This window comes from Bacillus sp. 2D03, from assembly GCF_003946765.1.
GTDB lineage: Bacteria > Bacillota > Bacilli > Bacillales > Bacillaceae_G > Bacillus_A > Bacillus_A cereus.
Genome location: NZ_RPSJ01000012.1, coordinates 115,343 through 203,960, shown reverse-complemented (window position 1 = coordinate 203,960; position 88,618 = coordinate 115,343). Strand labels below are relative to the sequence as shown.

Here is an 88,618-nt window from a genome sequence, read left to right as displayed (position 1 = left end):
TTCGCTCGACTTGCATGTATTAGGCACGCCGCCAGCGTTCATCCTGAGCCAGGATCAAACTCTCCAATAAAGTTAGTTTGTCTAGCATCTAAAATAAAAATTGACGTTTCACGTTGTTTGTTTCGTTCAGTTTTCAAAGAACTTGTCCACCGCTTCAGAAGCGACTTCATCATATTAACATCTTCATTTTTCGATGTCAACCAAGTTTTAAAATTTCTTTTTTGTCGTTTTCTGCGTTTCCGCATCAGCGACGTTTATTAATATACCATCATGATTTTCAAATAACAAGTGTTTTTATAAAAAACATAAAAAAAATTATCTACCCTAATTTCTTCTATAGAAATAACTATTATCCTTACTACTGAAAATAGTTATTTTAATTGTATGCTAATACACTCCGTTCAACCAAATTGTATTTCACAATGCCTTCCCAAATTTTCATTCTCTTCTATATTAAAGTTTATAATAATTATCCTTCTATAAAATAACCATACAAATTAGCCGTAAGAAAAAATCCCATCTACATTAAACAACCACTCGCGCGCATTATCCCCTTCCTTCTCATTCAAAATTTATCTCCCTACAAATTAACAACATTCCAACCCTAATATAAACTTAAGGATATTGTTAGAATTTTTTTACATTTAATTGATGAAAAATATCCATTTTTTGTTATATAGTAAGAAAGGACGCACTCAACTATAAATAAACCAATGGAGGAATTATTTTATGGATAGGTTAACAAAGTTTTCATTAAAAAACCGAGCTGCCATTATCATCATGATTTTTCTCATTTCCATACTCGGTGTTTATTCCGGCTCTAAATTACCTATGGAATTTTTACCAAGTATCGACAATCCAGCAATTACCGTCACAACCTTATCTCAAGGACTCGACGCTGAAACGATGACAAAAGATGTAACTGATCCTCTCGAAAAACAATTTCGCAATTTAGAGCACGTCGACACCATTACTTCTTCTACATACGAGGGATTATCACGTATCGACATTGCGTATACATCAAAAGCAAACATGAAAGATGCAGCACGCGAAGTCGAAAAAGCCGTCAATACAATTAAATTACCTAAAGATGTAACCAAGCCCGTAGTTAGTCAATTAAACACTTCTATGATTCCACTCGCTCAAATTACTATCCAGAAACAAAACGGTTTTTCAAAAGCAGATGAAAAACAAATTGAAAAAGAAATCGTACCACAACTCGAAAACATTGATGGTGTTGCCAACGTTATGTTTTTCGGAAAATCCACCTCTGAATTATCTATCGTACTTGATCCAAACCAATTAAAAAACAAAAACGTAACATCACAGCAGATATTAACTGTTTTACAAGGAAAAGAAACTTCTACTCCAGCTGGGGCAATTACTGTTAATCAGGAAGAATACAACCTCCGCGTCATTGGGGACATAAAAAATGTAAATGACATTAAAAACATCACTGTGGCACCCCAAGTGAAATTGCAAGACATTGCTCAAATTGAAATTAAACAACACTACGATACAATCTCACATATAAACGGAGAAGAAGGCACAGGATTAATCATCATGAAAGAGCCAAGTAAAAATGCAGTTGCCATTGGAAAAGAGATTGATAAAAAAGTTAAAGAGATAGATAAGGAATATAAAAATCAATTTTCTATTAAACTTTTGGCTTCAACCCATGAACAAGTTGAAAATGCTGTTACTAGCATGGGAAAAGAAGTAATACTTGGAGCAATCGCTGCAACTCTAATTATCTTAATCTTTTTACGTAACTTCCGAACAACACTCATCGCTGTTGTCAGTATTCCATTATCTATTTTATTAACACTCTTTTTACTACATCAATCTAACATTACGCTTAACATTTTAACCCTCGGTGGTTTAGCTGTTGCGGTTGGACGTCTCGTCGATGATAGTATCGTTGTCATCGAGAATATTTTCCGCCGTTTACAAAAAGATTCTTTCTCTAAAGATATCATTCTCGATGCAACGAAAGAAGTCGCAGTCGCAATTACTTCTTCTACTTTAACAACGGTCGCTGTTTTTTTACCTATCGGCCTCGTATCAGGAGCAATCGGAAAATTAATGTTACCTATGGTATTAGCAGTTGTATATTCTATACTATCATCCTTAATCGTTGCACTAACAGTTGTTCCACTTATGGCTTTTTTACTACTCAAAAAAACAAAGCATCGAAAGCCAAGTTCTTCATCACGATATGTCGCTACATTAAAGTGGGCTCTTTCTCATAAATTCATTATTCTACTTACTTCATTTTTATTATTTGCAGGATCAATTGCGGCCTATATATTACTACCGAAAGCAAACATAAAATCTGAAGACGACACAATGTTATCTATTAACATGACATTTCCAGCCGATTATAATGCTGAATCTCAAAAACAAAAAGCATTTGATTTTGAAAAGAAATTACTTTCTAATTCAGATATAACAGACGTTATTTTACGAATGGGATCTAGCGCAGAAGATGCACAATGGGGGCAAACAACTAAAAATAACCTTGCTAGTATATTCGTAGTCTTTAAAAAAGGTTCTGATATTGATCAATATATTAAAGAGTTAAAAAAGGAAAATAAAACTTTTGAGCCTGCTGAACTTGATTATATAAAAACAAGTTATTCAAGTTCTGGCGGCGGCAATAACTTACAATTTAACGTAACAGCTACTAACGAAGCGGATTTAAAAGAGGCGGCTACTATCGTTGAAACAAAACTAAAAAGCATGGATGATCTTTCTAAAGTAAAAACAAATTTAGAAGACTCTAAGAAAGAATGGCAAATTCATATTGATCAAACAAAGGCTGAACAACTAGGTTTAACACCAGAAATAGCTGCGCAACAAGTAGCATTCCTTATGAAGAAATCACCTATTGGCGAAATTACAATTAATAATGAAAAAACTACTATTATGATAGAACACAAAAAAGAAAACATTAATAAACAAGAAGATATTTTAAATACAAACATACTATCACCTATTAATGGCCCAATACCTTTAAAAGACATCGCAACTATTTCAGAAAAACAAACGCAAACAGAAATTTTCCATAAAGACGGAAAAGAAACAATCCAAATTACAGCCGAAGCTTCAAATGAAGATTTGAGTAAAGTAAACACAGCAGTAAATAAAGCGATAACTGACTTAGATTTACCTAGTGGTGCAAAAGTCAATATCGCAGGAGCTACTGAATCTATGCAAGAGAATTTTACAGATTTATTCAAAATTATGGGGATTGCAATAGGGATTGTATATTTAATTATGGTTATCACCTTCGGGCAAGCACGTGCTCCTTTTGCAATCCTATTCTCCTTACCGTTAGCTGCTGTCGGTGGTATTTTAGGCTTAATCGTTTCACGAACACCTGTTGATGTAAATTCCTTAATCGGCGCATTAATGTTAATCGGGATTGTTGTTACAAACGCTATTGTATTAATAGAAAGAGTCCAACAAAATCGGGAACACGGAATGGAAACAAGAGAAGCCTTACTTGAAGCAGGTTCTACTAGACTACGCCCAATTATTATGACAGCTATTACAACAATCGTTGCTATGCTCCCACTTCTATTTGGCCAATCCCAAGCAGGGAGTATGGTATCAAAAAGTTTAGCCGTCGTTGTCATCGGTGGTTTGGCAGTCTCAACTCTTCTTACATTAGTAGTTGTTCCAGTTATGTATGAACTATTAGATAAAATCGGGAGAAAAAGACGCTCCCGTAGAAAAATAAGCACTTCTACAGAAACACCTGACATTTAAAAGAAAAGGGTTATCTTCACGAATGAAGATAACCCTTTTTCTCTACCTACTCATATAATCCATCATTTTTTCCGCATACCGTTCTAGAGATTCACTAGAATCCACAATCTAAATTACATCTGTTCGTCTATATAATTAATCACAAATTCAACAATCGTTACGCCCTTTCCTTCTATAATTAAAATACAAAAGAACCCCCTATTTATAAGTAGAGAGTTCTTCTTTATAATTTATGCCGCTTTTACCTTTTTCGTCGTTTTACTTTTTCTTTTCGTTCCTGTAAAGCGCTTGTGTAATATAGATGCTATCAAGCGTGAAATAACATTGAATAGTAATACCATAATAATTAATACAGCTGCAGATTTTGTCGCAATTAACTTCGCATCCGGGATAATTCCTTCAGAATTTAACTTCCAAATGTGAACCGCTAACGTTTCAGCTGGTCTAAATGGATTTAAAGGATGAGCAGGACTTGAGAAGTCCGCTGCTGAATTTAAAATCGGAGATGTTAAACCCGCTGTATAAATTAATGCCGCTGCTTCACCAAATATACGACCCGCAGCTAAAATAACACCTGTAATGATTTGTGGTAATGACGACGGAATAATAATACGAGTGATCGTTTGCCACTTCGTTGCACCTAGCCCAAGACTTGCCTCTTTCACATTAGAAGGAACTTCTGAAATCGCATTTTCACAAACACGCGTTAAGCCCGGTAAGTTTAAAATAGTTAAAGCAAGGGCACCACCCATTACTGTATATCCCCAACCAGTCATTGTAACGAACACTAACAAACCGAATAAACCAACAACAATAGAAGGTAAAGATGCCATTGTCTCGATACATAAACGAACAAAGTTTAAAAAACGTCCTTGCTTTGCATACTCTGCTAAATATATTCCAGCACCTAATCCAAGAGGAATAGATATAATAAGCGTTATAACAAGCATATAGAAGGAATTGAATAACTGCGGACCAATCCCACCACCAGCTCTTGTATTACTTGGTTCTTCAAACAAGAAATTAGGATCCCAAAAACCCCATCCCTTTTGTAAAATTTCAAACACTAAGAACACTAGCAAAGCTACAACTAAAGCTGCAATCGTATAAAAGATACCTGTCCAAACTTTATTTACCGTTCTTGCATTCATTATTATCGCTCACCTCTTTGCCCAATCGCTCGAATTACTAAAATAAACAGGAATGAAATAACAAGTAAAATCATTGCTAAAGTCCATAGCGCATTGTTCCAAGCAGTTCCGTTTAATGTATTTGTCATGTCCATTGTTAAAATACCAGTTAACGTCGCTGTTGGACTGTATATTCCTTCTGGTAATTTAATCGTATTCCCGATTACCATTTGAACCGCTAGCGCTTCACCAAAAGCACGCGCTAAACCTAAAACAACACCTGTTAAAATCCCTTTCTTCGCAGCAGGAACAATTACTCGGCTAATCGCTTGCCATTTCGTTGATCCTAGACCATAAGAAGCTTCTAAATAATCAAATGGAACAGAACGTATTGCATCAGAAGCGATACTAGCAATAGTTGGCAAAATCATAATACTTAATACAACAATACCCGCAATTAAACTAAAGCCTACTCCCCCAAACGAATCACGTAATAGTGGCACTAAAATCGTAACCCCTAATAATCCGTATACAACCGAAGGAATACCAACTAATAATTCTAAAACAGGCTTCAATACTTTATTTCCAAACTTTGGCGAAATTAAATTCATGAATATAGCAAGAGCTATAGCAATTGGTGCACTAATAATGACCGCACCTAACGAAACCACCGTTGAACCTACAATGAAAATTAAAGCCCCGAAGGATCCTTGATCAGCATTTGGATTCCATTTTGTCGATGTTAACATCTCAGTAAATGAGATACCACTTTGTGTAAAAGATTGAATACCTTTACCACAAATAAACGCAATAATAGCTAATGTAATTAAAACAATAAAAATACCACAAAACGTAACAAGTGATCTTCCTATATATTCACTTTTTACGTAATTAATTTGTTTTTTCCCCTTCATCACAGGACAGACCCCACTTCATAAATTGAAATGAACAGGACTGGCCTTGCAGCCAGCCCCATAAATTTTATTACTTATTTAATTTAGACATTGGAATATAACCCATATCTTCTACTTGCTTTTCAAAATCTTTACCTTTTACATAGTCAATGTAAGCTTTTGTTGCTTCTTTTGCCTCACCTTTCGTTACCATGTACTCGTAAGACCAAAATGGATATTTACCAGACGCAATGTTTTCAACTTTTGGTTCAGCACCATCAATTTTTACTGTTTGTAGCGCACCTTTTTTCTCGCCAACCATGTAAGACATCGCTAAATAACTTACTGAACCTGGAGTAGAGTTAATCGCTTGTTCTACTGCACCGTTAGAATCTTGTGTAGTACCAGTTCCATCATTGATTTTCGCGTCTTTCATAATTGTTTTTTCAAATGTAGCACGTGTACCAGAAGAAGCTGGACGATTAATCACGTTGATTTTTTCATCTTTCCCGCCTACTTCTTTCCAGTTTGTTACTTTTCCAGTGAAGATATCTTGTACTTGTTGTACTGTTAAGTTATCAACTTTTACATCTTTATTTACGACAAGTGCGAATGCAATACCCGCTACCTTGTTATCTACTAATTCTTTCGCCTTATTAGCATCTTTTATTTTATCTGCAGATGGAACATCTGAGTTACCAATTTGGACTGCACCAGAAGCTACTTGGTTAATTCCAGTTCCACTACCGCCACCTTGCACTTGAATAGAAACGTTTGAATTTTTCTCCATAAATTTCTTTCCAGCTTCCTCTGCAAGAGGTTGAAGTGCTGTAGAGCCTGCAGCTGCTATCGTACCTGACAATTCTTGTTTTGCATTATCGTTTCCTTTAGCATCTTTACCTGATGTCTCTTCTGCTTTTCCACATCCCACTAATGAACCCGCTACCACTAAAGCTGCTAAAGAAAATTTAATACCCTTTTTCATAACCATGTCTTGTACCCCCATTTGGATTATCACTTTTCACATTTGTCTACTTCTTTCGAACACAAATTCATTGTAGGACAATAATATTATGTAAGTGTTAAGCAATTTTTAATTTTAAGTAAATGACGATAATAATCCTTAAAAACTAGGAATCCCAACATTTATAGTTAAAGAACCCAACAAAATCCACACTATTTAAGCTGTAATGTAAATTTATTCTTAACAATGTAAATCCAATGTAAATGTTTTTCTCTCTTTTTCCCTTTTAATTAAAGTTATATTTACAATTCCGCTGTATTTTGTAACTTTTACACGCCTAATTTATGCACATAAAAAAGAATTTCAGTAATATTTTTTAGTACAACTAAATAAATTGGAACAATTCTAAAATTAAATGAATATTTTTAAAGTACCAATTGACAGTATCATCCAATGTAGTCTACTATATTACTAACAAAAAGTTTACCTAAGGAAACTTTTTAAACTCAAACTAAAAATATAGAGATGAGGTAACTTTTATGGTATCGGCTAATATAAAACCACTTTCCGAATTTAAAATAGGAGAGTTTGTACAAATTGAGAAGATACAATTAGAAGGAACTATGAAACGACGCTTATTAGATTTGGGATTTATCCCGGGGGCGACGATTAAAGTATTGCAACGCAGTCCACTTGGAGATCCGGTCGCTTATCAAGTGAGCAACACAACTATTGCACTGCGTAAAGAAGAAAGCTCCCTTATTTTCGGGGTATTAATAGGAGATGATTTCAGATGAGCAAACATCGTATCGCTTTAGCTGGTAACCCGAATACAGGGAAAAGTACATTATTTAATACTTTAACAGGCTTAAAACAACATACTGGAAACTGGACGGGAAAAACTGTTTTAAAAGCTGAAGGAGAATATGAACATAACGGAAGTAATTATACATTAATAGATTTACCTGGAACTTACTCACTATACTCAAATTCCGCAGACGAAGAAGTAGCAAGGGATTATATTATATTTGAAAAACCAGAAGTAACTGTAGTTGTTATAGACGCAACTGCTATGGAAAGAAATTTAAATTTAGCACTCCAGGTGATGGAGATGACAAATAATGTAGTCATTTGCATTAACTTAATTGATGAAGCCGAGAAAAAAGGGATTGTTATCGATGAAAAGAAATTAGCAAAATCACTTGGTGTGCCTGTCGTTAAAATTTCAGCACGTAACCGAGTAGGTATTGGTCATTTGCTAAATGTTATTGCAAAAGTAGCAAATAAAAAACTAATTCCAACACCAATTAAAATTACTTACAGCGAAAAAATCGAAAATATGATTCAGGAATTAGAGCCACAAATTTATAAAGTATTCGGTGATACGTATCCAGCACGTTGGATTACGTTACGTATATTAGATGGAGATAAAAATTTCTTAACTACACTTCAAAAACACCATAATGAACCACTTGTAAGGGAGGTCGTAATTAATGGAATCTCACTCAGCCAGTAAAGCTCTTCCATTAGACTATATTATTCAACATGCACAAACACTTTCAAAAGAAGATATACGAGATGATATAGTCGGAGATATTTACCGAACATCCGCAAGCATATGTAAAGAATCCATCCAATATACAAATACTGATAAATTATATCGTTCCGAAAAACTAGATAAAATTTTCACATCTCCAATCTGGGGATTCCCAATTATGCTCGGTATTTTATCTATTATTTTTTATCTTACAATTGCAGGCGCTAACGTACCATCTGATATGATTGCCGAATTCTTCGGATGGGCCGAAGGATATTTAACATCTTGGTTCCAAGCAGCGCATGCACCTGAATGGTTACATGGCATTTTAATACTTGGTTTGTTCCGTGGTATCGGTGCTGTTATTAGCGTTATGTTACCACCTATGGCAATCTTTTTCCCTATGTTCGCGCTATTAGAAAACTACGGATACTTACCACGTGTCGCGTTTAATATGGACCGCTTATTCAAACGATCCGGCGCACACGGGAAACAATCTTTAACAATGGCAATGGGATTTGGTTGTAATGCAGCAGCCATTATGTCAACACGTATCATTGAATCACCACGTGAACGTATGCTAGCAATTTTAACGAACAACTTCGTTCCTTGTAACGGTCGCTGGCCTATGTTAATTTTAATGGCTTCACTATTTATGGCTGCTGGTTATACAGGCAGTATGCAAACATTGGTTACTGCTGGTGTTGTAGTTGGAATGGTTGTAATTGGTGTTATTATGACATTAACTGTTTCTTGGGTACTATCAAAAACAGCCTTAAAAGGGGTTCCAACTCACTACACACTTGAGTTACCTCCGTACCGCAAGCCAAAAGTTTGGAATACAATTGTTCGCGCAACACTCGATAAATCAATCTATGTTTTAAAACGAGCTATAGTTGTTGCTGCCCCTGCGGCTGCATTAACTTGGTTACTTGCTAACATTTTTATCGGTGACACAAGCTTACTTATGTATTTTGTAAACTTCCTAGATCCATTTGCTAAAATGTTAGGACTTGACGGGTTTATTCTAGCTGCATTCATTCTTGGACTACCCGCTAATGAAATTGTAATCCCAATTTTATTAATGTCTTACTTATCAACTGGGGCTTTAACTGAAATAGATGATTTTAATCAAATTAAAAATCTATTCCTAGAAAATGGTTGGACTTGGTTAACAGCGTTAAACACAATGTTGTTCTCACTTCTTCATTTCCCGTGCGGAACAACACTTGTTAATATATACAAAGAAACAAAAAGTGCAAAATGGACATTCTTATCGTTTGCAATCCCTACCGTTATCGCCATTGTTGTTACATTCCTCTCTACACAATTGGTACATTGGTTAGGGCTTGTATAAAGCAAAGCATACATAGAAGGTATCCCCCTTCACATATGCTTTGCACGAAAGAAACCTGAAATTATTCAGGTTTCTTTTTTTGCACATCAGTATTCCACGGCTGTGCTCCATACGTTGTGAGTTTTTTATGAATAAAATATATAGTTCCTGGAAGAACTGCCATTAATATCGTGCAACTAATTCCTAATCCAGTAAACAACTTTCATCACCTTATTTCACTCTTTTCGGTAAAGCTGAACCTGAATGTTCAATTGTTGGATGAACATGAACAGTAATTTCAGCATTACTAAAGTAATTTTCGCCTTGATCCCAATTCTTACTTACCTTTTTCCACTCTTTATAATTATGTCGCTTATACACTTCCCCTAACTCTAGTACATCTACCTTATATTTTTTTTGAACAAGTTTAATTGATTTTTGAATACGCTTCTCCATTTCTTCCGATATATCCTTCTCTAAACGCTTTTCATTCAAAACCTTTTTATGATCACTAAAATGCAACTCAGCCAATGTGCCTTCCAGAGATAAATGAATATCAAACTTTGGTTTTGTAGCATTCGTTGTGGATACTTTAATTTTTCGACGTAACTTATGAATTTCATATGTAATAAGTTGATTCTTTTTACGGATGGTAAAAAAACCTCCAATTTTTTTACCTATTATATAATTCATCCCTACTGTTTCTTCCCCACTCAAATTGCCTACACACTTATTATCCTTTCCACGAAACAATGCTGCACCGTTCATTTGTACTCCTTGTTTTGTTAGTTCCAGAATAGGTAATACAAAACTTCGGTTAGAGATCATCTTTTCCTGCACCTCACCAATTCTTGCAGCCTCAATCATTTGGGCATTTTTCGGAGGGTGTTCAGCTAACATATCAATATACTGCGCCGGTAAATTTTCAGGCTTGGCACTTTGTTTTAAAATAGCTTCGGCATTTTTATTAGAAACGAACAAACGAATATTTCTTCTCATCTCATGATCGCGAATATATACATCTAACGTATTTTGTAAAATGTATGGATGTGAAAGTAATTCTTCAGAGAAAATAATCACCTGTATATGAGGGAAAAATAATGTACGACTAATTTTTTTTGCGATTATTCTTATTTGTTCAAATACACTATCTGCTTTTGCACTAACATTAATATAATTTTCGCTATCCCCACCCCCTTGTCCACCCTGTTGAGACAATTTACTGGGGAGTACCATCTGATAGGTCCCTTTCATAATTGGATTCGCTTTCTTCTCCTTCACAATATCGTAAGCCGCTCCTACTACAAATCCTCTTTCTTCTATCTCTTCTAACTCAGAACACCCACTCATAAATCCAGTTAAAGCCATAACCATTATAATTTTAAGAAGGTGTTTCATTTCCACCATTCCTTCTTTTTATTTTATATACAATTAAAACGAGCAAAGGTGCTAACACAACACACCCCATATCTATCCAAGCTAAATAAGTCCCATAACTTGATAAAGTATTTAAACTACTAGGTATCATATTCACCATAAAAATAATAGGGGCACTTATGAAAATAAAAATTTGTTTCTTCACTTTCGGAAACATAGCACAAAACAATAAAGATGCGACGTCATAATACATTGCTGTAGTGTTATAAATAGTAATAATCCAAGTCGTAAAAAAAATCGCATCAAACCTTTCTAAAAATCCTCCACCAATTTCAATTTCTTTCCCTAATTCAATTGTTGGATATGTCAATCCACGTGTTGTCATATAAGTAAAAACACTAATACAAGTTACATAAATTAAAATGTATGACAGCACGTTTACCATCACCGCTTTCGCGACTGCCATTGGCGCTTTTTTCGCTGTCTTATTATTCAGCAAAACTGCATAAAATAACGCTACTTCAAATCCAATAAACGTAAAAATAGAATTTTTAACTCCAACAGCATATTGACTTACTTTCGTTTGAAAAGCTGGTAGTAAATTATTTATTTCCATTAAATTTATATTCAATAAAGAAAGAAGTACTATCGCAATTAAAACAATAGGCAAGAATAAAACATTTAACCTTAATAAGGCTGCTCTTGATCCTGCTATTCCATAAATAACAACTAATAAGAAGAAAAAAGACAGTAGTTGTATTGGTGTATCACTAAATAAATACGTTTGAGAAATAACTGAAATCATTCGCGATTCATACGCTGTCAAAGCAGCAAAAGTTAATACTAAAATACTACTAATTGTGTATGCAACAGGCTTCGTCAAATGCGCACTCGTATATTGAACAAAATTTTGTTTTGGAAATAAGATAGCCACTCTCGTCACAAACCAGCCTAAAACTGCGCAAATCAGTCCACCCAAAAGCAAGATAATCCAACCGTCCGAAAATAAAGTTTGGTTAGCGATATCTCTTGGCATAGACAATGCCCCTATACCAATAATGGTCGATGATACCGCAAACCCAATTTCCCGAGATCCAATCTCTTCATCGCCATACTCAAATGGTTTCACTTATTTTCGCTCCTTTGGACGTATTGTAGAGTCTTTTGTTTGTAAGTACTCTGGTCTATCTTTCAACATCGATTTTGGCATGCGAATAAATTCTTCTTTCCAATCTTTATAAAATGCAGGAGCAATGGGAGTTGTATACGGTATACCAACACTTGTTAAATTTGTAATATGAATAGCAAGTGCGATCAGAGCTAGAATAATCCCATACAGTCCAAAAGCCGTTGCAGCTAATACAAAGACGAAAAGTAAAATTCGGAACGTAATCGTAATACTATATACAGGAAGCGAAAACGTAGCAATCGCAGTAACTGCAATAATAATAACTAAAAACGGATTTACAATCCCTGCATTTACCGCAGCTTCTCCAATTACAAGACCTCCTACAATCCCTATCGTTTGCCCCATCGGTTTCGGCAATCGGATTCCAGCTTCTCGTATTAATTCCATAGTCAAGGCCATCATTAATGTTTCAATATATGCAGGAAACGGAACACCTTCCCTCGCACCTGCAATTGAATAAGCCAATTTAGAAGGAATAAGTCCTTGATGATAAGATACAAGTGCTACATACATAGCTGGTAACAAAACCGCAATTATGCCTGAACCCATACGTAAAAACCTTAATAACGTTCCAATCACCCAGCGCTCATAATGATCTTCTACAGATTGAAAAATATCAACAAACACAAGTGGTGCAATAAGAGCAAACGGGGATCCGTCTACTAAAATGGCCGCCTTCCCTTTCGCTAATGAGGCTATAATATTATCAGGCCTCTCTGTATTCAAAAACTGTGGAAATGGGGATAAATTATTATCCTGAATTAATTGTTCAATCGTACCTGTTTCCAAAACGACATCTGTCACTATTGATTGAAGACGGCGATCTAACTCTTTTACAATGTGAGGATTAATAATATCTTCTATATATACTAGGGTTACTTCTTTCTGCGATCGCTTCCCCATAATATAAGATTGGAACCTCAACTTTGGATCGCGTAAGCTGCGTCGGATTAACATTTTATTCACATTAATGTCTTCATTTAATCCAACTCTCGGTCCGCGTATTAAATCTTCTGTCACTGGTGGTTCTAAACTTCGCTTCTCCCAAGCCCTACTATTAATAATGATAGCAGTTTGAATATTATCAATTAATATAACTGTATCTCCCGCTAAAATCGCATTTATAATATCCGGAAATGTTGTCTTCTTACCCACTTCCGCAATAGAAATAAAACGGTCCAATAACGTCTGAACGACAGCCGCTTCATTTTGCACTTCTTCATATTGAAGAGTACGAACTACATATTTATAAACATTATCCTTGTCTGTTAACCCACATAAAAACACAACCGCACAACGTGTAAAACTCCCAGCAAGAGCAACTTCTCTAATTGTTAAATCATTAGGTGAACCTAACTCATCCCTAATTTCTTTCATAACTTCAAATAAGTTACCTTCAAGCTCTAACAATTTCCCCACCTAACTTCCTTTTCAACAAGTTTTTAGTTAGATTCCGCTAATTGAAGAAAATATATACAAAAAAGAGCTATCTCTTTTCAAAGATAGCTCTAATAAAGTAAAACTTTAATCACCCCTCACCAATCGGGCTTTTACAGGCAGCAAGGCCCCCACCTAACTTCTTTGCTTCCGCTGAATTTTGAGGTGGGGGTCTTACTGCTTGTTAATGCGGGATAAACGAATTACTTTTCCACTATTATAGTGTTTTTCTTTATAAATACACCTTTTGTAAATCCACTGACTACAAACATCACAATTATATTAATTAACAATGCGACTATACCTACATTCAAATCTTTTATATACTGCGGGAAACTCGGAAACATCGTGGCTATAGTTGAACCAGATAAGGTAATATATGCGACCACTAATAGCCCAACTCCCATTCCTGCAATAGCTCCTTGCTTCGTAATAATTTGACGTGGAAACAAACTACATACAAGTGCAGGGAAAAGTTGTGTAACGATACTGTATCCCATTAATAGAAGCGCTCCTATCGTTTCTCCTCCTTTAAATGTAAATAAAACTGCCACGAGCGTTACTACAGGCACAAATAATTTTGCCATCTTAGCAACTTGTCTATCTGAAGCAGATGGAACTATCGTTCGATAAATATTTTTCGCTAACAGTGTAGAAGCCGCCATAACAAGCATCGAACCCGGAACCAATGCCGTTAATACTCCCGCACTACCAATAATTCCAATAAACCAAGGGTCAAACGTTTGAAGAGCAAGTCTGAACAATGAAAGGTCTACATCCGCTCCTTTTAATCCCGGAACCTGTAATATAGCAGCAAATCCTGCAAAAAATACGAAAAGTAAAACTAAAGAATACAATGGCATAATTGCTGCATTTTTACGAAATACTTTTTCATTTTTTGCAGAAAAAGCAGAAGCAAATGTATGAGGCCACATATAGAAACCGAGGGCCGTTAATATAATAGTAGAAACAAACCAAGAAATACTCATTCCTTCTTCAGGTAAAGATAAAAATCCCGGTTTCGCTGCCTCTACAGCCTCAAACATCGGCTGAAATCCTCCATAATAATGATACGGTAAATATATACCTAAAAACATAACGATAAACAGTATCATAATATCCTTCAAAGCGGCCGTCCAAGCCGAACCATGTATACCTGAAACCATTACATATATAGTTATAACAATAGCACCAATCCAAACCGCAACAACAGGTGACACCCTTCCGTAAGAAGCTTCTGAAACGATAATTCCCAGTCCTTTTAACTGTAAAACAAGATATGGGATGATGGAAACAACACCAACAATTGAAACAATAATCCCAAGCGCTTTACTTCTATATTTCTTCGCAAAAAAATCCGACTGTGAAACAAGGTTATGCTCTTTCGCATACTTCCAAATCGGTGGCAATAAAAAATACGATAAAAGATAAGCTAAAGCGCCATAGCCTAAAATATAAAAGGTAGGTGCTCCTTTACTATACGCCCAGCCACTTCCTCCCAAAAATGTAAACGTCGTATAAATTTCACCTGCCATAAGGAGAAAAACAAAAATAGTGCCAAACCCTCTTCCCCCAACTGACCATTGCTCTAAATTCATATCTTTTCCATGTTGTGCCCGAATCCCTAAAAATAGTGCGAGAAACAAAAATAAAATAATGATAAGTAATGCAGTCATTTTACATCCTCCTTATTAGCAGGATCCAACACGTACACAAGCCCCATACAAAAAGATGTAATAAACACTGATAATAATACCCAAAATAATAAAAATGGCATCCCTAATACGTAAGGAGTAACTGAATTCGCAAATATTGGCCCAACTACTAAACAAAGAACTGGGATAAGCGCTAGAATGTGTATTTTCTTCATCTCATTCTCCTTTACTTATAAAGTTCATAATGGCTGATACAAAGACTTCCACTCCAATCGGTAATGCATCTTCGTCAATCGTAAAACGAGGGTGATGGTGAGGATATATAATACCTTTCTCTTTATTTCCCGCTCCGATAAAAAAGAATGTCCCCGGTGCCTTTTGTAAAAACGCTGAAAAATCTTCTCCAGCCATCGTCGGCTGTAAACGAACAACTCTATCCCTTCCATAAAGTTGTAATGCCGTTTGTTCAATAAGCTCTGTAGCTTCATAGTCATTTACAACTGGTCGATACCCATATTCATATGAAAATGTATATTTCGCTCCGTAAGATTCCGTAATATGCTTCACAATCCGCTCAATCTTCTTCTCTGTTTCACCTCGTAATTCATGTCTTAAACTTCTCACTGTCCCTTCAATCTCGGCTTGCTCTGGTATTACATTATGAGTTGTCCCCGCATGAAATTGCGTAACAGATATTACGAGAGAATCTAATGGATTCGTGAGGCGAGATACAATTTGCTGAAGTTGCGAAACGACTTGTGTTCCAATTGCAATACTATCCACCGTTTCATGAGGGATTCCAGCATGTCCACCTTTTCCCTCTATCTTAATTTTAAAAACATCCGGTGCAGCCATTGCAGGACCATAAATAACACCTATTTTCCCAACCTCTAACGACGCCCAAAGGTGAGCACCAATAATATAATCCACACCTTCCATTACACCTGCAGCAACCATCTCCTCTGCACCACCAGGAAAATTCTCTTCAGCATGTTGGAATAGAAAACGAATCTCCCCTTTAATCTTCTCTCTTTCTTCTACTAACTTATATACAACCCCAAGTAATATCGCTATATGTCCATCATGACCACATGCATGCATTACACCTTTATATGTAGAAATAAAATCAAACTCATTTTCTTCATGAATAGGAAGAGCATCCATATCGGCGCGAATCGCAACTGTTTTGCCCGGATGTTTACCTACTAACTTTGCCATCACACTATATTTAGTCGGCCGTGACACTTCTAAACATGGAAATTTCCGAAGTATATCGAACACAAACTGCGATGTTTTTTCTTCTTGAAAAGATAACTCTGGATACTTATGAAAATGCCTTCTCCACTCAACTAACTGATTTTTTGACAAAACAAGTTCCTTTGCAACATCCATTTCTCTTCTCCCCTTCTTCACCAAGTTAAATGTTATTATAACGTGAATTGTTAACTTTTAAAAGAATCTTCTGAATTTTCAGTGATGATAAACTAAAAAGAAAAAGCCATCCAAAAGATGACTTTTTCATTATTATAAAATAGTAATTGCTTGTTTTCCCATTTGCTCCCAAGCTTTCTCAAATTCTGCTCGCGGAACAGCCAAACGTGGATTATTTTTAAGAGGATCATTTACATATACAAAGTTTTGATCATATCCAATTACTACTGCACTATGCTCATAATATGTAATTTTCACTTCGCCTGAACTCGTATTCCATGTTTCAAAACTACTTTCAGCTAGCGGCTTAAACGTCGTATTAATAATGACCCATACCGGAGAGCCTGAACTAATTACTTTATATATATCTTGCATGTCTCTACCTGTTAAATTAATTACTTTTTCAGGAACATATTTTTCTGCTAAATCAAAGATTGGTTTATTGTACACACCATATCCAGGCTCTGCCTTTGTATAAATATTTCCCACAAATCCCTCGTAAGGATTTCCACGCAAACCATTTTGTTCAAATGGAACACGATGAATTTCGCTAGCAAGTTGCATCTTATCTACTTGTACACCTTTATATTGCAGCAACATAGCTAAACTTGTCACTTCACATCCTCGAGGTAATTCTGGTAATTGTTTAATAAACGGAACATCTTCAATCATAGCTGCTTCTTTCATTTCAGATAGAAATTCTAGGCGTAGAACTTGCGCCTTTTGCATGATTTTATCTTTCCCTATAAAAAACGCAGCAGCAATTATAATCCCAAAAACAAAAAGATATTTTAACTTTTTCATTATAAACAAAACTCCATTAATTATTATTTTACAGATACAACTCTTATCATTGTACCCTTCTTCTTACTAGTTTGCTAGAAAGATCATGTGAATTATCGCTCATAGAATGAATTATAAAAATTCTAATTATTTTTAATAAAAAGAAAAATAAATATACATTTCCAGAATATTTTGCTAAAATCAAAATTGTTAACATAGTGAAGATATCACCATGTTAACAAACATTCTTAGAGTATTTAGTCATAGTTCGTTTTTTTACATACTCCATTCATTTCATAGCAAATAAACCGAGTGTGTGTTGCATCCCCCACTAATGATTAAAAACTCAGAATAAAACGAAGTTCACACATTCAAGAAAATACGGGGTGAGGGCATATGAATCAACAAATTGAACAAACAGATTTAAAACGAACAATGAAAAGTAGACACCTATTTATGATTGCACTCGGCGGTGTTATCGGAACCGGGCTATTTATGGGATCTGGTCAAATTGTCCATAATGCCGGACCTGGTGGTGCTATTCTTGCATTTTTAGTCGGTGGATTTGTTATGTATTTAACGATGTTATGTCTTGGTGAATTATCCGTTGCTATGCCAGAAGCAGGTTCATTCCAAAGTTATGCAAGCAAATTCATTTCACCTGGTTTTGGATTTGTTGTTGGTTGGATGTATTGGTTAAATTGGGCTGTTACAGTTGGCGTGGAGTTAACAACTGTAAGTATTTTAATGAAACGCTGGTTTCCAGACGTTTCTTCCTGGATTTGGTGCGTTACATTTGCAGCAGCACTCTTCCTTGTAAACGCTTTATCAGCAAAAGCATATGCAGAAGCAGAGTTTTGGTTCGCAAGTGTAAAAGTCGCGACAATTGTTATTTTCATCGTGCTTGGTGGTGCTGTTATGTTCGGTCTACTAGACTTCAATGGAAAGCCAGCTCCAATGCTTCATAATTTCACTGAAAATGGTGGGCTATTTCCAAACGGTGCATTAGCTGTTCTTCTTACGATGATTACAGTAAATTACTCCTTCCAAGGAACAGAATTAATTGGAATCGCTTCAGGAGAAAGTGAAAATCCTGAAAAAACAATTCCAAAAGCAATAAAAAATACAATTTGGCGAACTCTCTTCTTCTTCGTCTTAGCGATATCAGTTGTTGTAGGTTTACTCCCATGGCAAGAGGCTAATCTAGTCGAAAGTCCCTTTGTACTTGTATTTGATGTAGCCGGTGTCCCATATGCAGCAGACATTATGAACTTTGTTATTATTACAGCTGTATTATCCGTTGCTAACTCTGGTCTATACGCAAATTCTCGTATGCTGTGGGCGATGGCAAAACAAGGAATGGCAAGTCCAGCATTTACGAAATTAACTAAAAAAGGTGTACCGCTAAATGCATTAATTTTCAGCCTAATTTTCGCTAGCCTGTCCTTACTAACAAGTGTATTTGCGGCAGATACTGTCTTTCTAGTTTTAACATCTATTGCAGCAATGGCTGCCGTTGTAGTTTGGATGTCAATCGCCGCTTCACAGTTTTTCTTCCGTAGAAATTTCGTGAAAAATGGTGGCGACATAAATGATTTAAAATATCGTACACCGCTCTATCCACTCGTTCCAATCGTAGCGTTCTCGCTCAATTTCATTACATTTGTTAGTTTGGCTTTCATTCCAGATCAAAGAATTGCTCTTTATTGCGGCATTCCATTTATGATTATTTGTTACATTTTATACCAAGTTAAATATAAAAAAATTGTCACACTTGAACAGCCACGAACTGTCACACAAGAAATAAACTAAATATACAAAATATTTAGCTATCTTTCTTATCATAAGATAGCTTTTTTCTATTTCTTGGATATCCTGGTATAACTTTATTTATCTTAAAATTTTCACAATCACGTTTTTCTCTGGAAAATAGTTTACAATGTAATCAAGTTACAAATGATATTCACCTTAAAAAGTGTGCATTTGTGTCTATTTTTTAACAATATATCAAAAACTATTGCCTTCTATAAATTAATAGGTTTATATTGTTTTATTGGCATAGTTTCAATCCAAGGAGAAAGGAGATTTTCAATCGTGCAACTAAAGAAAGCGTTTTGGAAGTTGGCTTCACTTCTTCCGTTATCATTACTTCTGTTCCTCGGTGGCTGTGATAAAAAACTCGCAGTATTAAATCCGCAAGGACCTGTTGCAAAAGCACAGTATGATTTAATTGTTTGGTCATTCTTGCTTATGTCATTAATTATCGCAATTGTATTCATTCTGTTTACAGTCATCTTGATTCGTTATCGTGAAAAACCAGAGAATATGGACTATGAGCCACCTGAACAACACGGTAACACATTACTAGAAATTATTTGGACGCTTGTTCCTGTTATTATCGTTATCGCATTATCGATTCCAACAGTAAAAGCAACTTATGCTTCGGAAGAGGTTCCGAAAGAGTCCAAACATATTAAACCAGTTGAAATTTATGTTACATCTGCAAACTGGAAATGGTTATTCAGTTACCCAGAGGAAAAAATTGAAACCGTTAACTATTTAAACATCCCAGCTGGTGTACCAATTCAATTCAAACTGACTTCTGTCGGCCCAATGAATGCTTTCTGGGTACCAGAACTTGGTGGTATGAAGTACACAATGGATGGCATGATTATGGATCTTTATTTACAAGCTGATAAGCCAGGTTCTTACCTAGGCCGTAGTGCGAACTTCTCTGGTGAAGGATTCACACACATGGAGTTCGAAGTTGAAGCAAAAACTAAAGAGAAATATGACAAGTGGGTTAAAGAAGTACAAGAAACTGCTCCTAAACTAACAGAAGCTAAGTACAACGAAATTGTTAAACCTGGTGTAGTTGGTCGTATGACATTCTCTAGTCACCACTTAAGTTATGTAGATCCAAAATCACTTGAATATTGTGATTACAACTACTACAAAAACAAAAAATAATAGCTATTATTCCAACAGATTGGAGTGAACACAGTGAAGCTTGATGAATTCTTTGTCACAGGTGACCCGATTATTTACGGTGCAGACGCTTCTATCGTTCTTGTGACATTAGCAATCATTTTCGTACTAACAAAGTATAAAAAATGGAAATGGCTTTGGGACGAATGGTTAACAACTGTTGACCATAAAAAAATCGGAGCTATGTATATTATTTCTGCGGTTATCATGTTATTCCGTGGTGGTATGGATGGTTTAATGATCCGTGCACAATTAACATTCCCAGAAACAACTTATTTAAACGCTGAACACTATAACGGGATCTTTACAACACATGGTACAGTAATGATTCTTTTCATGGCAATGCCATTCGTTATGGGATTAATGAACCTTGTAGTACCATTACAAATTGGTGCTCGTGACGTTGCATATCCGTTCTTAAATGCTTTAAGTTTCTGGTTATTCTTTGTCGGAGCAATGTTATTCAACATCGCTTTCGTAATCGGTGGTTCTCCAGACGCTGGGTGGACTTCTTACTTCCCAATGGCAGGTACAGAGTTTACATCAGGCGTAGGAAATAACTACTACGCAATTGCATTACAGATTTCAGGTCTCGGTACGCTAATGACCGGTATTAACTTCCTTGTTACTATCTTAAAAATGCGTACACCTGGTATGACTTTAATGAGAATGCCAATGTTTACTTGGTCAATCTTAATTACAACAATTATCATTATTTTCGCTTTCCCAGTATTAACAGTTGCTCTTGCATTAATGACATTTGACCGTCTATTCGATGCTCACTTCTTTACGATGGCGAGCGGCGGTATGCCGATGTTATGGGCCAACCTGTTCTGGGTATGGGGTCACCCTGAAGTATATATCGTTATTTTACCGGCATTCGGTATTTTCTCTGAAATCATTAGTACATTCTCACGTAAGCGTCTATTCGGTTACAGTGCGATGGTATACTCAATGGTTGCAATTTCTTTACTAAGTTTCGTCGTATGGCTTCACCACTTCTTCACGATGGGTGCAGGTCCAGCGGTTAACTCATTCTTCTCGATTTCGACAATGGCGATTTCGATTCCAACCGGGGTTAAGATCTTTAACTGGTTGTTTACACTGTATAAAGGACGTATTCGTTTTACAGTTCCAATGCTTTGGTCATTGGCATTTATTCCAAACTTCGTAGTCGGTGGGGTTACAGGGGTTATGCTTGGAATGGCAGCAGCTGATTATCAATACCATAACAGCTACTTCCTAATCGCTCACTTCCACTACGTATTAATCGCAGGTACAGTATTCGCTATGCTTGCTGGATTCACATTCTGGTATCCAAAAATGACTGGTCATATGTTAAATGAACGCCTAGGTAAATGGACATTCTGGATCTTTATGAGCGGATTCAACATCTGTTTCTTCCCAATGTACTTCTTAGGTTTAGACGGTATGACTCGTCGTATGTACACTTACTCTGAAAGTCTTGGATGGGGATGGCTAAACCAAATCGCATCTGTTGGTGCGGTAATGATGGGTATCGGCTTCCTACTTCTTTGCTACAACGTAATTTGGAGTGCACGTCACGGTGAACGTGACACAACTGGAGATCCATGGGATGGTCGTACACTTGAATGGGCAACTCACTCTCCTGTACAACATTACAACTTCGCGAAGCTTCCTGAAATTAAAGAAGCTGATGCTTTCTGGTACATGAAAAAACGCGGAGAAACAGTTACACCAGCAGCAGAAGATATCAAACCAATTCACATGCCAAGTAACTCTGGTGTGCCTATTATTGCGTCTGGATTCTTCGGTCTTGCAGGTTTCGCATTAGTATTTAGCTGGTTCTGGCTTGCAGCAATCGGTGGAGTTGGTATTTTAGCTTGCTTAATCTATCGTTCATTCGATTATGATGAAGGTTACTATATCAGTGTTGATGAAATTAAAAAAACAGAACATATAGCATGAGAGGTGAAATGACATGGCGGCTTTAGATAAAAGCTTACCTTTGGAATATCAATCCGAACAAAGCAGATTGAATATCCTAGGATTCTGGATTTTTCTTGGGGCTGAAATTATGCTGTTCGCAACACTTTTCGCCTCTTATCTAGTCCTTGCTGGTCGTACGGCAGATGGCCCAACACCAGCGCAACTGTTTGAACTTAAAACGCTTTTAATTCAAACATTACTACTTTTAACAAGTAGTTTCACATGTGGTATCGTAATTCACGAAATGCGTAAGCACAACCAAAAAGCGATGCTTGGATGGTTCGTCCTTACATTACTTTTAGGTGCAGGTTTCCTATTCTTCGAGATTGAAGAATTCATTATGTATATTGGTGAAGGTGCAACAATTCAAACAAGTGCCTTTTTATCTGGATTCTTCGTTCTTCTTGGAACGCATGGAGCCCACGTAACAGGCGGTATCATTTGGGCAATTTGTGTTATTATCCAAATTTTAAAACGAGGTTTAACACCAGTTACAGCTCGTAAAGTATTCATTATCAGCTTATACTGGCATTTCCTCGATCTTGTTTGGGTCTTTATTTACACACTAGTTTACTTGAACGGGATGGTGGCGTAAATGGGTCAAAATAACAACCAAGCAAACGGACATGCGCATAGCGGATTCCCTTGGTCACACGTTTTCGGATTTATTTTATCGCTTGCATTAACGTTCCTAGCGTTATACGTGGCACTTTACACAACATTGCCACTTTCAACAGTCCTAACAACTATTATCATAATGGCTGTTGCGCAAGCGTTGTTACAATTAATTATGTTCATGCATTTAAAAGAAGGAGAAGGAAGAGTTCAAATTCTTACAATGATATACAGTTTCTTCGTTGCAACTGCAACAGTTGGTTTAACTGTATGGATCTTCTTCTCAATGTAATGTACATGAAAAAGACTGCTGAGATTCCTCAGCAGTCTTTTTTTATCCCCCCTATTACATCCACATTACGGAATTAACGGCATAATCATGAAAAATATACTTATTATGACAAATGTTAAGAAAAGTCTTTCTTTATGAAATCGAATCCATATGCGTTGCTTTTCTACCTATTATATGGCTAAATAGGTACTATATTTATTTGAAGGGAGAGAACGCAATGGAACATCATACTTCTGTTCTATCACTTATGGTTGTCGTTGCAATCGCGTTTTTCGTTCCCCTTTTGTTACAACGCTTTAAATTAAAAGCACTTCCTGTGGTCGTTGCAGAAATTATTGCAGGAATCTTTGTAGGTAAAAGTGGGTTTAATATTATTGAGCCAGATATATGGCTTCAAGTTTTATCAACATTAGGATTTATCTTCCTTATGTTCTTAAGCGGTTTAGAAATTGATTTTTCTATCTTTAAACAAAAAGGGAAAAAGAATACGACAAACGAGCCAAATACATTTCAAGCAGCAAGCATTATCTTCTTATTTATTTTCATCTTGTCTTATGCCCTATCATTACTATTCGTATGGCTAGGATTCGTAGATAATGCAATGTTCATGACTTTAATTATTTCAACTATTTCTTTAGGTGTTGTTGTACCAACATTAAAAGAGAACAACCTAGGAAAAACTGCAATCGGACAAATCATTTTATTAGTTGCTGTTATTGCAGACTTAGTTACAATGATTTTACTCGCTGTTTTTGTCGGATTAAATTCCGAAAGCGGTCAGAGTATGTGGCTCTTACTTATTCTATTCGGTGCCGGTATTGTCATTTACTTTATTGCAAAACGCTTTAAAAACATTCCATACTTAGATAGTTTAAAAGCTGGTAGTGTACAAATTGATACACGAGCTGTTTTTGCACTCATTTTAATCTTAGTTGGGTTATCGGAATCTGTTGGAGCAGAAAATATTTTAGGCGCCTTCTTAGCAGGTGTACTTGTATCGTTATTATCACCAAATGAAGATATGGTGGAAAAACTTGATTCTATCGGCTATGGTTTCTTCATCCCTATTTTCTTCGTAATGGTTGGTGTAAATCTAGAGGTGTGGTCTATTTTCAAAGAACCTTCTAGCATGCTAATGATTCCAATCTTAATTGTAGGACTCTTTATTTCGAAACTCTTACCATCACTCGTCTTAAGAAAATGGTATCCACGTAATATCGTACTTGGAAGTGCAATCTTATTAACATCGACACTTTCTCTAGTTATTGCGGCTGCACAAATTGGTGAAAAACTGGAGATCATCAGTCCAAGTTTATCTGCCTCTCTTATTTTAAGCGCAGTTATTACTTGTATTTTTGCACCTATATTGTTTAAAAAAATGTTCCCAAAAGTAGAAACACCAAAACCAAAAGTAGCTATTATTGGCGCGAGCAGAATTACCCTTCCGTTATCACTAGATTTAAAACGAGAAGATTATGACGTAACGCTATATATGATGCGTCAAAACAAAATAAATGATGAAGAAGCGAAATCACATGACTTCCCTATCGTGAAATTAGATGACATCACAATCGCATCATTAACTGAACAAACAGCATTTAATGCAGATCGCGTCGTTGTTGCAACAAGCGATGATGAACAAAACTTATTATTGGCAGAACATGCAAAAGAGCTAGGTGTTGAACATGTTATTGCAAGTGTAGAAGATCCACTTCTACAAGAAAAAGCAACGCAAGAACATATCGCTGTATTCTCAACAATTAACTCTACACGTATTTTATTACGTGCACTTATTGATAAACCTAGTCTCGTTCGCTTAATTACAACAGCAAACGAAACAGTACGTGAAGTTGAACTGCGCAGCAATAAATATAACGGCGTTGCGCTTCGCCGCCTCCCGTTTTTAGGTGATGTACTTGTCATTCAAATCTACCGCGGTAACAAAGCATTAATACCACATGGTGATACAAGACTACAACACGGTGACACATTACTTGTAACAGGTTCAAAAGAACATATCGATACACTAAAAAACATATTAGAGTAAAAAAATGCCCCTCACATAATTGAGGGGCATTTTTTTAACTTCATATGGTAAAATGTTACTATCACATATTATGAGGATGGATCACATTATGTCTATTGTAACTTTAGCTCTTTTATTATTAGCAGAAATACTCGTTGCCATTATTCTCATCGGTGTTAGTATTGAGATTTGTAGTTACGGATGGAAAAAATCGAATGGAATAAAATATTCTTGCCTCCTACTTTCACTCCTTCTCGGAACTGCTAGCATACTCGGACTTCTCGCCGCACCTGCTTATTTCTTTATACAATTAACAGAAAAAGCCTTATAAGAAAGGATGTTAATATGATTATCGTGAAAAATATTGAGGGATCCGAAACTTACGTATTACGTCAAAAAATTTTACGCCCCAATCAAACATTAGCAGATTGTAAATATCCTTCCGATTATGAAACAGACACCTTCCACTTAGGCGCATTTATAAACGATGAACTAATTAGTATCGCTTCCTTCTCAAAAGAAATATATCCTGACCTACCAGCCGGTATTCATTATCGTCTACGAGGAATGGCCACATTACCTGAGTTTCGAAACAACCACGCTGGAAGCTCCTTAATTCAGAATGCAAAACAAATCTTACAAGAGCGTCAAGCAAATATGTTATGGTGTAATGGCCGAATTACTGTAGCTGACTATTACAAGCGCTTAGGCTTTCAGGAACATGGTGAAATTTTTGAAATTGAACCAATTGGCCTTCATAAAGTTTTGTATAAAAAGATATAAGAAAAGCTTTCCTCAATACGGGAAAGCCTTTCTTATATTTCAATCTTCTCTTTTTATTTTTTTCATATATATGTATATAAACAAACTAGGAACTAAAAAACAAGCAAACATAATAAGTCCTGTCATACTAATTTCCTTTATCGAAATATCTGGTGTTACAACGATACAAATAGCTAAAATCCCAATAATAATACCCACCGGAATAAATAATAGCTTCATAAAATAACGACGCGACACTCCGCCCGTATGCTCATACACTTCCACTGAATTTTTCAGATTTAAAAAGTTAATAATTATTATCCCGCCCATAAATACCATTAATAAATCCGAAACACTTTCATATCCTGCCCCTTGCAAGACATAGCGGTAAAAGACGATAGCTAGTATGACGATATTTTGTAAGATGAAAGCTAATCTAATATGTTTTAACCCTTCAATCATTAAACGTTCATCTTTCACGATTTTCATCCTACCACTCCTTTTCCTCCCAAAACAAATCATTCAACGTTTTATCTACTGCATAACAAATTTTTAAACATAAATCTAAAGATGGATTGTATTTCCCCTTCTCAATTAAACTAATCGTTTGCCTTGTAACGCCTACTTTTTCTGCTAATTGTTGCTGTGTTAAATCTAACTGAACACGCGCGACTTTTATTTTACTTACAGCCATTCATGTTCCTCCTCCACCTATATTGTAACATATATATTCCATTAAGTAATTTATATTTTACGAAACCAATTAAGTTTTCATCTTATCCCGATTGGTGCGGGCTAATACACAGTGAGGATATCCCCTACTGCCCATAGTTTCACTTTATTATACACAAAAAGGGAGCCTCCCATAAGAAGGCCCTCTCCTATATTTATATTATAAGAATAAATGACATCCAAATAAGAATGCAAATAAGTATAGTAATGGATGTACTTCCATCCCTTTACCCTTCACAATTTTCAAGACTGGATATACTAAAAATCCAATTGCGATTCCATTTGCAATACTAGATGTTAACGGAATACCTATAAAAATTAAAAATGCTGGTAACGCATCTTCAAATTCATTCCAATTAATATCTCGAATGCTTTGTGCCATTAAACTACCTACTATAATTAATGAAGGAGCTGTAATAGCGGCTACACTTGATAAAGAACCAATAACAGGACTAAAAAATGCCGTTATAATTGTTAGACCAACAACTACAATCCCTGTTAATCCAGTTTTACCACCTGCAGCAATACCTGCTGACGATTCAATCGTCGCTGCTGTTGGGCTTGTTCCAAAGATAGAACCTGTAGTCCCGCCAATTGCATCCGCAATAAACGCTTTACCAAAACGCTTCTCTGTATTGTCTGTAATTAAGCCTGCTTGTTTAATTAAACCGAGTAATGCACCTGTTGTATCGAATAAAAGTACAAGTAAAAATGAAAATACAACGCCGTATAATCCGTATTCAATTACATCTGAAAAGGCATTGATTGGGTTTGAAACGATGATACCCTCTGGTAAATGAGGCATCGCCACAATTTTATCAGCAAACTTCAATTGCCCTGTAAAGAAGGCAATAATTCCTGTCACAATCATACTAATAAATAATGCACCGCTCACACGCAATGCCATTAATACCGCCGCTAATATTAAACCAATTAAAGTTAAAATAACAGCTGGAGAATGAAAATCACCAATCGTAACTAAATTAGACGGATGATCCACGATAATTCCAGAAAGGCGCAATCCAATAAAAGCAATAAATAGTCCAATTCCACCTGCAATTGCATGCTTTAAACTATCAGGAATTGCTAAAATTAACTTTTGCCTAAACGAAGTAAAAGATAATAAAAGAAAAATAATCCCCGTTACAAATACAGCTGAAAAGGCAGCTACATATGTAATCCCTTCTGCCTTCTGTACAACAGAATAAGCAAAATATGCATTCATTCCCATAGCTGGAGCAATAACAATCGGGTAATTCGCGAAAATCGCCATACCTACTGTTCCAACAACGGTTGCAATAATTGTTGCTGTAAACGCTTGGTCAAATGGTACACCTGCATCAGATAATATTTTTGGATTGATGACAAGAATATACGCAAATGTAAAAAAAGTTGTGATGCCAGCTAAAAACTCTTGCTTCACAGAAGTGTTATATTTTTGTAATTGAAACATGCTTATGTACCCTTCCTACACCTGAATTATTATCACACATTCTTTTTCTTACTAGTATGTGAGAAAATATAATACTTAATCTTAACAATCAATAAAAAGAAGAGTCAATATATTCCCTAATAGTTCGAATTTTAAGTTTAAGTCTGACAATTACAGATGTAGTACAGTTCATTATGATTATTTTTGTAGCATAACAGATAGAAATGTTTTATAATTTGAAATAGTTAAATATTTAGCAAACACATTCAAATATCGTTCACTCTACAAGGGGGATTCTTCTTATGCAGCACACAAACAAATCTGGAACTTTAAATCGTGGTTTAAAAGAACGACATATTACTTTAATGTCACTGGGCTCAGCTATTGGCGTTGGGCTATTTTTAGGATCCGCTTCCGCCATTAAACTAGCAGGTCCTTCTATTTTACTAGGCTATATGATTGCCGGTCTCGTTATTTTTTTCATTATGCGAGCGCTTGGGGAAATGGCAATTGAACAACCTGTTGCTGGTTCTTTTAGTAAATATGCATATGATTATATTGGACCACTCGCTGGTTATATTACTGGTTGGAATTACTGGTTCTTATGGGTTGTTACTTGCATGGCTGAAATTACAGCAGCTGGTATTTATATGCAGTACTGGTTCCCAGATATCCCGCGCTGGACTTGGGCGTTACTTGCTCTATTGTTAATGAGCGCTTTTAACTTCTTATCGGTAAAAGTATTTGGAGAACTTGAGTTTTGGTTTGCTCTCATTAAAATTGTCACAATTATCTGTATGATAGTAGTCGGAGCTGGTATTATTTTATTCGGATTTGGAAACGGTGGTATCGCTACTGGTATTTCAAACCTTTGGTCACATGGTGGCTGGTTCCCAAATGGATTTTCTGGGTTACTACTCTCCATGCAGATGGTACTATTCGCTTATTTAGGCGTTGAATTAATCGGTGTTACAGCTGGTGAGGCTCAAAATCCGAAGAAAACACTCGCAAAGGCAATTGATAACGTATTTTGGAGAATTCTACTCTTTTACGTTGGGGCATTATTCGTTATGATGGCAATTTATCCATGGAACGAACTTGGTGAGAAAGGCAGTCCATTCGTATTAACATTCCAGCAAATTGGTATCGCAAAAGCAGCAGGTATTATTAACTTTGTCGTATTAACAGCAGCTCTTTCTTCTTGTAACGGTGGTTTATTTAGTACAGGCCGTATGCTATATACATTAGCTCAGCAGAAAAAAGCTCCTGAAAGATTTGGTCGTTTAAATAAAAATGGTATTCCAAGCCAAGGAATTGTAGCAACTGCTATCGTTTTACTCATTGGTGTTATATTAAACTATCTCGTACCTGCAAAGGTATTTACATGGCTTACTAGCATTTCAACTTTCGGCGCAATTTGGACTTGGGGCATTATATTAGTTGCTCAAATTAAATTCCGTAAAAGCTTGCCTACTCAAAATAAACAAAGGTTATCGTATAAAATGCCTTTATACCCATTAAGCTCATATTTCTCACTCGTTTTCCTTGTATTAGTATTAGGTATAATGGCGTATTCAGAAGATACACGAATTGCATTGATTGTTGGCCCAATTTGGCTTATCGGCTTAGCAATCGTATATTACATGAAAGGGTTTCATAAGATTGATGAAACACCTAACTCAAAAATTAGTTAAGCAAAACATCCCTTCCTTATTACTTGGAAGGGATGTTTTTATATCTATATAAATATTTCTCAACAAAATTCACGGTATTTTTACAATCTTTTAATATTTTTTATGTTTTCCGTCTTTATTTTTACAGAAAAATAAATTACATTATTAAAGCACATATATTTATTATTAGGGGGATTCTTCTATGAAGAATAAAAAATGGATTACATTTTCTTTAGCAACAGCAATTACACTAAGTATAGGGACTTCGTTCATACCGTCTACTTATGCCGAAAGCTCTGTAGACCCAGCTCCTGAAATTGCTGCAAAAGTTGTAAATCAAAACAATGGGAAGAAAGTATTATTCGATAATACACACGGTCAAACTGCTGGGACAGCTGACTGGGTTATTGACGGCGGCTTTTCTGACTTCGGAAACGGCATTGCAAAAAACGGATATCACGTAAAGGAACTTCGTAAATCAACACCTCTTACGTACGAAGACTTAAAAGATTACAATGTATTTATCGTTCCAGAAGCTAATATTCCTTACAAAAAATCTGAGCAGGACGCTATGTTACAATATGTGAAAAATGGTGGTAGTATCTTCTTTATTGCTGATCATTACAATGCAGATCGTAATAAAAATCGCTGGGACTCTTCTGAAGTATTTAATGGATATAGACGCGGTGCTTGGGATAGTCCAGCAAAAGGAATGTCTAATGAAGAAGCAAATTCACAAGCTATGCAAGGAGTAGAAAGCTCTGATTGGCTCTCTGACAACTTCGGTATTCGCTTCCGCTACAATGCACTTGGTGATGTTTCAGCGAAAACAATTGTATCGCCTGAACAATCTTTCGGAATTACAAAAGGTGTTTCGTCTGTAGCAATGCATGCTGGTTCTACTCTGGCAATTACAAATCCAAAACTAGCAAAAGGACTTGTTTACCTTCCAGAAAATCCATCAAAATGGAATAACGCTGTTGATAGCGGCGTTTATAATGGCGGTGGTATTGCAGAAGGCCCATATGCTGCAATTGCAAAAGTAGGACTTGGAAAAGCTGCCTTTATTGGTGACTCTTCTCCTGTTGAAGATGCTACGCCAAAGTACGTTCGTGAAGATTCTGGCCAAACAAAGAAAACTTACGATGGTTATAAAGAAGAAAACGATGCTATCTTATTAGAAAACATCGTAAATTGGTTATCAAATAAAGAGACATTTACAAGTTTAGATCAAGTAAATGGTTTACAACTTGATTCACCTACAGCTCTACAAACATTTGAACAGCCAAGCTTATCAACAGAACCACAACCTGAACCTTGGAGTGCACCAAATGCAGGTTATCAATGGTTTAATACAAATACTTTTAAACCAGGTTCATACGGTTATAACGGTGCGGTAACAACAAGCGACTACGTCGTTACACACCCTAGCATTCTACCAAACAATGAAATTTTCCAAATGAAGATTCAAGTAAATAACTTACTACCTAATACAACGTATAACAACTATTCTTTAGGTATCTTCACTACTGGTGGAACACAAGTGGCTAAATTACAAAATGCAAACGGCACTTGGCCATCTACTTTCGGATATAGTAGTGCATTTTCTTTCACAACAAACAGCTTAGGCTCTGCTGAGAAAGTTGTAAATGTACAGATTGATTCAAATACAACTGGACAAGCAACGCTTCGTCTACGCCAAAATACAACAACGAAATATAATGAAACTGTAACGATTAATAAGAAATAATAAAAAAGGCAATCCATACATGGATTGCCTTCTTCTCACTTCTCTTCCTTCGAGAAAAACATTCTTGAAATAACGATACCTATACTACCGACGATTAGGAATAACACTGCCCTAATCATCATCGATACCTCTGGTAAGTCAAGTAAGAATAACTTCCCTACCGTTACGACTAAAACGACTAAACCAGCATATAATATTTCATTCATATTTCTATTTCTTCCAAACCAAACCGCAAATAATGCATATACCATCCATAATAACGATACTGATACACTAATTACGCTTCCATCTGTAGATAAAACTTCACCGATTCTCGTAATTGTAATAAATACAATTATCATAAACCAATAGAGCACTATAGAATACATATATTTGCCGAAGCTCGCTAATACTTCTTTCGCCTCTCTCATGCAATAATAGAACGTTCCTATTAAAATAAGATGAGCAACAAAGCCTGCCGAAATAAATTGATCAAACGGGCTAAAAATAGTCTGTATCATTCCAATTGCGTAAACCGTCGCACTAACATACAACTTTATCTGTTGTTTTACTTTAATAGAAGTGACCATGCCGAGGAAACCTTGTAACAATAGTACAATCGCTGCATTCACTAAACTATACTCATATAAAATTGCTAAACTAAATGCTCCCATTGCGAAACCAAATAAGAGATTTGTAAATGTAGAATGTCTATTTTTCCTATATTCAAATACGAACATAACGGCATGCACGAGTGCACTAATAATTAATCCCCATGTTGTAAAATCAGGTATTTTTGAAATAGCTAGTATAAAGAACACTGCATTCGCACTAAATATTGCCAAACGTGGTTCTAGTATAAAACTTCTCTCCGTAAACATATGCCAAAATAATAGTAAATGAATCAAACCATATACAATCGTTAACTGTATTTGCAAGTTCTCTACTAACATTGACATAACAGCAAAGAAAACGAAAAGGACAATGGCAGCAACAGCGTAAGAAATCATATATAAGTATTTATAACGATTTTTCAACGCATACCATAATAAACTAAGTGTTAATACTGTCTCATATCCAAAGAAAATATAAGGATTAGGAGTCGTACTATTTAACAAGAATGGTACGAAGAACGCTCCGACCGCTACGAAAATAGTGAGATATTCCGATTGATATCTTTTCGCTAAATAAATACCTAAAATAACCCATGCAATATTACAGAGAAACGCGACACTTGCCGGAATAAATCCATATAAATAATGTGCTGCAAACGTTGTTAGAACAATCCCGGTAATACTTCCTCCAGCTAATACTAACCCTAACGCCTGCCGCTCTCTTTTAATTTGAATATCTCCTATATAATACAATCCGATAGATAATACGATACCAAACACAATTCGTATCGCTGGTGTTAATAAGCCAGCATCTACCCCTGCTTTAAATAACCAGATCACTCCAAGCAACATAATACCGACAAATACACGCGGTAACCATGTTTGACAAAACTTAATAATATTAAATGGCTCTGGTTTAAAAGCAGATATATCTACTTGTTTTACCTCACGTTCTTGCAAAGGCTCTTTTATCTTAACTATTTCTTCTTTTGGCTTTTCCTCCATTACCGTTTCAATATATTCTTTCTTGTTCTTACTAACATGTTGCTGAGCGTTTTCTACTTCTATTTCCCTTTGCTTCACTTTTAATTCAGCAAGTGCTTCTTGAATTGTTTCAATTGCCGTTTCGAGTGCTTCTATTTTCTTATCCAAATCCTTCTTCATACGCTCCCCCCTCATTTGTAACTCTCATTAAACCTATATATTACCAATTATCTTTATCATACTCTTAGTCTATTCATTTTCAATAGTATTTTTTCCAAAAAAGAAAGGCGTCTTCCAAAATCGGAAAACACCTTTTTACTCAGTTATTCTTATTTAAAACAATGCTAACGATGAAACCAAGACACATGCCTACAATAGCTGGAACAATCCACCCAACACCTTCTGTATAAAACGGAATGTATTTTAATGCTGACGTCCACTGATTCATCATTACATTTTTATTTAAAATGTCAATTGCACTAAATATCGCTACAACCAAAACAGTTACTGCATATACGTATGCATACTTTTCAATATACTTATGGAATAACCCTAGAATAATAAGAGTTAATGCAATTGGATAAATAAATCCAAGAATTGGAACTGATACTTTTAAAATTTGCGTTAATCCTAAATTAGCTAAGATCATACTAACAACGCTTACTATAAATGCCCACACTTTATAAGATACTTTCGGAAATGCACTCGCAAAAAATTGACTACAAGACGTAACAAGTCCAATTGAAACACATAAACATGCGATAGTAAAAATAAGACCTAATAAAACGACTCCGCCCTCCCCAAATAATGTAGTCATAACTTGCGCTAACACTTTCGCACCGTTATCGAATGTTCCTAATGAGCCACTAATTGCCCCCACATATCCAAGGATGACATAAATAATCGATAATAATAATCCTGCCACAATGCCAGCAATACTCATATATTTCGCTAAACTTTTATCATCTTCAATACCTTTTGCACGTAATGCATTTGCAATAACAATTCCAAAGATTAAAGCAGCTAACGCATCCATTGTTAAATATCCATCTAAAAACCCTTGAAACATAGGAGCTTGTCCATAGTTCCCTATTGGTTCTTTCATATCTCCTACCGGTGTAAACATACTCTTTATAAAAATAAGTGCAATCATACATAATAATAACGGCGTCAATACTTTTCCAAACAACCCCATTAATTTAGATGGAGATAAACTTAACCAGTAAACAATACTAAAGAAAATAACTGTGTAAAACAACAATAGTCCGCTTCCTGCTTCAGGGAATAACTGACCTGGCCCCATTTCAAAAGCTAAACTTCCCGCACGTGGTATACCAAGCCCAGGTCCAATAAATACATACACGATACATGGAAAAATAATTGCAAATGAAGAATGAACCCTACCCGCTAACGTTTGAAAACTTCCTGCTTTTGCAATAGAGATAACACCTAATATAGGAAGACCTGTTGCTGATATAATAAACCCTACTAATGAAATCCAAACATGTTCTCCTGCTTCATACCCAAGGAAAGGTGGAAATATAAGATTCCCTGCTCCAAAGAACATAGAGAATAACATAAGGCTAATAAGTAAAATTTCTTTTTTCTGTAACAATTTCATTTCTTTCTCCTTCTTTAATTTCATCTTTTATGAAATCAATTTCACATATAAAAAAGTACAATAACCCGCTTCCTTACAAAGAAAACATAGTCCATAGTCTATCACAAAAGAAACACCCATTCTATAGCTATTCCTCTTTTCCAATTTCTTCTGAAAAATCAACCTTTATTGACTTATAATAGTTAATAAGGTAAAATATTAAATGTACAAAATTATTAACTTTGTTTTTGTTTGTGTCAGGAGGAAAATAACATGGAATCAGCGATACAACTAGAAAGAGAACAACAAAGAAAAAAGAAACATCCTCCAGGTTTATACTTACTCTTCTTTACAGAAATGTGGGAAAGATTTAGTTACTATGGATTACGAGGATTATTAACATTATATTTAACGACAGCTTTAGTAAGCGGTGGTCTTGGGTTTAGTCCCGCATGGGCACTCTCTATTTACGGATTTTATACTGGAGCCTGTTATTTCACACCAATGATTGGTGGATACTTAACAGACCGTTTTCTAGGTAGACGAAAAGCAATCACAATTGGTGGTATAACAATGGCAATCGGTAACCTTACACTATTTGCCTTGCAAAACCAATTAGGTCTATACCTCGGATTAGCGCTTATTATTATAGGTAACGGATTCTTCAAACCGAACATCTCTACACTGGTTGGAGAATTATACGAAGAGAACGATCCAAAACGTGATAGTGCATTTACCATTTTCTATATGGGTATTAACGTCGGGTCATTTTTAGCTCCACTCGTTTGCGGATTTTTATCAGAAAATTTATTCAAAACAACAGTTGATGGCGTTGTACATTACGGATTCCGTTACGGTTTCTTAGCCGCTTCAATCGGAATGATCATTGGACAAATTTTATTTACAACACTATCAAATCGCTTCCTTGGTAATATCGGTAAGAAACCAACTCGCGATTTACAAACAGCTACTGGACAACCATCAGTAGGAGATACACCGTTAACAAAAAAAGAAAAACAACGTACCGCAGTTATTGTCATTTTAACATGCTTCGTTGTCTTCTTCTGGGCTGGCTTTGAACAAGCTGGTAGCTCATTAACATTATATACAAACAAATTTGTAGACCGCTCTGTGTTCGGATGGGAAGTTCCAACATCTTGGTTCCAATCGGTCAATCCATTATTTATTATTTTACTTGCTCCAGTCATTTCTGCATTATGGGCAAAACTTGCAACTCGCAAGCAGGGTGATTTAAAAATCCCAACTAAAATGGGACTTGGTATGATCTTACTCGGTATCGGTTATATCATTCTCGTTATCGCTACATTAAAAACAGGTAGTGATGAACATAACATTACAGAAAAAGCAAACTTACTGTTTATCGTCTTTACGTATCTTTTCCATACGTTAGGTGAGCTATTCTTATCACCTGTCGGACTATCAATGGTTAGTTCGCTTGCTCCGGTAAAATTAGCATCTTTATTAATGGGTGTATGGCTAGCAAGTTCAGGTATCGCCAACATTTTAGGCGGACAACTTGCAAGCTTCACAACTTCACTTGGATACGCTGAAGTATTCACAGTTATTGGCGCTGTGGCAATTGTATTAGGCTGTGTTTTATTATTAATTTCTAAGAAATTAGTGAAATGGATGGATTAAAAAAGATGAGGAATTTCTCCTCATCTTTTTTATGCTGTTTTACCTTTTTCTATTGCTTGTTCGTACAGCTCTTTATGTTCTTTATATTCACTTGGTACGAAACTCTTATAGAAGAATGAGAACCAGCTGTCTCCTTTTTTATACCCTTCTTCTCGAATTTCCGCTGCTTTTTTATTCGATTTAAATCCTTCAGTAAACCACTTCTTTAACAATTCATTTCGTTCATACTTAGCAGGAACTTTTAAATCATAGTTTTCAAATGCATACTTATAGCCAGCCTTTTCTACTACCTTTTTTGTAGACTTATAGCCTTTTTCATACGCTGTTTCATATGCCTTCACGTATACTTCTTTCTCTCTATTTTCAGGATTCTTTTCAGCTAGTTCTTTCCCTGTCTTTTCCCCTAATTCAGCTTGCTCCTTTTCAATTTTTTCTGTTCTTTCTTTATTCCCTACTTTGAACCCGTCTGCAAAGTTTACCTTAAACTCTGGAGCAACTTGACTATCGTCCATCGTCTCTTGTGCTAAACCTTGTTCTTTTCCTTTTTCAAAATGCGTTTTCTTCTGCTCTTCTAAAGACCATGCGGCTGCATAAGTCGCTTTAAACGCTTGTTTATATGCATCAGATTTTCCAGCTACATGCACTTCTGCATCATTTTTTCCTGCTTTAAAATCAGTTTCTCCATTCTTTTGACCTTCAAGTTGACCTTTTTCCATATCAGCTTGGCGCTGCGCTTCCTCTTGCTTACGTGCCTCTTCAGCTTTTCTTTGTTCCTCGGCTACACGTTGTCTCTCTTCTTCAGCTTTACGCTGTGCTTCTGCAGCACGTTGTTTTTCAGCCTCAGTATTGCGCTGTGCTTCTGCTTGTCTCTCAGCTTCTACAGCACTATTATTATTCTGACTAGGAGCTGGGCTCGTTGCGCCACTACTAGAAGCTGGTTTATTGTGATAATGATATTCCCCGTACTGTAATCCCCACTTCTCACAATTTGTACGACACGTATGTCCGCCATTAGCATCTGTACGCCCTGGATGCGCATAAGCTGAAATTGGAGCTACCAATAACGCTATACTCGTTGTTAAAAGAAGTTTCTTCACCTGTTGTCTCACTCTTGTTCCTCCCAAAATATAGAATTCTAACTTTATTATACATAAATAGAAGAATACTTAAATACGAACCGAAATATTCTATTATTTCTCAACATTAGTAAAAAAGAAGGTGAACTCTTTAAAGAGTTCACCTTCTTTTTTACTTCTTCGCCTTCGTTCCTACTAAATCACCAGCAACAACATAACGCTTAGAATTATCCTTTACAGATACACATGTAATAAGCGTTATCTCATCTTTCCCATGATCCTCTACAACTTCCCACTTATCAGGAGTCACTTCAGATACACCAGTAACCGCATACTCATATTCATTTTCATTGTCATACAAATAAATTTTATCGCCTTTTTTCAAAGAAGCTATATCACTAAATAAAACACCTTTTTTAGACATATTATGTCCTGCTAATGCGTAATTTCCTTTTCCCATAACTTGATTCTCTTTTACTGTCGCTGCACCTGATAATAAGTTTTTTTCAGTAGAAGCTTTTAAAACAGGCAGTTCTACTGAAACACTTGGAATCGAAATACGACCAATTACTTGTTTCTTATCTAATGATGCATTCGCTACTTCCGCCAAGTCTGGTTGATTAATTTTGGAAGCATCTACAAATTCCGTCTCATGCTTTTCATAATCCATCTTTTGAACAGCCTGCACATTTTCAGTCTGTTTCTTTTCAGCCTGATATCCATCATAAAATGGCTTTCCAATTAACACGCCACCTACAACAAATAGCAGAATTGCTACTATACTATAAATTCTTTGCTTATTCATACACAGTTCCTTTCCCTTACAAAATCTTACTCTATATAAAATGATAAAATAATATCGTCATATGTACAAGTATTAGCTGAAAAGAAACCTTCTTGCCGGTGCAAGAAGGTTTCTTTTTAAGCTAATTTATTTCTGTATAGTGATACGTGAAATACTGTCATTTGAATAAAGAAAATAGAAAATAGAATATATAATGGGTATCCAGGAAGATATTCATTAATAATAGGCGAAAAAGTTAAAAATCCAACTGCACAAGGTAACACAAACCATAACGATACAAATGTTGTTCTACAAGCTTTATCCGTAATCGCTTTTTCACGTTCATCTTCTAGTGGAAATAATAATGGATACATCCAAAAAGATAAATTCTTATATTTTTTCTTTTGAATTCGATAAAAAATTGTAACTATAATTGCTCCAATAAATAATAAAATGAATGGTACTCCATTAAACCATACTTCAAACGGGAATTTCTCGTTTTTAATTATATCTGCTAACTCTGTAATAACACTATAAAATTCAACAAATGTCCAACATGCTAGTGCAGTATAGAGTACATTTATAATATAAGAAAAAACAATTCTATTCATCCTTTTCCCCCTCCTTATTTAAAACAAACACATCTTCCATCTTTAACTGAAACACATCACAAATCGTAAGTGCCAATAACAACGAAGGAACGTAATCCCCTTTTTCAATTGCTGCAATTGTTTGTCTCGTTACTCCAACCTTTTCTGCTAATACGCTTTGCGTAAAGTTAAAACGAGCTCTTAATTCTTTTACTCTGTTTAAAATGGTCAAATTTACCACCTCTCACCATTATTGTATGCTATCCTTAACAAAATGTAAACTCAACTTAACATTATTATTATAAAAAAATCCAACTCTACGTATTGTAAAGTTGGATTACATATTAATTTAAAATTTTAACTTTAACTGTTCTTCTACCCCAGTCATTAGCTTGAGCTGAATTTGGCATTAATAAATCAATGATATGCCCTTTTATTGCACTACCAGTATCTCCAGCAATTGCTGTTCCATATCCTTCTACATATACAGTAGAACCTAATGGGATAACAGATGGATCTACAGCAATTAATTTCATGTTTGGATTTGCAGTTAAATTATGTCCTAACTTAGATTTTACAGTTTCACCCGGTTTATAGCCATTTTCAGATGGGTCAGCTGTATAAGCGGTTGCTGTTACGTAAAATTCTTTTCCACCTTGAGTTGGTTTCGTATCAGGCTTAGGCTGTGTTTCTGTATTTTTTGCTACAGGTTCAGCTGGTTTACTAGCTTTTTCCTGCTTTTGCTTTTCAGCAATTTCTGCTTGTGCTTTCGCTAAAGCTTCTTGCTCTGCTTTTGCAGCCGCTTCTGCTTTTGCACGCTCTTCCGCTGCGATTCTTGCTGCTTCTTGCTCACGAGCAATTGTTTCTTGTACTGTCTTCATATTTGATTCAATTTTAGCTTTTTCTTCCGCTGCTAAATTAAGTTGACTTGCAACTTCATTATATTTAGCTTGAACTGTTTGTAAGTTATCTTGACGCTTCTTCAAGTTATCTTGCAGTTCAGCTTGCGCTTTTGCTAATTTTTGTTTGTCTACTACTAAAGATGCTTCTTTTTCGTCAATTGTTTTCTTATCTTCTTCAATTTGACGAAGATCTTGTTCTTGTAGACGTAAAATTTCTTTATCTGCTTCTAGAATAGTAGAAACTGCGTTCATACGTTGTAAGAAGTCTGCAAAGTTTTTTGACTCTACTACAACTTCTACTACTAAACTTGTATTTGAACTGTTTTGAACAGAAACCATACGTTTTCTCATAATATCTTTACGAGCAAGGACTTTATCCTCCAAAACGACAATTTCTTGCTTTTTTTGCTCAATCTGCTTATGTGTTTCATCGATTTTACGTTGAATAGCAGCTTGATCCTCTTTATTTTTTGCAATTGTATTATTTAAATTATGTAGTTCGTTTTCGATACCTTTAATTTCTTTACTAACAGCTTGCTTCTCTTGCTCTTTCTTTTGCATTTCTGCATCGTTTTGTTGCAATTGCTGTTGCATGTTGTTAAGTTTCTCGTCGTTTGACTCTGCTTTAACAGCGACTGTACTAGAAAGACCGATAATTCCTGCTAATACTAGACAGCTGATTCGCTTAAAATAGTTCATAATCCGACTCCCTTCTTATACAGTTATACATGATTTATTTTACAGTTTGTTTACAAAACGATTAAATACAGTTTATTTTTCGTGACGAAAAAAAGAGAATTATGAATAAAATGTAATAGATTCTTAAATATTTAACAATTCCTATATTTAAAAAATACAAAAGATGCTAAAATCCAAATATAGAGAAAATATAACTTTCGAAGGCGGTTGAAATAAATACATGTTTACTCAAAAAAAATCACTCCAACATACAATTGCTCAATTAGAAGAGCGTATACAAGAATTAGAAGCAGAATTAAAACAAAAAGATATCGAAAAGCAAGAGACTATTTCTACTATCCACGATCGTGTACAAAGCGTTATCCAAGAGCATCAACTTGTAAATAACCAACATAATACACTTCAAAATTTAGTTCAACAATTAAGTTCATGTTTCGAAAATGTTTCAACACGTACGACACATTCCAATGAGTTAAATAATGAAATGTTACAAAAGGAACAAAGCTTAATTCAGTCTATTGCAGAAATTATTGACTGCTCTAATGAAGGAAAAGAATCCGTTCACCGCTTACTTATTGTAATTAATAAATTAGGTGAACAATCTCAACGCACGTCTAATAGTATGAATCATCTAAGCGAACGCTCAAAGGAAATCGAGCAAATTGTAGAAGTCATTCAAAACATTGCAGCACAAACAAATTTACTTGCTTTAAATGCGAGTATTGAAGCCGCGCGTGCTGGAGAGCATGGTAAGGGATTCGCCGTCGTTGCCAATGAAGTAAGAAAACTAGCGGAAAGTACAGCAGAAAGTACAAAAAACATCGGCAACTTAACGAAAAAAATACAAGAAGAAATTGAAAAAGCATATGATAACACAAAAGATAATTTACATTTAGTCGATGAAGGTGTAGAAATGAGCGCCGATACAAATGCTAGAATTGAAAATATTTTAGTTATGATTCAAACGTTACAAAATGGTGCTACAAATGTTATTAAGGCTATCGAAAACCAAAAGTCTTGTAATAATGACATATTACGAGAATTCGCTAACACACAACAAATGTTCCAAAAATTAAATACTACTATTATGAATCATATTCATGATGCTGAAAAAATCGATGTTCAATTGTCTAAAAGTCTTCAAGGAACAGTAACTTCTTAATTAAAAATAAGAATCCCTTATACTGCTATAAGGGATTTTTATTTTATTTAGAATATTTATTTCTTTTCAATATTCATCCATATCTTTGTTATAATGGAAAAGTTGTTTCTTTCAACTAATAAACAAGGAGGTTATTATGGAACAATTTTACTACGTTTTAAAATATTTAATTCTCGGTCTGTTCCAAGGATTAACAGAACCAATTCCGATTTCTTCAAGTGGTCATCTCGTTTTAGCACAACATTTGCTAGGACTAAAAATAGAAGGGTTTAGCTTCGAACTACTTGTTAATTCAGCTTCATTATTAGCTGTATTACTTATTTATAGAAATGATTTAATTCGTCTAACGAAGAATGGTCTCTCTTATATATTTACAAGAGCAGAAGACGCAAAATCAGATTTCTTCTTTATTATTTATCTTGTTATTGCAACCATTCCAGCAGGTGTTATTGGTGTTTTATTTAAAGATTACATCGATCAGTACTTAAAAGGTGTGAAGATGGTTGGGATTTCCCTTCTTATTACTGCTGTCGGCCTTTGGATTATTAGAAATTTACGCGGTCGTAAAAATGATGGCGACCTTTCTATGAAAGATGCAATCATCGTCGGATTAGCACAAGCTTGTGCACTGATTCCCGGAATAAGCCGATCTGGTGCCACAATCGTAGCAGCAATGTTACTTGGTATGAAGCAAGAAACAGCTCTTCGCTTCTCATTCTTACTATACATTCCTGTTAGCTTAGGTGGCTTATTGTTAAGCATTACAGACATTGCAAATGACCCAAATCTAGACACATTATTCGTACCATATGTCGTTGCATTCATCGCAACATTTATCATGACGTATATTTCACTAAAATGGTTTATGAACATTATGGCAAAAGGAAATTTAAAATATTTCTCTTTCTATTGTATTATCGTAGGTGTACTTACTCTTATTTTCTTATAAAGTAAAACTTACAAATTAAAAGCGAGTCATCTAGTGTAATAGAATGACTCGCTTTTTTATACCTTTATTAAGTTAAAACCTATTATCCACTTATAATTTTCAGAATGTTATAATATTTATCGAGTTCACTATTACAGTAATTCTATCTTTCCTACTATTATCGTAAAAGAGGTGTTTATATGTTTATAGTTACTAAACTCATTCACATTAAGTACGAATATGAAAATGAGCTACTTTATGGGCTTAAACAAAATTATCCTTCCCCCGGAACGAACGGTTGTATTAACATAGAGTTTTCACCTGTTCATCGTACAAATGATAAGGTAGAGTATATGATTCGTATGTTATGGAAAACACAACAAGATTACCATACATGGCTTTCTCAAAAAGAAGGCAATGAAACTTTGAAGCACAAAATACAAGGCTATATCCTTTCTTCCAAATCAAATGCTACCTATGTGCATTAATCCTTCTCTTTTTATTCCTTACGAGGGGCAAAATGATAAAGTGAAACTTTAATCACCCTCATCAATTGGGCTGTTCACAAATAACGAGATAAGGACCCTCTTACTTTTCATACTGTAAGAGGGCTTCTCTTATGCATACACTTTCTTCTCTTGACAATACAAACGAATAACATGTTTATTTTGTTGAAATACATCATGCGTCAGCCGAATAATAATAAAGTTTCGTTTTGTTTGATCATCATGAACAAAAATCTGTTCTCCCTCCTGAAAACGCCATGCACTTTCAAAAGTCGTAATATGATCCCCACTTACAGAAAAAAGTTCATATCGCATCTCTTGTACCCTCTCTCAACTTATGAAATCACAATATCCTTATATTAATTTATTATAACTTAATTCCTATCAAATTAGTAATTTTTTCTATTTCGAAAGGTTTTAACTTTGTATTTAAATATTTTTAGCGCTATAATGATAAACGAATTTTTATTGAAAGGAGTTTTACTTTGACTGCATATTTATTTCCAGTGAAAACAGCCTTTATTTTATTTCCTTTTTTAGCAATGTTTCTTTTAATCCCTTTTTTAATATTTAATTATCGAAAATACGGTTATTTAAATAAATGGCGCTCATTTATTTTATACTCATTATTACTTTACTTATTAAATGCCTATTTTCTTGTTATTTTGCCGTTGCCACAAACGTTTGATACTTGTAGCCTACAACCGGCTAATACACAACACATGCAACTCGCACCATTTTATTTCATACAAGAGATTAGTAGTCATACATCGGCAGTTTTAACGAAACCAGCTACTTATTTCTACTTATTAAAAGAGTCTGCGTTTTTACAAGTTGCCTTTAACGTTCTATTAACTGTTCCATTCGGTATTTACTTACGTTATTATTTCCGACGTAGTTTCTTACAAACAATTTGCATTTCCTTTTTCCTTTCACTATTTTTCGAGCTAACACAAGTGACTGGATTATACAGTATATACAATTGTGCATACCGATTATTTGATATCGATGATTTGTTTTTAAATACATTAGGTGGCGTAATTGGTTTTATCATTGCACCAATATTTACGTACTTCCTTCCGAAGACAAACGAGTTAGATAGTCATATTGATTTGGAAACGAAACCAGTCGGATTCATTCGTCGCCTTATCGCGATGCAAATTGATTGGATTTTCTTATCTATCGTCGTACCTGTCGTTAAAAACAAAGGAAATTCTTTCTTCGTTTCTAATATGCAATCTTACACCAATATGTATGAACTCATTTTCATTACGTGTTCAATCCTTATTTACTTTATTATTATTCCATACTTTACTAACGGAAAAACAATTGGGAAAGCATTGCTTCGCATTCACGTGAAAGGAAAATCAAATCGTATTACATTAAAAGAACTATTTATTCGCTACGGTATATTTTATTTTGCGTTAGGTGGAATCAATTATATTCTTTCTAGTAGCTCTATTTTAAATCACACAGAGCCTTTAGTATTACTCGTTACATTATTATTCCTATTCATCATTAACGGCCTATTTATTATTCATGTTTTACTACATGTATTTAGCCGTGATAAACTACTATTTTATGAACATATTAGTCATACAAGAAATGCAATTACACTAAAAAAAGCTGACAAATAATTATTTGTCAGCTTTTTCATATACATAATGTGAAACTTTAATTAGCCCTCACCTAACTTCTTTGCTTCCACTGAATTTTGACGTAGGGGTCTTACTGCCTGACAAATAGCGGGATAAATAACTTCTCCGCATAAGGATTAAAAAACATTCCAAGTTCATCTAGAGATTTCCTCACCTGTAAAAACGAATGAAACTCTGGATATATATATTGTAATTGCTCATACGATAATGTATGCATTTTCCCCCAATGTGGACGCCCTTCATACTTCAGAAAAATCTTTTCCACTTCGCCAAAGTAAGCAGCATATTTCATACCTTTATACATATGAACAGCGATATATGCTGAATCTCTTCCATAGGCCGGACTAAGCCATATATCATCCCCTTTCACATAGCGGCATTCGATTGGGAAGTGCACCTTATACTTTTTCTTTTCAATAAGATTTGAGATTTCTTCTACAACCGTCCTCATATACTTTGAAGGAATGCTATACTCCATTTCATAAAATGGCACCGTACGTGATGTAGCAAATACTTCATAGCTCGGGCCAATTATTTTTGTGTTTGGTACAGCTTTAGCTGATAATCGACTCACTCCTTTACTTATAGAAGGAAACCATTTACATCCTTTAGATAGTAAAGAGAACATCCTATTTTCAAGTAACTCTACCTTTAGTTTATGCCATTTCAAATCACTGCCTTTATTCGTTGTTTCGTTCGTAAGTTTCACTTGTACTTCATCAGAATAAGGAAAAACGAAAAATTCAAAATGACGATGCTTCTTATATTCTTCTAGTTTGTTCATTACAGTGGATAATGACTGTTTTTCACTTTCATAAACGAGTGAATACGCTGGAATAACCTTCAATTTTACCTTTACAATGATACCTAACATTCCAAGTGACAACTGAAACGCTCTCCAATATTCTACGTTCTCAGCTTCCGAACAAACTATACTCTCACCATTAGATAGAACTGCCGTAATCTCTATAACTTGTGTTGATAAACTCCCAAAGGTAATACCCGTTCCATGAGTCCCCGTACTAATCGCTCCTGCAATAGATTGCGAATCAATATCCCCTAAATTTTCTTGCGCATAACCTTTTTCCTCAAGTAACTTCCCTAAATCATATAACTTTGTTCCTGCCCATACTTCAGCAACCATCTTCTCTGCATCAATATTCACAATACCCTTCAATTCATCTAAAGAAACTAAAACTTCTTCCGTTTGCACAAGGGGGGTAAACGAGTGTCCTGAACCGACAACACGAATTTTCTTTCCCTTTTTTCGCGCAAGCCCCACAACTTCTACTACATCTTGTATACTTTCTGGATACATCGTATAATGCGGCGTTCCTTCTACATTCCCTGTCCAATTTCTCCACTTTTGTCCCTTTATAGAAAGCATTGGCCATCCCCCCGATATGTTGAATACTCCCCGACAATCTCTCCTTTTTTAACACGATACAAAAAAGGAAAGCGTTCACATAATTCACCAGCCTTACTATGACGAAACAAAATGGTCTCTCCTATATCCACTCGTTCCTCGCCGTTATAAAAAATTGGCGTTTGTACCTCGCCAGCACCTTCTAAAGCTAATAATTTTGCACCCTTCGGTCTCCAAACTTCAGGCTCTTTATCTTTTCCAACTGCTCCTGAAGCAATATATCCACCACCTAGGCAAGTGTAAATAAACGGGACTGGTTTACGCACAACTGGTAAGGCAAATCCGACCGCTGGATGAAATTTCACCTCTTTATAATAATCAAACAGCTTCGGAGAATAAAAAGCAGAACCTATTGTAATCTCTGAAACTGAATTATCTTTCTCGGTTGTTTTTATGCTTCCTGTTCCGCCTCCATTTACAAACCTTAGCTCAATACCAATGTTTTGTATTGCTTTTACAATATGTTCTCTTCTTTCTTTAACTTCTAGCACTGATTTCTGCTTTAAATACGAAATCACTTTACTTTTCAACCATTGATTCGGTATATAATCGCCCACCCCGGCAATTTGAGCTTCATATCCCATTACACCATCTAACATTAAATATGATGACCTTCTCACCTTTTCTACTACTTTCAACGCATCCTGCACATTTTTTACTGGGGACCTTTGTACACCAAAATGAAATTGAAAGAAGCGACTACTCATATCAATATCCAAACAAACACGAAAACATCCTTTAGATTGCTCAGCAATGTTTTCTAAATACACAATATGCTCTTCACAATCCACCATACAAGTTATAATGAAACCTTTCTTTGTTAACAAACTAATTTCATACAGAGCTCTTTCATCGTAAGCAGGATATCCAAGCAATAAATCATTAAATCCTTGTTCTATTAAAAATAAAATCTCTCTAGGTGAAAAGCACATAATACCTTGAAATCGATTATTTGTAGCTAGTATCTTTTGCATAATCGGAACAGAGCGTAACGATTTACTCGCTATACGAATCTTTTTATTTCCACTTAACTCTATAATCGATTGAATATTTCTATCTAAAGCCACTTCATCCAAAAATGCACACGGTAATGGAACTTCTTTAAAAATTCCTCGATCCACATTTTTCTCTCCTCTTCTCAATATGTCTTATACATATTGGAAAGAAAGTGTGATTTTCCTGTTTGCAAATAAAAAAAGTTTCTTCTTTACGAAGAAACTTTTTGAAACTACTTCATAGAAATAGTCGCCTCTACTGGATAATGATCAGAGTAATCATTATACATATATTTTTGGAACCATGATGTAACAGTCCATTGTGGAGATTGCGGCTGTAACACCTTATTCTCTATATACGATGGGTTCGCATGGTCTTTACTTGCAATAATATAATCTAAATACTCAGCAGGACTATCAGGGAAATTATATTTTGCAATACTGTTTGTCGTTGCGTCCCAAGTCGCTGTATGTCCAGTATAAGATGGTACAGAAGCGTTCAATGTTTTAAACATAGATGCATACTCTGAGTCATTCTTGTTCTCTGCATTTATTTTATTTACGTTCATATCACCACCAATTAACACATACTCATTATTTGGTATATTTTTATTTTTAATAAAGTCTTGAATTTCTTTTAATTGGTCTGTACGTACAGATGCAGGTGAAGTTTTTCCGCACATACTATCTTCCGCTTGCAAATGCGTACCAATTACATGAACAAAGTGATCATTTTTCTTAATTTTCGTGTATACAAATCCTTTATTCGATAAATTATCTGGCCCGCATCCTTTTGCAAATACATATTGAATCTTTTCAGCGATTGGCCATTTGCTCACAATCGCAACGCCACCATCTTCAGGAGTTGAAGATGAATAGTTTCCTAACGTTTTATCCCATTCACTTCCACTACTACGACCTAATACTGCTGTTTGATTTGGATATTCTTTCTTCAAATTCCCTAATAAACGATCTGATGCGCTATTATCAAACACTTCATTTAATATAACTACGTCTTGATTCTTTATATAATCTGCCGCCCCGATTAAATCAGCACGCTCAGTTTGTCCCCAGTTCGGATATAAGTTTGTTGATAGCATATATACATTATGCGTCATCACTTTTAATGTATCGTTTTGATTTGTAGACGCTTCTGCTTGAGCTGACGTTCCGCTATATAAAGCTCCTAGACCAACACCTAAGCTAAGTACACCTTTTAGCAATTTACCTTTCACGTTTCATACCTCCATGTATTGTATAGTGATAAAAAGGCCAAATACTCTATTCTGAGATTTGACCTTTTTTAAATACTTAACGATTTCCGTACGTATCAAACCAAAGCTGAATATATCCAGCAGTAACACGTTGTGCATCCATTAAACGCTTACCTGTCATTGGTGTAACTTCAGCGCGCCATTTATCTGCATATTCTTGTGATACAGCAGCTCTCACGAACCAATCTTTCGTATTATCATTTACAATGCCAGCGTAATCTTGTTTCGCAACTACTGCCGCTCCATGAATCCAATCTTCTGGATTCGTACCTTTCCAGTTCCAATATCCATTTCCATCCGTTACTTTATAGTTATCTTTTATCGTATCTACAAAGTTTTCATATTTAGAATGGAACCCTTGTGGATACGAAAGGTTCGTAAAGTTTGCTGCATGCATCGGTTGGTTTACATCCCCTAGATAATGAAGAGATAATCCTAAATAGAAGAATGCTTGTTTCATATCTTTATTTTTGTAAGACTCACCAGCTAATTTAAAATACTTAGCTCCAGTTTCCTTTGCCTGCTTTGCATACGGAATATAAGTTTTCCCATTGTCAGGGTCATAGAAATGTGAAGCAAATGTGCTATTATCATAATAAGGATTTTCATAGTCAGCAGCATAAATACCATTCTCTAACTCCGTACGCCATTCATTTAATAGTGCAACTCGATCTTGTTTTACAAGTGTTTTATTACGAGACATAATATCAATTGCACGGTTTACAATCCATAAATGAGAATTCACGCCTTCTTTATGTTTATCTTCAGCAGACCAGCGCGGAATAACTCCAAATCTCTGTCCCCCATCATTTTCATGAGCAAATGCAACACTTTGTAATGGAGCAACTAATGTAATAGCTGCCGCTAAAGCAAGTACTTTCTTTTTCATATAAAATCCTCCATTTTATAATTGAATTATTGTAAACATTTTGTTAGGATCCTATGATGTCGTCCGGTTAACCTATGACTAGAATATCCCACCTTTCACGAAATTTCTATCAATAAATTAAAATATGCAAATGTTCATATCATTATAACTTTATACACAGTGAATATAATGAATGAATACACTTTCATTTTAATAAACTATTATTAAGGCTTGTCTAAACTAATGTAAAAAAAGAGTAAAGCATCTGAATGCTTTACTCTTTTTTTCTATTCGATAATATACTTGGCAATTGTACATTAACTGCTAACTTATGAATAAATCCAAACACTAATCCAATCCCAATAAATATGTATAAGATTGTAAATATCTTTCCGAAATCAGTTTGCGGACTAAAATTCCCATCACCGACAGTCGTCAACGTGACCACACTAAAATATAAAGCGTCAATAGGACGTAATTCTTCAACTGTACTATAAAAAATCGTACCCGATATTAAAGTCAAAATTGTTAATACGAATAATACTTGAAATTCTTTATCTTTCCACGCTCGTAAACAGGCTCTTAACATTCGCTTTAAAGTTAACAAAAATGAAAGCATTAGATTCTCCCTTCCAAACAAAAATACATTTAGTCAAAGGAAAGTCTATCACCTTTCAGTATAGAAAAAAAGTAGCCCTCTTCTATTTCTAGAAAAGGGCTACTCTATTCGATTCTATCTTATTTAGGTGAAACAAGAATTTTCACTTGTGTTTTATCTTTTACAAGTGCTTCAAATCCTTCTTCAACAACTTGATCGACTGTAATTTTTTTCGTAATTAATTTCTCTGCTTGAATTTGACCAGAGCTAATTAATTTAATAACAGCTGGGAAGATGTGACGGTATCCTAAAATACCAATAACTTCTTTTTCTTTTAATACTAAGTTATTTGGAGTAATTGTTGCGTCTTTTTCCCATACACTAACAATTACAGTTTGTCCTTCGAAGCTTGTACTTTCAATCGCTTGACGTAGTACAACTTCAACACCTGTTACTTCAAAGCTAACATTTACACCTAAACCATTTGTTAAGTTACGAATTTCAGCTAACACATCTTGAGTTGCTGGATTTAATACATAATCCGCACCTGCTAATTTCGCTAACTCTTGACGTTCTTTAGAAAGTTCAACTGCAATAACAGGAGTTGCTCCTGCTGCTTTAGCTGCTTGGATAACAAGAAGTCCAATTGGACCGCAACCAAATACTGCTACAGCTTCCCCTTCTTTTAATTTACTTTGACGTACTGCATGAACTGCTACTGCTGCTGGTTCTACAAGCGCACCTTGTTCATACGTCATTTCATCTGGAATGTGATGAACCATATCTTCTGGTACTACTGTATATTCAGAGAAACCGCCGCCTTCTCCGCCAAGACCGTGGAAAACAAGTTGTTCACAAACATTGTAATGTCCATGTTTACAAGCTTCACATTTACCACAAGAATAAATTGGTTCTACAACAACGCGGTCTCCCACTTTATGAGATGTAACTCCTTCACCAATCTCTATTACCTCACCACTAAACTCATGACCTAAAATAACAGGTGCTTTCACATGTGTTAATGGATGTTCTTCTGTTGGAATAAAAATAGGCCCTGCTAAATATTCATGCAAGTCTGTCCCACAAATGCCACACCATTTAACTTTGATTTTCACTGTTCCTGGTTTTACTGTTGGTTCTGGTACTTCTTCTACTCGTACATCACGTTGATTATGCCAAAGTAGTGCTTTCATTTTATACATCCCTCTCTATGTATATACTTAACCTGGTGAAGTTTACAATTCTATTATAATACTTCTATCCATATATTTCAAAAAAACAATCGCATCTCTACTAATTTTTTACAAATAACGTTCAATATTTTGTCACTTTGTACTTTTTTCCACATCTGTTAATTCAATTTCATTGCAGGTGAAATTAGCATTGTGCCATAATAGCATAGGAGAGGTGAATATCGCTTGAAACATTTTATTTACTTTATCGTTATCGTGGCTTTTTTAGATACATTTTCACAATTACCTATTATGAGTACTTTCGCTCAAAGCCTTGGAGGAACCCCTCTTATTATCGGGCTAGTTGTCGGTATGTACTCATTCGCTAATATGATCGGTAATATTATTGCTGGAGCAGCTGTCGATAAATTTGGTGCAAAAAAAATCCTTTATATAAGCATGGGAATTACGAGTTTCATAGTCTTGTTATACACCGTTGTTCAAAGTGGTGAACAACTATTAGTTGTTCGCTTTATGCATGGATTTAGTGATGGCTTTTTAATTCCTGCTGCCTTTACATTCTTATCAAAACAAACAAATGCAAAAAGACAAGGAAAAGCAATGGCTCTATCTGGTGCTGCTGTTGGAACAGCCGCAATCGTAGGACCGGCTTTCAGCGGTATTATGAAAGCAACAGCTGGCGTAGAATGGGTCTTCATTACTATTTCTATTTTAATGGCTCTTGGTACGATCGTATCTCTATTCTTCTTACCAAATAACGTATCAAGAAAAGATACATCAAGAACGCAAATGATGAACAAAGAAGATATGGTTGAACTTTTAAAATCAGAACCGTTATTACAAGCATATATTGGTGCTTTCACATTAATGTTTTCACAAGGAATTGTCACTTATATGTTACCAGTAAAAGTTGAGGCATTAGCGCTTAAAGCATCCACAACAGGCATGATGTTAAGTGTATTTGGTATAACTGCTATCCTCTTCTTCTTGCTTCCAACAAATCGTATTTACGATCGATTTAATCGTTCGAAACTAATGCTAATCGGAATTGCAGTTATGGCATTCGCATTATCTTTACTCGGATTATTTGCTACAAAAGGTATGCTCTTTATCGTAATGATGATTTATGGAATTGGATTCGCAGTCCTCTTCCCGTCTATTAACGCTTTACTCGTTGAAAATACTACAGACGATAATCGCGGAAAGGCATTCGGATTATTTTATGCCTTCTTCTCATTAGGAGTTGTTGCTGGCTCCTTTACAGTCGGCGCAATCGGAGCATCACCTAGCATCAGCTTCATTATCGGGACAGCATTTTTATTAACATTTGCTGGGATGATTTATGTAAGAAGCAAAGTAAAAAAGACAATGATGGGATAATCCATCATTGTCTTTTTTAAAATGCATATTGATATAATCCGTAATATAATGGAAGCGTTGGAATAATGCCAATTAATTTAAATATAAAAGGTAACGGCTCATCTCGCTCTTCATATAAACGAAAAACAAAAACTGCAGTTAAAGTCCAAATGACGCTAAACAAGAAGATACATTTCCAAACAATTGAGGTTAATATTTGTATATCAAATACAAAACCAAAGAGCCCTATCCACGTAATAATAGAAACTACAAAGTCAAACTTTTGAATTGGTGTTTGAAACATGCCCCTTACTAACGAAATAATAGCTAACATTGCTACAATAACTAAATATATTTTCCAAAGCATTATGATAATCTCCTATTCAATTCAACTTTTAACTTTCAATAAGCCGTATTTAATAAACAATATAGCATTATATTTTTCATAGAAATAATACAATGGATAACAAAATAAGAAGAAAATAAGTACAGTTGGTACATCATCTATAATAGAAAAATATTTTACTAGTAATTCCTTAATACTCTCTCCAATTATAATAAACAGTGGAATGATACAAATTGCTGCTAATATTAAGCACGGTGTGATTCTCATTTCTTTTAACTTCACCTTGCAGTGTGGACATCTGAATGAAAAAGGATGCGGGAGATCAATAATATGTTGCGCAGTAATCTCTCCTTCACACTGTGGACATTCAATTATTTCTTTCATTTAACTCAACTCCTTTCTATCTACAAAAAGAGCACTATCCAATAGCGCTCTTTTACTGCCGAATATATTACTTTTGTGTGTAACCAAGTAACAATGTAAATAAATTAAACTGTAAAGGCAATACTACATTTCTTCTTTTACAAAAAAGGTGTATAAATACCGACGATACTTCGACAATTTCCTCGGAAATATTTCCTTTCCCCACATAATTTGATACACTACATATGAACAGAGACTTGTATTACATAAGCTAAAATAATAACTTACTGTACAAATTAAAAAGCACACTCTTCATATGAAGAATGTGCTTTTATGTTATTAGCGTTTAATCCAAACAGCGCCTGCCGATTTATCTTCTGCCTGTCCAACAACTTGGAATTTAAGTCCAAGGTTTGGAACTTTTCTTCCTGCGTCTGCAATTTGCTTGTTACTATATACTTTTGAATCATCAAAAGTTGTAACACCTTGTAATCCAGAATAGTTAAACTGACCACGTGTTAATGAATTTACACTCCATGCTGGTGTTTTATCAAATGAAAATGCAGCATCTGCAATTTGCATGCCCGTATTACCGTATGCTGGTTTCCCGTTTAAATTACCAACTAGCGCTTCTGGATGAGAGTCAACAACACCAAGGAATCCTTCACCTGGATGCATCCCAACCCAGTTATCTTTAAAGCTATCATCTGCATACCAAACGACAAGACCTGTATTGTACACTGGACCTTTTCCTGCTTTTAATCCATTATCTGATCCCGCATAGTTTCTCCATTCTAAGTAGTAATAATGAGCTTTCTTCTCTGTCCCATCAGAAACAACAAAACCATTTAAATTCATTTTAGACTGTCCTTCTGCATCATCAGAAAATACAACTTGTCCATCAACAGTTACATTTACATTATCCATCGCAAAACCTTTATATGTTACAGCCGGATCTGTAATATAGTCGAATTGTAGTTTCACTTTTTTGCCTTTAAATTGACTTAAATCATATGATTTATCAATCCATTTCCCATCTGTTGTATCTTTATCTCCTTGGACTACTTTTTCTCCAAGTCTATCAATTAACGTCTTCATTCCATCTTCTGTTACTGCATGTACTTCGACGAAATCGCACTCTGCTTCTAACTCATAATTTGCTTTATAATCGAATTCTGCATTTGTTCCCTTTGTTAAATTAAAGAATGGTGTCTCTAACGTTGTATGCATATCATCGCCTCTTGTACTATAATATGCATGCTTTCCAAACTCCGGTTTAATCGTTTCAACACTTTTACCTGGCAAGTTAACACGTACAACGCCTGGACGATTTGATTTCGTAACACTTTGATCAATATAGGTAGGAACTCCCACACCACTCTTAATTTTATCGTAATCTACTTCTAATATTTTTGCCCAGTTGCCACCCATATTCTTTTGTAAAAAGTCTTTATTTTGTGGTGAAAAACTAGTCGGCTCTGTTCCTGCGATTTTCCCTGTCCAACTACCTCCACTCATTAATGACCAAGCTTCGACTGGTGAACCATTTCCAGTATATTTCGTGTCATATTCATCTGGTAATCCAAGATCATGTCCAAATTCATGTGCAAACACACCTACAGCTCCATCTTCCGGTTCAATTGTGTAATCATGTGCTGCGACTTTACCACCAAAGTAATCTACCTTTGATTTCGTACCTTCAATCGCTACTGGATCTACTGCTAATTTTGAACGATGTGACCAGATCGCATCATCACCTAATTTACCACCACCAGCTTCTTGACCAACACCAGCATGGATTACCATTAAATGATCAATTACACCGTCAGGTTCATTTTGATTCCCGTCCCCGTTTGTATCATATCTATCAAATTGATCAAACTGGGATAAATCTAGTCCTTTCTCAGCAGCTGCATGCAAAGCTTCTTTCACTAAATCACGTGCACCTTTTGGACCTTTGTTATCGTGACCACTGCTACCATCAGCTCCATAATCAGATGCTTTTCCTGGAACAGTTAGCCACTCCGTTACATATCCATCTGTCGTATAACTACCACCAGACTGCTCTTCATAGTATTGTTTAAACGTTTTTACTTTTGAACCATCAAATAAAGTATACGGCTCATTACCGAACAACATCTTTTGATAATGTTCTCTACTAAAGTCTTTCGAATACATATAACCTGGTGTTTGATCAATATTATTATGTTTATAATCACTAAATTCAACGAGTAGCACTAATACTTTATCCGATCGAACAGATCCCTTATATGGAGCTTGCTTTGCTTTTGAAGTTGGAACTTGCCCATTCAATTGCTGTTTATTTGGTTCTGGCTTTTGCTCAAGGCTAACATTTTTTTCAGCCTTTTTTACATTTTCCTTTTCTTCCATCTTTTTCTCTTTTACTTTTTTTGTGAAATCAGACGTTTCTTGTGAGTGAGCATCTGGAAGAATTTCTTTATTCGCCTGATCTCCTTGTTTCTTTTCAATATATTGCTCAACAGCTTTTTTCGTCTCTTCTTTAGAAGAGGCTGGATTAATTGTTCCTCTTTCTTTCAGTGCTTCCGCTAAACGATCTTCTTGAATTAAATTGTAATCAATTGGTGTTGTAGATACATTATCTTTCTCTTTTGCTGCCGTTTCTGCATATGCTAACGGAGCACTCATTACAGATGTACATCCGATAATTGCCGCAATTGCTAATGATGACAACACTTTAAATGGTGCTTTTCTTCTCATTCCATTTCTCCCCTTTTATAAAACTTAAAATTCAGATAAATTGGTGCATTTTTGTCGAAATCTCTGTTTACTACCCTCCCTATATAAAAAGACATAATTCTATAAACATTAAGCTTTTTGTTATAGAATCATGCCCTCCAGTTTTCTGGTCAGACCCTCTATCTTTTTATCCCTTGGTTCAATTAATAATCAGTGTGGGGATGAACAAATCCCCCACTGATTAAAGTTTCACTTTATGTCGAAATATGAAAAATAAAGAGTTATGTGATATATATTAAATATCTTATATAACAAATTTAAAAGACAATATGCAAAATTGCATGAAAATTCTTTTAAATAAAAAAAAGAATCCTAGTCAATTAAACTAGGATTCTTGCTTTTCTATTATTTCTCTTGTGTTTTTTCCCAATCAGCTAAGAATTTCTCAATTCCTTGATCTGTTAATGGGTGCTTCACTAATGAAGCAATTACGTTTGCTGGGATTGTTGCAATATGTGCACCGTTTAATGCTGCGTCAGTTACGTGAACACTGTGACGTACAGATGCTGCAATGATTTCTGTTTCGATGCCATGAATTGCAAAGATTTCTGCGATTTGACGAATTAAATCCATACCGTTATGACCGATATCGTCTAAGCGACCTAAGAATGGTGAAACGTATGTTGCACCAGCACGAGCTGCAAGTAATGCTTGAACTGCTGAGAACACTAATGTAACGTTTGTACGAATTCCTAAATCAGAGAACGCTTTTACTGCTTTTAAACCTTCTGTTGTCATTGGAACTTTTACTACAACGTTTGGAGCAATCTTCGCTAGTTCTTTTCCTTCTTCAATCATCTTATCAGCTTCTAAGCTAATTACTTCTGCACTTACAGGTCCTTCTACAACGTTGCAAATTTCACGAATGCGTTCGTGGAAATCTACGCCTTCTTTTGCTACAAGTGATGGATTTGTCGTTACTCCAGCTAATACACCTAATGCATTTGCCTCTTTAATTTCGTTAACGTTTGCTGTATCAATAAAGAATTTCATTTGTTGTTCTTCCTTCCTAATTTTCATTTTATATTTATTTATTTTTCTTAATAAGCTCTAATTCAATCGGAATAGATTTGTCCACTTTTTTACCTTGTGTTATCTCTTTTGCTGTTTGCATCGCCTTCTCTCCGATTAATTCTGGTTTTTGAGCGACTGTTGCAGCCATACGCCCATCGTTAACCGCTTTCACAGCATCTTCTGTTGCATCAAATCCAACAACTACTACATCTGTTTTTCCAGCAGACTTCAATGCTTCAAGTGCACCTAATGCCATCTCATCGTTATGAGCAAACACGGCTTTAATATCGCTATTTGCTTGCAAAATGTTTTCCATAACAGATAATCCTTTCGCTCTATCAAAATCAGCCGCTTGTTTTGCAACTACTTTTAAAGACTTATCGGCTACGTTATGGAATCCTTTCCCACGTTCACGAGCAGCGGAAGATCCAGGGATTCCTTCTAACTCAGCAACGTTTGCTCCTTCGCCAACTAATTCCCGAATGTAATCACTAGCCATTTGACCACCTTCGATATTGTTAGAAGCAATGTGAGAAACAACCTTACCTGAATTCGCAACGCGGTCTACTGTAATAACAGGAACATTTGCTGCATTTGCCGCACTTACTGCTGAAGCAACAGCATCTGAATCGGTCGGATTAATAACAACTACATCGACACCCTTTTGAATTAAATCTTCAACATCGTTCGTTTGCTTTGCTGCATCATTTTGTGCATCAACAGCAATTAATTCGATGCCACTATCTTTCGCTTTCTTTTCTGCACCCTTTTTCAAAGTTACAAAAAAGGGATTATTTAAAGTTGAAACAGAGAATCCAACTTTAATAGTTTTATTTCGACCTTTATCGCTAGAATCCTTTGCCCATTCTGGCGGTTCCATTGAACAACCAGCAGTAATGACCATAATACATGCAACGAGTATAAGTAACCATTTCTTCATGAACTGTCCCTCCATTACGCTTCTTTTCTGCGATCAATTAATACAGCTAGTAAGATTACAAGTCCTTTTACAACTTGTTGGAAGAAAGAAGATACACCCAATAAATTTAAACCGTTATTTAGTACACCGATAATAAGTACACCGATGAATGTACCAACAATCCATCCTCTTCCCCCAGAAAGACTTGTTCCACCTAATACAACTGCTGCAATTGCATCTAATTCATAAGAAGTACCTGCAGTCGGCTGTGCAGAATCTAATCGTGATGTTAAGACAATACCTGCAAGCGCTGCCAAAATTCCGGAAAGACCGTAAATCATTACTTTAATTCTCGTAACATTAATACCTGATAGTGCTGCTGCTTCTTCATTTCCACCAATTGCAAATGTACGGCGACCAAATGTCGTTTTCTTCAAAATGAAGTACAGTACTGCGAAAGCGATCATCATTGTAACAGCTGGTACCGGAATACCAAGAAAATAACCGCGGCCAAACATTTGGAACATTAAATGATCACCAAGACCAGTGATCGGACGTCCGTCCATATAAACAAGCGTCAACCCACGAAAAATAGTCATTGTTGCCAAAGTTGCAATAAATGGAGCTACTTTTCCTTTCGCAATGATGATACCGTTTACAATGCCCATTACAAGACCTGCTAATAATCCAACTGCCATTGCAAGGAACGGATCCATGCCACTTGCCATCATTCCAGCAACAAGTGCACTTGATAATGCTAAAATAGAACCTACCGATAAGTCAATACCCCCTGTTAAAATTACGAAGGTCATTCCGAATGCAATAAGCGCATTAATCGATACTTGACGCAGTATATTAAATAAATTTGGAATTTCAATGAACGCTGGATTTAAAGCTGTAATTACGACGATAATTAATACTAAACCGATTAAAGAACCGAGTTGTTGTAATACATTCCCCTTCTTAGCCATCCTTACTCTCCCCCTGTAGCTAGTGCCATAATAGACTCTTGTGATGCCTCATCTTTCTCTAAAATTCCGCCGACTTTTCCTTCATGAATAACAAGAACTCGATCACTCATCCCTAAAACTTCCGGAAGCTCAGATGATACCATAATAACGGCATCGCCTTGCTCTGTAAGCTTATTCATAATAGAGTAAATTTCTTTTTTCGCTCCAACATCAACACCTCTTGTTGGCTCATCTAAAATGAGTAATTGCGGATGAATGCCTAGCCATTTTGCGATTACAATCTTTTGCTGATTTCCACCAGAAAGAGATTTCACTGCCTGCTCTCCGCTAGATGCTTTCACATTAAGAAGCTTCATCATATCCTCTGTAAACTGTTGTTCTAGCTCATTGCTTAGAACACTTCCCTTTGAAAGACTTTCTAAATTCGGTAAAGCTAAATTTTCTCGAATTGAAAAATCTAACACTAATCCTTCAGACTTTCTATCTTCTGTAATAAAAGCAATTCTTTGTCTAATTGCATCTATTGGACTATCAATCTTTACCTCTTGTCCATTTATAAAAATTTGTCCAGAGTCTAAAGGTTCGTATCCAAATATCGCTTTCATAATATCTGTACGGCCAGCTCCCATCAAACCAGCTACACCAAGGATTTCACCTTTCCTCACTTGAAAAGAAACATTTTCAAATTTCCCTTTCTTCGTTCCGTTACGCATTTCAAAAATGACATCACCAATTTGACTATTTCGCTCTGGATAACGTTCACCAATGCTGCGCCCCACCATCATACTCACTACTTCATCAAATGATGTTTCTGGAATTAATCTCTTTCCGACGTATTCTCCATCACGCAAAATCGTAATAGCATCACATATTGAGAAAATCTCTTCCATACGATGCGAAATGTACACGAATGAAACACCTTCTTTACGTAACTTATTGATTACTGTAAAGAGCGTTTCGATTTCACGATCCGTCAGTGCCGCAGTAGGTTCATCCATAATAATAACGCTCGCGTTGGTCATTAATGCTTTCGCAATTTCGATAATTTGCTGTTGTCCAACCGATAATTCCTCTGCTAACATAGCGCCTCTTACATGCAACCCTAACTCCGCTAGTTGCTGCTGCGCAATGGCGTTCATTTGTCGAGTGCGTAAAATACCTGTTTTCCCATACATTAACTCTTTACCGAGAAACATATTTTCAGCTACTGTTAAATTCGGCAATATGTTTAGTTCTTGATGTATAAATGCGATGCCGTACTCTTCAGCTTCTTTCGCATTTTTAAAGGTGCGCTCTTGCCCATCAATCGTGATTGTCCCACCATCTTTTTTGTATACACCTGTTAAAATCTTCATGAGCGTTGATTTACCCGCTCCATTTTCCCCCATCAATGCATGGACTTCTCCTGTTTCAATCATAAACTGTGCATTCTTCAAAACAGGATTTCCATTGAACGCCTTTGAAATGTTTTTCATTTCAATATGCATTCCCATCACTTCCCTTTATTAAAAAATCACGCCTGCATGTAAAATTACATTTGCATAAGGCGTAGCCTCGCCTGTACGAATAATCGCCTTCGCTTTCTTTGTATGCTCTTTAAATTGCTCATGAGATACATACTCAAATGCTGGCTCTATTAATTTCTGCTCTATTTCTTTATTTACTTCCGCATTATTTATAATGACTTCTTCTGCTAACGTCACTTTTTCGATTGCCATATCATCAGCTACAACTTGTAACACCTCTAAAAAACTCGGTTTTCCAATCTCAACAGCTAAATCAATTCGTTTTACTCCATCCGGAATCGGTAACCCGCAATCAGCAATTACAACCGTATCTGTATGCCCAAGTGAAGCAAGGACTGCCGCGATTTCACTATTTAATACACCATGCTTTTTCACCCAACAATCACCTGCACTTCACGTACTCGATCTCTCGTTGGCATACCGCCCTGTGCTCCAAGTTTCGTTACAGAAAGACCACCGGCAATATTCGCGAAACGAATTGCTTTTTGAAGTGTCTCTCCTTCAGAAAGTGCAACTGCTAACGCACCATTAAATGTATCACCAGCTCCAGTTGTATCCACTACATCAACAGCAATGCTAGGAACATGTACAATCTCCGTCCCATTATGGAAACGAACACCGTTAGAACCTTCTGTCATCAATAGTTTATTTGGATATTTAGCCAGTAAATCTTCAATTGGTGAGATGAAATCATCTAATACGATGCGGCACTCATGTTCATTTGGCGTAATATAAGTTGCCTTTTCTAAAATTTCTTCTGATAAAACTTGTGCTGGCGCTGGATTTAACATAACAGGAATATTATGTTTCTCACAAATAGCCAATACATATTTTACTGTTTCAAGTGGAATTTCTAGTTGAAGAACAACCATATCCGCTTTTACAAGAAGGTCTTTGGAGCGATCTACAACTGACTTATTTACAAGAGCATTTGCCCCTTGTACGACAACAATACTGTTATCTTCTTCTGCTAAAACGATATGAGCAATTCCTGTCGTTCTATCTGTAACCGGTACCACATAATCGATAAAAATGCGTTCGTTCTCTAAATTTTTTCTAACTACTGTTCCATAATCATCATTTCCTACCGCTCCAACCATTGCTACATTTGCTCCTAATCTAGCTGCAGCAACTGCTTGGTTTGCCCCTTTCCCTCCTGGGATTGTATGAAACGCTTCACCAATTACTGTTTCTCCTGCTTTCGGCCGTTTTTTTGAAACAGCCACTAAGTCCATTGAAATGCTCCCTACTACTGCAATATTTGGCATCTGTTTCATCTCCTTACTTCGTTGTATTTCGTTCTATAATTTCAATCGGCAAACGATAATGTTTCTCTTCTAATGTATTTCCTTCCATTTGCTCTAACAACAACTCTGTTGCAATTTTCCCCATTTCATATATTGGTTGTGCAACTGTCGTAATAGATGGATACATCATTTCCGTTAAAGAAATGCCATCAAATCCGATAATTTGTAAATCATCTGGAATGGCAATCCCCTTTTGAAGTGCAGCCTTTACAATACCGATCGCAATTAAATCATTCCCAGCAACAATACCATCAATATGCGGGTATTCTTCTAATAATTCCATCGCTACACGCTCACTATTTGCTGGATCAAACGTACTCTCTGCAATCATATACGAAAGATTATTTTGCGTAATAACGTCTACAAAACCCTCAAAGCGTTCATTTGCAGTACTCACATCACGTGGACCGCGAATATGTGCAATATATTTACATCCTTTATCTAGTAACAACTTTGTCGCAGCCTGACTTCCTGCATAGTTATCTGCATATACAGTAGGAATACGCTCATTAAACATACGGTCAATCGCAACAACCGGAACAGATACATTCATGTAATTAACACTATTTTGTGGATTCGTTGCTACAATAAATCCATCTACATTATTTTGTCTAAGCACATCAATATATTGTTTCTCTTTTTCTAAACTTTCATCAGAGTTACAAAGGACAACTGTGTAACCTTGTTTATGTGCTACATCTTCTACGGCACGTGCAACTTCCGGAAAGAATGGATTCACGATATTTGGAACAACTAAGCCAATTAAACGAGACTTTTTATTATACAGTGAACGCGCTACTGTACTAGGCTTATAATCTAACATCTCAATTGCACGTTCTACCTTTTTTAATGTATCTTCGTGAACATATCCATTTTTATTTAGAACTCTGGAAACGGTCGCAACAGATACTCCCGCTAATTTCGCAACGTCTTTGATCGTACTCATTCTCTTTTCTCCTCATTTCATGTAACCGTTTACAGAAAATAATATAACGTATTTCTAAAAATACGTCAATCATTTCTCACTAAAAAGCTTTTGAGGTTATACTCAAAAAAGCACCGCCATAAGGCGATGCTTCTTCATTACGAGTATGATACAGTTTTTTCTTTTTCTTCTACAACAGGCTCTTTAGCATCTTTTTTACGATCTGATAATTTAATTTTTTGTAAGAAAATCGTAAAGATAGCACCTACTACGATAAATACTAATCCTGTTAAGAATACAGTATGAAGCGAGTCTACTAAAGAGTTTTTCAAAATAGGTACAATACTGTTAGCGAACGCTTCTGGCATTTGTTTTAATGCCTCTGGGCTAAATAGCATCGAATATAAACCTTGTGGATCTGTGTGAATCATATCTTTAAATTTCGTTACCATTTGTCCCGCTTCTTTCGGGAATGTATCTAATACAGGTACTAAATTCTTTGTTAATGTCGTACCTGAAGTGTTATTCATAATTGATCCTAAAATTGTAATACCAAATGTACCACCGATTTGTCGGAAGAACTGACTTGATGATGTTACAACACCAAGGTCTTTTTTCGGGAAGCTTTCTTGTAACGCTAATGTTAATGTCGGCATTACAAGACCCATTCCTAAACCGATAACCATCATATAAGAAGTAGCTGTAAGCTTCGTTGTGTGCATATCCATCGTTGTTAATAACCAGAAACCACCGGCCATAATAAGCATACCTGCGATAATTTGTGGTTTTACACCAACTTTTAATACAAGTTGCCCACCGATAATACTCATCACAATCATTGTAATCATCATTGGAGTCATAATTGTTCCTGATTCAGCAGCACTTACTCCTACAATACCTTGCATGAAGAATGGTACGAACATAATCGCGCCGAACATTCCAATACTCATAAAGAATCCAATCGCATTCAGTATTGTAAATGTGCGATTTTTAAAGAAATGCATTGGTAAAATTGGCTCTTCAGCTTTCGTTTCAACGATAACAAAGCTAACGATACCAATTACAGCTAGTGCAAATAAACCGATAATTTGCCAAGAATCCCATGCATAATCTTTTCCGCCAAACGTTAGCGCAAGTAATAAACTTACAACACCGAGAATCATCGTAAAGATTCCAGCGATATCAATTTTAATTGGTCCTGTTTGTTTATGCGATTTTAATCCCATTGCAATAAAGATTGTTGCTAAAATACCAACCGGTAAGTTAATGTAGAATACCCATCTCCAGTTCACTGCATCTACAATCCAACCACCAACTTGTGGTCCAATTACAGAAGCAAGGCCGTATAACGCACCAAAAATACCTTGCCATTTTGCACGTTCTTTCCCCGTGAACATATCTCCAATAATAATCATAGCCATTGGCATCATAATACCGCCACCAAGACCTTGAATACCACGGAAAATAATTAATTCTGTCATACCATTTGCCATACCACATAACGCCGAACCAATCATGAAAATAACTAGCCCTGTTATATATACGTTACGACGACCAAGTAAATCCGCTAATTTACCTGCAATTGGTACAACTGTCGTTGATGTTAACATATAAGCTGTTGTTAACCATGTCATTAAACTTAATCCACCTAGGTCACCGACGATACGTGGCATTGCTGTACCAACAATTGTTCCATCTAATGCAGCAAATAGCATCGCGATAATTAAACCGATTAACAACAACTTTCTATTTTGATTTTCTTGTTGCTCCATGTAATCTCCTCAATTCCTCTTAGTTATTCTCTTTTTTCTCTTGTGTCCCACAAATAATGGTTTCTAACTTCTCAAAGAGACGTAATAAATCTTCTCTTTCTTGCAACTCTAAATGTGAAAAGTATTTTGCAATATGCTCGTTACGAGCTGTCATTGCCTCTTCTACTCTAGCTTTCCCCTTTTTCGTTAACTCGATGATGACAACGCGACGGTCATCTTTGTCGTGATAGCGTTCTACAAGTTCTTGATCGATTAGACGATCAATCATCACTGTAATCGCGCTAGGCTTCACATACATCTTTTTCGCTAATGTTGTCGCTCTTGAAGCCCCATAATGATCTAAAATCTTTAAAATATAAAACTGCGGTGGTGTAAGTCCTGTCGCTTGCATTTGTTCTAATAACTCCGTCTGCATTTTCTTTCCAATCGAAAAGGCAAGAGCTTGAATTTTATCGATATGCGTCATATCATTTGGCATGTTATCCACCTCTTATTTAAACAATAAAATATTTAATGTATTTAAATATTAATCCCACGAACAAAATCCGTCAATACTTTTATTCATAAAAACGTTTACATTTTTGTCACAAAGTTGTATAATTTTCGACGAAGTTAATATTGACAGTCACGGAGAAACGGAGTACACGGCTATGAATCATAAAAAAGGAAACTTTTTTATATTTCATGGCCTTTTTATGTTCTCTGTCTTAAAACGCTTCGAATTAATTAGGGGAGGATTTTCATTTTATGTTTTTCACACAATTATTTAAACCTGCGCCCCACGCGGAACGCTTACCAGCTGATCGCGTTGATAGCGAATACCGTAAATTACGTTTACAAGTATTCTTAGGTATCTTCATCGGTTATGCAGGTTACTACTTTGTTCGAAAAAACTTTTCACTAGCAATGCCATACTTAATCGAGCAAGGCTTTAGTAAAGGGGAACTTGGGGTTATCCTTTCAGCAGTTTCTATCGCTTACGGATTAAGTAAATTTCTTATGGGTATCGTATCCGATCGTTGTAATCCTCGCTACTTTTTAGCAGCTGGGCTATTTTTATCAGGTATCATTAATATTATTTTCGGCTCATTTTCTTTCATTACAACGAGCATTATACTTATGTTTGTACTTCAGTTTTTAAATGGATGGGTACAAGGTATGGGATGGCCTCCTTGTGGTCGTACGATGGTTCACTGGTTCTCTATTAGCGAACGTGGTACAAAAATGTCTATTTGGAACGTCGCTCATAATGTTGGCGGAGCGCTTATGCCTTCACTTGTAACATTAGGCTTATACTTCTTCGCAGATGACTGGAAAAGTATTTTTTACTTCCCAGGTATTCTTTCAATTTTAGTTGGTATTTATGTATTAATTACGATGAAAGATACACCTCAATCTTGTGGACTACCTTCTATTGAAGAACATACTGGAGAATATCCACCAGATGAAAAAGTAAAAGATCGCGAACGCGAGCTTTCAGTAAAGGAAATTTTATTTAAATACGTATTAAACAATAAGTTTTTATGGTACATCGCTATTGCGAACGTTTTCGTATATTTCGTACGTTACGGCGTTGTAGACTGGGCTCCTACTTATTTAGTAGAAGAAAAAAGCTTTACTCATAGTAGCTCACGTACTGCTTACGCTCTATATGAATGGGCTGGTATTCCAGGTACACTTCTTTGCGGATGGATGAGTGATAAACTCTTTAAAGGACGTCGTGCACCTGCTGGTATTCTATTTATGGTTGGTGTATTTATCGCAGTTCTTGTTTACTGGTTAAACCCTCCTGGTAATCCAATGGTTGATAGTATCGCACTTGTCGCAATTGGATTTTTAATTTACGGACCGGTTATGTTAATTGGTCTACACGCTCTAGACTTAGCACCAAAGAAAGCTGCTGGAACTGCAGCAGGCTTAACTGGATTCTTCGGTTACTTAGGCGGAGCTGCTTTTGCTAGTGCAGCTATGGGCTTTATCGTAGATGCATTCGGATGGGATGGCGGATTCATCTTATTACTTGCATCTTGCGTACTTGCAATGTTCTTCCTTGCTCTTACTTTAAATACAGGGTCAGTAAAACAAAAGCAAGCTTAAATAATATATAACAAGCATAAAAATAGCTCTTAGCATTTACATACATGCTAAGAGCTATTTTTTATTTTCATTGCTGTTCCTACTAATGATAACAACCAATTCCTTCCCTACTATAAGATTAAAAGATTTGATGAAACACCTTTATTAAAACAGCTAACGTAACAGATGCAGCAAATCCCCCTAAACAAATAAGACTGACACCTTGGCTATATGACAAATTTTGAAATGATTTCATTGCTTCCATCCTCCCTATCTCCCCTTTGATACTTTTATTTTACCAATGGGAAAAATTTCATAACATCGATTTCTCTAACAACTAACTTACAAATTTGTAAGTTAACATCTTTTCAACTTATATATCTAGTATTTCCACAAATAAGAGTCATTTATACATAAAAAAAGACCTCAGTTATACTAAGGTCTTCGTTACGTTCTATTTCATTTTATAATCATCACTGGACATTTCACACGCTTTGCTATTTTATGACTTACACTTCCCAGCACCATTTCTTGCAGTGTATTGAGCCCTCTACTTCCAGCAATGACAAGATCTATATCTCCTGTATTTACATATTGAACAATTGTATCTCCAGGATCACCATGTAATATCGTAATTGTATAAGAAATGTTCTCTTTCTTTAATAAACCTTCAATCTCTTTTAATTTATCTTTTCGACTAGCCGATATTGTTTCTAAATCTGTTTGACCTTGTATAATATCTGATTTTGCCGTTCTATTATCTACTACGTACACAACTTCAACATTTGTTTCTTCGCTACATTTCGCAATATATGTTGCATGCTCCGCTGCTCGAAGTGCATGTTCAGAACCGTCACATGCTAATATAATTTGTTTGTACATATGCTGAATCCCCTTTTCGTTATCCTATTCGTATTATATAATAAAGCCCCCTAAAAAGGAGGCTTTTAACTAGCAATTCTTTTATTATAAGTAGCTAAATTTGCAACAAGTTTTGAACTACGTTCATTTAATCCTGTTATACTTACTTTCACACCACTTTGTTCATACTTCATGATAACTTTATCAATTGATGCCACTGCCGAATCATCCCATACGTGCGCATGAGTAAAGTTCATTTCGATTTCTTTTACATCTTCATTAAATGAAAAATTATTTATAAAGTCGGCTGTAGATGCAAAAAAAAGTTGACCGTGAATTTCGTATATTTTCTTATTTTCAATATATAAATGTTTCACGTGAATCTTTGCCATATTGAATGCAAATAAAACCGCACTAATTACTGTTCCGATAATTACACCTAATGCTAAATTATGTGTAATTAAGACAATCACAACTGTTACAATCATAACAAATGCGTTTCCTTTTGGTACTTTATGAATTGTTGTTACAGAGTTCCAATCAAACGTTCCGATTGAAACCATAATCATAACTGCAACTAAAGCTGCCATCGGAATATGAACGACATAATCTCCTAAAACAAATAGTAATACGATTAAAAATCCGCCCGCTACAAATGTTGATAGGCGACCTCGTCCACCTGATTTAATATTAATAACAGATTGACCGATCATTGCACAACCTGCCATTCCTCCGAAGAAACCAGCAACAATGTTTGCGATCCCTTGACCGCGTGCCTCTTTATGCTTATTACTTTCCGTATGCGTCATATCATCTAAAACTGAAGCTGTTAATAATGATTCTAGTAAACCGATAATTGCAAGCATAACTGCATACGGTAAAATAATCCCTAATGTCTCAACTGTAAAAGGCACGTCAGGAATGCTAAAGAATGGTAATTCTTTAGGCAAGCTTCCCATATCTCCTACTGTTTTCAACTGTAGTCCGCTCATAAGTGCAATACTCGTCACAATAATAATTGAAATAAGCGTAGAAGGTACAGCCGTTGTAATACGTGGAAATAAATATATAATTGCAAGTCCTAATACAACGAGTGCATACATTTGCCAAGTTGCATTTTTAAAATGTGGCAATTGCGCTGTAAAAACTAAAATTCCAAGTGAATTTAAAAAACCACTCATAACAGATTTCGGAACAAACTTCATAAATGAGCTCAGTTTGAACACGCCAAAAATAATTTGGACAATACCTGTTAATATTGTTGTAGCAAATAAATATTGCAAACCATGATCTTTAACGAGCGTCACCATTAATAATGCCATTGCACCTGTTGCAGCTGAAATCATCCCAGTTCTTCCGCCAACAAATGAAATGGTAACTGCAATACAAAAGGCTGCGTATAACCCAACGGTCGGATCCACACCAGCGATAACAGAGAAGGCTATCGCTTCAGGAATTAATGCTAAAGCAACGACAATTCCTGATAACACGTCCCCTCTCACATTAGAAAACCAATCATTTTTTATCGTTTGAAACAAAATACCACTCCTCTACTCCTTTATCATTTGATTTTCTCCATAAGAAAATCAGCCGACTGCACGAAAGCTATTATATAACGAGTAGAAGATTTTTTACTATGTAAAAGTTTCCTAAAAAGATGTTACCTTCGTAGCTTCTTTTTTAGGAAACTTTAAATATACTATCACCTATTGTTGATTTAACGTACAATGATTTAGGATTCTACAGTATGTCAAATGAAGAGAACTTTGTTTGGATGGATGGATGGATGAAAAATGCACATGTAATTTAGTTCATTTAATTGAATAATCCAAGGATCAAGATATTAGCTACCAAGGGAATTCATTTAAAGTTCTATAGATATTTCCACTTCATATATGAGGTTTAGTTTGGATAGTTTTGGATTAGAGGAGTTTATGCTAATTTAATGAAAATAGTAAGAGCACTCTTTCGAGTGCTCATTTTATGCAGATACAGTTGCTTTATCCTTCCGGAATATACCCATTAACCCACCGATTAATAATAATACGCCTGGTAATAAGTAAATTATAGAAATACAAATAAATCCACCGATAGCAGCCACAGTCATCATAATACCGCCAACCTTCGCTTTACTTCTTACCATAACAGATCCAACAATCCCTAAGATTGATAGAGCCACAGCTCCCCAACCTAAACCAATAACAGTATTTGCTCCATCAGCTTCAAAAGCAGCTCCCATACCGCCGATCAACAAAGCAATAAATGCACAAATAATACCAAAAATACCTCCAATAAGACCTAATACAAATTCAGCTGTTCTTTTCATTTCAATCTCTCCTTATTTAGCAACTTCAAATTCAAATTTCACTGATTTCTCGTCAAATGTAAATGTAGGTTTAAATGTACCAACAAACTTATCGCCTTCTGGTACATCAAATAACATTTTGTTTGTAATTTGGTTACCTGGCGCAATATTTTCGTTTATAAACGTATTTTCCCCACCAAAGTACTCTTTGAATTGGTTGCCGTTAGTATCAGCAATTTTCAACTCAGAAGTTCCAAAATATATATCTTTTTTGCCATTATTTTTAGCGTTAAAAGCGATTTCTAGTACTTTCCCTTTTTCAGCTTTTATGTATTCGTTAGGCTCAACGAATTTAGCTGAACTGAAAGTAAGCTGTAGACCATTAACTTCTACCGTATCTCCAATTTTATAAATCTTGCTTTCAGCTTTTTCCTTTTTATCTTTCTTTTCAGCCTGTTTAGGAGCATCGTTTTTACTCACTTCTTTAACTTCAGTTTCACCACAAGCAGCTAAACTAAAAGCAAGTGCACCTGTTAAAGCAATAGTACCCAATTTTTTATACATTCTTTTTCCTCCGATTATGTAAAATGTAAGATTTCCGAAACTATCATAACAGAAACAGTTACAACTTTTTTGTCATATTTTGTCGAGAAAAATAAAAAAAGACGCTATATCAGTAGCGTCTTTTCTCATTTCATTAATGTCCACCGTGTCCTTGACCACTTTCCTGAACAATTTCTAACCTCTCATCTAGTATTCCTTGTGTTTCAAATGAAATATCACTCGTACTTCCTAATAAGAAGCCATGATTATATGGTCCAAGTGTTGGATCATCTTTAAACTTCGGCTGAATGCTTGCAAGGAAGTCATACACTGGTTGTGAAGCTTTACCTTCTTCTAATAATACAACAGGTGCGTGTTTACCCATATGTGAAAAAGGTGCCCCAGCAACTGCTAAATCTGGTGTTTTACTTGAAACAAATGATAAACCGTGACCAGGTTTTGTGAATCCCCAGCCAAATTTTGTTTTTTCATCTTTAAATTTAGCGAACGCAATCGAGTTTTCTGTAGGGGTCTCTCCACTAATACGCGTTACTTTCCCGTATTTGCTCAGCTCTTTTTCCACTTCTTTTGAAACAATTTTTTCTGGCCCTAATACATATATATTTGCTTTATCTTTTCTCATTTTTAATGCCTCTATTGTCGCTTCTGGCACTTTATTCTTTTCTGTATAGAGTAGTGGTTCCGGCATATGAGAAATCCAATTTACAGCGGGTGTTGTATATAAACGTCCTTCTTCTGCAGACGAACCAATAATAACACTACTTGGGTAGCTTCCTGTTATGTCGGCATACTCCTTATCAACATCCTTCGCAAATATAGCTGGGTCCATTTCTTTTATTTGTTTTACTTTATAACCTTTTAATTGTTCAAGCGCGCTAGTACCTACATCCCCCATCACCATAATTTGTGTCCCATCTTTCGTTCCGATTGGATTTAATCGTTTTATTTCTTTTAACGTCATTTCCGGTATCTTTTCTTTTTCTATAAATAAAATCGGCCCGTTATTCGGATGATGAATAAGGTCTGCACTCGCAATACCTAATTGCCACTCGCTTGCTGGTACTAAAATAACAGCACCTGGCTGGTTCTCCTTATGAGTTGCTGGCCATATCGTTTGCGAAGTTAATACTGCCATTTTTAGGGGGTCATTTGTATTTAACCTCGTCACATTTTTTAGACTTGTCGTTAATAAATCATTCAATGCACCTTCGTTCATTTCTTTTGGCGCCGTTACCTCCTGATTCATTTTCATTTCCTTTTGCTCTGTTTTCTTCTCTTTTGTAGATTCATGGTTTTTATGGTCTGTATTCGTTTGTCCGCATGCAGCAAGACCAACTGCTGTAATTATTGTTATCCCAAAAATTCGGGTCATTTTTTTCACTATACCGCCTCCGTATTAATCATTTTTGAGCCAATATGATTACCTAAAATGTAATTTCAACTCCACAATAACAAGCAATTCTGAAGAAATTATGCAGACGCATCATAATCTGCACCATTTCTTCATGATTTTGCATTACACTTTAAGTAACGATTATAAATATGGAGGGCTCTCTATGATTGATATACTGCTCGTAGACGATGAACCGAGAATGCTTGAATTATTAACGCTTTATCTTACCCCAATTGGATATAACTGCGTATGTGCGACTTCAGGAGAAGAAGCTATTTTACATATAGAAAATCGAAACTTTAAATTTGTTTTACTCGATATTATGATGCCAAAGATGGACGGATGGGAAACGTGCAAAAAAATCCGATCTTTTAGTAACATTCCTATTATTATGGTTACAGCTCGTGATCAAACAGTAGATGTCGTTCAAGGATTAAAACTTGGAGCCGATGATTACGTAATGAAACCTTTCCATGAAGAAGAACTTTTCGCAAGAATTGAAGCCGTTTTAAGACGTACAAATGAACATAAACAAATCCAATATCACGGTATTGTATGGGATGAAACAAAACACTTCGTTTCTGTCCATAGTGAAGAACTCCTTCTCACACCAATTGAATTTTCTTTACTCGGATTATTTTTACGCCATGTGAACTACGTATTAAACCGTGATCAGCTCATCGAACGAATTTGGGGATTAAACACAAATACAGAAGATCGCACAGTCGATTCGCATATTCGTAATTTACGTGATAAATTGCGAAAAGCAAATTTCCCTATTGATCATCATTTAAAAACCGTGTATGGAGTAGGTTATCGATGGGTTGATACTGAACAGTAAGGGGCAAAACGATGAAACGAATTTCAATTCAATTCGGGTTTTATTTTTTAATTGTTACACTTTTAATTGAAAGTGTTCTCTTTATTTTGCTCTATTATAGTCTCGTAAACACTAGAGTAAATGAAGAAATGACAGCTTTATTAAAGCGAGGAAATAGTCATCGAGATGTACTTGAAAAATATTACGATGAGCAAACCATCTCTCACGTAGCATTAATGGAATCTGAAGCTGAAACAACTGTCGTTATTACAAATACAAATAAAGAAGTGCTAGCTAAATCTAACGAAATAAACACGACTATAAAAAATCACATTAGTAGCATGCAGACTCGAACAGACCATAACGGAGCGATTATAGAAAATCATTGGAAAACATCTAATTATATATGTACAGTTAGTCCTATCATAGTAGCTGGAAAACATGAAGGGTATGTGTATATGTTTCTTGGAACAGAATCCATTGAAAAGTTGGTAAATGGATTAACGAAACAATTCATTATTGCTGGCGCCATCACGTTTCTACTCACAGTCATCACAATTTTCCTATTATCACGTTTATTAACAAAACCATTGTTACACATGAAACATGCAACTGAAAAAATGAGTAAAGGCGATTTGTCCGTTTCATTAACGACTACTCGAAATGATGAAATTGGTGAACTAGCATCATCTATTCAAACGCTCGCAAATGATTTACATTATATGAAAACAGAGCGAAGTGAATTTCTAGCAAGTGTTGCTCACGAATTACGAACACCGTTAACATACGTAAGAGGTTATGCTGACATTGCTTCAAAAGAAAGCACCCCTTCTGAACAACGTTTGCGATATTTATCAATTATAAAAGATGAGTCTGATTACATTACAAACTTAGTTCAAGATTTATTTTCACTTGCACAAATGGAACAACATAACTTTTCTATTCAAGTAAAGGAAGTACATTTACACACCTTCCTAACTCGCATAGCCGAAAAAGTAAATGCCATATATAAAGAAAGATACATTAAAGTTTCTTTCTCTTGTCCTCCTACACTGCTAGTAAACTTAGATGAACAACGATTTGAACAAGTTGTGGTGAACATTTTAAATAACGCTTATAGACATTCAAAAGAACATTCTCATATAAACATTTCTGTTACAGAAGAACATAAAAGTATTTCCATTACAATTGAAGATGAAGGCGAAGGTATTCCTCCTGAAGATCTCCCTCACATTTTCGACCGCTTTTACCGTGTCGATAAAGCGAGATCACGATCTACAGGCGGAACTGGTTTAGGACTATCTATCGTAAAAGAAATTGTAGAACTACACGGCGGAAATATTACTGTAACGAGCGAAGTCGATTACGGGTCTTGCTTTATAGTTTCATTACCATCCATAAAGAAACACGACTATCATCAATAGTCGTGTTTTTTTATCACTTTACTTTATAATATAAATTTACAAATTGCCCAAAACGTTTCGTATCCGTTAAAGTTAAATTAATTTCCGGGTTCTTGTCTTGAAATAACGGAACTCCAGAACCTAATATGTGAGGTGTAATCGTAACAACATATTCATCAATTAGATTATTCTTAAAGAACTCTCTTAAGAGACTCCCTCCACCGACCATCCATATTTTAGATCCTTCTTGCTCTTTCAACCTTTTTGTAAACTCCACTACATCTTCATTTACAAACTCCACGTGTTCGTTTGAACCTTTTTCTGAGTTAGAAAAAACATAACATTTTTTATCTAAATACGGGAATGGTTCTATATGCTCTACTACATAATCATACGTTCTTTTTCCCATAATTATTGTATCAATCGTTTCGTACATTTCTGTATAACCGTTATCTCCCTCTCCTTCGGTTTCCATTAACCACTGTAAATCATCATCTTCTTTCGCAATATATCCATCTAAGCTCGCCGCAATAAATAAAACTATTTCACGTGACATATTTTTTCCTCCTTATACCTCATCTTGATAACATTATGATGTAAACAATATACTAACAATAAAACACGACAATTTATGTCATGTTAAAAAGAAAAAGGTGATACATTTGTCAAAAGCTAAACGCTTATTAGATATTCTTATATTTGCTTCTGCGAAAAAAGCATTTACAGCTCAAGAAATAGCCGATGAATTTAATATTTCTGTTCGTACTGTCCATAGATACATTTTAGATTTAAGTGATATGGGATTACCCATTTACGCTGAACAAGGTCGCAACGGAGGATATAAAGTATTAACGAATAGAGTAATTCCACCTATTTTATTTACCGAAGAAGAAGCAGTCTCCATCTTTTTTGCCTTTCAATCTTTAAGCTACTACAGAGACTTGCCTTTTAACACAGAAATAAATTCCGTTACACATAAACTATATAGCTCCCTACAACATGATGCGAAAGCTAAAGTTGACAAAATACGTTCTTATATCGCCTTTTGGAATCCGAAAAGAACAATTGAGACACCACTTTTAAACGAAGTGTTAACAGCGGCTATTGAAAATAAAAATTTACACTTTCAATACGAATCTAAATCAAGGATCAAAACAAAACACGTTCATCCTATCGGTGTATATGCGCATGATGGTTTATGGTATTTACCTGCTTATGATTTTAATGTAGAAAAAACATTACTGTATCGCGTCGATCGTATTCTTTCTATATTATCAACGGAAGAAAATGAAGATACATTCATGAATTTAGAAGAGTGGTTTGCCTCTAACTCTCACGTAGTACATAATCCTACTCAGTTACATGTTTTACTGTCAACAGAAGGCGTACGCCAATGTAAAAGCGTGCCTTACCTTGAAGAATTCGTTGTAACAAACGAAAACGGGACAGGATATATACATTCAACAATTGATAAAGGAGAAATCAATTTTATTACCCCTTTATTTTATAGACTCGGAAAAGATGCAAAAGTTTTAGAACCGATAGAATTGATAGATGGTTTACGTATGCGTGCAAAAGAAGTTTTACATATGTATGAAGACGAAAAAAGCTGCTAAATATAAGCAGCTTTTTAGTCTCTTTGTTACTATTGACGAATATCAATCCACCAACGATATTCCGCATTCATATTTTCAGTGCCACCATTCCCTCTGTAATGGAAAGCATCAAGGAAGATTGAATCTAGTTTATCCTCATCTACAAAATAACCTAAGTTAACTTTCATCGTTTGTCCTGGTGTGATACTGCCAATATTGTAAAAACTTTTTCCATCTCCGTGAGGTTCTAAATAATCAACTTCACCTGTCATAATACGCGTTGCGTCCATTCCCTCTTCTTTAGCGTATTTCCATGCATTCCCTTCAAATTTAAGCTGTTTTATGGATGGATGCATATAGATTTCTTCTGTCGACTTTTTGCCAATATTTTTCACTTTTGTTGTTAAGTAGACAAATTTAACATTAACTAATTTCGAATCTACTAATGTATCAATTGAATCTTTACCATTCCCTAATTTATATTCATCTCGTCTGTATGATAGTAATTTTCCCGTCTGATCTAAAGCCTTATTCTTGCTTAATATCTCTAGGCCAAGTTCATTAAAGTTCTCTTGTTTAAAATCTTTGATTGAATCAAAAACTTCAACTTTTTCTATCACATATTCAATTTGGCTGTTATCCATAGATATCGTTACTGGAACCTTTTGTCCTATATGAAATAGTCGTTTACTATCTTTTTTCAAAGGAATAACCTTAGTTTCTTTAGGTTCATCTGCTTTGCTAAAACGATTTTCATCATAATCTACTATATATGATGCCTTTTCTTTTGACGTAGGCTCAAGTGAAATACTCCCTAACACATCCATCATTTGTTCTTCGTTTACATCGGTTCCAATATAACTTTCTAACATAATCCCTTCTTTCTCAAAAAAGAGAAAGACCTTTCTGTCAAACATTACATTGTTGTTTCCTGTTTCTTTATGGACAATTACTGCTTTCCTACCGTTTATTTCTTTTTCTTCATAACTTTTAGAGTACAGCGTTTGAAAATCTGTATTCTCCCCTACTCTCCGAAGAGCGAATGAAAATCCCCCCTTTGCGTCATTATCTTTAAAGGAATATTTCATAGCAGAGTCATCAATTGCTTCCATATTTTCTGGTAATTTATCGATTTTCAGCTTATACCACTTATCAGCCTTTTTCGAGTCCTTATTTGTTACTGAAACATTTACTTCATAATTTTGTTTTTGAACGATCATATTATAGACCTTTACTGCTCCAAAAACGGTTGTCGGCATGCCGATCAATAAGCAAGCAGCAGCGATTAACATACGATGTCTTTTACGCTTTTTCAGCGGTTGTCCATCTTGCGGCTTCATTTCCTCCATAAACAATTTCTTTTTGCGCGTATATGTATGTGAAAATTCATGTTGTTCTTCAAGTTTATCAAAATCATCTAAAGCAATTTTTTCAGCAAGTTCATATATTTCTTTGGAGTTCTTTGAATTCGTCATGTTGTATACCTCCTATCATATTTTGGACTCGTTTTCGAGCGCGTTCAAACTGCTTGCGGACATTTGCCTCGGTTATCCCCATGATACTTGAAATTTCTTGATACGTTAAGTTATAGAAGACTTTGTACTTAAACACCTGTCTATTAGATTCGTTTAACTCTTTTAGCAATGCATCAATTTGAACCTCAGACATTTTACGTTTTTCCCACTCTTCAATATTTTCATCTACTGCTTCTACAGATTCTCTTTCATATTCTTCTAAAAATGTTTCATGTCGTTTGTTTTTCCGGTAACTATCAATCGCCTTGTTTTTCGCAATCCTCAAAATGTAACGTTTAAGCTCTTGAGTAGCCAAGTTATGGAGCTTTTCCAAATTCTTATAAAGAGTAATAAACGTCTCTTGAACTGCATCTTCTGCCTGCTGAATATTATTTAAAATAGAATAAGCTACGTAATAAATTTTTTGCTCGTACAATTCGTATAGCTCTTCCATCTTTTCATAATCGTTGTTTGTAACTTTCATATAATTCCTCCTCTCACTCTATATAACGAATGAGCGATATACTTTGTGACACCACAAAATCTGTTTATAAATAAAATTTAATAACAAAATAAACAAAAGCCCAATTTCTCTATTTTAACTGAGAAACTGGGCTTTTTAATATTAGAATTTTCCTGACCGCTACGCCTTTTCAGTAAGCAGCATATGCTCTATCGCTTCTTTTAACAAATTCTGTGTCTCTTCCAAGTTATGATTCTGCTTTTCTCCTGGTTGTACCATATAAAACTCAGCAAACGAACGCTCTTTATATCTTGGTACGACATGCATATGATAATGTGTTAACTCGTTAAATACTCCACCATTTTGACAAACTGTAACTCCGTCAGGCTTATATACTATCTTAATCGCTTTTGCAATAAGCTTAGAAGCATCCATAACGGATTTTGCTACAACATCATTTAATTCATCTACTTCTACAACATGCTGCTTTGGCACAATTAAAGTATGACCTGGGTAGAAAGGCGCTGATCTAAAAAGCAAGTTACATAATCATCTTCATATATTTTATATATAATTTCCTCTCCGCCTGCTAATTTACACCCTAAACATTCCATCATATTTCCCCCTTTATTAAAAACATAAAAACGTGAGAGCCGTATTCTCACGTTTTTATGTTTCATTTTATTAGTTCAATTGTTTCCGTAACCTTTATACTATCTTTTACAGATTGAACAATCGTACAATTTTTCACTGCAAGTTGCAGCGCCTTGTCCAGCTGCTCTTCTGTAATGTTTTCCGCTTTAATTTTATAGTGCAAATGAACACTTTCAACTGGCTTCGATAACGCTTCACTTCTACCAATTTCAGTTTCGATTGTAAACGTATCGTATGGAATACGTTTCTTTTCTAAAATCGTTCGAAAAACAATTGCACTACACCCTGCGATAGAAGAAACGAGTAATTGTAACGGTGAATAACCGTTTTCTTTTCCAATCGCTAATTGACCATACAATAAATCTGCTTCTATATCATCGTGTTTGATTGTTAGTTTCATTTGTTTTTTCCATCTCCACTTTCATCGGTTTCTGCCGTTTCTTACTAATATAATAATATATATAGCAGAAAATGATAAATGGAATACCACAGTATAACGCCATTCTTTGTTCAGGAATAAACGCTAAACTAATAACAACAATGCTATTTGTAATTAAAGCTAAAATTGGAACAATCGGGTATAGTGGTGTTCTATACTTTAAGTCCTCTAACTTTCCTCCACCTTTTATATACTGACTTCTAAAGCGAAGTTGCGATAGAGCAATAATGATCCAACTTGAAACAGCCGATAAACCAGCTATCGATAATAAATACATGTATACTGTATCTTCTGCAAGGAAACTTGTGAATAGAGATAATCCAGCTACCGCAATCGTTACGACTAGCGCTGTAATTGGAATACCACGCTTATTTACTTTCTGGAAGGAAGTTGGTGCCATTCCCTCATTTGCAAGTGACCATAGTATACGCGTCGCTGCATATAATCCAGAGTTCGCTACAGATAGTAACGCAGTAATAATAACGAAGTTCATAATATCAGCTGCGTATGGAATACCAATTTTATCAAATACGACTACGAATGGACTTTCAATTACGCCTGCTTCTTTCCAAGAAATTAATCCTACTAAAATTGTCATTGTTAAAATGAAGAATAACATAATGCGCCATACTGTATTACGGATCGCACGTGGAATTGTTTTTTCTGGATTTTCACTTTCTCCCGCTGCAATTCCGATTAACTCTGTTCCTTGGAATGAGAAGTTAACTGTAATCATTGTAAGTAGTACGGCAGCTAGTCCATTCGGGAAAAGTCCACCATCGCTTACAAAGTTAGAGAAAAGAGGTGCTGCTTCTTTTCCGTCATATGATATAAATCCTAATAATGCACTACCACCAAGAACGACAAATGCAAGGATTGTAATTACTTTAATACTAGAAAACCAAAATTCTAATTCAGCATAACTTTTTGCTGAAATTGCGTTTGAAGCATATAAAATAACACCGAATACAAGGCACCATACCCAAACATCAACATTTGGAAACCATCTTTTCATCATTAAACCTATTGACGTTAATTCTAGACCCACTGTTACTGCCCAGCCAAGCCAGTATAACCAGCCAATCATAAAGCCCGTTCCTGGTCCAATAAACTTCGTTGCATACTTTTGGAAAGATCCTGAAACCGGCATCGCTACCGTTAACTCTCCAAGACAAAGCATTGTTAAATACATAATAAATCCGCCTACTAAATATGAAAGGATGGCTCCCCCTGGTCCAGCCTGATTAATAGTGTAACCTGAACCTAAGAAAAAACCAGTTCCGATTACACCACCAAGTGCGATCATAAATAAATGTCTACTCTTCATCGTGCGATGTAATTTCTCATTCGTTGGTTGCTGCATCTAAATCCTCCCCCTACCAATACCCCTATATCTTGTTAAAATTTTCTGATAATAAAAATATACACGAAAGCGATTACATTTTCTATATAAAATTAAAACTTTTCTGATAAAATAATATAAAAATCGAATTATTGCAAGATTTAGATTCTATTTAGAGGAAAATAAGGAGAAACAAGGAAAAAACCCTTACATATATTGTAAGAGTCAACGAAGTTCTAATCTTCTCGATAAAATTGATAAACTATAATTTACGATAAAGTACATACAAGCTACTAATATAAATGTTGGAATCATGTAATTCACATTTTGCCCGCTAATAATTTGAGCATTATGCATAAGCTCAGGGAGTGATATAACAACCGCTAGCGACGTATCCTTCAGCAATGAAATAAATTGACTGACAAGCGGTGGAACCATTCTCCTTAATGCTTGTGGCAAAATAATATGCCAAAGCGCTTGCACATAAGTTAATCCCGAAGATCTTGCGGCTTCAACCTGCCCTTTTTCAATAGACAATAAACCACTTCTAACAATTTCAGATATCATTGCTGCCTCAAATATTGTTAAAGCAACAATTGCAGCTGTTATAATTTCTAATTTCAAGCCTGCTTCTGGAAGTGCAAAATACGTGAAAAATATAATTAACAGTAGTGGTAAGTTTCGAATCACTTCAACTATAACTCCTAATACTTGTGAGACGACAGGTATTTTCGTGTAGCGCAATATACCGATTACACTTCCAATAATAAAACTAAGTACAATTGCTATGAGCGCTACCTCTAATGTTATCAGTAATCCTTTTAATAAAAATAGAATATGATCCCCTGTAATTGCTCCCTTGAAATCCATTTACACCGCCTCCTTTGCCAAGCGTTTTTCTAAATAACGCACTAGCATACTGAGCGGAATTGTTAATATTAAATAAAACATCCCGACAAATATATAAACATCAAACGTAACAAACGTCTTCGTTGAAATTAAATCTCCTTGATACATTAAATCAGAACCAGCAATGATTCCAAGTATTGAAGAGTTTTTAACTAAATTGAGAAACTGGTTTCCTAAAGGGGGAATTACAATTTTCACAGCTTGTGGTAAGACAACATAATACATCGCCTGCACATACGTTAGCCCTGAAGAGCGGGCAGCTTCCATTTGCCCTTTCGCAACTGATAAAATACCAGCGCGAATTACTTCTGCAATAAAAGCTGCCGTATATACCGTAAGCGTAACTGTTCCTGCTACAAAACCATTTAAAGTAATTCCTATTACAGGTAAAGCAAAATAGAATATAAATGCAATTAATACGAGTGGAATATTTCTTACAAACTCCACAAAAGCTGATCCTATCCAATTTAAAATACGAATAGGTGCAATACGCATTACTGCCAAAATTACTCCTAAAATAAAACTGCCTATCAATGCAATTACACTAGACATAACTGTATATTTAAATCCTTCTAAATACATATCAATGTTATTCGTTAATATAGAAAAATCAGGCACATATTCTCCCCTCTTTCTTTACAAGAAGAGGATGAGCACTCTCATCCTCTCACTTTTACTATCTACTTTTCTGGTTTTTGTCCAATCCACTTCTCATATAATTTGTCATACTCCCCGCTTGCTTTCATGTCTTTAATTAAAGTATTAATCTCTTTCGTTAAATCATCTGCCCCTTTTTGCACTGCAATTCCATACGGTTCATCTGTGAAAATTTTTCCTACTACTTCATAATTAGAATCTTGTTTTGCCATTCCGTAAAGGATCGCATTATCTGTCGTTAACACATCACCTTTACCTGCCTTTAACGCTGTAAATGCCTCACTATAATTTTCAAACTCTAATACAGTCGCTTCTGGTGACTTTTGACGAATGTTATTTGTAGATGTTGACCCTTTTACAGCTAATACTTTAACGCCTTGTTTTATATCATCGACACTCTTAATATTGCTTCCTTTTTTCACAAGTAACGATTGTCCTGCTTTAAAATATACATCTGAAAAATCCACTTCTTTTTTGCGTTCTTCCGTAATTGTCATTGTTGCAATAATTGCATCAATATCACCATTTTTCAGCATTGGAATACGTGTTTTAGACGTTACTTCTTTCAGTTCTAGCTTCTTTTCATCTCCAAGAATCTTTTTCGCAAGTGCCTTCGCGACATCAACATCGAATCCTTCTACCTGCCCTGTTGAAGGATTTTTTAATCCAAATAAATTCGTATCATTCTTCACCCCAACTACTAATTTCCCTCGTTTCTTAATTTTCTCAACAGCCCCGCCTTGCTTCGTATTTGTTTCCTTTGCCTCATCTTTCTTACTTCCGCATCCAGCAACAACAAGCACGAATAAACATGAAAATACGATTAAAGTAAATAATTTTTTCATTTTAAGCATAAAATTCCTCCTCTAATGATTTAGCACCCGACTTAAAAATAAACGAGCTCTTTCTTGTTCAGGGTTTGCAAAAAATTGCGCCGGTGTTGTATCTTCAATAATTTGACCATCATCCATAAATAAAATCCGATCTGCTACTTCTCGCGCAAATCCCATTTCATGCGTGACAACGACCATCGTCATCCCTTCTTTAGCCAGCGCCTTCATAACATCAAGTACCTCTCCAATCATCTCTGGATCAAGAGCAGACGTAGGCTCATCGAATAGCATAATTTCCGGCTGCATCGCAAGTCCTCTAGCAATTGCTACCCTTTGTTGTTGTCCTCCGGATAATTGATGTGGATATACGTTAGCCTTCTCTGGGATTCCTACTTTCTCTAAATAAAGCATTGCTGTTTTCTCTGCTTCTTCTTTGGAAACTTTATTTACTTTAATTGGTGCTAATGTAATATTTTGCAGAACTGTTTTATGTGGGTATAAATAAAAATGTTGAAAGACCATCCCAATATTTCGCCGCAATTCATTCATGTCCGTTTTTTTATTGTGTACCTCTGTATTTTGTACAATTAATTCTCCATCTGTAATTGCCTCTAATTGATTTATACATCGAAGCAATGTACTTTTTCCTGATCCTGAAGGCCCGACAACTACCACCACTTCACCTTTTTTCACTTGCACATTAATATTTTTCAAAACTTGAAAGTTACCATAATATTTATTTACATTACGAAATTCTATCAACATACTCCCCCTTCCCCTAACAATGCATGTACATTCTTTTTATATTCAAAAATAGTCCCAAAAATAACTTCTAGCTTCAATTTGTCCATAAAAAAAAGCAAAGAGTTTCCCCTTTGCTTCTTCATTTCTATTCTGTTAAGATACTTCTTCTTTCTTATCTTTCCCGTATTCATGCTCCCAAAAATCAGCATTTTTAATTCCTAATGGCCCTGGATCGAATACTGGATCTTTTCCTTCTTTTTTCTGTTTTTCATAATCCTTTAATGCGACTAATGCAGGTTTTTGTAATAGTAAAATCGCAATAATATTTACCCATGCCATAATTCCTACCCCAATGTCGCCTAAAGCCCAAGCCGTTGCTGCTGTTTTTATACATCCATAGAATACAGCTCCTAAAAATACAAACTTTAGTAGCATAGACATCCAAGGACGGTCTTTATCACGATTTAAGTACGCAATATTCGTTTCTGCAATGTAGTAATACGCCATAATTGTTGTAAACGCGAAGAATAATAACGAGATTGCAACGAAACCGTTTCCAAATCCAGGGAAAACAGATTCTACTGCCGCCTGTGTATACCCCGGTCCTGGCTGAGCACCGTTTAATTTATTTACGATAAAGTTTTTTCCGCTCGCATCAAATACGTTATACATGCCTGTAATAATCATCATAAATGCTGTTGCTGAACAAACAAATAATGTATCAATGTAAACGGAAAATGCTTGCACTAAGCCTTGCTTAGCTGGATGTGATACTTCAGCAGCTGCTGCTGCATGTGGCCCAGTTCCTTGCCCTGCTTCATTGGAATAAATACCACGTTTTACTCCCCAAGAAATTGCTAAACCGATAATACCACCGAAAGCCGCCTCTAATGCAAAAGCACTTCTTATAATTAACATAAATGCTTCTGGCAATTTTTCAATATTCATAGCAACAATAACGCAAGCTACTAAAATATAACCAACTGCCATAAACGGTACGACAACTTGTGCAACGTTAACGATTCGCTTTACTCCACCGAAGATGATAATAGCTAATACAACAACTAATAAAGCCCCTGATAATGTAGTGTTAATTCCAAAAGCTGTCTCTAAACTTACAGCAATACTATTTGCTTGCACACCTGGCAATAAAAGCCCCGTTGCAATAATTGTCGCTGCAACGAATACTAATGCATACCATTTTACACCTAAACCTTTTTCGATGTAATAAGCAGGTCCACCACGAAACTGCCCTTGATGTTTCGTCTTATATATTTGCGCGAGTGTTGATTCTACATAAGCTGATCCTGCCCCTAAAAAGGCTACTGCCCACATCCAAAATACAGCTCCTGGTCCACCAAATGCAACCGCTGTTGCTACCCCAGCGATATTCCCTGTCCCAACGCGTCCTGATAATGAAAGTGCTAACGCTTGAAATGAAGAAACACCAGCCTCTGATTTTTCTCCTTTAAATGTCAGCTTCACCATTTCTCCTACGTGCCTTACTTGTAAAAACCTCGTTCGAATGGAAAAATATAAACCTACTCCTAAACATAAATAAACAAGTGCTGGACTCCAAACAATATTATTTATCCAATTTACGAAAGTTTCCAACATTCCCCCTCCTTCTTTATAAAGAATTTTCAGAATATATATAAAATTATAAGTGTATACTGAATCTAGGACAATATTATTTTAATAAAATAAACATATTTTTGTATAAAAAAACAAAGTATATATTTGTTTTATATACTTTGTTTTGAACTAAATGTATTATATATTCACAATTGCTTCTCTTTTAATAATTCTTTCGTATAGCTCTTCTGATAATTTCAAGAAGTTATCAGGCATATCTTTCCCTTTAAACTTCTTTTGAAGCGTTCCATATAAACCTATATCACGTAAACGTAAAAATAGTGGTAACGATTCATACCAACTATCCGCCAGCCTGTGCTCATACTCATATCCTTTTCGTAACACTTGTAACTGTTTACGAGCAAAATCTGTCTTCTCTTCTGCTGTCCACGTTGTAAATAGAACAGAGTAGTATAGAACCATTGCTAAATCATGTATAAAGTAATTATAAGCTGCATCATCAAAATCAAAGATTGTTAGCTCTTTACCATCATAATGAAAATTACCTTGATGGATATCACCGTGCATAAGACCGAACGTTTCTCTTTCAACTGGAAGGGCCTTAATTTCATCCATTAGTACCGCTGCAATCTTTTTCACTTGACCATCTTCTAATTCATTAACAATTCCACTTTCGTCTTCTTCCCACGTATCACGGTAGTCTGTTTTAGGATAATCCATTTTAAGGCGATGCAGTTGCCCAATCGCTTTTCCCCATGCTTCAAAATAAGCATCTCCCCAATAAGGCGATTCCTCTCCTTTTACTTGCTCACCTTTTGCATATGTAAATAAAGAAGCGAAAAAGAACGTTCCATCCTCTGCTACGATTTCTTCTACGAGATTTCGAGACGTTGAATAAAGAGGTCCTGCTACCTTTGCCCCATTCTCCGCAACATATCGTAAAAAATCTAGTTCAGCCTCTACCTCTTGTTTAGAACGATGAGAAGAATGTGTTAAACGTAATACGTAATCTTCATCATTATCACCCTTCGCCTTAAAAATATAATTCTCAAAATCTCCAAGTGGCTTTTCTTCCACTGTTACATGAAACAAATTCGCTGCTCTTTTTAAAATCTCTTTCGTAAAAACACGTTCTACAGCTATTTCCATATATATCCCTCCTATATATCTTCTTAATTCGACACAAATGTTAGAAGTACTGCTATGAAATTGAATAATGCGCAAAAGACAATGTAACGTAACTTTGAATTCTCTTTTAAAAAAAATAATTCAAGCATAAATTTCTCACAAACGACAAAAATTAACAGAAACAATCGTACTTTAAAAGAGGTGGAAATTATGACAGACAAAAAAGAACAACAAGAGAGTAAAAAACAAATGCATATGTTTCCATCACTTCTGGAGAACATTAATTACATTGAAAATAAACTTTCTCATTCTGATGATATAAAAAAATTAGATCTCCCTTTTCAAAACGGAAAAGGAACAATCATATATATTGAATCTTTAGCAGATCCAAATTTAATTCATCAATTAGCTCTTGAACCATTATTAACGAGGTCGGATTTATCTTTAGATAAAGCTTTTTCTACGTTAAATATGAAAAAAGAAACGAATTTAAATTATGGAGTACAGGTTTTATTACAAGGTAAATCCTTATATTTTCATGAACACGTCGATAGTTTTTGTATTTTCGAAACAGCTTTATCTTTAAAGAGAGATATAGCGGAGCCTGATAATGAAGGGATTGTGCGTGGTCCACATACTGGTTTTGTAGAGGATCTAGCAACTAATTTAAGCTCTATTCGTAAACTCATTAAGAGTCCAAATTTAGTTGTTAAGTATTTTACAATCGGTGAAGAAATGCACACGAAAGTAGCAATTGCTTATATGCAAAATATAGCGAATGACGATTTAGTTACAGAAGTGAAAAGAAGATTAGAAACGATTAAAACGGATGCACTTATGTCACCAGGATACATACAAGAATTTATAGAGGATACGTCTTTCTCCCCATTTCCGCAGCAATTAAATACAGAGCGTCCAGATAGAACTGTTGCTAATTTAATGGAAGGACGTGTTGCCATTTTATCTGACGGAGATCCAACAACGCTCATCGTACCTGTTACGTTATTCGCTTTTTATCAATCACCAGATGATTATAATAACCGTTGGATTGTCGGTTCTTTCGTCCGAATGATTCGCTTAGTAAGTTTTTTAATTGCCTTTCTCTTGCCAGCTTTATATATTGCAACTGTCGCATTTCATCCCGATGTGTTGCCGCTCGAACTTGTGTATACGATTAAAGCTTCGTTAGAGAAAGTACCGCTTCCTCCTATTTTTGAAGCTCTCTTAATGGAGTTAATTTTCGAGTTATTACGAGAAGCTGGTATTCGCTTGCCGAGCCGTGTTGGACAAACAATCGGTATTGTAGGTGGTTTAGTAATTGGTGATGCGATTGTAAAAGCTGGGCTCGTTTCTTATACGATGATCATCGTAGTAGCTTTAACTGCAATCTCATCTTTTCTCGTTCCATCAAACGATATGAGTTCAGCAGTTCGAATTCTTCGTTTTCCATTAATGCTCCTTGCTGCCATATTTGGATATGTAGGCATATCATTCGGTCTCATTATAACTTTCGTTCACTTATGTCAGCTTCATTCATTTCATACACCATATCTTTCTCCTGTTGCCCCGATGCGGATTAAAGATATGAAAGATTCTTTCGTAAGACTACCAATTTGGTCATTTTGGGAACGACCACATGATCCAAAACCAAAAAAAATGCAACGCCAACATGTAACGAGAGAGGATGAGGACGGTGACAAACACGCAAAGTAAAATCTCGCTAGTTCAATTTACCTTTTTCGTTATTCAATGCCAAATTGGGGTCGGTATACTATCTCTACCTGACCGGCTTCATCCGATAGCAAAAGGTGGTGGTTGGATTTCTGCGCTCATCGCGGGGCTTGCCATTCAACTTATTATTTTACTTATGTGGCTTTTCTTAAAACGATTTCCTGATGCAGATATGTATAAAAGTGTTTGTATGCTATTTGGTAATAAGTTAGGAAAACTATTGGGCTTTTCTTATATTTTTTATTTTACCCTTATCGGTATGACGGTTATGTTGAATGCTTGTAACGTCATTAAAGTTTGGATATTACAAGCAACTCCGTGGTATGCCATTCTCATGCTATTTACAATAGCTTGTTGTTATGTAGCTTATAATACGTTTAAAGTCATCGTACGATTTTATGTCATGACCTCTATTCTCATTTTACCTATGGCGCTTTTAATCGCCCTAGGGCTTTCCCGAGCTGACTTTTCTTATATTTTTCCCATTACAGAGGCTGGATGGTGGAATATTATTCAAGCATCGAAAGAAACAATTACAGCTATGTATGGTTTTGAAATCTTTCTCATCGCATTTCCTAAAGTAAATGGGAGTTCTGTGGAAAAACTGAAGGCAATTTCTATCGCTAATGGATTTGTGACTCTCTTTTATGCTTTCACTGTTTGGATTTGCTTTATCGTATTTAGTCCAAAACAAATTGAACTTATCCCAGAACCAGTTGCTTACTTATTACGCTCCTTACATATCGGGATTATAGACCGGACTGATTTACTATTCATTCCAATATGGATGATAACAGTTGTCGCTTCTATTGCGAGTTATTACTGTGCCGCTTCTATAGGAATTGGACATATATTCAACCTCGCTAATCATAAAAAGGCTGTTCCAATCGTTGGTATTATTGCTTTTAGTGTAGCCTTATTTATAGATACACCTGAAGAATTAAAAGTCATTGCAACTTTCACAGATAAGTTCACCTATATTTTCATCGTTGTTCTCCCTCTTTTATTTCTACTCTATTCAGTAATAAGAAAGAAGAAAGGAGAACAGTATGTTTCCAAAAAGATTTAA

Annotated in this window: 83 protein-coding genes, 1 rRNA gene and 2 pseudogenes (1 of these 86 only partly in view); 27 read left to right on the top strand and 59 right to left on the bottom strand. The window is 35.5% G+C overall.

Annotated elements, in window-relative coordinates:
• Positions 1 to 70 (bottom strand): 16S ribosomal RNA (locus tag EBQ15_RS24190); the annotation flags it as partial.
• A 659-nt stretch (positions 71 to 729) separates the two neighbouring features.
• Here EBQ15_RS24190 and EBQ15_RS24185 point away from each other — a divergent pair.
• The gene (locus EBQ15_RS24185) at positions 730 to 3,774 is read left to right on the top strand and encodes an efflux RND transporter permease subunit (RefSeq protein WP_000375531.1); all 3,045 of its coding nucleotides are present in this window, start codon (positions 730 to 732) and stop codon (positions 3,772 to 3,774) included.
• A gap of 230 nt (positions 3,775 to 4,004) precedes the next feature.
• On the opposite strand, the gene pstA is transcribed toward EBQ15_RS24185, so the two are convergent.
• The 3 genes from pstA to EBQ15_RS24170 form a co-directional block, all read right to left on the bottom strand.
• On the bottom strand, positions 4,005 to 4,925 hold the full coding sequence (gene pstA / locus EBQ15_RS24180) for a phosphate ABC transporter permease PstA (RefSeq protein ID WP_000994154.1): 921 nt from the start codon (positions 4,923 to 4,925) through the stop codon (positions 4,005 to 4,007).
• Between the two features lie 2 nt (positions 4,926 to 4,927).
• Positions 4,928 to 5,818: a phosphate ABC transporter permease subunit PstC gene (pstC, locus tag EBQ15_RS24175; RefSeq protein ID WP_000676676.1), complete on the bottom strand. Its 891-nt coding sequence runs from the start codon at positions 5,816 to 5,818 to the stop codon at positions 4,928 to 4,930.
• A 70-nt stretch (positions 5,819 to 5,888) separates the two neighbouring features.
• Entirely contained in the window at positions 5,889 to 6,788 is a 900-nt protein-coding gene (locus EBQ15_RS24170) for a phosphate ABC transporter substrate-binding protein PstS (RefSeq protein WP_000245116.1), read from the bottom strand.
• A 512-nt stretch (positions 6,789 to 7,300) separates the two neighbouring features.
• On the opposite strand from EBQ15_RS24170, the gene EBQ15_RS24165 reads away from it, so the two are divergent.
• The 3 genes from EBQ15_RS24165 to EBQ15_RS24155 are packed head-to-tail and all read left to right on the top strand — an operon-like array spanning position 7,301 to position 9,655.
• Positions 7,301 to 7,558, top strand: coding sequence for a FeoA family protein (locus EBQ15_RS24165; RefSeq protein ID WP_000252982.1), 258 nt, complete (start codon positions 7,301 to 7,303; stop codon positions 7,556 to 7,558).
• Positions 7,555 to 8,277, top strand: coding sequence for a FeoB small GTPase domain-containing protein (locus EBQ15_RS24160; RefSeq protein WP_000033866.1), 723 nt, complete (start codon positions 7,555 to 7,557; stop codon positions 8,275 to 8,277). Before EBQ15_RS24165 ends, EBQ15_RS24160 begins: the two co-directional genes overlap by 4 nt.
• Positions 8,255 to 9,655: a nucleoside recognition domain-containing protein gene (locus EBQ15_RS24155; RefSeq protein WP_000443591.1), complete on the top strand. Its 1,401-nt coding sequence runs from the start codon at positions 8,255 to 8,257 to the stop codon at positions 9,653 to 9,655. The genes EBQ15_RS24160 and EBQ15_RS24155 overlap by 23 nt, the downstream gene beginning before the upstream one ends.
• Positions 9,656 to 9,716: 61 nt before the next feature.
• Here the strand turns inward: EBQ15_RS24155 and EBQ15_RS31295 are convergent, their stop codons facing one another.
• The 8 genes from EBQ15_RS31295 to EBQ15_RS24120 all read right to left on the bottom strand — a co-directional run bounded on the left by EBQ15_RS31295 (position 9,717) and on the right by EBQ15_RS24120 (position 17,527).
• Positions 9,717 to 9,854, bottom strand: a complete 138-nt coding sequence (locus EBQ15_RS31295) for a hypothetical protein (RefSeq protein ID WP_000493997.1) — start codon at positions 9,852 to 9,854, stop codon at positions 9,717 to 9,719.
• An 11-nt stretch (positions 9,855 to 9,865) separates the two neighbouring features.
• Complete coding sequence (gene gerLC / locus EBQ15_RS24150; protein ID WP_000681631.1) at positions 9,866 to 11,032, bottom strand: spore germination protein GerLC; 1,167 nt, start codon at positions 11,030 to 11,032, stop codon at positions 9,866 to 9,868.
• The gene (gene gerLB / locus EBQ15_RS24145; protein WP_000802011.1) at positions 11,016 to 12,140 is read right to left on the bottom strand and encodes a spore germination protein GerLB; all 1,125 of its coding nucleotides are present in this window, start codon (positions 12,138 to 12,140) and stop codon (positions 11,016 to 11,018) included. Before gerLB ends, gerLC begins: the two co-directional genes overlap by 17 nt.
• Complete coding sequence (gene gerLA / locus EBQ15_RS24140; RefSeq protein WP_001999095.1) at positions 12,141 to 13,619, bottom strand: spore germination protein GerLA; 1,479 nt, start codon at positions 13,617 to 13,619, stop codon at positions 12,141 to 12,143.
• A gap of 221 nt (positions 13,620 to 13,840) precedes the next feature.
• Positions 13,841 to 15,313, bottom strand: coding sequence for a sodium:solute symporter family protein (locus EBQ15_RS24135; RefSeq protein ID WP_000125930.1), 1,473 nt, complete (start codon positions 15,311 to 15,313; stop codon positions 13,841 to 13,843).
• Entirely contained in the window at positions 15,310 to 15,507 is a 198-nt protein-coding gene (locus EBQ15_RS24130; RefSeq protein ID WP_000719834.1) for a DUF3311 domain-containing protein, read from the bottom strand. The genes EBQ15_RS24135 and EBQ15_RS24130 overlap by 4 nt, the downstream gene beginning before the upstream one ends.
• A gap of 1 nt (position 15,508) precedes the next feature.
• Entirely contained in the window at positions 15,509 to 16,684 is a 1,176-nt protein-coding gene (locus EBQ15_RS24125; RefSeq protein WP_000382124.1) for an amidohydrolase, read from the bottom strand.
• 132 nt (positions 16,685 to 16,816) lie between these two features.
• Positions 16,817 to 17,527: a C39 family peptidase gene (locus EBQ15_RS24120; protein WP_000734482.1), complete on the bottom strand. Its 711-nt coding sequence runs from the start codon at positions 17,525 to 17,527 to the stop codon at positions 16,817 to 16,819.
• A 375-nt stretch (positions 17,528 to 17,902) separates the two neighbouring features.
• On the opposite strand from EBQ15_RS24120, the gene EBQ15_RS24115 reads away from it, so the two are divergent.
• The 8 genes from EBQ15_RS24115 (at position 17,903) to EBQ15_RS24080 (ending at position 26,181) form a co-directional block, all read left to right on the top strand.
• Positions 17,903 to 19,318 carry an amino acid permease gene (locus tag EBQ15_RS24115; protein ID WP_001075749.1) on the top strand — a complete coding sequence of 472 codons (1,416 nt, stop codon included), beginning with the start codon at positions 17,903 to 17,905 and terminating at the stop codon, positions 19,316 to 19,318.
• Between the two features lie 282 nt (positions 19,319 to 19,600).
• Complete coding sequence (locus EBQ15_RS24110) at positions 19,601 to 20,476, top strand: cytochrome aa3 quinol oxidase subunit II (RefSeq protein WP_001176165.1); 876 nt, start codon at positions 19,601 to 19,603, stop codon at positions 20,474 to 20,476.
• A 33-nt stretch (positions 20,477 to 20,509) separates the two neighbouring features.
• Positions 20,510 to 22,444: a cytochrome aa3 quinol oxidase subunit I gene (qoxB, locus tag EBQ15_RS24105; protein ID WP_000762367.1), complete on the top strand. Its 1,935-nt coding sequence runs from the start codon at positions 20,510 to 20,512 to the stop codon at positions 22,442 to 22,444.
• A gap of 13 nt (positions 22,445 to 22,457) precedes the next feature.
• Positions 22,458 to 23,060, top strand: coding sequence for a cytochrome aa3 quinol oxidase subunit III (gene qoxC, locus EBQ15_RS24100; protein WP_000729317.1), 603 nt, complete (start codon positions 22,458 to 22,460; stop codon positions 23,058 to 23,060).
• Complete coding sequence (qoxD, locus tag EBQ15_RS24095; protein WP_000531386.1) at positions 23,061 to 23,372, top strand: cytochrome aa3 quinol oxidase subunit IV; 312 nt, start codon at positions 23,061 to 23,063, stop codon at positions 23,370 to 23,372.
• Positions 23,373 to 23,589: 217 nt separating this feature from the next.
• Positions 23,590 to 25,419: a monovalent cation:proton antiporter family protein gene (locus EBQ15_RS24090; RefSeq protein WP_000399961.1), complete on the top strand. Its 1,830-nt coding sequence runs from the start codon at positions 23,590 to 23,592 to the stop codon at positions 25,417 to 25,419.
• A 52-nt stretch (positions 25,420 to 25,471) separates the two neighbouring features.
• A complete protein-coding gene (locus EBQ15_RS24085) occupies positions 25,472 to 25,729 on the top strand; it encodes a DUF4022 family protein (protein WP_044129536.1) in 258 nt (85 codons plus the stop codon).
• Positions 25,730 to 25,743: 14 nt separating this feature from the next.
• Complete coding sequence (locus EBQ15_RS24080) at positions 25,744 to 26,181, top strand: GNAT family N-acetyltransferase (RefSeq protein ID WP_000587683.1); 438 nt, start codon at positions 25,744 to 25,746, stop codon at positions 26,179 to 26,181.
• Between the two features lie 39 nt (positions 26,182 to 26,220).
• On the opposite strand, the gene EBQ15_RS24075 is transcribed toward EBQ15_RS24080, so the two are convergent.
• The 3 genes from EBQ15_RS24075 to EBQ15_RS24065 all read right to left on the bottom strand — a co-directional run bounded on the left by EBQ15_RS24075 (position 26,221) and on the right by EBQ15_RS24065 (position 28,345).
• Complete coding sequence (locus EBQ15_RS24075) at positions 26,221 to 26,649, bottom strand: hypothetical protein (RefSeq protein WP_000706629.1); 429 nt, start codon at positions 26,647 to 26,649, stop codon at positions 26,221 to 26,223.
• Position 26,650: 1 nt separating this feature from the next.
• Positions 26,651 to 26,854: a helix-turn-helix transcriptional regulator gene (locus EBQ15_RS24070; protein WP_000301183.1), complete on the bottom strand. Its 204-nt coding sequence runs from the start codon at positions 26,852 to 26,854 to the stop codon at positions 26,651 to 26,653.
• 198 nt (positions 26,855 to 27,052) lie between these two features.
• Positions 27,053 to 28,345 (bottom strand): NCS2 family permease, encoded by a 1,293-nt coding sequence (locus EBQ15_RS24065; protein ID WP_000487181.1) that lies wholly within the window; start codon positions 28,343 to 28,345, stop codon positions 27,053 to 27,055.
• Positions 28,346 to 28,626: 281 nt separating this feature from the next.
• On the opposite strand from EBQ15_RS24065, the gene EBQ15_RS24060 reads away from it, so the two are divergent.
• Together EBQ15_RS24060 and EBQ15_RS24055 are read left to right on the top strand one after the other, a co-directional pair.
• Positions 28,627 to 30,018: an amino acid permease gene (locus EBQ15_RS24060; protein ID WP_001164899.1), complete on the top strand. Its 1,392-nt coding sequence runs from the start codon at positions 28,627 to 28,629 to the stop codon at positions 30,016 to 30,018.
• Between the two features lie 181 nt (positions 30,019 to 30,199).
• Positions 30,200 to 31,747, top strand: coding sequence for a DNA-binding protein (locus tag EBQ15_RS24055; RefSeq protein ID WP_000791518.1), 1,548 nt, complete (start codon positions 30,200 to 30,202; stop codon positions 31,745 to 31,747).
• 35 nt (positions 31,748 to 31,782) lie between these two features.
• Here the strand turns inward: EBQ15_RS24055 and EBQ15_RS24050 are convergent, their stop codons facing one another.
• On the bottom strand, positions 31,783 to 33,504 hold the full coding sequence (locus EBQ15_RS24050; protein ID WP_000710925.1) for a DUF2339 domain-containing protein: 1,722 nt from the start codon (positions 33,502 to 33,504) through the stop codon (positions 31,783 to 31,785).
• 139 nt (positions 33,505 to 33,643) lie between these two features.
• Complete coding sequence (brnQ1, locus tag EBQ15_RS24045; RefSeq protein ID WP_000771699.1) at positions 33,644 to 34,945, bottom strand: branched-chain amino acid transport system II carrier protein BrnQ1; 1,302 nt, start codon at positions 34,943 to 34,945, stop codon at positions 33,644 to 33,646.
• 252 nt (positions 34,946 to 35,197) lie between these two features.
• Here brnQ1 and EBQ15_RS24040 point away from each other — a divergent pair, with 252 nt between their 5' ends.
• A complete protein-coding gene (locus EBQ15_RS24040; protein WP_000443146.1) occupies positions 35,198 to 36,583 on the top strand; it encodes a peptide MFS transporter in 1,386 nt (461 codons plus the stop codon).
• 29 nt (positions 36,584 to 36,612) lie between these two features.
• Here the strand turns inward: EBQ15_RS24040 and EBQ15_RS24035 are convergent, their stop codons facing one another.
• The 5 genes from EBQ15_RS24035 to EBQ15_RS24015 form a co-directional block, all read right to left on the bottom strand.
• Complete coding sequence (locus EBQ15_RS24035) at positions 36,613 to 37,692, bottom strand: YHYH domain-containing protein (RefSeq protein WP_001249812.1); 1,080 nt, start codon at positions 37,690 to 37,692, stop codon at positions 36,613 to 36,615.
• A 139-nt stretch (positions 37,693 to 37,831) separates the two neighbouring features.
• Complete coding sequence (locus EBQ15_RS24030) at positions 37,832 to 38,464, bottom strand: class A sortase (RefSeq protein WP_001041724.1); 633 nt, start codon at positions 38,462 to 38,464, stop codon at positions 37,832 to 37,834.
• Between the two features lie 116 nt (positions 38,465 to 38,580).
• The gene (locus EBQ15_RS24025; RefSeq protein ID WP_001080043.1) at positions 38,581 to 39,054 is read right to left on the bottom strand and encodes a DUF2178 domain-containing protein; all 474 of its coding nucleotides are present in this window, start codon (positions 39,052 to 39,054) and stop codon (positions 38,581 to 38,583) included.
• Positions 39,047 to 39,265 carry a helix-turn-helix transcriptional regulator gene (locus tag EBQ15_RS24020; protein WP_000154020.1) on the bottom strand — a complete coding sequence of 73 codons (219 nt, stop codon included), beginning with the start codon at positions 39,263 to 39,265 and terminating at the stop codon, positions 39,047 to 39,049. Before EBQ15_RS24020 ends, EBQ15_RS24025 begins: the two co-directional genes overlap by 8 nt.
• 112 nt (positions 39,266 to 39,377) lie before the next feature.
• Positions 39,378 to 40,634 (bottom strand): 3D domain-containing protein, encoded by a 1,257-nt coding sequence (locus EBQ15_RS24015; protein ID WP_001105784.1) that lies wholly within the window; start codon positions 40,632 to 40,634, stop codon positions 39,378 to 39,380.
• A 631-nt stretch (positions 40,635 to 41,265) separates the two neighbouring features.
• Between EBQ15_RS24015 and EBQ15_RS32125 the strand changes: the two are divergent.
• The 3 genes and pseudogenes from EBQ15_RS32125 to EBQ15_RS24000 all read left to right on the top strand — a co-directional run.
• Positions 41,266 to 41,796, top strand: a pseudogene (locus EBQ15_RS32125) (methyl-accepting chemotaxis protein); the annotation flags it as partial.
• A gap of 136 nt (positions 41,797 to 41,932) precedes the next feature.
• Positions 41,933 to 42,745 (top strand): undecaprenyl-diphosphate phosphatase, encoded by an 813-nt coding sequence (locus EBQ15_RS24005; protein WP_000434794.1) that lies wholly within the window; start codon positions 41,933 to 41,935, stop codon positions 42,743 to 42,745.
• 179 nt (positions 42,746 to 42,924) lie between these two features.
• Positions 42,925 to 43,212 (top strand): hypothetical protein, encoded by a 288-nt coding sequence (locus EBQ15_RS24000; RefSeq protein WP_000471236.1) that lies wholly within the window; start codon positions 42,925 to 42,927, stop codon positions 43,210 to 43,212.
• Positions 43,213 to 43,341: 129 nt separating this feature from the next.
• Here the strand turns inward: EBQ15_RS24000 and EBQ15_RS23995 are convergent, their stop codons facing one another.
• Positions 43,342 to 43,545 (bottom strand): hypothetical protein, encoded by a 204-nt coding sequence (locus EBQ15_RS23995; RefSeq protein WP_001268332.1) that lies wholly within the window; start codon positions 43,543 to 43,545, stop codon positions 43,342 to 43,344.
• Positions 43,546 to 43,715: 170 nt separating this feature from the next.
• Between EBQ15_RS23995 and EBQ15_RS23990 the strand changes: the two genes are divergently transcribed.
• On the top strand, positions 43,716 to 44,867 hold the full coding sequence (locus EBQ15_RS23990) for a VanZ family protein (protein ID WP_000128015.1): 1,152 nt from the start codon (positions 43,716 to 43,718) through the stop codon (positions 44,865 to 44,867).
• Between the two features lie 91 nt (positions 44,868 to 44,958).
• Here EBQ15_RS23990 and EBQ15_RS23985 read toward each other — a convergent pair whose 3' ends face one another.
• The 6 genes from EBQ15_RS23985 to bdhA form a co-directional block, all read right to left on the bottom strand.
• Positions 44,959 to 46,275 carry a D-arabinono-1,4-lactone oxidase gene (locus EBQ15_RS23985; RefSeq protein WP_000948953.1) on the bottom strand — a complete coding sequence of 439 codons (1,317 nt, stop codon included), beginning with the start codon at positions 46,273 to 46,275 and terminating at the stop codon, positions 44,959 to 44,961.
• Positions 46,263 to 47,435 (bottom strand): amino acid deaminase/aldolase, encoded by a 1,173-nt coding sequence (locus EBQ15_RS23980; protein WP_000373762.1) that lies wholly within the window; start codon positions 47,433 to 47,435, stop codon positions 46,263 to 46,265. The genes EBQ15_RS23985 and EBQ15_RS23980 overlap by 13 nt, the downstream gene beginning before the upstream one ends.
• A gap of 107 nt (positions 47,436 to 47,542) precedes the next feature.
• Complete coding sequence (gene sph / locus EBQ15_RS23975; RefSeq protein ID WP_000676788.1) at positions 47,543 to 48,544, bottom strand: sphingomyelinase C; 1,002 nt, start codon at positions 48,542 to 48,544, stop codon at positions 47,543 to 47,545.
• Between the two features lie 76 nt (positions 48,545 to 48,620).
• Entirely contained in the window at positions 48,621 to 49,472 is an 852-nt protein-coding gene (gene cerA / locus EBQ15_RS23970; RefSeq protein WP_000730996.1) for a phospholipase CerA, read from the bottom strand.
• A gap of 253 nt (positions 49,473 to 49,725) precedes the next feature.
• Positions 49,726 to 50,070: a potassium channel family protein gene (locus EBQ15_RS23965; RefSeq protein WP_000948209.1), complete on the bottom strand. Its 345-nt coding sequence runs from the start codon at positions 50,068 to 50,070 to the stop codon at positions 49,726 to 49,728.
• A 119-nt stretch (positions 50,071 to 50,189) separates the two neighbouring features.
• On the bottom strand, positions 50,190 to 51,242 hold the full coding sequence (gene bdhA / locus EBQ15_RS23960) for a (R,R)-butanediol dehydrogenase (RefSeq protein WP_000645827.1): 1,053 nt from the start codon (positions 51,240 to 51,242) through the stop codon (positions 50,190 to 50,192).
• Between the two features lie 225 nt (positions 51,243 to 51,467).
• Between bdhA and EBQ15_RS23955 the strand changes: the two genes are divergently transcribed.
• Positions 51,468 to 52,622, top strand: coding sequence for an MFS transporter (locus EBQ15_RS23955; protein ID WP_000680155.1), 1,155 nt, complete (start codon positions 51,468 to 51,470; stop codon positions 52,620 to 52,622).
• A gap of 16 nt (positions 52,623 to 52,638) precedes the next feature.
• Here the strand turns inward: EBQ15_RS23955 and EBQ15_RS23950 are convergent, their stop codons facing one another.
• The 12 genes from EBQ15_RS23950 to EBQ15_RS23895 all read right to left on the bottom strand — a co-directional run bounded on the left by EBQ15_RS23950 (position 52,639) and on the right by EBQ15_RS23895 (position 65,000).
• Entirely contained in the window at positions 52,639 to 52,968 is a 330-nt protein-coding gene (locus EBQ15_RS23950; protein ID WP_000964465.1) for a hypothetical protein, read from the bottom strand.
• A 21-nt stretch (positions 52,969 to 52,989) separates the two neighbouring features.
• A complete protein-coding gene (locus EBQ15_RS23945; RefSeq protein ID WP_000658666.1) occupies positions 52,990 to 53,331 on the bottom strand; it encodes a hypothetical protein in 342 nt (113 codons plus the stop codon).
• Positions 53,332 to 53,649: 318 nt separating this feature from the next.
• Positions 53,650 to 56,049 carry a M6 family metalloprotease immune inhibitor InhA2 gene (inhA2, locus tag EBQ15_RS23940; protein ID WP_001252960.1) on the bottom strand — a complete coding sequence of 800 codons (2,400 nt, stop codon included), beginning with the start codon at positions 56,047 to 56,049 and terminating at the stop codon, positions 53,650 to 53,652.
• A 384-nt stretch (positions 56,050 to 56,433) separates the two neighbouring features.
• Positions 56,434 to 57,081, bottom strand: coding sequence for a fructose-6-phosphate aldolase (gene fsa / locus EBQ15_RS23935; RefSeq protein ID WP_000667697.1), 648 nt, complete (start codon positions 57,079 to 57,081; stop codon positions 56,434 to 56,436).
• 34 nt (positions 57,082 to 57,115) lie between these two features.
• Positions 57,116 to 58,042 (bottom strand): ribose ABC transporter substrate-binding protein RbsB, encoded by a 927-nt coding sequence (rbsB, locus tag EBQ15_RS23930; RefSeq protein WP_000758976.1) that lies wholly within the window; start codon positions 58,040 to 58,042, stop codon positions 57,116 to 57,118.
• A gap of 14 nt (positions 58,043 to 58,056) precedes the next feature.
• Positions 58,057 to 58,992: an ABC transporter permease subunit gene (locus EBQ15_RS23925; protein ID WP_001074641.1), complete on the bottom strand. Its 936-nt coding sequence runs from the start codon at positions 58,990 to 58,992 to the stop codon at positions 58,057 to 58,059.
• A gap of 2 nt (positions 58,993 to 58,994) precedes the next feature.
• Positions 58,995 to 60,479, bottom strand: coding sequence for a ribose ABC transporter ATP-binding protein RbsA (gene rbsA, locus EBQ15_RS23920; protein ID WP_016117168.1), 1,485 nt, complete (start codon positions 60,477 to 60,479; stop codon positions 58,995 to 58,997).
• A gap of 18 nt (positions 60,480 to 60,497) precedes the next feature.
• Positions 60,498 to 60,893 (bottom strand): D-ribose pyranase, encoded by a 396-nt coding sequence (rbsD, locus tag EBQ15_RS23915; RefSeq protein WP_000716151.1) that lies wholly within the window; start codon positions 60,891 to 60,893, stop codon positions 60,498 to 60,500.
• Entirely contained in the window at positions 60,890 to 61,786 is an 897-nt protein-coding gene (gene rbsK, locus EBQ15_RS23910) for a ribokinase (protein ID WP_001132869.1), read from the bottom strand. Before rbsK ends, rbsD begins: the two co-directional genes overlap by 4 nt.
• Before the next feature lie 13 nt (positions 61,787 to 61,799).
• Positions 61,800 to 62,771: a ribose operon transcriptional repressor RbsR gene (gene rbsR, locus EBQ15_RS23905; RefSeq protein ID WP_000104060.1), complete on the bottom strand. Its 972-nt coding sequence runs from the start codon at positions 62,769 to 62,771 to the stop codon at positions 61,800 to 61,802.
• Positions 62,772 to 62,908: 137 nt separating this feature from the next.
• Complete coding sequence (locus tag EBQ15_RS23900) at positions 62,909 to 64,522, bottom strand: MDR family MFS transporter (protein ID WP_000437641.1); 1,614 nt, start codon at positions 64,520 to 64,522, stop codon at positions 62,909 to 62,911.
• A 19-nt stretch (positions 64,523 to 64,541) separates the two neighbouring features.
• On the bottom strand, positions 64,542 to 65,000 hold the full coding sequence (locus EBQ15_RS23895; protein WP_001132365.1) for a MarR family winged helix-turn-helix transcriptional regulator: 459 nt from the start codon (positions 64,998 to 65,000) through the stop codon (positions 64,542 to 64,544).
• 269 nt (positions 65,001 to 65,269) lie between these two features.
• Between EBQ15_RS23895 and glpT the strand changes: the two genes are divergently transcribed.
• Positions 65,270 to 66,619: a glycerol-3-phosphate transporter gene (gene glpT, locus EBQ15_RS23890; RefSeq protein WP_000466384.1), complete on the top strand. Its 1,350-nt coding sequence runs from the start codon at positions 65,270 to 65,272 to the stop codon at positions 66,617 to 66,619.
• Between the two features lie 118 nt (positions 66,620 to 66,737).
• On the opposite strand, the gene EBQ15_RS23885 is transcribed toward glpT, so the two are convergent.
• From EBQ15_RS23885 to EBQ15_RS23860, 6 genes are all read right to left on the bottom strand, one after another.
• Positions 66,738 to 66,854, bottom strand: a complete 117-nt coding sequence (locus EBQ15_RS23885; protein ID WP_000834733.1) for a DUF4027 family protein — start codon at positions 66,852 to 66,854, stop codon at positions 66,738 to 66,740.
• Between the two features lie 203 nt (positions 66,855 to 67,057).
• Entirely contained in the window at positions 67,058 to 67,480 is a 423-nt protein-coding gene (locus EBQ15_RS23880) for a universal stress protein (protein ID WP_000277998.1), read from the bottom strand.
• A gap of 65 nt (positions 67,481 to 67,545) precedes the next feature.
• Entirely contained in the window at positions 67,546 to 68,997 is a 1,452-nt protein-coding gene (locus tag EBQ15_RS23875; RefSeq protein ID WP_000487914.1) for a SulP family inorganic anion transporter, read from the bottom strand.
• 443 nt (positions 68,998 to 69,440) lie between these two features.
• Positions 69,441 to 69,785 carry a DUF4064 domain-containing protein gene (locus EBQ15_RS23870; protein ID WP_000831280.1) on the bottom strand — a complete coding sequence of 115 codons (345 nt, stop codon included), beginning with the start codon at positions 69,783 to 69,785 and terminating at the stop codon, positions 69,441 to 69,443.
• 12 nt (positions 69,786 to 69,797) lie between these two features.
• Positions 69,798 to 70,328, bottom strand: a complete 531-nt coding sequence (locus EBQ15_RS23865) for a DUF4352 domain-containing protein (protein WP_000277055.1) — start codon at positions 70,326 to 70,328, stop codon at positions 69,798 to 69,800.
• A gap of 133 nt (positions 70,329 to 70,461) precedes the next feature.
• Complete coding sequence (locus EBQ15_RS23860; protein ID WP_000738862.1) at positions 70,462 to 71,709, bottom strand: cell wall-binding repeat-containing protein; 1,248 nt, start codon at positions 71,707 to 71,709, stop codon at positions 70,462 to 70,464.
• Between the two features lie 175 nt (positions 71,710 to 71,884).
• Between EBQ15_RS23860 and EBQ15_RS23855 the strand changes: the two genes are divergently transcribed.
• Together EBQ15_RS23855 and EBQ15_RS23850 are read left to right on the top strand one after the other, a co-directional pair.
• Entirely contained in the window at positions 71,885 to 72,562 is a 678-nt protein-coding gene (locus tag EBQ15_RS23855; RefSeq protein WP_000565478.1) for a response regulator transcription factor, read from the top strand.
• Positions 72,563 to 72,573: 11 nt separating this feature from the next.
• A complete protein-coding gene (locus tag EBQ15_RS23850) occupies positions 72,574 to 73,965 on the top strand; it encodes a sensor histidine kinase (protein WP_000822531.1) in 1,392 nt (463 codons plus the stop codon).
• 13 nt (positions 73,966 to 73,978) lie between these two features.
• Here the strand turns inward: EBQ15_RS23850 and EBQ15_RS23845 are convergent, their stop codons facing one another.
• Positions 73,979 to 74,500, bottom strand: a complete 522-nt coding sequence (locus tag EBQ15_RS23845) for a dihydrofolate reductase family protein (RefSeq protein ID WP_000085766.1) — start codon at positions 74,498 to 74,500, stop codon at positions 73,979 to 73,981.
• 97 nt (positions 74,501 to 74,597) lie between these two features.
• Here EBQ15_RS23845 and EBQ15_RS23840 point away from each other — a divergent pair, with 97 nt between their 5' ends.
• Positions 74,598 to 75,560 (top strand): helix-turn-helix transcriptional regulator, encoded by a 963-nt coding sequence (locus tag EBQ15_RS23840; RefSeq protein ID WP_457809868.1) that lies wholly within the window; start codon positions 74,598 to 74,600, stop codon positions 75,558 to 75,560.
• Positions 75,561 to 75,589: 29 nt separating this feature from the next.
• Here EBQ15_RS23840 and EBQ15_RS23835 read toward each other — a convergent pair whose 3' ends face one another.
• The 11 genes and pseudogenes from EBQ15_RS23835 to EBQ15_RS23780 all read right to left on the bottom strand — a co-directional run bounded on the left by EBQ15_RS23835 (position 75,590) and on the right by EBQ15_RS23780 (position 85,839).
• On the bottom strand, positions 75,590 to 77,014 hold the full coding sequence (locus tag EBQ15_RS23835; protein ID WP_000185111.1) for a DUF4367 domain-containing protein: 1,425 nt from the start codon (positions 77,012 to 77,014) through the stop codon (positions 75,590 to 75,592).
• Positions 76,980 to 77,537: an RNA polymerase sigma factor gene (locus tag EBQ15_RS23830; protein ID WP_000869263.1), complete on the bottom strand. Its 558-nt coding sequence runs from the start codon at positions 77,535 to 77,537 to the stop codon at positions 76,980 to 76,982. The genes EBQ15_RS23835 and EBQ15_RS23830 overlap by 35 nt, the downstream gene beginning before the upstream one ends.
• A gap of 159 nt (positions 77,538 to 77,696) precedes the next feature.
• Positions 77,697 to 78,130, bottom strand: a pseudogene (locus tag EBQ15_RS23825) (HIT family protein).
• 62 nt (positions 78,131 to 78,192) lie between these two features.
• Positions 78,193 to 78,570, bottom strand: coding sequence for an OsmC family protein (locus EBQ15_RS23820; RefSeq protein ID WP_000778817.1), 378 nt, complete (start codon positions 78,568 to 78,570; stop codon positions 78,193 to 78,195).
• Complete coding sequence (locus EBQ15_RS23815) at positions 78,545 to 79,972, bottom strand: amino acid permease (RefSeq protein WP_001187097.1); 1,428 nt, start codon at positions 79,970 to 79,972, stop codon at positions 78,545 to 78,547. The genes EBQ15_RS23820 and EBQ15_RS23815 overlap by 26 nt, the downstream gene beginning before the upstream one ends.
• Before the next feature lie 204 nt (positions 79,973 to 80,176).
• Positions 80,177 to 80,821 (bottom strand): amino acid ABC transporter permease, encoded by a 645-nt coding sequence (locus EBQ15_RS23810; RefSeq protein ID WP_000345958.1) that lies wholly within the window; start codon positions 80,819 to 80,821, stop codon positions 80,177 to 80,179.
• Positions 80,822 to 81,478 (bottom strand): amino acid ABC transporter permease, encoded by a 657-nt coding sequence (locus EBQ15_RS23805; protein ID WP_001112669.1) that lies wholly within the window; start codon positions 81,476 to 81,478, stop codon positions 80,822 to 80,824. It abuts the gene before it with no gap.
• Between the two features lie 62 nt (positions 81,479 to 81,540).
• Entirely contained in the window at positions 81,541 to 82,371 is an 831-nt protein-coding gene (glnH, locus tag EBQ15_RS23800) for a glutamine ABC transporter substrate-binding protein GlnH (protein ID WP_000916473.1), read from the bottom strand.
• A 12-nt stretch (positions 82,372 to 82,383) separates the two neighbouring features.
• Complete coding sequence (locus tag EBQ15_RS23795; protein WP_001999062.1) at positions 82,384 to 83,115, bottom strand: amino acid ABC transporter ATP-binding protein; 732 nt, start codon at positions 83,113 to 83,115, stop codon at positions 82,384 to 82,386.
• A 132-nt stretch (positions 83,116 to 83,247) separates the two neighbouring features.
• Positions 83,248 to 84,708 (bottom strand): alanine/glycine:cation symporter family protein, encoded by a 1,461-nt coding sequence (locus EBQ15_RS23785; RefSeq protein WP_000447395.1) that lies wholly within the window; start codon positions 84,706 to 84,708, stop codon positions 83,248 to 83,250.
• A gap of 159 nt (positions 84,709 to 84,867) precedes the next feature.
• Complete coding sequence (locus tag EBQ15_RS23780) at positions 84,868 to 85,839, bottom strand: phosphotransferase enzyme family protein (RefSeq protein WP_000401647.1); 972 nt, start codon at positions 85,837 to 85,839, stop codon at positions 84,868 to 84,870.
• A gap of 189 nt (positions 85,840 to 86,028) precedes the next feature.
• Between EBQ15_RS23780 and gerKA the strand changes: the two genes are divergently transcribed.
• Positions 86,029 to 87,531 (top strand): spore germination protein GerKA, encoded by a 1,503-nt coding sequence (gene gerKA, locus EBQ15_RS23775; RefSeq protein ID WP_000130114.1) that lies wholly within the window; start codon positions 86,029 to 86,031, stop codon positions 87,529 to 87,531.
• Positions 87,512 to 88,618 carry a GerAB/ArcD/ProY family transporter gene (locus EBQ15_RS23770; protein ID WP_000185766.1) on the top strand — a complete coding sequence of 369 codons (1,107 nt, stop codon included), beginning with the start codon at positions 87,512 to 87,514 and terminating at the stop codon, positions 88,616 to 88,618. The genes gerKA and EBQ15_RS23770 overlap by 20 nt, the downstream gene beginning before the upstream one ends.
• Positions 88,599 to 88,618, top strand: the start of a protein-coding gene (gerKC, locus tag EBQ15_RS23765; protein ID WP_000484123.1) for a spore germination protein GerKC. 1,105 nt of this gene lie beyond the right edge of the window; the window shows 20 of its 1,125 coding nt (coding positions 1–20); the start codon lies at positions 88,599 to 88,601; its stop codon lies beyond the right edge, outside the window. Before EBQ15_RS23770 ends, gerKC begins: the two co-directional genes overlap by 20 nt.

Coding starts and splice junctions, on each gene's coding strand:
- gerKA (WP_000130114.1), top strand. CDS start 86,029: ATGACAGACAAAAAAGAACAACAAGAGAGTAAAAAACAAATGCATATG.
- EBQ15_RS23895 (WP_001132365.1), bottom strand. CDS start 65,000: ATGCCAAATGATATGACGCATATCGATAAAATTCAAGCTCTTGCCTTT.
- rbsK (WP_001132869.1), bottom strand. CDS start 61,786: ATGCCAAATATTGCAGTAGTAGGGAGCATTTCAATGGACTTAGTGGCT.
- bdhA (WP_000645827.1), bottom strand. CDS start 51,242: ATGAAAGCACTACTTTGGCATAATCAACGTGATGTACGAGTAGAAGAA.
- EBQ15_RS23815 (WP_001187097.1), bottom strand. CDS start 79,972: ATGCAGCAACCAACGAATGAGAAATTACATCGCACGATGAAGAGTAGA.
- pstC (WP_000676676.1), bottom strand. CDS start 5,818: ATGAAGGGGAAAAAACAAATTAATTACGTAAAAAGTGAATATATAGGA.
- EBQ15_RS24090 (WP_000399961.1), top strand. CDS start 23,590: ATGGAACATCATACTTCTGTTCTATCACTTATGGTTGTCGTTGCAATC.
- EBQ15_RS24165 (WP_000252982.1), top strand. CDS start 7,301: ATGGTATCGGCTAATATAAAACCACTTTCCGAATTTAAAATAGGAGAG.
- EBQ15_RS24075 (WP_000706629.1), bottom strand. CDS start 26,649: ATGAAAATCGTGAAAGATGAACGTTTAATGATTGAAGGGTTAAAACAT.
- EBQ15_RS24115 (WP_001075749.1), top strand. CDS start 17,903: ATGAATCAACAAATTGAACAAACAGATTTAAAACGAACAATGAAAAGT.
- EBQ15_RS24070 (WP_000301183.1), bottom strand. CDS start 26,854: ATGGCTGTAAGTAAAATAAAAGTCGCGCGTGTTCAGTTAGATTTAACA.
- EBQ15_RS24040 (WP_000443146.1), top strand. CDS start 35,198: ATGGAATCAGCGATACAACTAGAAAGAGAACAACAAAGAAAAAAGAAA.
- glnH (WP_000916473.1), bottom strand. CDS start 82,371: ATGCTTAAAATGAAAAAATTATTTACTTTAATCGTATTTTCATGTTTA.
- EBQ15_RS23855 (WP_000565478.1), top strand. CDS start 71,885: ATGATTGATATACTGCTCGTAGACGATGAACCGAGAATGCTTGAATTA.
- EBQ15_RS24125 (WP_000382124.1), bottom strand. CDS start 16,684: ATGGATGTTGCAAAGGAACTTGTTTTGTCAAAAAATCAGTTAGTTGAG.
- EBQ15_RS23845 (WP_000085766.1), bottom strand. CDS start 74,500: ATGTCACGTGAAATAGTTTTATTTATTGCGGCGAGCTTAGATGGATAT.
- EBQ15_RS23925 (WP_001074641.1), bottom strand. CDS start 58,992: ATGGCTAAGAAGGGGAATGTATTACAACAACTCGGTTCTTTAATCGGT.
- EBQ15_RS23880 (WP_000277998.1), bottom strand. CDS start 67,480: ATGTACAAACAAATTATATTAGCATGTGACGGTTCTGAACATGCACTT.
- EBQ15_RS24000 (WP_000471236.1), top strand. CDS start 42,925: ATGTTTATAGTTACTAAACTCATTCACATTAAGTACGAATATGAAAAT.
- EBQ15_RS24185 (WP_000375531.1), top strand. CDS start 730: ATGGATAGGTTAACAAAGTTTTCATTAAAAAACCGAGCTGCCATTATC.
- EBQ15_RS23885 (WP_000834733.1), bottom strand. CDS start 66,854: ATGAAATCATTTCAAAATTTGTCATATAGCCAAGGTGTCAGTCTTATT.
- EBQ15_RS24160 (WP_000033866.1), top strand. CDS start 7,555: ATGAGCAAACATCGTATCGCTTTAGCTGGTAACCCGAATACAGGGAAA.
- EBQ15_RS23900 (WP_000437641.1), bottom strand. CDS start 64,522: ATGGAGCAACAAGAAAATCAAAATAGAAAGTTGTTGTTAATCGGTTTA.
- EBQ15_RS23995 (WP_001268332.1), bottom strand. CDS start 43,545: ATGCGATATGAACTTTTTTCTGTAAGTGGGGATCATATTACGACTTTT.
- EBQ15_RS23835 (WP_000185111.1), bottom strand. CDS start 77,014: ATGACGAATTCAAAGAACTCCAAAGAAATATATGAACTTGCTGAAAAA.
- EBQ15_RS23795 (WP_001999062.1), bottom strand. CDS start 83,115: ATGTTGATAGAATTTCGTAATGTAAATAAATATTATGGTAACTTTCAA.
- EBQ15_RS24170 (WP_000245116.1), bottom strand. CDS start 6,788: ATGGTTATGAAAAAGGGTATTAAATTTTCTTTAGCAGCTTTAGTGGTA.
- EBQ15_RS24085 (WP_044129536.1), top strand. CDS start 25,472: ATGTTACTATCACATATTATGAGGATGGATCACATTATGTCTATTGTA.
- EBQ15_RS24120 (WP_000734482.1), bottom strand. CDS start 17,527: ATGAAAAAGTTAAAATATCTTTTTGTTTTTGGGATTATAATTGCTGCT.
- EBQ15_RS23810 (WP_000345958.1), bottom strand. CDS start 80,821: ATGGATTTCAAGGGAGCAATTACAGGGGATCATATTCTATTTTTATTA.
- EBQ15_RS24050 (WP_000710925.1), bottom strand. CDS start 33,504: ATGAAGAAGGATTTGGATAAGAAAATAGAAGCACTCGAAACGGCAATT.
- EBQ15_RS24060 (WP_001164899.1), top strand. CDS start 28,627: ATGCAGCACACAAACAAATCTGGAACTTTAAATCGTGGTTTAAAAGAA.
- inhA2 (WP_001252960.1), bottom strand. CDS start 56,049: ATGAGAAGAAAAGCACCATTTAAAGTGTTGTCATCATTAGCAATTGCG.
- cerA (WP_000730996.1), bottom strand. CDS start 49,472: ATGAAAAAGAAAGTACTTGCTTTAGCGGCAGCTATTACATTAGTTGCT.
- EBQ15_RS24055 (WP_000791518.1), top strand. CDS start 30,200: ATGAAGAATAAAAAATGGATTACATTTTCTTTAGCAACAGCAATTACA.
- EBQ15_RS24025 (WP_001080043.1), bottom strand. CDS start 39,054: ATGAATAGAATTGTTTTTTCTTATATTATAAATGTACTCTATACTGCA.
- rbsR (WP_000104060.1), bottom strand. CDS start 62,771: ATGAGTACGATCAAAGACGTTGCGAAATTAGCGGGAGTATCTGTTGCG.
- EBQ15_RS24135 (WP_000125930.1), bottom strand. CDS start 15,313: ATGACTGCATTACTTATCATTATTTTATTTTTGTTTCTCGCACTATTT.
- pstA (WP_000994154.1), bottom strand. CDS start 4,925: ATGAATGCAAGAACGGTAAATAAAGTTTGGACAGGTATCTTTTATACG.
- EBQ15_RS24015 (WP_001105784.1), bottom strand. CDS start 40,634: ATGAACTATTTTAAGCGAATCAGCTGTCTAGTATTAGCAGGAATTATC.
- qoxC (WP_000729317.1), top strand. CDS start 22,458: ATGGCGGCTTTAGATAAAAGCTTACCTTTGGAATATCAATCCGAACAA.
- EBQ15_RS24005 (WP_000434794.1), top strand. CDS start 41,933: ATGGAACAATTTTACTACGTTTTAAAATATTTAATTCTCGGTCTGTTC.
- EBQ15_RS23985 (WP_000948953.1), bottom strand. CDS start 46,275: ATGCTTTCTATAAAGGGACAAAAGTGGAGAAATTGGACAGGGAATGTA.
- fsa (WP_000667697.1), bottom strand. CDS start 57,081: ATGAAATTCTTTATTGATACAGCAAACGTTAACGAAATTAAAGAGGCA.
- EBQ15_RS24065 (WP_000487181.1), bottom strand. CDS start 28,345: ATGTTTCAATTACAAAAATATAACACTTCTGTGAAGCAAGAGTTTTTA.
- EBQ15_RS24030 (WP_001041724.1), bottom strand. CDS start 38,464: ATGAATAAGCAAAGAATTTATAGTATAGTAGCAATTCTGCTATTTGTT.
- EBQ15_RS24080 (WP_000587683.1), top strand. CDS start 25,744: ATGATTATCGTGAAAAATATTGAGGGATCCGAAACTTACGTATTACGT.
- qoxD (WP_000531386.1), top strand. CDS start 23,061: ATGGGTCAAAATAACAACCAAGCAAACGGACATGCGCATAGCGGATTC.
- gerLC (WP_000681631.1), bottom strand. CDS start 11,032: ATGAAACACCTTCTTAAAATTATAATGGTTATGGCTTTAACTGGATTT.
- EBQ15_RS23870 (WP_000831280.1), bottom strand. CDS start 69,785: ATGAAAAGAACAGCTGAATTTGTATTAGGTCTTATTGGAGGTATTTTT.
- EBQ15_RS23780 (WP_000401647.1), bottom strand. CDS start 85,839: ATGGAAATAGCTGTAGAACGTGTTTTTACGAAAGAGATTTTAAAAAGA.
- EBQ15_RS24155 (WP_000443591.1), top strand. CDS start 8,255: ATGGAATCTCACTCAGCCAGTAAAGCTCTTCCATTAGACTATATTATT.
- EBQ15_RS23850 (WP_000822531.1), top strand. CDS start 72,574: ATGAAACGAATTTCAATTCAATTCGGGTTTTATTTTTTAATTGTTACA.
- EBQ15_RS23820 (WP_000778817.1), bottom strand. CDS start 78,570: ATGAAACTAACAATCAAACACGATGATATAGAAGCAGATTTATTGTAT.
- glpT (WP_000466384.1), top strand. CDS start 65,270: ATGTTTTTCACACAATTATTTAAACCTGCGCCCCACGCGGAACGCTTA.
- EBQ15_RS23945 (WP_000658666.1), bottom strand. CDS start 53,331: ATGAAAGAAATAATTGAATGTCCACAGTGTGAAGGAGAGATTACTGCG.
- EBQ15_RS23950 (WP_000964465.1), bottom strand. CDS start 52,968: ATGCTTTGGAAAATATATTTAGTTATTGTAGCAATGTTAGCTATTATT.
- EBQ15_RS23830 (WP_000869263.1), bottom strand. CDS start 77,537: ATGAAAGTTACAAACAACGATTATGAAAAGATGGAAGAGCTATACGAA.
- EBQ15_RS24130 (WP_000719834.1), bottom strand. CDS start 15,507: ATGAAGAAAATACACATTCTAGCGCTTATCCCAGTTCTTTGTTTAGTA.
- EBQ15_RS23965 (WP_000948209.1), bottom strand. CDS start 50,070: ATGCTTTCATTTTTGTTAACTTTAAAGCGAATGTTAAGAGCCTGTTTA.
- EBQ15_RS23865 (WP_000277055.1), bottom strand. CDS start 70,328: ATGTATAAAAAATTGGGTACTATTGCTTTAACAGGTGCACTTGCTTTT.
- brnQ1 (WP_000771699.1), bottom strand. CDS start 34,945: ATGAAATTGTTACAGAAAAAAGAAATTTTACTTATTAGCCTTATGTTA.
- rbsB (WP_000758976.1), bottom strand. CDS start 58,042: ATGAAGAAATGGTTACTTATACTCGTTGCATGTATTATGGTCATTACT.
- rbsA (WP_016117168.1), bottom strand. CDS start 60,479: ATGCATATTGAAATGAAAAACATTTCAAAGGCGTTCAATGGAAATCCT.